Raw genomic sequence first — 115,343 nt, forward strand, 5'->3', positions numbered from 1 at the left:
GACACGCACGAGAGCGGGACCACCGGAGGAATAATCCGACAGTCCACAACGTCCTCGCTGTGTTTTTTCTTCAAAGGAACCTCGCCCCGACCAGATTGGTCGGAGACGGGGTATCAACATATCTGGCGTTGACTTTTAGCACGCTGTTGAGTTCTCAAGGAACGGACACTTCCTTTGTACTCACCCCAGAACACTCTCTGCGGCTTTCCTCCGGGCTTCCCTTCGGTGTTTCCAAACCTTAGCAGGTCTTTTTCCACTCTCTGACCACGGCCCCCGCAGACATGCAGAAGCCGACCCAGCGATAGAATCTGACGTGATAAGTGCTGCCGAACTCGGACGCTTGGTGCGTCTTGGCCTCAGGCAGGGGTACGACTCTACAGGGGCCGTCACGGCGGGCGCAAATCGTTTGTGCGGCGCCCCTACGTCTACCAACCGGGACCTTCGTGCGGAACCGGGACTTTTCATGACTTAGTCTGCTGAACAGTGCGTCGTCTCAGGACAGGTGGTGACGGCGTGGACGCATCTCCACCCCTGGGAGGCCTACACATGACCAGCGTGACATCTCCTCTTGCCGGCCGCGCCATCGGGCTCGCCGCTGTGCCGGACCCGGTGTTCTCCGGCGCGATGGTCGGTCCCGGTACGGCGATCGACCCCGTGCGTGAGCCTTCCGAGGCCGTTTCTCCTGTCTCCGGTGTCGTCGTCTCCCTTCACCCGCACGCCTTCGTCGTGGTCGACGACGAGGGGCACGGAGTGCTGACGCACCTCGGCATCGACACGGTGCAGCTCAACGGTGAGGGCTTCGAGCTGCTCGTGAACAAGGGCGACACCGTGCAGCGCGGCCAGGCCGTGGTGCGCTGGAACCCTGTTGCCGTCGAAGAGGCGGGCAAGTCCCCGGTGTGCCCCGTGGTGGCGCTGGAAGCGACTCCCGACTCGCTCGGCGACGTGGTCTCGGACGGCGAAGTGAAGGCCGGGGACGCGCTCTTCAGCTGGCAGTGACGTCGGTGCCGCCGGTGGGCGGCAGGTAGACAACCACCGCGGCGGGTGGCCCGCCGCACTATCGGAGACGGTGAGATGGAGACAACGCTGCGAGGCGTCGGCGTGAGCCACGGTGTGGCGATCGGCGAGGTTCGGCACATGGGGACGGCGGTGCTCGAACCGCCGGCGAAGCAGATTCCGGCGGAAGAGGCGGAGCGCGAGCAGGGGCGCGCCCGCCAGGCCGTCGACGCTGTGGCGGCCGACCTGATGGCACGCGGCAATCTCGCCGGGGGTGAGGCCCAGGCGGTGCTCGAAGCGCAGTCGCTCATGGCTCAGGACCCCGAGCTGATGGCGGACGTCGAGCGGCGTATCGCGGTCGGCAGTACGGCCGAGCGTGCGGTCTACGACGCGTTCGCCTCGTACCGTGCTCTGCTCGCGGGAGCCGGTGAGTATCTGGCCGGGCGTGTGGCGGACCTCGATGACGTGCGGAATCGTATCGTCGCGCGGCTGCTCGGGGTTCCGATGCCGGGTGTGCCGGACAGCGACGAGCCGTATGTCCTCATCGCCCGGGATCTCGCTCCTGCGGACACGGCGCTGCTCGACCCGACGCTCGTGCTCGGTTTTGTCACCGAGGAGGGTGGACCGACCAGTCACAGCGCGATTCTGGCGCGGGCGCTCGGGGTCCCCGCCGTGGTGGCGCTGCCGGGCGCCGGCGAGCTGGCCGAAGGCACGGTGATCGCTGTCGACGGGAGCACGGGCGAGATCTTCGTCGAGCCGAGTGCGGAGAAGCGGGCGGAGATGGAGGCGGCGGCGGCCGAGCGCAAGGCGGCGCTCACCGCGTCCACGGGTCCGGGCGCGACGTCCGACGGGCACAAGGTGCCGTTGCTGGCGAACGTCGGCGGTCCCGCTGATGTCCCGGCCGCGGTGGAGGCGGGTGCCGAGGGTGTCGGTCTGTTCCGTACCGAGTTCTTGTTCCTGGACGACAGCACGAAGGCGCCGTCCGAGGAGAAGCAGGTCGAGGCGTACCGGCAGGTTCTGGAGGCGTTCCCGGAGGGGCGGGTCGTCGTGCGGGTGCTGGACGCCGGTGCGGACAAGCCGCTGGACTTCCTGACGCCTGCCGATGAGCCGAACCCGGCGCTGGGTGTGCGGGGGCTGCGGTCGCTGCTCGACCACCCGGAAGTGCTGCGTACGCAGTTGACCGCGCTGGCCAAGGCGTCCGAGGGGCTTCCGGTGTATCTGGAAGTCATGGCGCCGATGGTGGCCGACCGGATCGATGCGAAGGCGTTCGCCGACGCGTGTCGTGCGGCGGGGCTGAAGGCGAAGTTCGGCGCGATGGTGGAGATCCCGTCGGCCGCGCTGCGGGCGCGGTCGATCCTTCAGGAGGTCGAGTTCCTGTCGCTGGGGACGAACGACCTGGCGCAGTACGCGTTCGCCGCGGACCGTCAGGTGGGTGCGGTGTCCCGGCTTCAGGATCCGTGGCAGCCGGCGCTCCTCGACCTGGTCGCGCTGTCCGCCGAGGCGGCGAAGGCCGAGGGCAAGAGCTGTGGCGTGTGCGGTGAGGCGGCGTCGGATCCACTGTTGGCCTGTGTGCTGACGGGGCTCGGGGTGACCTCCTTGTCCATGGGGGCGGCGTCTATTCCGTATGTGCGCTCGACGCTGGGCAAGTACACGCTGGCGCAGTGCGAGCGGGCCGCGGCTGCGGCGCGTGCGACGGACACCGCCGATGAGGCGCGGTCCGCGGCGCAGGCGGTGCTGTCCGGCGAGTAGGCACCGACGAGTGGTGTGAGGGGCGCTCCGCCTTCGGGTGGGGCGCCCCTCGTGTGTCAGTGGGCGTGTCCTCCTGTGTCGGGGCCGAGGTCGGGTGGTGCGCAGTAGTCCACGCCGGATTCCGGGGAGACCAGGTCGCCGGATTCGGCGTCGGTGCAGTAGGCGTCGAAGACCTCGCCCGCGGTGAGGGGTTCGAGGCCGTCGCCCCGGATGCGCCAGCCCTGGACGCGGTCGGGCTGTCCGGTCCTGCTGGTGCGCATGACGAGACCGCCGGAGTTGTCGGTAGCGAATCCGACGGCGAGGACGGTCGCGAATTCCAGGGCCTCGGTCTGGTCAAGGGCGGTGATACAGGTGCTGTCGCTCGCTGCGTTGAGTACGGCCAGGAGTGTTTCCGACGGGGCCGTGATGCTGCAGACGAGGTGGTGTGCGCCGGGTTTCGCGGCGTGCAGGATGCGCAGGACGAGGTCGGAGGCGCGGGCGAAGGCGGCCCTGCCGATGTCCTCGCCGCAGGAGGCGCAGGCTCCGATGCGGGCGAGCACCTTCGTCGCGTACTCCCAGGTCGCCTGGCGGACCGCCTCGTCGATCAGGTCCGGGACCAGGTCGGAGAGCGGTTGGCCGTCGTAGGGCACGGTGGGGCCAGTGGTGGCGAGTTCGGCGGTGAAGCGGGTGCGGCTGTCCGGGGTGTCGGGGTCCAGGCCGATGTCGGCGCAGTACTCCTCGTACTCCTCGGGGCTGAAGAGGGCGATGGCCGTGTGGCGGCCCTCGGCTGCCCGTGTTCGGAGGAGGGCTTCCACCTGGCGCAGATAGGTCCGGTGGTTGTCGAAGGTGAAGCTGCGGTAGCGCCGCATGGCCGTGAAGTCCGCCTCGTCGGCCAACAGGCCGATGGTTCCGGCGATTTCGCGGCGCAGAACCTGCCGCATGGTCGTCTTGCGCTGTGTGTGCGCCATGTTTCCCCCTGTGCGTGCGGTCGATCAATGCTCACTCACCGTAACCGGTGGCACTGACAACGCCGGTCGGGGCAGTCGTCGGCGGACAAGGCGGTGCTGGAGGAGGCCGGTGGCGGCGACGGTCGCGCCGAAGACGGTCCAGCCGACGGGGCCGGTGGCGATGGCGGCGGTGACGGCGAGGGGGCCGGCGCTGCGCTGCACGGATTGGGCGAGTCCGTGGGCGCCGAGGTAGGCACCCTGGGCGTGGTCCGGGGCGAGGGCTATGGAGAGTTCCCACGAGATGGTGGCGTGGATGATCTCGGCAAGAGTGAAGGCCGCGGCGGCCAGGGTCAGGCAGACGACGGCGAGTGTGGGTCCGCCTGTGGCCGAGAAGGCCATGGCGACGCCTGCCGAGACGAAGATCATCGACAGGGGAAGCAGGAGTGCGCGGGCCGCGTGGGTGGTGGCGCCGAAGCGGGCCATGGGGACCTGGAGGGCGACGACCAGGACGTTGTTGAGCACCATGAGGAGGGGTGCGAGGCCGTGTGGGGCCTCGGTGGCGTGGACGATCCACAGGGGCAGGCCGACCCGGAAGGCGGCGTCGTCGAGGTAGAGGACGGTGTCGGTGGCTACGTAGGCGAGGTAGGTGCGGTCCCGCCATGGGGTGGCCGGTTTGGTGGTGGGGGCGGGGTTTTCGGACGCGGTGACCACGCGTGAGGGCGACGGGGGTTCGCCGCAACGGGCGGTGAGGGCTGCCGCACCGACGAAGGAGAGGGCGTCGCCGATGAGGAGCCAGGGGTAGGCGGCGGGGCCGAGCGCCAGAGCCGCGGCGGCGGTGAGGCCTCCGATGGCCCAGCCGGCGTTGGCGACGGTGCGTTGGACGGCTTGGTAGCGGACGCGTTCGGGTCCGGCGACGCGGGTGGCGTAGAGCCGGGTGATGACGTTCGCGGAGCGGTCGCCGAGGCTGCTGACGGCTGCGAAGAGCAGCAGGAGTGCGTAGTTGTGGGTGGTGAGGAGGGCGAGGGAGCCGAGGGCGCGCAGGATCTGGAGGGCGATGAGTACGCGCGTGAGGGGCAGTCGGTCGGCGAGGCGTCCGCCGAGGGGCGCTCCGGCGATGCCGATGGCTCCTGAGACGGCGACTAGGGTGCCGACCTCGGCGACGGTGAGGTCGGTGACGAAGGTGAAGTACAGGACGGAGACGGCTGCCCAGAGGCCGCTTCCGACACGGTCGACAAGGGCGATGCCCAGCATCCGGCGCCCGTCGGCGCCTCCCGGGACGCGTGCTGTCCACGCGGTTGCTCGGCGGACGAGGTTCACCGTTCCCCCCTGCTTGCGTCACTTGCGTCCTCTTATGTATTGATACATAATTTTGTACGTGGCAACACAATATGGGATCAGTGGAACGACGGCCAGGGGTATTTCCGTGTCCGTCGAACAGGCGGTGGCCGAAGGCGTCTTGGCGCCCGGCACGGCGCTGCCCCCGGTGCGCAGGCTCGCCGACGAGCTGGAGGTGAGTCCAGGCACCGTCGCGACCGCTTACAAGGAGTTGCGGCAGCGCGGCATCGTCATCACGCGCGGGAGGGGCGGTACTGTCGTCGCGCCCGCGCCGTCGGTGGCGTCACGGCGTCCGCCGAAGGTGCCGGACGGGGTACGGGACCTGGCGGGCGGTCACCCCGATCCCGCGCTGCTGCCCGATCTGATGCCGCCCCGGCCGTTCCGGGCCGGTCCCCGCTCGCACCGGGCGACGCCTCGTATCGCGGCCCTGGAGAGCGCTGTCGGACAACGTCTCGCGCGCGATGACGTGCCGGTACGGCATGTGATCTTCGCGCACGGGGCCCTGGACATGATCGGGCGGCTGCTCTCCGTGGAGCTGCGCCCCGGGGACGCGGTCGCCATGGAGGACCCCGGATATCACCATCTGCTCGACCTGGTGACGGCGTTGGGGCTGCGCACGGTGCCGGTCCTGGTCGACGACGAGGGGATGCGGCCCGAGGCGCTCAGGGAGGCGCTGCGGGCCGGTGCACGGGCGGTCGTGTACAGCCCGCGCGCGCAGAACCCCTACGGCGGGACGTTCTCGGCGGCCCGGCGGGACGCTCTCGTCGCCGTGCTCCGGGACGCGCCGGACGTGCTGGCCGTGGAGAACGACCACGCGGCCGAGGTCAGCGGGGCGCCCTTGCGTACGCTCACGTCGGGTGGCCTGTCCCGATGGGTGCATGTGCGGACCGCCAGCAAGTCCCTGGGCACCGACCTGCGGTGGGCCGCGGCGGCGTGCGACGCGACGACACAGGCCCGGCACGACGGGCGCATGCTGCTCACCTCGGGGTGGGTGAGCCATCTGCTGCAGGAGACGGTTCTCGCGCTGTACGCCGACGACCACGCGCGCGTACTGATCGGCAGGGCGGAAGTCGCGTACCGGGAACGGCGGCTGGCACTGCTCGACGGGCTCGCGCGGCACGGGATCGCGGCGCACGGGGTGAGCGGCATGAACGTGTGGGTGCCGGTCGCGGACGAGTCGGCGGTCGTCAACGGGTTGCGGTCGTACGGGTGGTGGGTCGCGGCCGGGGCCCGGTTCCGGATCGCGACGGGGCCCGGGGTGCGGATCAGCACCGCGTCGCTCCTGCCGGCCGACGGGGCGCGGCTGGCCTCGGACTTCGCCGCCGTCCTGAGCGAGTCCGAGGCCACCTACGGCGGTTGATCAGGCGCGCTCGCGGGCCAGTTCCTCGTAGAACCGGAGCAGTTCGACATTGTCGACGGAACCGATGTTCACGGCCTTGTCCATCGGGGTGCCCTGGAGGAGGCGTTTCACGGGGACTTCGATGCGCTTGCCGGTGAGGGTGTGCGGGATCCCGGGGACCTCGATGACCTCGTCGGGCACGTGACGCGGTGAGAGCTGTTCGCGGATGGTCGCCTTGATACGGGCCCGGAGGCCGTCGTCCAGTGCGGCGCCGGGGGCGAGGTGGACGAAGAGCGGCATCCAGTACCCGCCGTCGGGCTGTTCGACACCGATGACGAGGGATTCCTTGATCTCCGGGAGCCGTTCGACCGCTTCGTAGATGTCGGCGGAACCCATGCGGACGCCCTGCCGGTTGAGGGTCGAGTCGGAGCGGCCGTGGATGATGACCGACCCGCGCGCGGTGACGGTGATCCAGTCGCCGTGGCGCCACACTCCGGGATACGTGTCGAAGTAGCTGTCGTGGTAGCGGTGACCGTCGGGGTCGTTCCAGAAGCGGATCGGCATGGACGGCATCGGGTTGGTGACGACGAGTTCACCGACCTCGTCGATGACGGGCTTCCCCTGGGGATCCCATGCCTGGAGGTCGGTGCCCAGGCAGGCGGCCTGGAGTTCGCCGATGTACACGGGCAGGGTCGGTACGGCGCCGGCGAAACAGGAGCACACGTCGGTGCCGCCGCTGACGGACGCGATCCACAGGTCGATGCCGTTCTGCGCGAACTCGTCGTGCAGCCAGCGGAATCCGTCCGGCGGCAGCGGCGAGCCCGTGGTCGCGACGCACTTGACGCGGCTGAGGTCGAAGTCGCGTGCCGGGTGTACCTCGGCCTTGCGGCAGGCCATGACGTACGCGGCCGAGGTGCCGTACAGGGTCGCCCCGGTGCGTTCGGCGACGCGCCACTGGGCGCCGGTGTCCGGATAGCCGGGGCTGCCGTCGTACAGGACGATCGTGGTGCCCGTGAGCAGGCCGGAGACGAGGAAGTTCCACATCATCCAGCCGGTGGACGTGTACCAGAAGAACCGGTCTCCGGGCCCCAGGTCGCAGTGCAGGCCGAGCTGTTTGTAGTGCTCCAGGAGGATGCCGCCCTGGGACTGGACGATCGCCTTGGGCAGACCGGTCGTGCCCGACGAGTACAGCACCCAGAGGGGGTGGTCGAAGGGCACCTGCTCGAAGATCGGGTCGCCGCCGCCCGCGGTGAGCGCGGACCACTCCAAGGTGCCCTCGGGGGCGGGGGTGCCCAGGAGCGGGATGTGCACCACCGCGCGCAGGGTGGGCAGTTCGGCGCGCAGCTCGGCGACGGTCTCGCGGCGGTCGTGCTCCTTGCCGCCGTAGCGGTATCCGTCGACGGTGAACAGGACGACGGGCTCGACCTGCTGGAAGCGGTCGAGGACGCTGCGGGCGCCGAAGTCGGGGGCGCAGGAGGTCCAGACGGCGCCCACGGCGGCCGTGGCGAGGAGGGCGACGACAGCCTGCGGGATGTTCGGGAGGTAGCCGCTCACCCGGTCCCCCGGGCGGACGCCGAGGGCTCGCAGTTCGGCGGCGAGCGAGGCGACCTGGCGGCGCAGCTCGGCCCAGGTGACCTCGGTCGGCTCGTGCACCTCGTCGACGTACAGGATCGCCGGTTCGTCGGGGCACTCGTCCGCCGCGCGCAGAGCGTGCTCGGCGTAGTTGAGGGTCGCCCCGGGGAACCACTCGGCGCCCGGCATGGCGCGGTCGCCCAGCACGCGCGCGTAGGACGTCGAGAACCGTACGTCGAACCAGTCGGCGACGGCCTTCCAGAACGTGTCCAGTTCGTCCACGGACCAGCGGTGCAGGGCCGCGTACCCGCCGTCCGCGGGGGCGCCGTACCGCTCGGACGCCCAGGTCTGGAAACGGGTGATCCGCGCGCGGTCGATGGCGTCCCGGCCGGGCTGCCAGAGCGGCGAAGGGTTCGCTGAGGACATGGGGGCGGCTCCCGTACTGTGCGCGTCGTGTGCGTCCGTCGCGCACGTGCTGAACGTACTGGGCGTGCTGAACGTGCTGTGCGTGCGCGCGACGCGACTGACACGGACGATGCCATGTGATCGACTGGTGCACCAGGGCACGCCGCACATAGTCCGCGTCGTGAAGATGTGCTGCCACCACGGGTGAACGGAAGTTGAACGACACACGTGACCGGCGTGGTCGATGGCAGGGTGGGGCAGCATGGACGGTCGTGACCTGGTGCGTTCGGTGAAGGCGGTCGGTTTGGTGGGTCCGGCGCAGGGGTTGCGGACGGTACGGGCGGCGTGGCGACGCAGGCGGACGGACGCGGTGGGGCTCCCCGCGCGCGGTGCCGAGCGGGCGCGGGTGCCCGGTTCCGTGACGGGGGTCGAGCCGGGTCCCGGCGGGGGCGTGGTCCGGTTCACGCGCTCCGAGCTGCGGATCACCGTGATGACGACCGGTGCGGTGTTCTGGGGCTGGGACGGCGCCGCGCCCGAGCCCTCGTACGCGCTGTCCGGAACGAGCCCCGAGGCCGATCCACGGGCCGTCCTGGAGCCGGACAAGGACGGCGGCTGGCGGGTCGTGTCGGAGCGGGTCACCGTCGTCGTGTCCCGGCACGGCGCCGTGGAGGTCTGTACGCCCGGCGGGGTGGTGCTCCGCAAGGAGCTGCCGCCGCGCTGGTGGGAGCCGGTGGGCGGCGGCCAGGCGCGCTGGGTGCAGCGCGCGGAGGTCGCGGCGGACGCCCGTTTCTTCGGCCTCGGCGGGCGCGCGGCGGGGCCCCGGCTGCGAAACGGTACGTACCGGCTGTGGAACACCGATCCGGGCGGTGCCTTCGAGCCCGGTGACGACCCGCTGTACATCACGATGCCGGTCCAGATGGTGGTGTCCGACGTGGGCACGCATCTCGTCTTCCACGACACCACGTGGGATGCCTCGGTGACGCTGCGGGAGGGCGAGGAAGGGGCGGGTTCGGGGCACGACAGGGCCGGGATGTCCGAGCTGCGCGCCGAGGGCGGGCCGCTGCGCTGCTGGGTCGTTCTGGGCACTCCCGCGCGCGTGCTGCACGTCTGGGCGTCGCTCACCGGGGCGCCGGCACTGCCGCCCGCGTGGGCGCTGGGGCACCATCACGCGCGCTGGGGCTTCGGCAGCACGCAGGAGGTGCGGCGAATCGTCGCCGGATACCGGGAGCGCGGGCTGCCGCTGGACGCGGTGCATCTGGACATCGACCACCTGGACGCGCATCAGGTGTTCACCGTCGACCGGGAGCGGTTCCCCGGGCTGCCGGGGCTCGCGCGGGAGCTGCGTGCCGACGGGGTGCGGCTGGTGTCGATCGTGGATCCGGCGGTGAAGGCCGAGCCGGGCAACGCGGTGTTCGACTCCGGACGGGCCGCCGACGCCTTCGTACGGGACGCCTCCGGGCGGCGGGTGCGGGGTCTGGTCTGGCCGGGCGAGTCGGTCTATCCGGACTTCACCGACCCGCGCGTGCGCGCGTGGTGGGGCGATTTCTACGAGGAGCGGCTGGCGCAGGGGTTCGCCGGTTTCTGGCACGACATGAACGAGCCGGTGTCCTTCGCGGCGTTCGGCGACACGACCCTCCCCCGGTCGGCACGGCACGCGCTGGAGGGCCGGGGCGGCGACCACCGGGAGGCCCACAACGTGTACGGCCTGACGATGGCGCAGGCCGGGTACGAGGGGCTGCGCAGGCTGCGGCCCGACGAGCGACCCTTCCTGTTCTCACGGTCCGGCTGGGCGGGGATGCACCGCTACGGGGGCACGTGGTCGGGGGACGTGGCGACGGGCTGGCCCGGACTGCGTGCCTCACTGTCGCTGGTGCTGGGCCTGGGTCTGTGCGGAGTGCCGTACTCGGGCCCCGATGTGGGCGGGTTCACCGGCAGCCCCTCTCCCGAGCTGTATCTGCGGTGGTTCCAACTGGGTGCCTTTCTGCCGCTGTTCCGCACCCATGCGGCGCTGCGCGCGGGGCGTCGGGAGCCGTGGGAGTTCGGGGCCGATGTCCTGGAGCACGCGCGCGTGGCGCTCGTCGAACGCAGACGGCTGTTGCCGTACTTCATGACTCTGGCGCATCTGGCGCGGCGTACGGGGGCGCCCTATGTGCGTCCCCTGTGGTGGGGCACTCCGGAGGACCGGGCGCTGCGCGCGTGCGAGGACGCGTTCCTGCTCGGGGACGCGCTCCTGGTCGCGCCCGTCCTGGAGCACGGCACGGACCGGCGCGCCGTACGGCTGCCCCGGGGCCGCTGGTACGACGTCGTGACCGAGGAGGCGTACGAGGGCCCCGGGCAGGTCCTGGTGGACGCGCCGCTGTCCCGGATCCCCGTACTGGCGCGTGCCGGTGCCGTGGTGCCTGTCCGGGGCCGGGACGGGGAGCTTGAGCTTGAGGTGTGGGCACCCGCGCGCGGGCGCACGGGTGGGGGGCTGGTGGTCGCCGACACGGACGACGGCTGGGACGAGCCCGACATCGAGCGGTTCACGTCGCACCGCGAGGGTGACACGGTCGTGGTGCGGCGGGAGGGCGGCGGCGAGCCGGGGTACGCGGTGCGGGTGCGGGGGAAGTGACGGGACGCGCCCTCACGCGCGCGAGTGCGTCACTTCCGGGGTGGCGTCCCTCGGCGTCAGAGGTAGCGCCCCTCGAACCAGGCACGGACCGCCAACGTGTGCAGGGGGAAGGCGAGTTCGGCCGGGCGCCGCAGGAGCTGCCAGCCCTCCGTCTCGTCGGTGGCGGCGGACGGCGGCAGATCGGCCACGGGGCGCTCCGGCAGGGCGGCGAACAGCAGCAGATGCCCGTCCGGTGAACTCATGGCATCGACGAGGCGCACGTCGCGGCTCGCCGCGTCGATCCCCGTCTCCTCCTTCAGCTCCCGCACGACGGCGTGCCGCCAGTCCTCGTGGTGGTCGACGAAGCCGCCGGGCAGGGCGACACCCCCGCGCGCGGGAGCGATGGTTCGGGTGATCACGACCAGGGCCGTGCCCTGTGTGTCGTACACGGGTTGGAGGGCCACGGCGACGGGCAGCGGATTACGGTACGCCACGCTGCCGCAGGCCGCGCAGGTCCTGGGCCAGCCGGAGACCTCGGTCCCGTCGGTCCCGTAGCGGGCCCCGCAACTCGAACAGTGCGAGTCCGGTGCGGCGTTGGCGGATGGGTGCTGGGATGCGGACACGTCGCGGACTGTATCCGATCACCAGGGGTGCGTCTTCCGCCGTTGCCCTCGGGACTGGTAGATGGAGGGGGCATGACACGATTCGCCCGCCTCAGGAACCTCTTCCGCTCCCGCCGGACCCTGATTTCGCGTACGGCCCCCTGGAAGCCGGCCGTCGTCGGTGCCGCGCTGCTCGCCTTCGCGGCCACCGGAACATCCGCTACCGCGGCACCCGCGCGGGAGGGTGCCGAGCCCAAGGCGCCGCCGCAGTTCGTGGCGCTGCGGGACGTCGATCCGACGATCATCCAGGAGATCAGGTACATCACGCCGCACAACTTCGTGGGAGAGCCGATCGACGGCTACCGCGCGCCGATGTGCATCCTGACCGAGCCGGCCGCGCGGGCACTGCGCACAGCCCAGCGCGCACTGCTGCGCCAGGGCTACTCCCTCAAGGTGTACGACTGCTACCGCCCGCAGCGCGCCGTCGACCACTTCGTGCGGTGGGCCAAGGACCTCGACGACCAGCGGATGAAAGCCGAGTTCTACCCCCTCGTCGACAAGACGCGTCTGTTCGCGGACGGCTACATCGCGGAGAAGTCAGGGCACAGTCGCGGTTCGACGGTCGACCTCACCGTCGTGAAGCTGCCGGCGCTGCCCACGCGCGCGTACGTCCCGGGTGAACGGCTCACGCCCTGCTACGGGCCGCACGATCAGCGGTTCCCGGACAACTCGGTCGACATGGGCACCGGGTTCGACTGTTTCGACACGCTGTCCCATACCGACGATCCCCGGATCACCGGCTCTCAGCGCGCCCATCGTGACCGGTTGCGTGACGTCCTGTCCCGGCAGGGATTCGTGAACCTGCCGGAGGAGTGGTGGCACTTCACGTACAAGCCGGAGCTGTTCCCCGACACCTATTTCGACTTCCCCATCACACGCCGTTCGCTGGCCGGTGGGCGCGCGGCGAACTGAGCAGTGGATCGAGCAGTGAAGGGTGGCCGGAACCACCCCCGTCGGCCCCGGCCACCCTCACCGCTAACTCGGGACGCAGTTCGGGCTTCCGTGGTTCTCCCGGACCCCGGGGCGCCCCTCCCCTGCCGAAGTACGGCGGCCCATGGCACACTTCTGACGTTCCGTCAGATCCGATTGGGGAGGGGACCGTGGCACGTACACGCACACCCGTGGTGGCCGATTGGTTCACGGGGGAAGGAGACGACTTCCGGCTCTTGGGCACGCGCTGTTCGGGCTGCCGGTCCGTGTTCTTCCCGCGCGAGGACGTCTTCTGCCGCAACCCGCACTGCCCCGGTGGGGAACTCGCCGAGGTCCCGCTGTCGCGGCGCGGCCGGATCTGGTCGTACACGGACAGCCGCTACCGACCGCCCGCGCCGTACGTCTCGGACCCGGAACTTCCGTGGGAGCCGTACACGTTGATCGCTGTGGAGCTGGCGGCCGAGCGGATGATCGTGCTCGGGCAGGCGGCCGAGGGGATCACCGTCGGTGATCTGGCGGTGGGCATGGAGGTGGAGGTGGTCCCCGGCGTGCTCGACGAGAGCGGCGACGAAGCGGGGCCCACCTTGAGGACGCGGACGACGCGGACGACATGGAACTGGCGGCCGACGGGGGTGACGGCATGACGGCGGATGTGGCGGTGCTCGGCGCGGGCATGCACCCGTGGGGGAAGTGGGGCCGCAGCTTCGTCCAGTACGGCACGGTGGCCGCGCGCGCGGCGCTCGCGGACGCCGGTGTCGACTGGCCGGACGTGGACGCGATCGTCGGTGCCGACACGGTCAGGGGCGGCTATCCGGGCTATGTCGCGGGGGCCACGTTCGCCAAGGCGCTGGGCTGGCAGGGCGCCCGGGTCTCCAGCGTCTACGCGGCGTGCGCGTCCGGCGCGCAGGCCGTCCAGGCCGCGCGGGCGCAGATCCTCGCCGGGCTGGCCGAGACCGTGCTCGTCGTCGGCGCCGACGCCGCGCCGAAGGGGTTCTTCCGCCCGGCGGGCGGGGACCGCCCAGACGACCCGGACTGGCTGCGGTTCCGGGTGCTCGGCGCGACCAACCCGACGTATTTCGGGCTGTACGCGCGCAGGCGCATGGCCGTGCACGGCGACACGCTCGACGACTTCGCGCAGGTCAAGGTGAAGAACGCGGCGGCGGGAGCGCGCAATCCGTACGCCCGTTACCGCAAGCGTGTGACCGTCGACGAGGTCGCCGCGTCCGCGGTGGTCGCCGATCCGCTGCGGCTGCTCGACATCTGTGCCACGTCGGACGGCGCGGCGGCGCTGCTGCTGACGAGCGTGGACTTCGCGCGGCGGCACGGCGTCGCCGACCCGGTCCGGATCCGCGCCGTCTCGACCGTGACACCGCGCTATCCGAAGACCGTCCTGGACCTGCCCGACATCGCGACCGACTCGGCGGCCGGCGTGGACCCCGGCACCGAGCCCGAGACGTTCCGCGCGTCCATCGCGCGCGCCGCGTACGAGGAGGCGGGCATCGGCCCGGAGGAGCTGTCGCTGGCGGAGGTGTACGACCTGTCGACCGCGCTGGAGTTGCAGTGGTACGAGGATCTCGGGCTCTGCGCCGAGGGCGAGGGTGCCAAGCTGCTGCGGGACGGCGCGACGGCCCCGGGCGGGCGCATACCGGTCAACGCGAGCGGCGGGCTGGCGTCGTTCGGGGAGGCCGTGCCCGCGCAGGCCATCGCGCAGGTCTGCGAGCTGACCTGGCAGCTGCGCGGGGACGCGGGCGAGCGGCAGATCGAGGGTGCGCGGGTCGGGATCACCGCGAACCAGGGGCTGTTCGGACACGGGTCTTCGGTGATCGCGGTGCGGTGATCGACGGTCGGCATCCCCCGCCCGGCGCAACGCTCCGTGACCGGCCTCGAATCCTGCGTGAACAGCGCGTGAACTGCCCTTGGGCGCACTCCTGTCGCAGCATCATGCTTTCGTGCGCTCGTGGTCCGAGACCCTTCGCTTCGCCTTCCAGCCGGTCGTCAACCTGACGACCGGAAGCGTGGTGGCCGTGGAGATACTCGCCCGGCCCGAAGCCGGTGACATCCTCGCCGAGGCGCGTCGTGACGCCGAACTCGACGGGGGTCTCGCCGCGTTCGCGATCCGCGCCGCCGCGCACCGCGGGACGCTGCTGCCGCTGCACGTCAACGTGTTCGCCGGGACCCTCGCCGACCTCGGCGGGCTCGGCGCCCTGCGGCAGGCCGTACGGGACGCCGGACGGCTGCCCTGGGAGGTGACGGTGGATCTGTGTCCTCCGTTCACGCATGTGCCGCACCGGGCGCTCCTGGAGGGCGTCACGGCCCTGCGTACGGACGGTTTCCGGGTGTCCGCGGACGGCGTCGGGGACGGCGACGTACCCGTGCGGCTGCTCACCGATCTCGCACCGGACATCATCAAGCTGGACGCGTCCCTGCTGACGCGCGGGTCGGCCGTGCGGGCGATGAGGACGCTGACGGAGCATCTGGGGGCGCTGCTCGCCGTCGAGGGCATCGAGACCGAGGTGCAGTGCGCCGCCACGCGCGAGGCGGGCGCGCAGTTGGCACAGGGCGATCTTTTCGGGCCGCCCGCGCGCCTGCCGTCGGCCGAGGTGTACTTCCCGCCGCAGATCGCGCGGAACGCCCCACCAGGCCCCTCGGGGCCCTCCGTACGGGAATTCCTGCGCCCAGCCCCGCTGCTGCCCGTGACGGCCCGCGCAGGGCACGTACGGGCCCTGCTGACCGGCTCCCCCGATGTCTCCGGGGTGCTCCTGGTCGACCCCGACGGCGTGCCCGTGCGGTCGGTGCACCGGGACCGCTTCCTGCTGTCCCTGTCCGGACGTTACGGGCACGCCCTGTACGCGGACCGGCCCGCCGAGCGCCTGGGGGACGTACCGCGCACGGTGGGCGTCGACGCGACCGCGTGGGAGGTGCTCGACGTCGTCGCGGACGGCGAGCACAGCCGCAGCGGCGAGGACGTGGCCGTCGTCGACCGGATGGGGCGCTGTGTCGGTGTCGTACGCCTCACCGACCTCGTCAGGGCGCTGGCCGAGAGCAGGGTCGAGGAGGCCGTACGTCTCAATCCGCTGACCCGGCTGCCCGGTACCGACGCGGTCACCGCCGAGGTGGACCGCCGCATCGCGGACGGGCGTGCGTTCAGCTTGAGTTGGCTGGATGTCGACGGGTTCAAGCAGGTCAACGACGGCGCCGGTTTCGCCGCCGGCGACGACCTCATCCGTCAGGTCGGACACGTCCTGCAGGGGACCGCGTCGGGCTCTACGCGCGTGGGGCACATCGGAGGGGACGACTTCCTGGTCCTGGCCGATCCGGAGGCATTGGATCCGCTGGCCGCCGAAATCCTGGACGTGCCCTGGTCGGCCGGTGGCCGCGCGGTGACCGTCTCCCTGGCGACCGTACTGTGCGGGCCTGGAACCGTACGGGACCACCGGCAGGCGGCGGCCTGTCTCGCGCCTCTGAAGCGGGCCGCGAAGGCGCTGCGGGGGACGAGTTGGGTACTGGGGCACGCGGATCTGCCGGGGCACGAGATCCGGCGCGGGTCAGGGGCGGCGGCTGCCGGGGCGGGGTGTGCGACCGGAGGGTGAGCCTCCGCCGTCGGCGTGTCCGCGATGAAGCGGAACAGGAGCCGCCGGTATCGGTCAGCGGGTCATGTCCGCGACCTTGACGGTCCCTCAGCGCCGGTGAACACTTCCCGTGTCAGTCGGCATCGCCGCACTTCGGCTCATCGCCGCGCGGGCCCCACCGGGACGTCGGGCCCTCTCCTTGCCGTGCACCACCAGGCCGGGGCCGTACTCCCACGGGCGACAGGCGATCCGGCTGCCAGGGCACGCTCGTCGCGGACGCCGGACGGGGCACGGGACGCGGGACTTCCCGTCTTTCGGCCGACGTGACGTCGCGACGACCGGCGCCACCCGAACCAGCCATGGGAAACGCACCCTGCACAGAGGCGCGGAGCGATTCGTTCCGCGCCAGGGCATAGGAGCCGCCATGAGCAACGGAGACATATTTCTCGGCGAAGTCATCGGCACCGCGATCCTGATTCTCTTCGGGGCCGGCGTGTGCGCCGCCGTCACCCTCAAACACTCCAAGGCAAGACACTCGGGATGGGTCGTCATCGCGTTCGGCTGGGGCTTCGGCGTGCTGGCCGGGGCGTACACGGCCGCACCGCTGTCCGGCGGCCATCTCAACCCGGCGGTCACCCTCGGCATCGCCGTCGACACGGGTGTCTGGGACAAGGTCTGGGTGTATCTGCTGGGCCAGATGGTCGGCGCGATGATCGGCGCCGTCCTCGCGTATCTCGTGTATCTCGCCCAGTTCAACGCCAACACGGGGCGGGACGGCGACACGGACGGGCCGACGCCGACGCTCGGCATCTTCTCGACGATCCCCGAGATCCGTAACCCGGCCGCGAACCTGCTCACCGAGGTCATCGCCACGGTCGCCCTGGTCCTGCCGATCCTCGCCTTCGGGATGACCAAGGGTCTCGGCGAGTCGGGCACGCAGATCCTCATCGTGTCGCTGCTGGTCGTCGGTATCGGGCTCTCGCTCGGCGGGCCCACCGGCTACGCCATCAACCCCGCGCGTGACCTGGGGCCGCGCATCGTCCACACCTTGCTGCCGATCCCGAACAAAGGCACGTCCGACTGGAGTTACGCGTGGGTCCCGGTGGTCGGGCCGCTGATCGGCGGGGCCATCGCGGGGGTCGTCTACAACGCAGCGTTCTGACCGCAGCTTCCGAGGAAGGGATCCAGCCATGCCCGACAGCTCCGTGAAGTACGTCGCCGCCATCGACCAGGGCACCACGTCGAGCCGCTGCATCATCTTCGACCAGGACGGCGCCATGGTCGCCGTCGACCAGCGTGAGCACCGCCAGATCTTTCCGAAGCCCGGATGGGTCGAGCACGACGCCACCGAGATCTGGTCCAAGGTGCAGGCCGTCGTGGCGGGAGCCCTCGCCAAGGCAGGGCTGCGCGCCGACGAGCTGAGCGCGCTCGGCATCACCAACCAGCGCGAAACGACAGTCCTTTGGGACCGCGCGACAGGTAAACCCGTACACAACGCGATTGTCTGGCAGGACACCCGTACGGCCGCCCTGTGCACGGAACTCGGCGGCGCGGACGGGCAGGACCGCTTCCGTGAGCAGACTGGGCTGCCGCTCGCGAGCTACTTCTCGGGCCCCAAGGCGGCCTGGCTCCTGGACAACGTCCCCGGTCTGCGGACCCGCGCCGAGCGCGGTGACATCGCCTTCGGCACGATCGACTCCTGGCTGATCTGGAACCTCACCGGCGGCATCGATGGCGGCGTGCATGTCACCGATGTGACCAACGCCGGACGGACCATGCTGATGAACCTGGAGACCCTTCAGTGGGACGCGTCCATCCTCTCCGCGATGAACGTGCCCGAGGCCGTCCTGCCGGAGATCAGGTCGTCCGCCGAGGTGTACGGGACGGCCGTCGGCCCGTTGGCCGGGGTGCCCGTCGCGTCGGCGCTCGGCGATCAGCAGGCCGCCGTGTTCGGTCAGGCGTGCTACGACACGGGGACGGCCAAGAACACGTACGGCACCGGCAGTTTCCTGCTCCTCAACACCGGTAACCGTCCCGTGCCGTCGAAGAGCGGCCTGCTCACCACCATGGGGTACAAGATCGGCGGGGATGCGCCCGTCTACTGTCTCGAAGGGTCCATCGCCATCACCGGCGCCCTGGTGCAGTGGTTCCGCGACCAGCTCGGCATCATCCGGTCCGCCGACGAGATCGAGACACTGGCGGCGAGCGTCGACGACAACGGCGGCGCGTACATCGTGCCGGCGTTCTCCGGCCTGTACGCGCCGTACTGGCGCTCCGACGCGCGCGGGGTGGTCACCGGGCTCACGCGGTACGTCACCAAGGCGCATCTGGCGCGCGCCGTCCTGGAGGCGACGAGCTGGCAGACCCGGGAGGTAGTGGACGCCATGTACCAGGACTCCGGGGTGCGGATCACGACGCTCAAGGTCGACGGTGGGATGACCGGCAACAATCTGCTGATGCAGCACCAGGCGGACGTTCTCGGCGTACCCGTCATCCGGCCCCGGGTCTCCGAGACGACATGCCTGGGCGCCGCCTATGCGGCCGGGCTGGCGACGGGGGTCTGGAACGACCTGGACCAGCTCAAGGCGCACTGGCGGAAGGACGCCGAGTGGACACCCGCGATGGAGCCACGCGCGCGGGACCGCGAATACCACAACTGGCGCAAGGCGGTGGAGAAGAGCTTCGGCTGGGAGGAGGCCGAGGACTGAGGCAACGGGCAGCTGGGGCGAGAGCTGACGCGGAGGGGACGAGGAGTGAGTCGGCGAGGCCGGGAACCGCGTCAGGGGTCGCCCCGGCGGCCGTTCAGCACGCGCGCGTGGAACCCGCCCGTGCGGCACGCGCGCGAGGGCCTGCGGCCCGTACCCCGGTCGATGGGGGTGCGGGCCGTGGGTCAGGGGTCGGAGGTCGGGGGCTCGAAAGCCGTGGATCGCGCCGTCAGGGGGCGGCCGGTTGCCGGGCCGCGGCCACGCGCGCCATGGCGTGCTCGACCACGTCGATGAGGACTTCCTTGACCGACTCCCGGTCGCGCGCGTCGCACAGCACCACCGGGACCCGTTCGTCGATGTCGAGGGCTCGCCGGACCGAGTCCACGGGATACCGGCGCGCGCCTTCGAAGCAGTTGACGCCGACGACGAAGGGTATGGATCTGCGCTCGAAGTAGTCGACCGCCGCGAAGCAGTCCTCCAGGCGGCGGGTGTCCGCCAGGACGACCGCGCCGAGCGCGCCGGTCGCCAGCTCGTCCCACAGGAACCAGAAGCGGTCCTGTCCGGGCGTGCCGAACAGATAGAGCACCAGGTCCTCGCGGAGCGTGATGCGGCCGAAGTCCATCGCCACCGTGGTGGTGTGCTTGCCCTCGACGCCTTTGGTGTCGTCGACCGGACGGCCGGTCTCGCTGAGCATCTCCTCGGTGCGCAACGGCTTGATCTCACTGACCGCGCCGACAAGGGTCGTCTTGCCCACGCCGAAGCCGCCGGCCACGAGGATCTTGAGCGTGACGGGCTCCACAGGGGCCTTGCCGCGCTCAGTACGCCCCAAGATCATCGCTCTCTTCTCCTGCCTCACTGGTGTCACGCGCCGGCGGACCGTATCCGCCGCCGCCAGGGGTTTCGATCACGAGTACGTCATCAAGGCCGACGTCCGCCGCGTCACTGCCGCCCATCCGCAGGACCGTGCCGTCGGCGCGCTCCACCCGGTTCGCGCCCAGCGCTCCCGGCTCCCCGCCCGCGAGACCGTAGGGCGCGACCTCGCGGTGCTGGGACAGCGTGGACACGGTCATGGGTTCACGGAATCGGATGCGCCGCACGGCGCCGTCCCCGCCGTGCCACCGCCCGGCCCCGCCACTGCCGTGCCGCACGGTGAACTCTTCCAGCAGGACCGGCAGTCGCCACTCCAGGACCTCGGGGTCCGTGAGACGCGAATTGGTCATATGGGTCTGTACGACGGATGCGCCGTGGAAGCCGTCTCCCGCGCCGGACCCCGAGGCCACCGTCTCGTAGTACTGGTACCGGTCGTTGCCGAAGGTGACGTTGTTCATGGTGCCTGAGCCCTCCGCCTGCACCCGCAGGGTCCTGTACAGGGCGCCGGTGATGGCCTGGGACGTCTCCACATTGCCGGCGACGACGGCGGCGGGCGGCTCGGGAGCCAGGAAACTGCCGCGCGGGACGACGATCCGCAGCGGGCGCAGACAGCCGTCGTTGAGCGGGATGTCGTCGGCGACGAGGGTGCGGAACACATACAGGACGGCCGCGTTGACGACGGCGAAGGGCGCGTTGAAGTTGGTCGCCAGCTGCGGTGACGTGCCGGTGAAGTCGACGGTCGCGCTGCGGGCGGCACGGTCCACGGTGACACGGACCCGGATGACGGCACCGGAGTCGGTCCGATAACTGAACTCGCCGTCCTCAAGGGTGTCGATGACGCGCCGTACTGCTTCCTCGGCGTTGTCCTGGACGTGCTTCATGTACGCCTGGACGACATCGAGCCCGAAGTGGTCGATCATCCGGGCGACTTCGTCGACGCCTTTCTGGTTGGCGGCGATCTGGGCGCGCAGATCGGCCAGGTTGGTACGCGGGTTGCGGGACGGATACGGCTGCGCGGTGAGCAGGTCAAGAGTCTCGGCCTCGCGGAACCGGCCGTTCTCGGCCAGGAGCCAGTTGTCGAAGAGGATGCCCTCCTCGTCGATGGTGTGGCTGTCGGCGGGCATGGACCCGGGGGCGATGCCGCCGATCTCGGCATGGTGGCCGCGCGAGGCGACGTAGAAGAGGATCCGCTCCCCCGCCGTGTCGAACACCGGTGTGATGACGGTGACGTCGGGCAGATGGGTGCCGCCGTGGTACGGGTCGTTGACCGCGTAGGTGTCGCCGGGGCGCATGGCGGCGCGGCGGCGGATGACCTCTTTGACGCTGGTGCCCATGGAGCCGAGGTGGACGGGGATGTGCGGGGCGTTCGCGACGAGGCTGCCGTCCGGGTCGAAGAGGGCGCAGGAGAAGTCGAGGCGTTCCTTGATGTTGACGGACTGGGCCGTGGACTCCAGGCGGGCGCCCATCTGTTCGGCGATGGACATGAAGAGGTTGTTGAAGACCTCCAGGAGCACCGGATCGGCTTCGGCCGTCGCCGCGGAACTTCCCGGCGCCGTCGCCCGTTCCATGATCAGGTGGCCGTCGGGGCGCAGGGCCGCCCGCCAGCCGTCGTCCACGACCGTCGTGGCGCCGGCCTCGGTGACGATGGCGGGGCCGGTGACGGTCTCGCCGGGCGGGAGCTGCGCCCGCCTCAGCAGGGGGACGTCGCGCCAGGCGCCGCCCATGTGGAGGCGCACGGTCGGGCGTGTCCCGGGGGCGGTGGTGTCGCCGGTGGGCGTGTCGCGGGCGGAGAGTGCGGAGAGATCGGGGGGTTCGGTGAGGCCGGTGGCTTCCACGGAGAGGGATTCGACGACCAGGGGCCGGTCGAGGGTGAAGGAGTACGTGGCGCGATGACGGTCCTCGAAGGTGCGGGTCATCGTGTCGGGTTCGGTGAGTTCGACGGTCAGGGCGGTGTCGGTGCCGTCGTAGCGGAGCTGGGCGCGGCGGGTGACCCGGATGCGCTCGGGTGGCACGTCCTCGGTGAGGAGTTCGGTGCGGGCCGCGCTCTCCAGGTCGTCGGCGGTCTTGCGGACCCGGGGCATCGTGTCGGATCCCAGCGGGGCCTCGACGGACTGTTCACGCATGGCGGTCGTGTCGGCGAGGCCGATACCGAGGGCGGAGAGCACACCGGCCATCGGCGGCACGAGTACGGTGCGGATACCGAGCGAGTCGGCGACCTGGCACGCGTGCTGACCGCCCGCCCCGCCGAAGGTGGTCAGGGCATAGCGCGTGACGTCGTGCCCCTTCTGGACGGAGATCCGTTTGACCGCGTTGGCGATGTTGGCGACGGCGATCTGGAGATAGCCCTCGGCGACCTGCTCGGGCGTGCGGTCGTCACCTGTGCGTTCCCGGATGTCACGGGCCAGCGCGGCGAAACGGTCGCGGACGAGCGCCTCGTCGAGCGGCTGGTCCCCGCCGGGCCCGAAGACGTGCGGGAAGTGGTCGGGCTGGATGCGGCCGAGTGCCACATTGGCGTCGGTGACGGTGAGGGGTCCGCCGGCGCGATAGCAGGCGGGCCCCGGGTCGGCGCCCGCGGAGTCGGGGCCGACGCGGTAGCGGCTGCCGTCGAAGTGGAGCACGGACCCGCCGCCGGCGGCCACGGTGTGGATGTCGAGCATCGGGGCGCGCAGCCGGACCCCGGCGATCCGTGCGGTGAAGACCCGTTCGTACTCGCCGGCGAAGTGCGACACATCGGTGGAGGTGCCGCCCATGTCGAAGCCGATGACCCGGTCGAAGCCGGCGAGCTGCGACATCCGTGCCATGCCGACGATGCCGCCGGCGGGCCCGGAGAGGACGGCGTCCTTCCCGCGGAACTGTCCGGCTTCGGCGAGACCGCCGTTGGACTGCATGAACATCAGCCGCACGCCGTGGAGTTGGTCCGCGACCTGCCGGACATAGCGGCGCAGGACGGGCGAGAGATACGCGTCGACGACGGCCGTGTCACCGCGCGGTACGAGCTTCATGAGGGGGCTGACCTCGCTGGAGAGCGAGATCTGCGGGAAGCCGACGCGGGCGGCGAGTTCGCCGATCCGCCGTTCGTGGTCGGGGTGCAGATGGCTGTGCAGACAGACGACGGCCAGGGCGCGGATCCCGTCGTCGTACGCATGGCGTAAGGGGCCTTCGAGGGCGTCCAGGTCGGGTGGGCGCAGTACCTCGCCGTCGGCGGTGACGCGCTCGTCGACCTCGATGACCCGTTCGTGGAGCAGGCTCGGCAGGACGATCTCGCGGGCGAAGATGTCCGGCCGGTTCTGATAGGCGATGCGCAGGGCATCGCGGAAGCCCCGGGTGATGACGAGGGCGGTGCGCTCGCCCTTGCGTTCCAGGAGGGCGTTGGTGGCGACGGTGGTGCCCATGCGGACGGCGTCGATCGTCGGGTCCGGCTGCCCGGAGAGGAGTTCCCGGATCCCCGCGACGGCGGCGTCGGCGTACCGGGACGGCTGCTCGGAGAGGAGTTTGTGCGTCAGCAGCCGGCCGTCGGGCCGCCGCGCGACGATGTCGGTGAAGGTGCCGCCTCGGTCGACCCAGAACTGCCAGCCCGTCACGTCGTTCTCCCCGCTTTCGCGCTGCTCAGAGCGCCCGGAGGCCGTTGATCACGTCGCGCAGGATACTCTCGTCCGGCAGTTCGGCCGGGGGTACCGGACGTGTCACATGGACCAGTTCCTCGTCCACGAGGTCGCCTATGAGGACGCGTACCACGCCGATCGGGAGGTCGAGTTCGGCGGAGAGTTCCGCGACGGACTGGGGCGTGTCGCGACAGAGTTCGACGATGTCGACATGCTCGGGGGACAGGCTCTGGTCGGCCTCGGGATCGTCCGCGTGCCGCTCGGTGACGACCAGCGCGATCAGGTCGAGGCGGTGCTGGGCGGCGCTCGTGGTGCGACCGCGTGTCATGGCGTACGGACGTACCACCGGTCCTGCGTCGTCGTCGAACCAGTGGGGGGTCCCGAAACCGTCTCCGCTCATGTCATCCCACTACCCTCCCGCGGGCAGATCGGTACGTGGCGCGGCGGCCAAATGCACACCGACCCTCTTGACCAGCAGCGTCATCTCGTAGGCGACCTGGCCGACGTCGGAGTCCGCGTCGGACAGGACGGCGAGACAGCTTCCGTCGCCCGCGGCCGTGACGAAGAGGAAGGCGTCGTCGAGTTCCGCGACGGTCTGGCGGACGCTGCCCGCGTCGAAGTGGCGGCCGACGCCCTTGGCCAGGCTGTGGAAGCCGGACGCGACGGCGGCGAGGTGCTCGCTGTCCTCACGGGTCAGCCCCTGCGACACCCCGGTGGGCAGGCCGTCCCCGGAGAGGACGAGCGCCTTGCGGATGCTGGCGACACGCTCCACCAGGTCGTCCAGGAGCCAGTTCAGATCGGCGGTCGTGCCGGTCGTGGCCGTCGCCCCGGTCGTCGTGTGGCCGGTGGACTTCGGTGCGGTCATCGACCGTCCCCCTCAGATGTCGTTCGCTGTGCGGTGCCGTCCTGGGCGTCGTCGCCCACGGCGTTCTCCTCGCGGCCACGCCGCCAGCCGCGCTGGAGCGAGGCCATCCGGCTGCGCACCTCGTCGGCGTCCCGGTCCTCCGGGCCCTGCCGTGCCGCCTCGCGTTCGGTGCGGCGCGCGGGGCCCTCCATGAGCTGGGGTGCGAGGTTTGCCTGCCGTACGCGGCGGGGCAGGGCGTCGCTGTCCGCGTCGTCGCCGGATGCGTCGCCTGCGCGGGTCCCGGTGCCATTGCGTGCGGGCGGGTCGTTGAAGCGGCGCCGCCGGGGCAGGTCCGGTACGCCGGATTCCGCGCGGCCGTCGGCGCGGTCGCGGTCGCGGTCGCGGTCGCGTTCCAGGGAAACGGCCGGTTCGCGGTCGTCGCCCGTGGGGTCCGCGACGGGGCGGCCGTGTGAGCTGACGAGCTTGGGCGCGCGGCGGCGCGGCAGCGGCACGGGCCCGTCGGGCGTGTCCGCGCCGTCCGGGCGTGAGTGCTGGTCGGGTGTCTCGTGCGCGTCGGGCGTCTGCTGGTGCTGTTCGCGCGGGACGGCGGACACCGAGCGGCGGGGCCGGAACAGGCCACCGCGCTCGCCGTCGTCGTCGCCGGGAGCGCCCGGGAAGGCGTCGAGGTCGTCCACGGGGCCGATCGCCGCCTCCAGTTCCACAGGTCCGTCGAGGACGGACGCGGGCAGACCCGGCAGTGTGACCGGCGTCTGGGTGAGCGTCGCCGCCCGGTCGGTGTCCGCGCCGCCGAAGTCCCCGGCCTCGACGAGGGCACGGTCGACGCGCAGGCCCGTGCCGTCCGTGTCGGAGGCGTCGGTGAGCAGGGCGTCGGGGATGAAGACGACCGCGGTCGTGCCTCCGTACGGGGACGGCTGGAGGGAGACACGGACGTTCTGCCGCTGGGCGAGGCGGCTGACGACGAACAGGCCGAGCCGGTCGGTGTCGGACAGTTCGAACTCGGGTGTCTCGGCGAGCCGCAGATTGGCGTCGAGGAGGGCGTCGGCGGCCATGCCGAGGCCGCGGTCGTGGATCTCCAGCGTGAAGCCGTTGGCGACGCGCTCGCCGTGCACCTGGACGGCCGTGTGCGGCGGTGAGAACACCGTGGCGTTCTCCAGGAGTTCGGCGACCAGGTGGGTGATGTCGGCGACGGCCGGTCCTGTGATGGCGAGCCGGGGCAGCCGCCGTACCTCGATGCGTTCGTAGTCCTCGACCTCGGCGACCGACGCGCGTACGACGTCCATGAGCTGGACGGGTTTGCGCCACTGTCGTGAGGGGGCGGCGCCCGAGAGGATGACCAGGCCCTCCGCGTGGCGGCGCATCCGGGTCGTGAGGTGGTCGAGGCGGAAGAGGTCGGCGAGTTCGTCGGTGTCCTCGGTGCGGCGTTCCATGCTGTCGAGGAGCGTGAGCTGCTTGTGCAGGAGCACCTGGCTGCGGCGGGCGAGGTTGACGAACACCTCGGAGACGCCCTGGCGCAGCTCGGCCTGCTTGACGGTGGCCTCGACGGCCGCCCGCTGGAGGGTGTTGAGCGCCTGGCCGACCTGCCCGATCTCGTCCTTGCCGTAGTCGAGCCGGGGCGACTCGGTCTCGACGTCGACCTGTTCACCCGCGGCGAGTCGGCGCATCACACCAGGCAGGCGCACACCGGACGCCTCGTGCGCCTCCAGTCGCATCCTGCGCAGGTCGCGGATGAGGCCGCGGCCCACGCGGACCGACAGGACCAGGGAGACGAGGAGCGCGATCAGGCCGAGTACGCCGGCGACGACCGCGCGCACGATGACGCCCACGGCGATGGGGTGGACGCGGTCCTGGTAGTGGTCGCTCGCAGCGGTGTTGAGGTCACCGAGGCCGTTGAGCACCTGGCTCGTGGCACTGCTCCAGTCGCCCGCGTCGAGACCGCTGGTGGGGCCAGGTGCGGCGTCTCCGACCGCCGCTTCCGCGACGCGCAGGGGCGTGGTGTCGGCGCTCTTCCAGTAGCGCTCGAAACGTTCCCGCTCGTCGTCGGGGAGCATCGCCAGATTGACCTCGTACAGGAGGTTTCGCTGCGCGACGAGATCAGAGATGCCGCGGATCTCGTCCCTGGTCAGGCGGCTCACGACGAGGGCCGATCCGTACAGCGCGTCCTCACGGGAGAGGAGTTCACGCGCGCGGGAGAGGCCGACGAGGGCGCGGCCCTGCTTGTCCATCTCCGCGTTGTCGAGGCCCTGGAGGGTGAGGAGGAAGGCGTAGCACGGGTCGACCAGACGGTTGTAGAGGTCGAGGGCCGTGGCGCGGGTGACTGTGCCGTCCTCGACGGTGCGGCGCAGCGCGTAGATGCCGTCGAGCGCGTCGAGCAGGGAGGTGAGGTGGCTGCGCGATTCGGTGTCCATCTCGCCGCGGAGTCCGGAGTCCTCGGCGGCGGACCGGATCTTCGCCACGAGTGCGTCGGTCCGCGTACGGGTGTCCCTCAGGTCGGACAGGGCGTCCGAGCCGCGCGGGTCGGCGAGGTAGGCGAGGGACTCGCGGCGTTCCTGCTGGATGGTGCGGACGGTGTCCTCGACGGGGTATCCGATCCGGTCGACGACCCGGGCCACACTGAGGAGCCGGTACGCCTGCTGTCCTGTGAGCACCGTGGCGAAGCCCCACAGCGCCGTCAGCGAGACCAGGGGCACGAGTAGCAGTGCCACGATCTTCCGGCGGATCGACTTCCCGCGAAAGCGCATGGCCTCCCCCAGATCGACCCCCCGCCGCCGGGGGCGCAACGTGCGTCTTCTTCCAAGGTGCGTCAACAAACGCGGCGAGCCTACTACTGACGTGGGAACAACTCGAAGACGCGTCCGGACGCTTTTGAGCCGGGAGGGGCAGGAGACGTCAGGAGTTGTCCACCCATTGGGGGAGATTGCCTCCCGCCGTCGGACCGGGTTCCGACGGCCTGATCTGTCCCCCTGAGGCCACCGGTTGGCCGAAACTGTTCGGCGGGCGGGAATCTTCCGGCCTGCTCGTTCGTCCTTCGTACGGGAGTTGGGCGCGGAATGCGGTCACATGAGCCGCATGCCGCTTCCAGGTGGCGTAAAGCAGAGCAAGCCGGGCAACCACAGTGAGTCGGTTCCGACGGCACCCCGGCGGATGGTCTGCTGAACGGTGGGGAGTGACGGGTTGATGGGCACGGCAGAGCGGCATGAGCTGACCGGGTGGGACACCGGGCGCGGACGGCCGGGCGCGGGCGGCAGGGCGGGCCGGGAGGACGGTGCGGCGCGCGAGGGTTCGGTGAGCGGGGGTGCGATGAGCGGGGGTGCGGTGCAGTACAAGCCGTTGTGGATCGAGGAGCCCGCGACCCGCTTCCGGATGCCGGATCCGGTGCGGACGGCGGCGGTGCGGGCGGTGATCATCGTGGCGGTCACCCTGATCCAGGCGATGACGGCGTTCCTGTGCACGCTGGCCGGGTCCTGGCTGGCGTTCCCGATGGTGATCAGCAGTGTGGCGAGCACCGTCGTCGCCACCTGGGGCGTCCTCGACGTCTGGGTGACCCGACAGGTGTGGCGCCAGCGCAACGGTGTGATCTCGGTCCCCGCGAGCACGGCCCGCGCCCTGCGCCGCGAGCGCCGCCGCGCCCGCAAGCAGGCGCGGCGGGCGGAACGGGAGCGGGGGCGGGGGCGAGGGCGGGAGGCCGGACGAATACCGGAGAGCCGGCGTGTGCCGGAGAGTCGGGCGCGGGAGAGCGGGACCGGCGGCGAGGTGGGCCAGGAGACCGGGGCGAGCGGAGGCGAGCGGGAGAGCGGGGGGCTACGGGAAGCCGGGGCGCTCAGGGACGGCGGCGGGGCGCGGCAGTTGTCGCACTCTTGAGGGAGGCGTAACCAAGGGGCCGCGGGGAGGGACCGACGACCGACGGTCGTCGGGTGGCCTCGGTGGCTGAGCGGGGTGCGGTGGTACGGGGCACCGGTCCAGGGAGGTAAGCGCCGGGGGTAGCCCGAGCCCGGTCGTCCGACACCCGACACCCGGCACCCGACCCGCCGGATTCCGCATGGCCGGGCCCCTCCAGCTATGGGAGCAGCAGCGGCCCTATGGGACGCCCCCCTCACTCCTACGCCGCCGTGCCCTCCTGTGCTGCCGGATGGACATGGATCACTCCGTCGTCGACGGTCACCCGGTGGGTGCGGACGGGGCGCCGGGCCGGGAGGCAGAGGGGTTGGCCGGTACGCAGGTCGAATGAGGCGGCGTGCAGCGGGCATTCGACCACACAGCCCTCCAGCCAGCCGTCGGACAGGGACGCGTCCTGGTGGGTGCAGGTGTCGTCGATCGCGTACAACTCGCCGTCGGCGTGGAACACGGCGATGGGTGGTGTGGTGTCGACACGGACGGATTCGCCCGTGGGGAGGTCTTCGAGGCGGCAAACGGGAATCACGGGCCCCCCTCTGATCCAGGGCAGGTCGATAGCATGACGTTTCACATGGCGCACGAGGGAGCGCTGTCCGCAACAGAATCCGATCGGTGCGCCCGCCGCGTCAAGGGCTCCCCGAAGACGCGGCCGGAACGGGCCGCCAGGTGGTGAGAGTTGAGCTATGACCCCTCCGAAGAAACAGGCCGGGCCGACCGCGGGACCCGGGGACGGGCAGCCGAAGGGCGCGGCGGGCGCCGTGCAGTCGGTGGACCGTGCGGTCAGCGTCCTGGAGATACTCGCCCGGCACGGCGAGGCCGGTGTCACGGAGGTCGCGGACGAGCTGGATGTGCACAAGTCGACCGCGTTCCGGCTGCTCGGCGTGCTGGAGAACCGGGGTCTTGTCGGGCAGGCCAAGGACCGGGGCAAGTACTACCTGGGCGCCGGGATCCTGCGGCTCGCGGGGTCGGCGGCCGTGCGGTTGGACATCTCCCAGGAGGGCGTGCCGGTCTGCCGCGAACTCGCCGACGAACTCGGTGAGACGGTCAACATCGCGGTCCTTGACGACGATGCGGCGGTCAACATCATGCAGGCGCGCGGTTCGGCCGCCGTCACCGCGCAGAACTGGCTCGGCCGACGCACCCCGCTGCACGCCACGTCCAGCGGAAAGGTACTGCTCGCGCATCTCCCGCCGACGTTGCGCGAGGGGCTGCTCGCCCGGACGCTGCCGCGGTACACGGACCGTACGGTGACCGGAACGGGGGCGCTGCGCGGCGAGTTGGACGCCGTGGTCGAGCAGGGGTACGCGGTCGCGCTGGAGGAGTTCGAGGTGGGCCTGACGGCGGTCGCGGCACCGGTGCGCGCGCACGACGGGAAGGTGATCGGGGCCATCAGCGTCTCGGGCCCGGTGTACCGGCTCGCGGACGAGAGGCTGCCGGTGCTGGCCAAACGCACGGTGGCGGCGGGCGCGGAGCTGTCGCGGCGGATGGGGTACGGATTCTGACCGGATCCGGCTGCTGTCACGGCGGGATCCGGCTGCTGTTCTCCGCCGGAAGCCTGCTGCCGTTTCCCACCGGTTCCGGTTGCCTTGTGTCCGGCTCGTTTCGGGGCGTCGGCGCGTTTTGCCCAGGCTTAACCCGCACCCCTTGACGACCCGTTGACGGCGTTCTCACTATGTCTCTGATAGCGCAACCCAACTTGCACTGCGCAACAGCAGAGGAGTCGGTCGTGCACTATGTAAGTCAGGGAGGTCATGGGGGTCCCGGGGGCCCCGCGGGTCGGCGGGTCGTCATCATCGGGGCCGGCATCGTCGGCTGCTGTCTCGCCGAGGAGCTGACCGGGCGCGGCTGGACCGACGTGACCGTGCTGGATCAGGGACCGTTGTCCGCTCCGGGCGGCTCCACCTCGCACGCGCCGGGGCTGGTCTTCCGGACGAACCCGTCCAGGACGCTCACCGCCTTCGCCCGGCACACCGTGGAGACGTTCTCCGCCCTGGAGATGGACGGACTCCCCTGCTTCCAGCGGGTCGGCGGACTGGAACTCGCCACCACTCCGGAGCGCTGGGCCGATCTGCACCGCAGGGCCGGGCTCGCCACGTCCTGGGGCGTACGCGGCGAACTGGTCGACGCCGCGCGCTGCAAGGAACTCTGGCCCCTCGTCGACGCGTCCGCCGTGCTCGGCGGCTTCCATACCCCGGACGACGGACTGGCCCGCGCCCTGCCCGCGTCGCACGCGCTGCGCGAGCGGGCCGAACGGCGCGGCGCACGGTTCCTCTACCGGCACACCGTCACCGGTATCGCACGCGAGGGCCGCCGGGTCGGCGCCGTCGTCACCGACCGGGGCACCTTCCCGGCCGATCACGTCGTGTCGGCCGCCGGGTTCTGGGGCCCGGTGATCGGGCGGATGGTCGGGGTGGACGTACCGCTGCTGCCGCTCGCCCACCAGTACGCGAAGACCGGCCCGCTCCCCGAACTCACTGCCACCCCCGACGCTCCCCCACCCATCCTCCGCTTCCAGGACCGCGACCTCTACTTCCGTGCGCACGGAGACCGCCTCGGTATCGGCTCGTATGCGCACCGGCCGCTGCCTGTCGACCCGTTCGCCGTCCTCGCTTACGACGAGGCACGCCGGAGCGGGCGGGCGATGCCGTCCTCGTATCCCTTCACGGAGGAGGACTGGGCGCCGAGTTGGCGGGACTGTCAGTGGCTGATGCCCGCGTTGCGCGGGCGGCGGATCGAGGAGGGGTTCAACGGCGTGTTCTCGTTCACGCCCGACGGCATGCCCGTCATCGGCGAGTCCCGGGCGCTGCGCGGGTTCTGGCTGGCGGAGGCGGTCTGGGTGACGCACTCCGCGGGCGTCGCCAAGGCGGTCGCGGAGTGGATGGTCGACGGACGGCCTTCGCTCGACGTCCACGAGTGCGATCTGACCCGGTTCGAGGACGTCCAGCGCTCGCCCGCCTATGTCCACGACCGGGGAGCCCAGCAGTTCGTGGAGGTGTACGACGTACTGCACCCGTCGCAGCCCCCGGAACAGCCGCGCCCCTTGCGGGTGAGCCCCTTCCACGCCCGGCAGCGGGAGTTGGGGGCGTACTTCCTTGAGGGTGGCGGCTGGGAGCGCCCGCACTGGTACGAGGCCAACGCCCCGCTCGCCGAAGGTCTCGGCCTCCCCGCGCGGGACGCCTGGTCAGCCCGGTACTGGTCACCGATCGCGGCGGCAGAGGCGCGCGCGACCCGCGAGAAGGTCGCCCTCTACGACATGACACCGCTGCGCCGGCTGGAGGTCACGGGCCCCGGCGCCCTGGACTTCCTCCAGTGGATGACCAGCAACAACCTCGCCAAGAAGCCTGGCGCGGTCACGTACACACTGCTCCTCGACGAGGCCGGAGGGATCTGTTCCGATCTGACTGTGGCGCGGCTCGGCGAGGAGCGGTTCCAGATCGGCGCCAACTCGCCCGCCGACCTCGACCGGCTGTTGCGGTACGCGCCCGCCGGCGTCCAGGTCCGGGACATCACCTCCGGCACCTGCTGCGTCGGCGTGTGGGGCCCGCTCGCCCGCGACCTGGTGCAGCCGCTCACCCACGACGACTTCTCGCACGAGGGCTTCGGCTACTTCCGCGCCAAGGAGACCTACATCGGGCATGTCCCGGTCACCGCGCTACGGCTGTCGTACGTGGGTGAGCTGGGCTGGGAGCTGTACACGACGGCCGATCTGGGGCTTCGGCTCTGGGACACGCTGTGGGAGGCGGGGCAGCGGCTCGGGGTCGTCGCGGCCGGACGGTCCGCGTTCAACAGCCTGCGCCTGGAGAAGGGCTACCGCGCCTGGGGCCAGGACATGACGGCCGAGGACACCCCGTACGAGGCGGGGCTCGGCTTCGCCGTCCGCATGGACCGGGGCGACTTCATCGGCCGCGCGGCCCTGGCCGCCCTCGCCCCCACCCCCACACCCACACCCACACCCACACCCACCCGCAAACTCACCCCCCTCCTCCTCGACGACCCGTCAGCCATCGTGCTCGGCAAGGAGCCCGTACACGTCGACGGCACCCCCTCGGGTTACGTGACAAGCGCGGCGTACGGCTACACGCTGGGCCGCTGTGTCGCGTACGCCTGGCTGCCGCCCTTGGCGACCGGGACCGGCGTGCATGTCGAGTACTTCGGCGAGAAGGTGGCGGCCACGGTCGCCGACGAACCGCTGTTCGACCCGAAAATGACCCGCATCCGCTGCTAGGAGGAGCCCTGGTGTCCCCGACGTACGACGTGATCGTGATCGGCCTCGGCGGCATGGGCAGTGCCGCCGCGCACCATCTCTCCGCGCGCGGGGCCCGCGTCCTCGGCCTGGAGAAGTTCGGCCCGGTCCACAGCAAGGGCTCCAGCCACGGGGGTTCGCGGATCACCCGGCAGTCGTACTTCGAAGACCCGGCGTACGTCCCCCTGCTGCTGCGCGCGTACGAGCTGTACGAGCAGGTGGAGCGGGACACCGGACGCGAGGTGGCCACGCTGTGCGGCGGGGTGATGGTGGGGCGCCCCGAGTCGCGGACCGTCGCCGGATCGCTGCTCTCGGCCCGCCGATGGGACCTGCCGCACGAACTGCTCGACGCCCCCGAGATCCGCCGCCGTTTCCCGACGCTGACGCCCCGGGACGACGAAGTGGCGCTGTACGAGGCGCGCGCGGGGCTGCTCAGGCCCGAGAACACCGTGGCGGCGCACCTTCAACTGGCCACACGTCAGGGCGCCGACCTGCACTTCCAGGAGCCGGTGACGCACTGGACGCCGTATCGCGACGGGGTGCGCGTGCACACGCCCGACGACACCTACACGGCCGGCCAGTTGGTGATCTGCCCCGGCGCGTGGGCGCCCCGGCTGCTGGCCGACCTCGGGGTGCCGATCACGATCGAGCGGCAGGTCATGTACTGGTTCCAGCCGGCCGGAGGCACCGCGCCCTTCGTGCCGGAGCGACATCCGATCTACATCTGGGAGGACGCGGACGGGGTGCAGGTGTACGGGTTCCCGGCGATCGACGGACCTGATCTCGGCGCGAAGGTGGCCTTCTTCCGCAAGGGCGGAGCCGTCTGCACCCCGGAGACCATCGACCGGACCGTGCACGACGACGAGGTCGCCGCGATGGCCGCCGCCATGTCCGGCCGGATCCCGTCGCTCCCCGGCACCTTCCTCAAGGCCGCCACCTGCATGTACTCGAACACTCCCGACGAACACTTCGTGATCGCCCGGCACCCCGCGCATCCCGGGTCCGTGACCGTCGCCTGCGGGTTCTCGGGGCACGGGTTCAAGTTCGTGCCCGTCGTCGGGGAGATCGCGGCCGATCTCGCCCTGGACGGCTCCACCCGGCACCCCATCGACCTGTTCGACCCGCAGCGATGCGCTCCGTTGGAACCGCGGTAGGTCCGCCGCGCTAGATCTGCCGGGCAGGTCCGCCGCGGGCCGTCCGTGGCTGGCCGCGCAGTCCCCCGCGCCCCTCGCGGGCCGCGACACCGCAACCCGACTTCGACACGTCCGCCGTCCGCCTAGGAGTCCCCACGTGACCACCCCTCCCGCCTCCACCGGAGCCCCGAGCCTCATCGCCACCCTCCCCGGCCGGTGGTACACGGACCCGGAGATCTTCCGCCAGGAACAGGAACAGATCTTCGAATCCGGCTGGTTCTGCGCCGTACGCTCCGCCGATCTCGCCAAGCCGGGCGCCTACCGGACGGTTCAGGTCGGCCGCGAGAGCGTCCTCGTGACCCGTGACCGCGCCGGTGAACTGCGGGCCTTCCTCAACGTCTGCCGGCACCGGGGCGCCCGGCTCTGCGTCGCCGAGTCCGGCGAGGTCCGCCGCACCCTCCAATGCCCGTACCACGCATGGACGTACGGTCTGGACGGCCGGCTCGTCGCGGCGCCCCACCTGGTGCGGATGCCGGACGTCGACCGCGTCGCCTACGGGCTGATCGGCGTGGAGCTGCGGGAGTGGCTGGGCTATGCCTGGGTGTGTCTCGCGGACGAACCGCCGTCGTTCGATGAAACGGTGCAAGGCGCGGCCGTCGAACGCCTGGGCGACGCCGCGTCCGTCGAACGCTACCGCGCGCAGGATCTCGCGCTCGGCAGGCGCGTCACCTATGACGTACGGGCGAACTGGAAGCTGATCGTCGAGAACTTCATGGAGTGCTACCACTGCGCGACGATCCACCCCGAACTCACCGAGGTGCTGCCGGAGTTCGCGGACGGTTATGCGGCGCAGTACTACGTGGGCCACGGCGCCGAGTTCGCGGCCGGGGTGGAGGGTTTCACCGTGGACGGCAGCGCGGGTTTCGGGAAGCTGCCGGAGGTCACGGACGACCAGGACCGGCGCTACTACGCGATCACCGTGAAGCCGACGGTGTTCGTCAACCTCGTACCCGACCATGTGATCGTGCACCGGATGTTCCCGCTCGCGGCCGACCGTACGGTGGTCGAGTGCGACTGGCTGTACGCGCGCGAGGTCGTCGCGTCCGGCGCCGATCTGTCGAAGTCCGTGGAGCTGTTCCACCGGGTCAACGAGCAGGACTTCGCGGCCTGTGAGCGCACCCAGCCCGCGATGTCGTCCCGCGCCTACCGCCACGGCGGGGTGCTCGTCCCCAGCGAGCACCACATCGGCGCCTTCCACACCTGGGTGGTCCGGGCGCTCGGGGACGCCGCCGCACGGACGGCCTCGCCGTAACGTCGTCAGGCGGTCGCGGCCGGCCGCTTGTACATCCGGGTCGCGGTGATCTCGCCGTGCACCGTCTCCTCGTCCGGGGCCTGCTGCGGGAGCCCCGGGCGCAGGTGCTCCTCGACGCTGATGTACTTCAGCCCCGCGCGCAGGTCGGCGTCATTGCGCAACCGGATGACCAGCGGGAACTCGGCGAGCGCCGTCGTGTCGAACAGCCCGGTCGTGTACAGGAGCTGCACCCCGAGCGCGTCCGACACGGCCCGCTGAAGCTCCAGCAGATACGTGGCGTTGGCGCGGCCGATCGGATTGTCGAGGAACAGGGTGCCCGCGTGGCGGTGCTTGTCGCGGCCCCGGTCGTTCGACCGCAGGGCGGCCATCGTGCAGTACAGGGCGATGGCGGCGGTGAGGAGCTGGCCGCCGGAGAACACGTCGCCCATCTGTCCGACGGGGACCCGCTCGGCGCGCAGGACGGCGTCCGGCTTCAGGATCTCGACGGAGATCCCGCGCGGCTGGAGCGCGGCGGCGACCCCGCGCAGCAGCAGCGACATGCCGTCGCGCCGCATGTCGGAGTTCTTGCGCACGGCCGCGCGCGTGGCCTCGTCCACGACCTCGCCGAGCCGTTCGGTCAGGGTCGCCTGGTCGGGCTCCTCGAACCGGATCCGCAGGAACTCCTGCCCCGACCACTCGCCGAGCCCTTCCGGCAGCCGTGACAGCCGCTGGGCGGACCGGAGCGTGGCCAGCGCGGATTCGACGAGGCCGCGCAGCCGGTCCACGATCGAACCGCGGTTGCGCTCCAGCTGCGCCAACTCGTCGGTCAGCACCCGCAGTCGGGGCGCGAAGGCGTCGGCCCACTTCTGCGCGTGCTCCGGCAGGGCGGACGCGGGCAGCTCGCGGATCTGCTGGCGGGCGGGGGTGCGGACCTGCTCGTACCGGGTGGCGTTGGCGTGCCGGACGAGCACGTCGCTCGCCTCGCGCACGGACGCCTCGGCGGCGGACAGGTCGGCGGCGCAGCCGCGCAGCGAGCGCCGGGTCTCGGCGGCGGCACGCCGGGCCTCCTCCAGGCCGCCGGGGTACGGCTCGGGGGCCTGGGCGCCCGCCGCGGCCTCGGCGTCCTGGTGGTCGCGGAGCAGGTCCCGCAACAGGGCCGCCGTCTCGTCGAAGCCGCCGGCGCCGTCCTCGGCCGCGCGGTGCGCCTGGAGGAGATGCGCGTGCGCGTCGCGTGCCGCGCCCAGCGCCTCGGTGCGCGCGGCCAGTTCACCGGTCGCGGTGCGCAGCAGCGCCTGGGCGTGCTCGACGTCCTTGGGGAGGGCGTCATCGGGCAGTTCGGTGTGGGCCTCGCCGTCCTCGGGCGCGTGCCGCTCGGCCTCGCCGCGCAGCCGGCCGAGCTGCTCGCTGGCGGTCGACACCCGGGTCTCCAGGAGCTGCATCAGCTCCTCCGCGCGCGCGGCTGCCGCCTGCCGCGAGGGCCCGTCGGCGCCGTCCGGGGACTCCAGGAGCTGGGCGGCGCGCGTACGCACCTTGTTGCTGAGCCGGTCCATTTCGGCGACCGCCGCGCTCTCGTCGCTCTCGGCCCGCGCCTGCTCGGCCCTCAGATCGGCGCCGACGCCGACCTTCTCGTACAGCTGCGACGCGGCGCGGTACGCCTCGCGGAGCGCGGGCAGCGACGGACGCGGTGCCGGAGCGGGCGCCTCCGCTGTGTCGCCGGGTGTGCCGTGGGTCTCCGGTACGTCGTCGGGCGCGCCCGCGATCTCGGCGCGCTCGGCGCGCAGGGTACGGGCGGTACGGCGGGCGTCGTCCGCCGCGCGCTGGGCGGCGCGGCGGTCCTCGTCGGCCGCGCGGGCGCGGTCCAGGCAGGACTGGGCGCGGGCCTCCGACTCGACGGCCTCGTCGGCGAGTTCCCGCAGTCGCACCTGCCAGCCGGCTCGCTCGCGCAGCCGGAACGCGAGCCCGGCGAGCGCGTCGGCCGCGCGCCGCGCGCGCTGGGCGGCGTCCTGCCGCTCCTCGCGCACCCGCGCGGCCTCGGCGGCGACCTCGTCGGCCTCCACGCGCGCGGTCCGCGCCTCCACCAGCTCGGCCTCGGCGGCTTCCGCGAAGGCGTGCGCCTCGCGCGCGGTGGTGACGAGTTCGGTGAGCCGTCCCGCCGGGCAGCCGCCGCGCCAGGAGGCCAGGCGCGCCGCCAGCTCCCGGTCCTTGGCGAGCCGGGCGGCGAGCGCGCGGATGTCCTCGTCGCGCTCGGTCGCGCGCGTGCGCAGCGCCTGCCGCTCCTCGTCGGCGGCGTGCTCGTCGTGCATGGCCGGGTTCGGCGGTACGAGGAACACCTCGCCCCTGCCTTCGCCCGTCCCCGGTGCCGGGGTGGGGGCGAGCAGGGCGGCGGCCGTGCCCACGGCGACGGCGGAGCGCGGCAGCAGCGCGGCGTTGCCGAGGCTCTCGCGGGCGCGCGCGTGCGAGTCGGGGTCGGTGATGATCACGCCGTCGACCAGTTCGGGCCTGGCGGCGAGCACGCGCGCGTGGTCGGTGGGGTCGACGGCCTGGGCGAGGTAGCGCCAGCCGGGCAGGGCGGGGATGCCGTGCTCCCCCAGGTACTCGACGGTGGCCAGGACATCGGGTCCCGGGGGCAGGAGTCCGCCGTCGCCGAGCGCGCCGAGGATCCGGGAGTCGTCGGCGGCTGCGGTGCGCAGCTCGAACAACTGCCGTTCGGCGGCGGTGACTCCGTCGTCCAGGAGGCGCTTGAGGTCGTCGGCGGCCCGGTCGAGTTCTTCGGGGGTGAGGGGGCCGTCGGAAGGGGTTCGGTCGTCCGGGGCGGCGGTGGGGCGGTGGGGGCGGGTGGCCCCTTCGGCGTCCGGGCGGTCGGTCCCGGGGTCGACGCGGGGCTGCGGCACACCGGAGTCACCCCGAGCACCGGCGTCCCCCCGAGCACCCGTGTCCGCCCGGACACGAGCGTCCGCCCGAGCGCCGGAGTCCGCCTGCGCCGACGCCCCCGGCAGGTTGAGCAGTTCCGCGAGGCGCTCCTCGCGCGCGAGGGACGCGGCGGTGTGCACCTCGCCCTCGTACGCCCGCTGTGCGGCGCTCGCCGCGTCGGCCGCGCGCGCGGCTGTCAGTTCGGCGCGGGCCTCGGTGGCGGCGGTCTCGCGGGCGCGTTCGGCGGCGCGGTGGGACGCCTCGCGCGCGGTGTCCCAGGCGGCGACGGCGGACTTCTCCGCGTCGCTGGCGGCGAGCGCGGCCCGCGCCGGGTCGGCGTCGGGTGCGGCGTCGTCGAGCCAGCCCGCGCGGACTGCCTCGGCGGTCTCCTGCTCGACCTCGGTGAGGCGCTGGCGCAGATGCCCGGCCTCGCTGCGGGCGCGCTGGGCCTCGGTGGCGGCGGCCGTGGCGTCCCGGTGGGCGGCCTCCCCGGCCTCCTGGAGGGTCGCGGAGCGCTCCTCGCCCTCGTTCGCGAGCCCTTCGGCATCGCCGGCGGCGGCCTGGAGGGCGCGGACGAGATCGGCGGCGGCCTTGGCGCGGGCGGCGAGCGCGGGGGCCGCGTCGCGCTCGGCCTCGCGGATGGCGACGGCCACGCGCGCGGAGCGGTCGGCGGCGGCCCGGTGCCGCAGCACGGCTTCGGCGGCCTGCCACGCCGCGTACAGGGTGCGGGCGTCGGCCAACTCCCGTTTCTGCGCGGCGGCGGCCTTCTCGGCGCCCGCGAGCGCCAGGGACGCGTGCCGGTACGCCAGTTCGGCGGCGATCAGGGCGGTGTGGCCGCGGTCCTGCTCGGCCCGGGTGACGGTGTGCGCGGCGGCCGTGACCTGCTGGGCGAGGTCGGCGGCGCGGTGGCGCTCCTCGCCGCCCCGGGCGGACAGCCGGCGGGCGAGGGTGCGGGTGCGGCGCTCCGCGGCGCCGTGGATGTCCCGCGCGCGGGAGCGTGCGTCGGCGGCGTCGACGATGCGGCCCAGGAGGTCGACGGAGCCCGCGGTGAAGTCGCGTTCGGCGATGAGTTCGGCGCGGCGGCCCAGCTTGTTGCCGAATCCGCCGACCAGGTCGGCGAGTCCGTCGGTGTCGCGCGTGTCGGTGACCGCCCGTAGCAGCAGGTCGGTGAAGTCGGAGTCCTTCTTGACGGCGAAGAGTCCGGCGGCCTCACCCTCGTCGGCGTTCATCTCGCGCTGGTAGCGGAAGAGTTCGGGGTCGAGTCCGAGGTCGCCGAGGTGTTCGGTCCACCGCTCGTGGATCTCCTCCCAGTGCACGTCGAGGTGCGGGTACGCCTTGCCGGCGTCGGTGAGGGCGTCCCGGAAGCCCTTCATGGTCCGGCGGCGGCCCTGCGCACCGGAGGCGCCCTCGACCGGCGGGCGTACGGCGGTGGACTCGGCGACGGGGAGGTTGTCGAGGCTGAGCCCGGGTCCGGGGCGGAACGAGTACCAGGCCTCGGCGAACTTCCGGGGGTCGTTGGAGACCTGGCGGCCCCGCCATTCGCTGACCTTGCCGACGACGACGCACTCGCCGGTCAGGGTGTGCTGCCACTCCAGGGCGACATGTCCGCAGTCGTCGGCGAGCAGGAACTTCCGCAGCACGCCCGAGCTGGCCCCGCCCAGGGTGTTGCGGTGACCGGGCAGCATCACGGAGAAGATCAGCTTGAGGAGGACGGACTTGCCGCCGCCGTTCTCCAAGAAGAGCACGCCCGCGGGGGCCGGGCGGCGGGGCGGTCCTACGGGCTCCTCCGCGAAGAACTCCGCCTGGGCGGGCGCGGGGTGGGGCACGGCGGTGCCCACGCCACGCAGGTCCAGCACGGTGTCGGCGTAGCGCGCACCGGCCGGCCCGATGGAGTAGAGGCGGACCCGGGACAGCTCGTACATGGCGGCGGACTCTCAGTCTTCGACAAGTCGTCGGTGTTCGAAGGCGGTCTTCGAAGGCCGTGTTCGACGGTGGTGGGGGTGGTGGGCCGGGGGTCAGGAGTGGAAGGGCAGTCCGGCGTCGGCCACCAGCTCCAGGTCGTCGGTGTCGTCGGCGGGCAGCAGCGTCGCCGTGCCGTCGGTCACCGGTACCACCCCCAGGTCGAGGAGTTCGGTCATGGCGGCGCTGCCCGCCATGTCGCGGACCTGCAACTGATAACGCGCGGTCGTCCGGTACGTACCGCCCGCGTCGTCGCCGGTGCGCTGGAGGAAGCCCGACTCGGTGAGGAAGGCGGCGGCCTTGCCGACGATTCCGGTGGTGGAACCGGCGAGTCGGCGGGCGTCCTTGGTGGCGCCGGTGGAGCTGCGCCGGGCCCAGATCCGCCAGGCCGCTTCGAGGCCGGGTGCGTCGGTCGCCGGGTCGGTGTTCTCGCCCTGCTCCTCGGCGCGCTCCTCCAGCCTGCGGCAGGCCTGGCGTACGAAGCCGTCGACGCCGTTGACCGTGACGCGGCCGATGTAGCCGTCGTCGGCGAGGTCCTCGGGTCTTGGGAACGCCAGGGCGGCCACGGCGAGATGGGCGAGCCCGTGCAGGAAGCGGTCGGTGGAGTCGGCGGACGCCCGCCGCGCGTAGTCCCCCATGCGGACGGCGAAGACGGAGTCCTCGGCGGCGGTGACGGCCATCCCCGCGCGCGGGGAGACCTCCAGGACGATCAGGCCGAGCCCGGTGGCGACGGCGTCGGCGAGCCGGGCGAACGGGGGGTCCTCGCGGTAGCGGCGCAGCAGCTCGGTGTACTCGGCGTCGCGGGCGGGCTGGAGCTTCGGCTGGAGGCCGAAGGCGACGAGCCGCGCGGCGTCGGCGGCGTCGGCCGGGGTGACGGGTGCCGGGGCCGCGGGCGCCTGCCGGTCGTCCGGCTCGCTCCACGCGGCGGTGTCTGCGTGGTCGTCGCTCACGGCTGCTGCTCCTTGGTCGTCGTCAGGTGTCGTCCGTACGCGATCATGTGCGCTCTGTCGTACGGCGTCATGTGCGCCCGGTCGTACGGGGTCGCGGGCGCCGCCCCGTGCGCGGTCAGGCGCGCTCCCTCTCCCGCGGTCATGCGGTCTCCGTCCGTCCGGCGGCCATCCCCGCCGCGTCGAGCAGGGCCTTGCCGACGATGAGGTCCGCGCCGCCGAATTCGGGGTCGTCCAGCTCGGTGCCGTCGTCGACGGCGAAGAGGAGATTCTGCTCGCCCTGGCGGTAGGCGGTGCCGACGGGCGGGCTGGCCGCGTGGACCGCCAGAAGGGCGACGAGATACGGCAGTTCGGGGTCGCCGCGGCGGGCCTCGGCGAGCAGTCCGGAGAGCCGGCGGGGCGCGTCGGCGGGCAGGTCGAGGAGTTCGGTGGCGCGGGCGAGCTGGTCCTCGCTGAACCGGCTGTCGTCGGGGGTGGCGATCAGGTCCGGCTCGGGCATCTCGGCGCCGAGGTGTTCCCGCTCCAGCGGGGGCGTCAGCAACAGGTCGACCAGGTCGCCGACCCGTACGGACACGGGGGTCCGCAGGCCCGTCCCGCGCGCGAAGAAGGCGTCCGTGACCCGGATCGCGCGCGCGACGGGGAGCGGCAGGAGCGGGGCGACGAGCTGTCCGTAGAGATCGAGGCCCGCGCGCGCGGAGGGTGCCGCGAACGCCTGCCGGTCCTGTTCGGCGCGGAACAGGGGGCCCGCTTCGAGGAGCCGGGACTGCAGTTGGGTGTGGCGGCGGATGCAGTCCTTGACGATGTCGACCAGTTCGGCCGCGCGGCGCTTGTGCTCGGGGTCCTCGGACTCGTCGCGGGCCTTGCGGATGTTGGTCAGGATCGCGTTCTCGTGGCGATAGCGGTCGGCGACATGGTCCAGGGCCTCGGTGATCATGTCGGGGACGGTGTGCAGCCAGTCCACCGCGCGGACATTGCGCCGGGTCGCGTCCAGGGCGCGGCGCAGGGTCTCGGAGTACTGCACCGTGCGGTAGCGGGCCTGTTCGGCGGCGAGTTGGGCGTCGGCGAGCCGACCGCGGCTGATCAGCACCTCCAGCTTGACCTCGGCGGCGATCTGCGCACTGGTCACATCGGTGTCGAGGGCGCCCACCAGGACGTTGACGGCTTCGTCGGTGGTCCGGAGATAGACCCCTCCGCCATAGCCGGGGACCTCTTCGATCAGCTTGAAGTCGTAGTCACGGCGGACATAGCTGCCGTCCGGTGCGAAGGTGCCGTACACCGCGCGGAAGCCCCGGTCGACGCTGCCGACGTTGATCAGGTTCTCCAGGACCCAGCGGGCGACGCGCTCGTGCTCCTCGCTCGGGCGGATCGGGGCCTGGGCGGCCACGCGTGGGATCAGCCGGGACACTATCTGCTCGTGGTCGGCGCCGGTGTCGAAGTCCATGTGGAGCGTGACCAGGTCGATGGCGGACAGGGCGACCTCCGCCATGCCGTACACCGAGTACTCGCCCGCGAGATTCGCCTTGCGTACGTCCAGGTCGTGCAGCGGGGCGGTGCAGGCGAGCGCGCGCAGCCGCCGCGCCAGTCCCTCGTCGGCGGCCGGGCCCAGGGCGGGCCGCGGCCCCGCGCTGAGCTGGGGCGGAGCTGAGTCCGTCGATGCAGGCGAAGTCACGCTGAACAGACTAGGTCCTCGGTCTGACAACGGTCGAAACGACGCAGAAGCGACCGCCGGGCGCCCGCCGCCGGAGCCCGCTGGCGGACGACCGAGGTCGCAGGCGGGGCGGGGCGGGGCGGATCAGTCAGGCGCCGTCACCCGTCCGTCTGCTCCGCGTCCGCGACGCGCTGCCCGTACACCTCGACCATCTGCCGTCGTGAGTCGTCCAGGTAGGTGGCGAGCAGCTGTTCGGCCTCGGCGCCCTCGCCGGCCTGAAGGGTCTCCAGGATGCGGTGGTTGCGGGCGAGGTAGGGCTCGTGCAGCGACTGCGGGTCGTCCACCACGTGGAAGGCGAGGCGCAGTTCGGCGAAGACGCTGCGCATGAGTTCGTCGGTGCGTTCGCTGCCGGCGAGGGCGACGAGTTCCCGGTGGAAGTGGATGTTGGCGGTCGACACGCCCTTCCAGTCGCCTTCGGACGCCGCTTCCCGGCCCTCCGCGACGGCGGCGGCGGGGCCGTCCACGGCGTACGGCGGCCGGCCGAGGCCCCGGACGACCGCGCACTGGACGAGCCTGCGGGTGCGGTAGATGTCCTCGACGTCCTCGATGCTCAGGATGCGGACGAACACGCCCCGGTTGAGCTGGTGTTCGAGGAGCCGTTCGTGGGTGAGCAGCCGGAACGCCTCGCGCAGGGTGTTGCGGGAGACGCCGAGGGCGCCGCCGATGCTGTCCTCGGAGAGCCGGGTCCCGGGCGGGAAGTACCCCTCGGCGATCCGGCTCCGGAGGATGTCGGCCACCCGCTCGGCGGTGCTGGTGCGGCCCAGGAGTGCGCGGTCGTCGGCGAGGCCGGTCAGTTCTGCCATGTCCGGAATTCAACCGCAGATACAAGAACGAAACAACATGGGTATTGAGGGATCGTTCAACGATCCTCTACCTTGGCGAAACGGCAAGTCCGCACGGCCCAGAACCTCCGCGCCACCCAGAACCTCCGCACGGCTCAGAACCTCCGCACCCTCCGTCCCCCAACCGCTCCGCGAGTACTGCGAGGTGCACATGAGCACGACTCCCCCGTCCGGGACCCTGAAGGCCGGCACCGGTCACGCCCCGGGTGAACCCGCCGGCGACGACGGCGCGTTCGGCTGGCTGCGCGCCCTCGGGCCGCGCGGCAGGCGCGCGTTCGCCGGTGCGTTCGGCGGCTATGCGCTGGACTCGTACGACTACTTCACGCTGCCGCTGAGCATGGTCGCGCTGGCGGCCTACTTCGGGCTGAGCAGCGGCCAGACCGGGCTGTTCACGACGGTCACGCTGGTGGTGTCCGCGATCGGCGGCGCGGTGGCGGGCGTCCTCGCGGACCGCATCGGCCGGGTCAAGGCCCTGATGATCACGGTGATCACCTACGCCGTGTTCACCGTGGCCTGCGGTTTCGCGCCCAACTACGAGACGCTGCTGGTCTTCCGCGCGCTCCAGGGTCTCGGCTTCGGCGGCGAGTGGGCCGTCGGCGCGATCCTGGTCGCCGAGTACGCGAGCGCCAAGCACCGCGGCCGGACGCTCGGCGCGATCCAGAGTTCCTGGGCGGTCGGCTGGGGGCTGGCCGCGATCGTGTACACGCTGGTGTTCCAACTCCTCGACGCGGACCTCGCCTGGCGCGTGATGTTCTGGACCGGCGCCCTGCCCGCGCTGCTCGTGATCTATGTGCGCCGCCATGTGCAGGACGCGCCCGGCGCGGCCCTGGAGCGGCAGAGCAGCCCGGAGAAGGGTTCGTTCGGGGCGATCTTCCGGCGGGGCACGGCGGCCCGGCCGGGGCTGCTGCGTACGACGTTCTTCGCGGTGCTGCTCTCCACCGGTGTGCAGGGCGGCTACTACACACTGGCCACCTGGGTGCCCACGTACCTCAAGTCGGAGCGCGGTCTCTCCGTCGTCGGTACGGGCGGCTATCTCACGTTCCTCATCTCGGGCGCGTTCCTCGGCTATCTGACGGGCGGCTACCTCACCGACAAGCTGGGCCGCAAACGGAACATCACCCTGTTCGCGTTCCTGTCCGCCGCCGCGATCCTCGCGTACACGAACATCCCCAGCGGCGCGAACACCGTGCTCCTGGTGCTCGGATTCCCGCTCGGCTTCTGCATGTCGGCGATCTTCAGCGGCTTCGGATCGTTCCTGAGCGAGCTGTATCCGGCCGCCGTACGCGGGACGGGTCAGGGCTTCACGTACAACACGGGCCGTGCGGTGGGTGCCATATTCCCCACGCTCGTGGGGTTCCTCGCCGACAGCTGGGGTGTCGGCGGGGCGCTGATCTTCGGCGCGCTGGGGTATGCCCTCGCCGTGCTCGCCCTGTTCGGACTGCCCGAGACCCGGGGGAGGGAGCTGCTGTGAACCGTACGAAGGAGCGAACCGTCCACGTGACAGACCTGAAGGGCGTCAACGGCGCCCACGCGCGCGAGTGGAGTCCCGCCGAGGCACGCGCGCGGTTCCGCGCGGGACTCACCGGGCCGACCGCCGGACACGCGGCGGGCCACACCCAGGCCAACCTGATCGCGGTACCGGCGGACTGGGCGTACGACATGCTGCTGTTCTGCCAGCGCAACCCGAAGGCGTGTCCCGTGCTGGACGTCACCGACGCCGGTGCGTGGACCACCCCCCTCGCGCGCGGTGCCGATCTGCGCACCGATCTGCCGGGGTACCGCATATGGCGCGACGGCACCCTGGTCGCCGAACCCACGGACGCCCGCGACCACTGGCGCGACGACCTGGTGTCGTTCCTCATCGGGTGCAGCTTCACCTTCGAGTGGGCGCTCGCCGGGGCGGGCGTCCCGCTGCGCCACATCGAGCAGGGCCGCAATGTGTCGATGTACGTCACCGACCGCCGCTGCCGGCCCGCGGGGCGGCTGCACGGGCCGATGGTCGTGTCGATGCGCCCGGTGCCGCCCGAGCACCTGTCGGCGGCGATCAGGGAGAGTGCGATGCTGCCCGCGGTGCACGGAAGCCCCGTGCACTGCGGGGACCCGGCCGGGCTCGGCATCGCGGATCTGAGGCGCCCCGACTTCGGGGACCCGGTGGCCGCCGAGCCCGGTGACATCCCGGTGTTCTGGGCGTGCGGGGTGACCCCGCAGGCGGTGGTCATGGCCTCCAGGCCACCGTTCGCGATCACGCACGCGCCGGGGCAGATGTTCATCACCGACGCCCGCGACGAGCAGTACCGCGTCGCGGCCTGACCGGGAAGGTGCCAGGGCCATGGCCATGACCGCAGCCTCCATCGATCTCAACGCCGACCTCGGCGAGGGCTTCGGCCGCTGGACGCTCACCGACGACGAACAACTGCTGTCCGTCGTCACCAGCGCCAATGTGGCCTGCGGCTTCCACGCGGGCGACGCGTCCACCATGCGACGGGTGTGCGAGCTGGCCTCCGCGCGCGGGGTACGCGTCGGCGCCCAGGTCTCCTATCGCGACCTGGCCGGCTTCGGGCGGCGCGCGATGGACGTGCCGCCGGACGAACTGGCGGCGGAAGTGGCGTACCAGATCGGCGCGTTGGAGGTCTTCGCGCGCGCGGCGGGCACGCGCGTGGCCTATGTGAAGCCGCACGGCGCGCTCTACAACCGGATCGTGCACGACGAGGACCAGGCCCGCGCGGTGGTCGACGGGGTGCTCCTCGCGGACGCCTCGCTGCCGGTGCTCGGGCTGCCCGGATCGCGGTTCCTCGAAGTCGCCGGAAAGGCCGGGCTGCCGGTCGTCACGGAGGCGTTCGCGGACCGCGCGTACACCCCCGGGGGCACCTTGGTGCCGCGCGGCACGGAAGGGGCGGTGATCCCGGATCCGGAGGCGGTGGCCGAACGGTCCCTGGGCATCGCCCGGTTCGGCACGGTCACCGCGCACGACGGCCAGCAGATTCCCGTACGGGCCCGCTCGCTGTGTCTGCACGGCGACACCCCGGGCGCGGTCGGACTCGCGGCACGCGTGCGCGCGCGCCTGGAGGCCGCCGGGGTCCGGGTGGAGGCGTTCGCATGAGACCGCTGCCGGTCGGCGACCGGGCCCTGCTGGTGGAACTCGACAGCGGGGACGCCGCGCAGGCCCTGCACGCGGAGCTGCTGCGCCGCCGCTCCGCCGGGACCCTGCGCGTACGGGAGATCGTCCCGGCGGCGCGCACGGTGCTCCTCGACGGGCTGGACGACCCGTGCGGGCTCGCCGCCGAACTGCCGTCGTGGGAGGTGCCGCCCCCGCGCGCGCACGCGGGGGACGTCGTCGAGATCCCGCTGCGGTACGACGGCCCGGACCTCGCGGAGGTCGCCGCGCTGTGGGGCGTCGGCACGGACGAGGTCGTACGCGTCCACTCGGCGGCCGAATTCCGCGTCGCCTTCTGCGGTTTCGCGCCGGGATTCGGCTATCTGACGGGGCTGCCGGAACGGTACGACGTGCCGCGCCGGGCCACGCCCCGGACCGCGGTCCCGGCCGGCTCGGTCGCCCTTGCCGGGCCGTACACGGGCGTGTATCCGCGGTCGTCGCCGGGCGGCTGGCAGCTCATCGGGACGACGGACGCCGTGCTGTGGGACCCCGCGCGCGTACCCGCCGCGCTTCTGGCGCCCGGGGCGCGGGTCCGCTTCGTACCGGCACGCGTACCGGAGTACGCGGCGGTGTCCGTACCCGAGTACGTACCCGAGTGCGTACCGGATTCCGTACCGGAGGCGCTGGCGTGACGGACCGTGCCGTCCTGGTCGTCCGGGCGGGCGCGCTGACGACCGTGCAGGACCGGGGGCGGCCGGGCCACGCCCATCTGGGGGTGCCGCGCTCCGGAGCGCTGGACGCGCCCGCGGCGGCCCTCGTCAACCGGCTCGTCGGCAACTCCCCGGACGCCGCCGTCCTGGAGACGACCCTCAACGGCTGTGCCGTACGCCCCCGGTGCGCGCTGACCGTCGCGGTCGGCGGCGCACCGTCCGCCGTGTCGGTCGACGGCCGCCCGGTGCCCTTCGGCGCGCCCGTACGCGTACCGGCCGGGGCGCTGCTCGACATCGGGCCGGCCGTGGCGGGGGTGCGCGGCTATGTCGCGTTCGCGGGCGGTGTCGCCGTGGAGCCCGTGCTCGGGAGCCGGTCGACGGATCTGCTCTCGGGCCTGGGACCCGCTCCCCTCGCCGACGGGACGGTCCTTCCGATCGGTGCGGCGCGCGGTGTCCCCGCGCGCGTGGATGCCGTTCCGCAGCCCGGCCCCCCGGCGGAGCTGGTGCTGCGGGTGACGCTCGGCCCGCGGGACGCCTGGTTCACGGAACGGGCCGTCCGTACGCTCACCTCGCGCGCGTACCGCGTGTCGTCGGCGAGCAACCGCATCGGTCTGCGCACGGACGGGCCACCCCTGGAGCGGGCCGTGCACGGGGAGCTGCCCAGTGAGGGCCTGGTCCTGGGCGCCGTACAGGTCCCACCGGACGGGCACCCGGTGGTGTTCCTCGCCGACCACCCGACCACCGGCGGCTACCCGGTGGTCGCGGTCGTCCGCGAGACGGACCTGTCGGCGGCGGCGCAGGCGGTGCCGGGGACACCGGTACGGTTCATCGCCACCGGACGCCCCGCACGCCCTGCACGCCCCGCACGGCGCGCCCGGAGCCGACAGAGCTGACGGCGTCGGTATGGCTGACGGAGCGGCCTCAGAGGCGTCACGCCGCCTCCGGCTGGTCCGCCGGTGTCAGCGCCGCCAGCGCCTGCGCCACCGCGTGCGAAGCCCGCAGATCGAGGCGGGCGCTGGTGCCCCGCGCGCGATGCCGCATCTCGTCCGCCGCGAGGGTCAGCAGCTGCGGCAGCAGATCGGTGCAGCGGCGGGCCACCCATCCGGTGCCCGCGGTGGCGAGCCACAGCAGGCTCGCGGACCGTGTGGGAGGCGGCAGTTCGGGCTCGGCGGGAGGCGCCGTGCCGGTCGCGACGCCCTCGGCGGCCAGCAGGGCGTGGAAGCGCACAGCGAGCTGCCGGTGGCCGCGTTCACCGGGGTGCAGCCGGTCCGCGCTCCACATCGCGCGGTCGGTGAGCCAGGCGCCTTCGGCCGCGTGCAGATGGACCGCGCCGTACCGCTCGGACAGGGCGTGCACGACGGTGTTGACGGCCCGTTGCCGCCGTGCGAGGGGGCGGGCGAGCGCGCCGGGAAGACCGAGCATCGCCCCCGGGTCGGGCAGGCAGGCGGTGAGCACGGTGGTGCCCCGGTCCGCGAAGCGCGCGTACACCGCGTCCAGACGGGACGCCACGGCGTGGATGTCGAAGGTGCAGCGCAAGGTGTCGTTCACGCCGACGACGACGGACACCACATCGGGCTCCAGTTCCAGCGCGTCCGGTGTCTGCCGCTCCAGGACGTCCCGGGTCTGCGCCCCGCTGACCGCCAGATTGCGGAACTCGGCGGGCGCCCCGGCCGTGCCGAGCCCTTCGGCGAGCAGCGCGGCCCAGCCACGCCACCCGTCGCCGAGCGGATCGCCCACCCCTTCGGTGAGCGAGTCGCCCAGCGCGACGAACCGCACGGGTCTCATACCGCGTCCCCCCGCGCCCCCGGTTCCGGCCGGACCCCCGCACCGGTCACGGGTGCCTCCATGACCCGTACCGGCGCGTCATGGGCCGTCAGGAACGCCTCCACGGCCGTGCTCCAGCCGAAGCACTCCGCCCGCGCGCGTGCCGCGTCCCTGCGCTCCGGCTCGAAGCGCTCCAGGAGTTCCTGCACGGCGTCCGCGAAGGTGTCCCCGGTGTCGGCGGCCGTGGCTCCGGCGGCGCCGACGATCTCGGGCAGCGCGGACGACGCGCTCGCGACCACCGGCGTCCCGCACGCCATCGCCTCCAGGGCGGCGAGCCCGAACGTCTCGGCAGGCCCCGGGGCCAGGCACACATCGGCGCTCGCCTGGAGCGCGCCCAGCGTCGCGCGGTCGTTGAGATGGCCGAGGAAGGTGACGGGCAGCCGCCGCTCCTGGGCCCGCTGTTCGAGCCGGCCGCGCAGCGGACCGTCACCCGCGACGACCAGGACGGCCTTCTGCCCGCGCGCGAGGAGCGCTTCGAGGGCGTCCAGCGCGGTCCCGGGCCGCTTCTCGACGGAGAGCCGGGAGCACATCACGAGCAACGCCTCGCCCACGCGCGCGTAGCGCTCGCGCAGCGCCGGGTCCCGCAGCTCGGGACGGCAGCGCTCCAGGTCGACGCCGAGCGGTGCCCGTACGACATTGCGGGCGCCGATGCGGACGAACTCGCGCTCGGCCCACTCCGTCGTGCACACCACGCGTGCGTACGCGCGCGCGGTGCGCCGGTTGAGGGCGTCGGCGGCCCGCCGGGCGGACGCCTCGGACAGGCCCCAGGTGCGCAGCACGCCGTGGGCCGTCTCGTGGGACACCATGACGGCGGGCACCCGGGCCCGGCGCGCCCACTCCCCCGTCCAGCGCAGGGTCGTGCGGTCGGAGACCTCAAGGCGGTCCGGTGCGAGGCGTTCCAGGACGCGGGTCACGCGCCGCCGGTCGGTCAGGACGCGGTAGCCGCCGGTGCCCGGCAGCAGCGGGCCCGGGAGGGTGATGACCCGGCCCTGTTCGGTGTCCTGCTCCTCGTAGCGCGCGCCGGGCACGATCAGGACGGGGTCGTGGCCCGCGGCGCGGTAGCCGGTGCCGAGTTCGCGCAGGGCCGTGCGCAGCCCGCCCGACGAGGGGGCGACGAAGTTCGCGAGCCGCACCAGGGTCAGCGGCCTGCCGGACTCGCCCGGGACACCCGACCCGGCCCCTGCGGTGCTCATGACATCTCGGGCGTTCACGCGGCGACCACCGTTCGGGAGGAGAGGACATCGGTGTAGTGGTCGATGAGCTGGTCGCCGACGGCGGCCCAGGTGCGGCCCTCGACGGTGGCGCGCCCCGCGGCGCCGAACGCGGCCCGCAGCGCCGGGTCGACGGCAAAGGCGCGTACGGCGTCGCGTACGGCGTTCTCGTCACGCGGGGGCACGAGGAAGCCGGTCCGCCCGTGGTCGACCAGGTCGAGCGGGCCGCCCGCCGCCGGAGCGACGACCGGCACTCCGCTGGCCATGGCCTCCTGCACGGTCTGGCAGAACGTCTCGAAGGGGCCGGTGTGCGCGAACACGTCGAGCGAGGCGAAGATCCGGGCGAGGTCGTCGCCGGTGCGGCGGCCGAGGAACACCGCGCCGGGCAGCGCCTCGCGCAGTCCGTCGCCGCTCGGTCCGTCGCCCACGACGACGACGCGTACGCCGTCGAGACGGCAGGCGCCGGCCAGCAGTTCGACCTGCTTCTCGGGGGCGAGCCGGCCGACATAGCCGACGATCATCTCGCCGTTCGGGGCGAGTTCGCGGCGCAGCGCCTCGTCCCGCAGCGACGGCTTGAAGCGGACCGTGTCGACGCCGCGCGGCCAGAGCCTGACCCGGGGCACCCCGTGGTCCTCCAGGTCCTTCAGAGCGGCCGTGGAGGGCGCGAGGGTGCGGTCGGCGGCGCTGTGCACGCCGCGGATGCGGCGCCACGCGGTGGCCTCGCCCGCACCCATGTACGTACGCGCGTATCCGGCCAGATCGGTCTGGTAGACGGCGACGGCGGGCAGATGCAGCCGGGTCGCCGCGGCCATGCCCCGGACGCCGAGGACGAAGGGGCTGGCGAGGTGCACGAGGTCCGCGCGGTGTTCGGTGAGTGCGGCGGCCACGCGGCGGCTGGGGAGTGCCACCCTGACCTGGGGATAGCCGGGGAGGGGAAGGGACGGGACGCGGACGACCGGGCAGGGCGCCGATGCGTCGTCCCCGGCCCCGGCCGCGGTGGCCGGGGCGACGACGAGCGGTTCGAGTCCACGGGCGACCAGATGACGAGCGGTCTGGAGGGCGCAGTGCGCCACGCCGTTGACGTCAGGGGGGAAGGATTCAGTCACGATGACGACACGCATACCGGTGTTGTCGTCGTGCTGAACGTGCCCGCGTCAACGTGGATCTTTCCAGGCGAGGAACGTCCCGTGAGCGTTGGCCCTCACCAGGACCAAACGGCACGTCGATCGGCTTACGGGGGCCAATCGGCCAAGACCATCGGCGATCGGGCCACCACACGCACGGGGAACGGGGCTCGCCACGCCGACACCTCACGGAGGTCGCCCCCGCCGGCGACGGTTCGCTACACGGCCGGCGCGTCCGGTCCGATGCGGCTGCGGACCGCGGTCTGTACCTCGTCCTCCTCGGCGGGATCGGCGGCCAGCCTCCGGAGCTGTTCGACCACGCGCGCGTCGCCGGTCTCGGCGTGCCGGGCGGCGATCTCCCGGGTGGTCTCCTCGCAGTCCCACAGGCACTCGACGGCGAATCCGGCGGGGAAGGAGGGGTCGGTGGCCGCCAGCGCGCGTGCGGCACGGCCGCGCAGATGGGAGGAGGCGGTCTCGCGGTACACATGGCGCAGCACGGGCGCCGCGCAGACGATGCCGAGGCGTCCCGCGCCGTCGACAAGGGTCCACAGGCCCGCCGCGTCCGGGCCCTCGCCGCGTACCGCCTCGCGCAGCGCCTCCAGGACGAGTTCGGTGTCGCGGGTGCCGCCCCGGCAGGCGAGCATCCGGCCGGCCGCGGCGCCCAGCACATCGGGCCTGCGCGCCCACGCGCGGGCGCGTTCCACGGCGGCGACACTGCGCATCCGTTCGAACGCGGCGACGGCGGCGTCCACGACACCCGCGGACGGTGACGTGACGGCGGCCTCGACGAGGTCGAGCGCCTGGGGGTCGTGGGAGTCGGCGAGATAGCGGATGGCGGTGGCGCGGGCCCCGTCGGTGCCGTTGCGGGCGGCGTCCACGATCTCGGCGTGGTCCTCGGGTCCCGCGACGGCGGTCAGGCAGCGGGCGGCCGGGACGTGCAGCGCGGCCCCGCGCGCGATGCCCTCGTCGGCCCAGTCGAAGACGGCGCGCACGCTCCAGCCGGGTCGCGGTCCGGTGGGACTGAGCTGCCGCTGCCAGCGGTCGAAGGAGCCGCGCTCCTGGGCGGCCCGCACCCGCGCGCCGACGGCGGGGCGCGGATCGTCGGCCCACAGCCGCCAGGGCCGTGGCTCGAAGGCGTCACGGACGGCGGCGGCCAGGTCGGCGTCGCCCTCGGCGTCGGCGGGGAACCGGGCGAGTACGGAGGCGGCGAGGGCGCGCAGTCCGCGGTCGTCGTCGCGCAGCGCGAGTTCGTCGAGCGCCCAGGCCCAGTTGGTGCCGGAGGCCGCGTACCGCCGCAGCAGGCGCAGGGCGTCCCGCCTGCCGTAGGACGCGAGATGGCCGAGTACGGCCAGGGCGAGGCCGGTACGGTTCTCGGCGGTGTCGAGGATGTCCTCGGCGTCGAAGAGATGCCGCTCGATCTCGTCCAGGCCGCCGTGCAGGTCCAGATAGAGCCTGGCGTAGTAGAGGGAGCGGTTCTCCACCTGCCAGTCGTGGCGGGGATCGCGCAGGACACAGTGGTGCAGTGCCGCGAGCGCTTCGGCCCGCGGTGCGGTGAGCGCGTGCAGTGTGCCGTCGCCGCGGCCCCGCTGGAGCAGGCCGAGCAGCGTACCGCTGGGCGCTATGACCGAATCGAACATGGGAAACAGCCTCACATCAAGCGTCGACGCAACCGGGGGACGTGCACTACCAGGTCACGCGACAACACGTCGGGGCGCCCGTCGTCTCTTGCTTGCTGTAGACCATCTTCCTCTGCCTCTCGTCGGTGCCCGTGCCGGGCTGTTCACGGCCCGCGCGGTGCGGCAACACCTGCCCAGCCGTCGCGTACGTGAACCTCCTGGTCATGATGGACCAGGGGTTCTCGCTGCCGCGACCACATTTCGTACACCCCCGTCGTACCTGGTCAGAGCGGGTGCTCAAGAAGCACCGAACAGCTCCAGAAGTTCTGCCTTGCCGAACATGCGGGCCGTGTCGACCGCCGACGGCGTGCCCGTCGTGGGGTCGGCGCCGCCGTCGAGCAGGGCTCGGATCACGGCGTCCTCACCCTTGAAGACGGCTCCCGCGAGCGGGGTCTGCCCCCGGTCGTTGGCCCGGTCCGGCTCGGCTCCACGGGCCAGCAGGGCCCGGACGGCGTCGGCGTGGCCGTGGTAGGCGGCGAGCATCACCAGGGAGTCGCCGCTGTCGTTGGTGAGGTTCGCCGGGACACCCGCGTCGACGTAGGCCGCGAGCGTGTCGGCGTCGCCCTGGCGCGCCAGATCGAAGATCTTGGTCGCCAGCTCCACAACCTCCGGGTCGGGGGCTTCGCTCATCGGCCGTTCCACCTTTCGTGCGCCGTACGAGTGAATCGCCAGGGTACTGCTCGCACCGGCACATGACAGGGCGGGTCGGAGGCAAGTATTCCGGTCGGTGAGGACACCCGAGGACACCCGTACGACTCCCCCCACCCCCGCCATCCGGGCGAAATTTACCGAATTACACCCGGTTGCACCTTTTATCGTATGGATACATCCTGTGAGCCTGGAAGAACTCATGGTGACTGTCCCCACCCGACCAGGAGAAACCCCACATGATCCTCTCCATCTCAGGCGTCGTGCTGCTCGGAATCATCGTGTTCCTCTTCTTCCGCAAGGACGGCCTCAAGGGGTCGCACGCGGTGGTCTGCGCGCTGTTCGGCTTCTACCTGGCGAGCACGGCGATCGCGCCCAGCATCAAGGCGGGCAGCGCGAGCCTCGCGAGCCTGCTCGGTGGCATCAAGTTCTGACGCCCCTCCCTCTCGCGCCCCTCCCCCCAGTACGGACCTTCAGGAGACAGACGTGGCCCGGCGCCCCCTCCCCCGCATTCTGAGCAACGGCATTCTGAGCAACGGCAGCGCACAGATCGCCCGAAGCCGGGAGCTGGCGCGGACGGCGGCCGACAACGCCACCGACGTCCTCCACCCACTGATCACGATCACTCGTGGACTGCGCCGGCTGGCCACCGCCGGGCGGCGCAAGTGGGCCGAAACCCCCAGGGACCGGCGCGGACCGCTCCTGTTCCTGGTGGCCTCGGTGGTCCTGGTGGTGGTCCTCATCCCGTACGGGCCCACGCTCGCCCTGGTGACCCTGATGGGCGCGGCGGCCTGGCAGGGGCGCGACCGCACCCCGACCGCTCCTGCGGGCCCCGACGAATCGCAGGTCCAGCGGCTGTCCACGCTGTACGAGTCGCTGGTCCCGTACTTCTCCGTCCCGGAAGACCCCAGTCCGCTGTACGCGCACGGCGGCGACTGGGAGAAGGCGTTCGACTCGTACGACTTCGACGACGCGGGCCGGATCTCCCGGCTGGTACTGCGCTATCCGGCGTACTTCACGGACGGCGAGGCCGACTGCCGCGCACGGATCGAGCAGTTGCTGCACGCCAAGTCGGGCCGTGGCCGCGAGTACCGCTTCGACTGGGACGAGGAGGGCAACGAGCTGACGGTCTGCGTGCTGCCGCCGCTGCCCACCGACATCGCCGCCCAGCGTTTCGTCACGGCGCCCGGAGAGATCGTGCTCGGCTTCACCGACCCCACCGGTGTGCAGCGCACGCTCCCCGTGGACGACGGTACGCGGCGGCGCGACGAACCGCCCGTGGTGTGGCGTACGGGCCCCCGGTCGACCGAGCCGCACCTGCTGGTCGTCGGGCAGCCCGGCAGCGGCACCACGAGTCTGCTGCGGTCGATCGCCCTCCAGTGCCTCCAGCAGGGCGACATCCTGATCGTGGAGGGCGGCGGCACCGGCGAGTTCGCGTGCCTGACGGGCCGCAGCGGAGTCCTCGCCGTCGAATGCGGCCTCGCGGGCGCGCTGGCGAGCCTGGAGTGGGCGGCGCACGAGACCGAGCGCCGGCTGATCGCGGCCAATCGCGCACGGCAGGCGGGCCACCCGCCGCCGGAGGACATCAAGCGCCCCCTGTGGATCCTGCTGGACCGGCCGAGCGTGCTGGGTCATCTGGCCGCCGCCGACGGGCGCGAGGACCCGCAGGCCCTGCTCCAGATCCCGCTGCGGCACGGACGGGCGGCGCAGGTCACGGTCGTCGTCGCCGAGCAGTACGACTGTGTGGACGCGCTGAGCGACACGGTCCGGCAGCACACCCGCGCGCGGGTCGCCCTCGGGCCCGCGCCCGCCGCCCAGTTCGAGCACGTACTCGGGCTGCCGCCGCACACCACGCCCACCCGGCAGGTGCCGCCGGGGCGCGGGTACGCCCGGCTCGGCGCGGGACCCGTGCACCGCCTCCAGGTGCCGGCCACCCCGGACCCGTACGACGACGCGACGAGCGAGGCGCACCGGCAGGCCGTCATCGGTCTGCTCCCGCAGCGGATCGCCCCGGCCGACGACGCGCCGGCCGAAGCGGTGGTGCACGCACAGCCGGTGCGCGAACAGCCGGTGCACGAACAGCCGCTGCACGAGCGGCCGTTGGACGAGGTGCCGGTGCACGGCCTGCCGGTCGGCGGCATCCCGGGGGCCGACGTGCCGAGGGAGCACGTGCCCGCGAACGACGTGCGGGCACTGGCGGCGGAGGGCTGACACCCGCCCCACCGCAGCCCCACCGCGTCTCACGCCACGAACGTCCTGGGCGGCTCGGACGCCCCCGTCGCCCCGCTCTCCACCAGCCGCGCCGCCGCCGCGAGCCGCACCGCCGCCTCGTCGGCGACCGCGCCCCCCACGGTGAACGGCAGCCGCACATACCCCTCGAAAGCGCCGTCCACACCGAACCTCGGCCCCGACGGCACCCGTACGCCCACGCGCTCCCCCACCTCGGCGAGCCGCGAGCCCGACAGCCCTCCGGTGCGCACCCAGAGGGTGAGCCCGCCCCGGGGTACGTCGAACTCCCAGTCGGGCAGCTCGCGCTCCAGGGCGGCGACCAGGTCGTCACGGTTCTCGCGCGCCTGGGCCCGGCGCAGCGCGAGCGCCTCCTCCCAGCCGCCCGTGCTCAGCAGCCAGTTCACGGCGAGCTGTTCCAGGACCGGCGTGCCCAGATCCGCGTAGGCGCGGGCAGCCACCAGGCTGCGGATCACATCGGGCGCGGCCCTGACCCAGCCGATGCGCATCCCGGCCCAGAACGCCTTGCTCGCCGAGCCGACCGTGATCACCGTGGAGCCCGCCGGGTCGAAGCCGCAGACGGGCCGAGGCATGGTGAAGCCGTCTTCGAGGTGGAGTTCGTTCATGGTCTCGTCCACGACCAGGACGGTCCCCGCCGCGCGCGCGGCGTCGACCAGGCGGCGCCGCTGGTCCTCGTCGGCCAGCGCGCCGGTCGGGTTGTGGAAGTCGGCGACCACGTACGCCAGCCGGGGCGCCGCGTCCCGCAGGACCTGGCGCCAGCGGTCCACGTCCCAGCCGTCGAGCCCGTCCCCCATGGCGACGGGCACCAGACGGGCGCCCGCCTCCCGCATCAACTGGAGGATGTTGGCGTAGCTCGGCGACTCCACCGCGATGCGTTCGCCGCGTCCGGCGAAGAGATGGCAGATCGCGTCGATCGCGCCCATCGCGCCCGTGGTCACCATGATCTGTTCGGGCATGGTGGGGATCCCGCGCGCGGTGTAGCGGCTCGCGATCATCGCGCGCAGGGCGGGCAGTCCGGCGGGGTAGTCGCCGTGTGTGTGCGCGTAGGGCGGCAACTCCTCCAGGGCGCCCTGGACCGCGCGCGTGAGCCACGGTTCCGGGGCGGGCAGCGCCGCGCAGCCCAGGTCGATCATCGAGCCGAGCGCCTCGGGCGGCAGGGGTTCGAGCCCGCGCGCGGGGAGGGGGTTTCCTGCGGGCACGGAGGTCCAGCTACCCGCTCCCCTGCGGGACTCCAGGAACCCCTCGGTCCGCAGCTCCTCGTAGGCGGCGGCCACGGTGGTCCGGCTCACGGCGAGGCTGAGCGCCAGCTCCCGTTCGGCGGGCAGCCGGGCGCCGACCGGGACCCTGCCCTCCAGGACGAGGAGACGGACACCGTCGGCGAGGGCGCGGTAGGCGGGCGGGCGGCGGGTACCGGGGCCGGCGGGCCGCGCCTGCTGCGAGCTGAGCAGACGGGCGAGCTGCGCCGAGCCCACAGCAGAGGTCCACTGGGCCATGATTTCAGTCCACCTTCCCGGAATTGGCCATGGATGAAGTCTTTCGACAAGCCACAGAGTGACACGAGCCAGGCCACAATCACCACCAGGGAGGGCATTTTGTCCATTTTCTCAAGGTCGCCCTCCCCCTCGACGGGCGCACCCGGACTCGTCCGACGCCTGTTCCAGCTCTACGGCGGCCTGGCCCTGTACGGCATCAGTTCGGCCCTGCTCGTGGAGGCCGGGCTCGGCCTGGAGCCCTGGGGGGTGCTGCACCAGGGCCTGTCCGAGCTGACCGGCCTGAGCATCGGCATGGTGTCGATCGTGGTGGGCGCCGCGGTGCTGGTCCTGTGGATACCCATCCGCCAGCGGCCGGGGCTCGGCACCGTGTCGAACGTCTTCGTGATCGGCATCGCGATGGACGCCACGCTCGCCCTCGTCCCGGCCCCGCACGGGCTGGGCGCGAGGATTCCGCTGATGGTGGCCGGAGTCCTCCTCAACGGCATCGCGACCGGTCTCTACCTCGCGGCGGACTTCGGCCCCGGACCCCGCGACGGCCTCATGACCGGCCTGCACCGGCGCACCGGCCGCTCGATCCGCCTGGTGCGCACGGCGATCGAGATCGCGGTGGTGGCGACGGGCTTCGCGCTCGGCGGCACGGTCGGCGCGGGCACCGTCCTGTACGCACTGTCGATCGGCCCGCTCGCCCAGCTCTTCCTGCGGGTCTTCGCCGTCCCGAAGGCATCCGCGGGCAGCACACCCGTTGCCGGCGGGTCACCGGAAGGAGCCATACTGCGGCCGTGACCACATCCGTACGCCATCCGTATCTCGACCAGCCCGGACCCATAGCCTTCGCCCACCGGGGCGGGGCCGCGGACGGCCTGGAGAACACCCTGGTCGCGTTCCGGCGCGCCGCGGCGGCGGGCTACCGCTACATGGAGACGGATGTGCACACCACGGCGGACGGCAGGCTGGTCGCCTTCCACGACGCGACCCTTGACCGGGTCACGGACGGCGCGGGCCGGATCGCCGACCTGCCGTGGGAGGACGTGCGCCACGCGCGCGTGGCGGGCAGCGAACCGGTCCCCCTCTTCGAAGAGTTGCTGGAGACCTTCCCCGACGTCCGCTGGAACGTCGACGCGAAGGCGGAGCCCGCCCTGTTGCCCCTCCTGGAGCTGATCCGCCGCACCGACTCCTGGGACCGCGTCTGCGTGGGCTCGTTCTCCGAGGCGCGCGTGCGCCGCGCCCAGCGCCTCGCGGGCCCGCGCCTGGCCACGTCGTACGGCGTCGGAGGGGTACTCGGCCTGCGGCTGCGCTCGTACGGGATTCCCGCCCCGGTGCGCCGTTCGGCGGTGTGCGCGCAGGTCCCGGAGGCCCAGTCGGGCATCCGCGTGGTCGACCGCCGCTTCGTCAGGACCGCCCACGCGCGCGGGCTGAAGGTGCATGTGTGGACCGTCAACGACGCCTCCCGCATGCACGCGCTCCTGGACCTCGGCGTGGATGGCATCATGACCGATCACATCGAGACGCTGCGGTCGGTCCTCCAGGACCGGGGCACCTGGGTCTGAGCGGTTCCGGGGCCCGGGAAGCGGCCCCGCGCGCGTCGGCGGGATCCACGGGGAAGATCTACGGGGAAGAGAGGGCGCCGGTGGGGGCCGAGACGGTGCGGGCGCATGAGAACGACGGGGCCGAGGGGCCCGACGGAAGCACCGGCGACAGCGAGCGGAAACGCGAACAGCGCGGCTGGTACTTCTACGACTGGGCCTGCTCGGTCTACTCGACGACAGTACTTACCGTCTTCCTCGGGCCGTATCTGACGGAGGTCGCCAAGTCCGCCGCGGACGCGGACGGTTATGTCCACCCGCTGGGCATCCCGGTACGCGCGGGATCGTTCTTCGCGTACTCCGTGTCCCTGTCGGTGATCGTGGCGATCGTGGTGATGCCCCTCGCGGGCGCGGCGGCCGACCGCACGGGCCGCAAGAAGCCCCTGCTCGGCCTTGCCGCGTATCTGGGCGCGGGGGCGACGGCCGGGATGTTCTTCCTGGACGGCGACCGCTATCTGCTCGGCGGTCTCCTGCTGGTGATCGCCAACGCGTCACTCGCGGTGTCGATGGTGCTCTACAACTCGTTCCTGCCCCTGATCGCCACCCCCGACGAGCGGGACGCGGTGTCGTCGCGGGGCTGGGCGTTCGGTTATGTGGCGGGCGCCCTGGTCCTGATGGCGAACCTGGTGCTGTTCACGGCCCACGACAGCTTCGGCGTATCGGAGGGCACGGCGGTACGGATCTGTCTGGCGTCGGCGGGCGTCTGGTGGGGCGCCTTCACACTCATACCGCTGCGCCGGCTGCGCGACCGGAAAAACACCCTCCCGCGCGCGGGGGCGACGGCGACCGGCTGGCGGCAGCTCGCGGCGACCGTCCGCGACATGCGCCGCCATCCCCTGACCCTGTCGTTCCTGCTCGCCTACCTGATCTACAACGACGGCGTCCAGACCGTCATCTCCCAGGCGTCCGTCTACGGCTCCGAGGAGCTCGGGCTCAGCCAGTCGACGCTGATCGTGGCGGTCCTGCTGGTCCAGATCCTCGCCGTGGCCGGCGCGCTCGGCATGGGCCGGCTCGCCCGGACGTACGGCGCGCAGCGCACCATCCTCGGCTCCCTGCTCGCCTGGATCGTCACCCTCTGCGCCGGCTACTTCCTGCCCGCGAACGCGCCGGTGTACTTCTTCGTCCTCGCGGCGGGCATCGGCCTGGTGCTCGGCGGCACCCAGGCACTCTCCCGGTCCCTGTTCTCCCACCTGGTACCGCCCGGCAAGGAGGCCGAGTACTTCTCCGCGTACGAGATGAGTGACCGCGGAATGTCCTGGCTGGGGCCCTTGCTGTTCGGCCTGACCTACCAGGTGACCGGAAGTTATCGGGACGCGATCATCTCGCTCGTCGCCTTCTTCGTCATCGGTTTCGCGCTGCTCGCACGGGTGCCGGTGAGACGGGCGGTGCGCGACGCGGGCAATCCCGTACCCGAACGGATTTAGCGCCAGGAGGCAAAGGCCGGTAGTGTACGCCTTTGGCCTGCCAGGCGTACCGTTACTGCGCGCTAAACCAGCCGAAACGCTGGGTGACATCTCCTGCCAGATGTGACAAACCGGGCGCCGGTGGGTACTGCATTGGTCAACAAGGCTGCGGCTACGACGGCGACGCAGGACCCGGAACGGGAATCTTTAGAGCCGACCGGACGTTGACCGGATGACGACGACAGCGACACCTGTCCTGTGGGCGACAAGCCCGGGAGGCACGATTCATGAGTGAGCGAGCTCTTCGCGGCACGCGCCTCGTGGTGACCAGCTACGAGACGGACCGCGGCATCGACCTGGCCCCGCGCCAGGCCGTGGAGTACGCATGCGAGAAGGGGCATCGATTCGAGATGCCCTTCTCGGTAGAGGCGGAGATCCCGCCGGAGTGGGAGTGCAAGGTCTGCGGGGCCCAGGCACTCCTCGTGGACGGCGACGGACCGGAGGAGAAGAAGGCGAAGCCTGCGCGTACGCACTGGGACATGCTGATGGAGCGGCGCACGCGCGAGGAGCTGGAAGAGGTCCTCGAAGAGCGGCTTGCCGTTCTGCGCTCCGGCGCCATGAACATCGCCGTACATCCGCGGGACAGCCGCAAGTCCGCCTGACCCTCAGAGGCCGGGCCTTTCAGGGGCTGGTCCCCCTCAAGGGTCCTGTCCCTGAAGGGGATGGCGGCAGAGACAGCACAAGAGCCGTGGGCGGTGCCATTTCAGGTTGGCACCGCCCGCGGCTCTTGTGCTGTCCGCGTTCTGGGACGGCTCAGGGCTGCAACGGCGGGCGCGGGCCCGTGGGCGGCGGGGGCTCCGACGGCTCGTCGTCGCGGATGACCTCACCCTGGACGACCTTGCCGTCCGGCCGGTGGATACGGGCCTGCTGGAAGGCGTCACCCAGGGACCCGGGGGACGCCGCGCGCATCCGCTTCTCCAGCGCCTTCTCCGAGTACCGGCCGATCGCCTTGCGCACCGGCGGCACGAGCAGCACCAGACCCACCGCGTCCGAGATCATGCCGGGGATGATCAGCAGCAGCCCGGCCAGCATCACCAGACCGTTGCCCTCGCCGCGCGCCACCGTCTCCGGGTTCTCGCCGCGCTGGGCCTTCTGCAGCGCCTCGCTGAGGTTGCGGAAGGCCCGGCGTCCGGCGCTCTTCATGACCACCGCCCCGCCCACCACCCCCGCGAGCAGCAGCAGGAAGACGGTGAAGCCGCCGGCCGCCTCCGCCACGACGATCAGCAGCCAGATCTCCAGGACCACCCAGGCCGCGAGGCCCAGCGGCAGGAATCTGCGCAGCCGCGAGGGCCGGGAGCGGGCGGAGGGGGTCGGGTACGGCGGGTTCGGCGGGTTCGGTGCACCGGTCGTCATACATCCAGTGTGCCTGGCACCGGCTCGGACCGGCATAAGCGGATGATCAAGACGGTGAGGGCAGGTCGACTGGGCGGGCCGGTGGGTCAGTGCTTCTTGCGCGCCTTGATGCGCCCGACCCGCTCGCCCACGCCCCACATCGTGACCCGCCACAGCGCCTCGACGAGGATGTCGCGGCTCATCTTGGAGTCGCCGTGGACGCGTTCCACGAAGGTGATGGGCACCTCGACGACATGGAAGCCGGACCGGACCGCGCGGCGCGCCAGGTCCACCTGGAAGCAGTAGCCCTGCGAGGCGACCTGGTCGAGCCCCAGGCCCTCCAGGGTCTCGCGCCGGAACGCCCGGTAGCCCCCGGTGACGTCACGCATCGGCACATCGAGCAGCAGCCGCGAATAGGTGCTGCCGCCACGGGAGATGAACTCGCGGGACTTGGGCCAGTTGACGACCCGTCCGCCCGGCACCCACCGCGAACCGAGGACCAGGTCGGCGCCCTTCAGCGCGGTCAGCAGCCGGGGCAGCTCCTCGGGCTGGTGGGAGCCGTCGGCGTCCATCTCGACCAGGACGCCGTATCCGTTCTCCAGGCCCCAGCGGAAGCCCGCGAGATACGCGGCGCCCAGGCCCTCCTTGCCCTTGCGGTGCAGGACGTGCACCTGCTCGTCGCCGATCGCGAGTTCGTCGGCGAGCTTTCCGGTGCCGTCGGGGCTGTTGTCGTCGGCGACGAGGATGTGCGCGTCGGGCACGGACTCACGGACCCGGCCGACGATGGACTTGATGTTCTCGGCCTCGTTGTAGGTCGGGATGATCACCAAGGCCGTGCCGAGCGGACCGAACCGCCGCTCCCCCTCGGCACCAGCCGAGGAGATCTCATCGCCGTCGTTCACTGGAGCCCCTTCATGTCGTACGCAGATGACCAACCATAGTGGCCTGGTCCTGCGTCTCAGCGACGCCACGGGCGTGTGGGGTGTCGGCCTGGCAAGAGGGGCCCGCGGCCGTGCCGGGACAGGGGCGGCGGCACCCTCTCGGGGGTGCCGGAGGTGGTGTCGGCCGGTGATGCGGATCGCTGACGATGCGGATCGGGGCCCGGCGCCCTTCGGGCCGACCTGGGACCCGCTGGCTGCGGGTCGACCGAAAGCCGTTGTCTACTGAGCGTCCGGGCCCCACCCGGGTCCCACCCTCCCCCGAACGCTCTTGCGGAGCAGGGGGGACCCCCGACCGGCCGGAACGTTCCCTCGCCCCCGTGGCGCGGGCGCTGGGACTGGCTCCCAGTGGTGCGGCGCCTTGCGGCACCTCACCCCATGACCCAGCGGCGTTCGACGTCTGCGGGGATGTTCGCCGGTCGGACGTCCAGTGGTGGACCCGGCCGAACCTACCCGCCCCCGACGGCTTTCTGTCAACAGTCCGGACACCTGCGGGGTTTCGGGAGTTCAGCCGGGCGCCGCCGAGGATTCCCAGGTCGCGCGACACCGGGCCGGGGCGCGGCGGTACGCAGGTCGGCGCGGCACATCACTCGTCCGGCCGTACGAACACCGTCCGTCCGTCCACCACGGTGCGCAGACAGACCGGCAGGTCGGCGCCGGGGGTCAGGTCGGGGAGCCCGGGGGTGCCGGAGCGGGGGTCCGTCGACCAGCGGGCGACCCGGTCGTCGGGGGCCTGCACGACGAGTGAATCGGTGCGCCAGACGGCGTAGTCGGCGGGCGCGCCCGGGACCAGGACGCCCGCGTCGTCCCGGCCGACGGCCCGCCAGCCGCCCCGTGTGTGCGCGGTGAACCCGGCGCGTACGGAGACCCGGTGCGCGGGCGTGCGGTGGAAGGCGGCGGCGCGGACGGTGCCCCACGGGTCGAGCGGGGTGACCGGGCTGTCGGAGCCGAAGGCGAGCGGTACCCCGGTGCGCAGCAGCGCGGCGTACGGGTTGAGGGTGCGGGCGCGTTCCGTGCCGAGCCGCTGTGCGTACATGCCGTCGTCGCCGCCCCACAGGGCGTCGAAGGCGGGCTGCACGGAGGCGGTGAGGCCGAGTTCGGCGAAGGCGGCGATGGTCTCGGGGGTGAGCATCTCGGCGTGTTCGACGCGGTGGCGGGCCGCGCGGACGCGGGCGAGTCCGGTCTTCTCGGCCGCGGCCCGCACGCCGTCCACGACGGCGGTGACGGCCGCGTCGCCGATCGCGTGGAAACCGGCCTGGAGGCCCGCCTCGGTGCACGCGGCGACATGGCTCGCGACGGCGGCGGCGTCCAGGTAGGCGGTTCCGGTGTGGTCGCGGTCGGCGTACGGCTCGTGCAGGCAGGCCGTGTGGGAGCCGAGCGCGCCGTCCACGAAGAGGTCACCGGCGGCTCCGACCGCGCCGAGCGCACGGATCTTCTCCGCGTCCCGCGCCCCCGCGACCTGCTCGGCCCAGTACCCGACGACCCGCGGCCCCGGTTCCTCACGGGCGAGCCGCAGCAGCGCCGTGAAGTCGTCCTCGCCGGAGATCTCGGGGCCCGCGCACTCGTGGACGGAGCCGATGCCGAGCGAGACGGCGTGCCGCAGGGCGGCGCGCTGGGCGCGGGTGCGCTGCTCCGGCGTGACCGCCGCGTACGCCGCCGCGCGGACGGCGTGGTGGGCGTCGCGGGTCAGGGGTGCGTCGGGCGCGTACCCCGGGCGGTCGGCGACGCCCGGGACGAGGTCGAGCAGGGCCGTCGTGACGACCGCCGAGTGCACGTCGACACGGGACAGGTACAGCGGGCGTCCGCCGGTGGCGCCGTCCAGTTCGGCGCGGGTCGGCGGGCGGTCGTCGGGCCAGCGGGCGGCGTCCCAGCCGTGGCCGAGGAGGACCGGGTCGGCCGGGTGCGCGGCGGCGTGCGCGCGGACCTCGGCGATCGCCTCCTCGCGGGTGCGGGCGCCCGTGAGGTCGAGGCCGGTGAGGGTGAGCCCCGTCGACGTGGTGTGGACGTGGGCATCGGTGAACGCCGGGGTGACGAGGGCGCCTTGGAGGTCGACGACCTCCTCGACGCCGTCGGCGAAGGCGTCCGCCGCGCCTTCCGAGCCGACCCAGGCGACCTGGCCGCGCTCCACGACCATCGCCGTCGCGAAGGGGTCGGCCGGGCTGTGGACGTCTCCGCCGCGGAGCAGGATGGTGCGGTGGGCGGTGCGGTCGTCCTGGGGGCGGTCGTCTCGCCGGGGGGCGGTGGGGCTGTTCATACGTCCAGTTTCCCGTGGTCGCGGGGCTCACCGCGCCGCGGGTACCCCGTCGGAACGCGCGGGCTCAGATCTTGGGCGGGCGGGCCTCGTACGGTGTCGACAGGACCACCGTCGTCCGCGTGGAGACGCCGGCGAGACCGCGGAGGCGGGCGAGCAGGTGCTCCAGCTCGTGCGGGGTGGCGACGCGGACCTTGAGGATGTAGTTCTCGTCGCCCGCGACGCTGTGGCACGCCTCGATCTCCGGTACGCCCGCGAGGCGTTCCGCGATGTCGTCGGGGGCGCTGGGGTCGAACGGTTTCACGGAGATGAAGGCGGTCAGCGGCAGTCCGACGGCCTCGGGGTCGACGACGGCCGCATAGCCGCGGATCACCCCGCGCTGCTCCAGCCGGCGTACCCGCTGGTGCACGGCCGATGTGGACAGACCCGTGGCCTTGCCCAGGTCGGTGTAGCTCATGCGCCCGTCCTTGACGAGCAGCTCCACGATCTGACGATCCAGCTCCTCCATGGGCAGAACCTACAGTGCGCTTGATCCCTCCGGATACCGGAGTGGCGAACGGCCGGGCATCACATTCCGGCATCCCCACCCGGCATGTGACGAACGCCACAGCCCTCGGGGGGCGTCCGGGAGCGCCGGGCGATTACCCCCATGACCGGACGGGAAGTGCTTGCTGTGGCCGAGGCCACAGCGCCCGGCCGTCCCATCGAGGGGGAGAATCCCACTATGCAGAGTCTGAAGCGCCCCGGCCGTGCTGCCCGCGGCAGGCAGCCGCTCGCCGACGTGTCGAGTGCCGCGCCGGAGGGTGTCGAATCCGGCGAGGACGAGTTCGACGCCTATGACACCTTCGAGATGTACCGGGTGATCTGCCCGGACTGCGCGCAGCCCATCGCCCTCCTGGCGGACGAGGAGGTGCTGCCGGAGCACGCGCTGTGCCCCACGCCGTGGAATCCGTTCGGCCTCCAGGTCTGTGCGGGTACGGGCCGTTCGGCCGCCGGCGCTCCGCCCGCCGACGCGTCCCGGGACGCCCAGGAACAGGACACCGCGCTGCTGCTGACGCTCCCTCAGGGCCTGAACTGGCGTACGCAGCCCTTCTCGCACGTCGGCGGCCCGGGTTCGCGCCCGATGCAGGTCCCGCAGATGCGGCGCGACGCGGCCTGATCGCCGCCACCCGACACAGACCGCGACCACGACCACGACTCCAACCCCGGGAACGGCCGCCCGCACCGGCCGGCCACCCTCGTCGTCACCGCACGGCGTCCCCGTACTCCCCGCGCACCATGGCCGCCAGATCGGCATGGTGCAGGATCAGCGTGTCCGGGTCCCGGGGTACCGCGGTCTCACCGAAGTGCACCTGCCGGTAGGCCACGCGCAGCATCACGACGGCGTGCCGCAGGGCCGCGTACAGCAGGTGGAAGTCCATGGCGCGCGGGGTGTGTCCGGTGAGCCGTGCGTAGCGCTCCTCCACGCGGTCGCGGCGCAGGAATCCGGGCAGCCCCGGCTGTCCGGAGCCGGCCGTGAGGTGCTGGAAGAAGCGGTGCAGATAGATCGTCCACGCGAGGTCGACCTCGCGCGGGGCGAGGCCCGCCATCTCCCAGTCGAGTACGGCGGCGGGCGTGAACCCGTCGTAGACGATGTTGCCGATCCGGGCGTCGCCCCAGACGAGGACGGGCGCGCCCTCGTCGTCGGGCCACAGTTCCGTCAGCCGGTCGAAGGCGCGCTCGATGAGCGGCGACCGGGGCAGACCGTCCACCACCCAGGCGTAGTAGGCGCGTTGGGCGCGTACGTGCCGGGTCAGCGGGCTGCCGTCGCCGGGGGCCGCGAGATAGTCCGCCTCGCGTGCGGGGACGCCGTCGTGCAGCCGCGCCAGGACGCCGACCGTGGCCTCTTCAAGGCCGGCGCGCTCCTCGTCGCTCGCCGCGTGCAGCCAATTCCCCTCGTACGTATAGGGCATGACGTCCGGTGGGACGCGCCCGTCGACGCGTTCCATGACGAAGAAGGGGGCGCCCAGCGGCTCCGGGTCCTCCTCCAGCCACAGCACACGCGGTACGGGCAGTCCGGTGCGCTCGGCGACCAGGCGCATCGTGCGGTACTGCCGCGGCATGTCGTAGACCGGGAAGACCGTGTACGCGGCGGGGTCGGCCGCGAGCCGCAACGCGCAGGAGCGGACGGGTGGTTCGGGGTGTCCGGCGCCCGGCTCGATGTCGAAGAGGACGGTCTCGCTCGACATGCCGTTGGACGCGGGCACGGACACCCGCACGGCACGGGCGCCGGGCAGCCGCGCGGAGAGCCAGCCGGTGAGCCGGCGGGAGAGTTCGCCGAGGTCGCGGGTGCTGGTACGGGGGCGGGGTGCCGTGGTCATGAGCGCGCTCCCTTGTCCGGGGCGACGGTGTCGTATCCCGTGAAGCCGCTCGGGTCGTGGCGGCCGAAGGTGCCGTGCTCGAAGATGCCGTGGCCGACCCTGCCGTCCAGGGTGAAGCGGGCGGCGTGGTCGATCACGCCGTACGCGGCGAGCGGGTGGGCGGCCGGGTCGGCGAGGTCGTAGGCGCGGCGGTCGGTCCAGTCGCGGCCCTGCCAGGTGCCGTGCTGCCAGTCGGCGGCGGGCGGGTAGCCGGCGCCGACGGCGAGCGGCGACGAGGTCAGGACCTCGACGCCGAGTTTCAGCGGGGTGCCGTCGGTGGGGTCGGTGAGGTGGACGACGGCGTGTTCGGGGTGGCGGGTGCCGGGGCGGTAGGTGATGTCGGCCCGGGGCCAGCCGAGTTGGCGGTCGCGGTGTTCGGGGCGGACGAGCGTGGCGTCGTTCAGGGTGCGGTAGCCGTCGGCGTCCTCCTGGGTGACGACCATCAGGAAGCGGTCGTCGAAGCGGACCGGGCACCAGATCCAGTGGAAGCCCTCGGTCCGGTGCTCGTCGGCGAGCCGTCCGCCCTCCTCGCCGGGCAGCGTGCGCACACCCCAGCTCCGATCGCGGGTCCCGGTCCACTCCCCCGCCCGTACGGCGATCTCCTCGCCGCCCACCCGGATCGTGCCCTCGACACCGCCGGCCTGGACGAAGCGCCGCCCTTCCAGCGTGAGCCTGCCGCCCCGGCGCTGGAGATGGTGCGGCTCCCAGAGCGCGGGGAAGTCCGCCGTCCAGCGGAGGTCGTACGAGAGTCCTGCGGAGTCGTCCGGGTCGGCGGCGCAGGACAGCCGGAAGCTCTTCAGTGGCTGTTCGACGCCGATGCGCAGGGGCCCGACGGCGAGCCGCATCCGGTCGGTGTCGTCCAGCGCGTCCGAGGCCCGTACGGCGTGCAGGGTGTCGCCGGAGCGGAGCGTGGCGTAGGCGTCGATCACGCCGACGTTCGGGTAGACGCCGAGTCCGAGGACGAGCAGATAGCGGCCCGCGTGGTCGACGACGTGGAAGATGCACCGGTCGTAGGCGTTCCGGTCACCGGTGGCGACGTGTTTCATCGACAGCGGGACCTGGTGCACGGGGTATTCGTCGAGCGGGACCGGCCGGTCGTCGGTGGTGCGGGGTCGGTCGTCGGGCGGTACGGGTCGGTCGTCGGCCACGGCAGCCTCCCTGGGCGCACGGCAGTTGACGTCACCCGGAGGGGTGCGGCCCCCGGCGGCGGAAGTTGACGGTACGTCAGACAGCGGCAGGGGGCCAGAGCGGCGCGGCGGGACGGGGGCGGCGATGACGGCTGCCGGTGTCTACGCCCGTCAGCCGTACGGGCGCCCGGAGCCCCGGGCGAACCGATGCCCGAATAGCCCGGCCGTGACCCCTGGCCCAGGGTCCGCGTTGCCCTGGCATGACCCCCACGCACCCCGTCACCGGGCGGCGCCGGATCCTTGTCCAGCACCGTGAAGAATCGGTTCAGCAGTCGCTGGCGGCGCTGCCGCGGCAGCAGTGCGCGGCCCCCGCGTCCGAGGCGCCCGAGGCGCCCGAGCAGCCTCTGCCGCCCCCGCCCCCGCCCCCGCCCCCGTCACCGGCGCCGCAGGACCCGCCCATCTATCGCGCGCTGCTCACGGCCTGGGCGGAGCGGGGCCGGGCGCTGCCGGGGCGCCACGATCCGGAGTGGGCCCGGCTCGCGGCGCCGGCGGTGCGGCCGGGGCAGTTCAGTGCGGGAGCGTTCGGTGCGGAGCAGTTCCGCCCGGAGCAGTTCAGTGCGGGGCGGGACCCGCGAGATGCCGGGCGATGACCATGCGCTGGATCTGGTTGGTGCCCTCGACGATCTGGAGCACTTTGGCCTCGCGCATGTACCGCTCGACGGGGAAGTCCGCCGTGTAGCCGTAGCCGCCGAGTACCTGCACGGCGTCGGTGGTGACCTTCATCGCGGTGTCCGTGCACAGGAGTTTGGCCATGGCCGCCTGCTTGGAGAAGGGCCGGCCCGCGTCCCGCAGCCGGGCGGCGGCCAGATAGAGGGCCCGCCCCGCCTCGATCTGGGTCGCCATGTCGGCGAGCATGAAGCGCAGCCCCTGGAAGTCGATGATGGACCGCCCGAACTGGCGGCGCCCGGTGGCGTACTCCAGGGCCGTGTCCAGGGCGGCCTGGGCCACACCGATCGCGCACGCGGCGATGCCGAGCCGGCCGGAGTCGAGCGCGGACAGGGCGATGGCGAAGCCCTGGCCCTCGTCGCCGATGCGGCGCGCGTCGGAGATCCGTACCGCGTCGAAGTGGACCTGCGCGGTCGGCGAGCCCTTCATGCCCATCTTGCGCTCGGGGGCCGCTGCGCTCAGGCCCGCCGCATCGCCGGGTACGAGGTAGGCGGAGATGCCACGGGCGCCCTCGCCGCCGGAGCGCGCGAGCACGGTGTAGAAGTCGGCGATCCCGCCGTGGGTGATCCAGGCCTTGGTCCCGGTGATCTCCCAGTCGTCGCCGTCGCGTACGGCCTTGGTGCGCAGCGAGGCGGCGTCGGAGCCGGAGGCCGGCTCGGAGAGGCAGTAGGCGCCGAGGAGGCCGCCGCCGAGCATCGCGGGCAGGTGCTCCGCGCACTGTTCCTTGCTGCCGTAGGTCGCGAGCGCGTGGGAGGCGAGCGTGTGGACGCTGACGCCGAGTCCGACGGTGAGCCGGGCCGACGCCAGCTCTTCGAGCACCTGGAGGTAGACCTCGTACGGCTGGCCTCCGCCGCCGTACTCCACGTCGAACGGGAGGCCGAGCAGGCCCGATTCGGACAGGAGGGTGAAGACGTCGCGGGGGAAGTGCCCGGCGTCCTCCTCGTCGGCCGCGTGCGGGGCGATCTCACGGCGGGCGAGATCGCGGACGAGTGAGAGCAGGTCCCTGGCCTCGTCCGTGGGCATCGGACGGTCCACCGGCTGCGGGGCGCGGTCGGGCATAGCGGTCCTCCCTGTCGGGCAGTTCGGCGGTCGCGCGCGCAGGGTGTGGCGGCGCCGCCGGAGGGGCTCCGGGGCCGGGGGCGACAGCCGTAGGACCACGGAGCCGGGACAAATCCAGCACTCCCCAGCCGATGGTGCCCTCCCGGGTCTCGGAAGCTGCTGACCAGCGGCTGTGGCGCGTTGAGTATGCCCGATCGGAGGCAGTACGTCACGAGGTGGCCGGGGTCCCCGGCCTCCGGAAATTGGTCCGAACCATTGACCTCACTGGTCTAGTCCTCCTACTGTTCCCCCCGAACGCTTCACCGCGTCCATGCCAAACCGGTGCGCACCCCACAGCACCGCCTCTTCCCCCATGCTCCCCTCCCCCACGAGGTGACACGATGCTTGAACCGCACCGTCCCCGCGCCCGTTTCCGGGCGCTGATCTCCGCCGTGTGTTGCGCCGTCCTCGGGGCCGGCCTGCTGGCCGGGGCGACCGGCGCGACCGCCCAGGAGACCGGCACATCCGGCACCACGCAGACCGCAGCCGCCGGTTCGAAGGTGGTCGGATACTTCACGGAGTGGGGTGTCTACGGCCGGAACTACCACGTCAAGAACATCGACACGTCCGGCTCGGCCGCCAAGCTCACCCACATCAACTACGCCTTCGGCAATGTCCAGGGCGGCAAGTGCACGATGGGCGACTCCTACGCGGCGATCGACAAGGCGTACACCGCCGACCAGTCCGTGGACGGTGTCGCGGACACCTGGGACCAGCCCCTGCGCGGCAACTTCAACCAGCTCAAGAAGCTGAAGGCCAAGTACCCGAACCTCAAGGTCCTGTGGTCCTTCGGCGGCTGGACCTGGTCCGGCGGCTTCACCCAGGCCGCGGCGAACCCGGCCGCCTTCGCGCAGTCGTGCTACGACCTGCTCAACGACCCGCGCTGGGCGGGCGTGTTCGACGGGATCGACATCGACTGGGAGTACCCCAACGCCTGCGGTCTCACCTGTGACACCAGCGGCCGGGCCGCGTACAAGAACCTGATGTCCGCGGTGCGGGCGAAGTTCGGCACGGGCAAGCTGGTCACCGCGGCCATCCCGGCCGACGCATCGGCCGGCGGCAAGATCGACGCCGCCGACTACGCGGGCGCCGCCCAGTACGTCGACTGGTACAACCCGATGACGTACGACTTCTTCGGTGCCTGGGACGCGCAGGGTCCGACGGCCCCGCACTCGCCGCTGACGACCTACCCCGGCATTCCGAAGGCCGACTACCACTCGTCCGCGACGATCGCGAAGCTCAAGGCGCTCAACATCCCGGCGTCGAAGCTGCTGCTCGGTATCGGCTTCTACGGCCGCGGCTGGACCGGTGTCACCCAGGCGGCGCCCGGCGGCACCGCCACCGGCCCGGCGCAGGGCACCTACGAGCAGGGCATCGACGACTACAAAGTGCTGAAGAACTCCTGCCCGGCCACCGGTACGGTCGGCGGCACCGCGTACGCCAAGTGCGGCAGCAACTGGTGGAGCTACGACACTCCGGCCACCATCGCCGGGAAGATGGCCTACAAGAACCAGCAGGGCCTGGGCGGCACCTTCTTCTGGGAGCTGAGCGGCGACACCGCGAACGGTGAGCTGATCAAGTCGATCAACTGACCCTCAACCGGCCTTCTGTGTAAGGCAGTTGCCGCTGAGAGCTTTCGCCCCGGGGGCGGGATCCGTATCGGGTCCCGCCCCTCGGCGTGCGCCAGGTGAGAGGGCGTCAGGCGGCGGGGCGCGGTGGCGCCGGGCAGGAGGGTTCCAGCTCCTCGATGGTGCGCAGGGTGCTGCCGAGCAGCTTCACCAGCAGATCGCGCACCGTCTCGCGCGCCGGGTCGCCCCGGCCGATCCAGTCGAGCGTGATGCCCTCGACGCTGCACTGCCAGCCGAGGAGGGCCAGTCGCGCGATCCGGGGTATGTCGCTGCGGCCGTACGCGCCCTCGGCGATGGTGTCCGTGATCGCCTCGCGCACCCCGTCCCGGATCGCGTGCACCTCGGCGTCGAAGCCGACACCGCCGCTGATGATCGTGCGGTACGCGGCCTGATTCTGCTCGGCGTACCGGAGGTAGCCCTCCATGGTGCGATGGACCCGGGTCACCCCCGGCAGCTCGGTCTCGCCGCCGGCCCGTGCGACGAGATCCGCGACGGAGTCCTCGATGATCGCGAGGTAGTAGCCGCGCTTGGACTTGAAGTAGTAGTAGATCAGGCCCTTGGCGACCTGGGCGTGGCGCGCGATGTCGTCCATCGACAGGGCGTCGTAGGACGTGTCCGCGAACAACTTCCGCCCGATGGCGATGAGTTCGGCGCGGCGCGCGAGGGAACGGTCGGTGCCGCGCGCCCGTGGACGGTCGGCGACGCGGTGCTGAGTGGTATTCAAATCCGGCCCTGGTCTCCCCGACTGGCAGCGGAACATGCGCAGTATGGCAGAACCGGTCCACCGGCCAGGGGAGTGCCGCGGAACCTCTCGTTCCGCTGTAGTTCAGAGCAGCCCGAGCTGGGTCACGAGCATGGCCAGGACGGCGACCAGGGTCCAGCCCGCGAGATGTTCGAGCATTTTCGGCCGGTCGTCCGACGGGCCGCCGGAGCGGGTGCCGGCCGAGCGGGCGCGGGCGGGGTTCGGATGCGCGGTCGCAGAGGTCGCGGAGGTCGCGGTCATGGTGTCTCGCTGACAGTCGTCCGGCAGTGGTCGTCCCCCCACTGATCAGCCCACTCTCCCACCGGTTTCCACCGGTTCCAGGCGAATCGGCGGAGACATTGGTCACGGCACAACGCTGACGGGCGCTCGTGCGTCTCTTCACCGAGTGGCCTGCCCGCCCCCGACCGAGCCGGCGCCGCTCGCCTTGTCCACGGCGCCCCGGCACACCACCCGGGCCGCTCTCGACCGAAAGGCACGTGATGAGTACGTACCGGACGTCCCGCCGGGGAACGCGGGTCGCCCTGGCCGCCGCGATCACCGCGACGGCCGCGCTGATCGGCCCGGTCTCGCACGCCACCCCGTCCACCACCGCATCGACCACTCCGCCCGCCACCGCGTCCGGGTCCCCGTCCCCGGGCGCCGCCGGGCTCGGCGACCCGCTCTTCCCGCTCGACGGGAACGGCGGCTACAAGGTCACCCGCCATGTCCTCGACTTCGACTGGAAGGCCCCGGGGACTGCCTTCCCGGCGACTGCCACGATCAAGGCGCGCGCCACCCAGTCGCTGTCCAGTTTCCACCTCGACTTCGCCGGCAACACACTGCGGAAAGTCCTCGTCAACGGCGCCACGGCACGCACCGAGCGGGACGGCGACGAACTCGTCGTGACCCCGGCGAAGCCCCTCCCCGAGGGCAGCCGCTTCACGGTCGAGGTCGCCTACACGGCCGATCCGACCCAGATCCGCCACCGCGACGACGCCATCGAGGACTACGGCTGGATCCCGACCCCCGACGGCACGGTCCTGTATCCGCAGCCCAACGGCGCCAAGATGATCTTCCCGGCGAACGACCACCCCAGTCAGCGGGCGCCGATCACCTTCCGGATCACCACACCGCCGGGTCTGTCGGCCGCCGCCAACGGCAAGCTGGTCGACCGCGCCGAGCAGCCGGACGGCCGGATCCGCTGGACGTACGACACCGAGCAGCCGGTCGCCGCCCAGCTCGCGCAGCTCGCGATCGGGAAGTTCACCTTCGTCGACAGCGTGGGCCCGCGCGGCCTGCCGATCCGGGACGTGGTCCCCGACGCCCTGGTGGAGCCGACCGCGGCCTACCGCGAGCTGACCGCAGGGCACATCGCGTGGCTCGAACAGCGCCTCGGCCCGTACCCGTTCAAGCGGTACGGCGTCCTGGTCGGCGACACCGACCTCGGGGTGGCCCTGGAGACACAGACCCTGTCCCTCGTCCCCAAGGCCGATCTCCTCGGCACCCGGGTGGACGCCGAGCGGAACCTCGTGCACGAGCTGACCCACCAGTGGCTCGGCGACGACCTCGCCATCCGGACCTGGTCCGACCTGTGGCTGAGCGAGGGCCACGCCCGCTTCTACGAACGCCTCTACTCCCAGGAACACGGCGGCGACAGCTTCGAGGCCGCCATGCGCACCGCGTACGAGAACCACGACCTGTGGCGCCGCGACTTCGGCGCCCCCGCCGAGCCGACCGAGCCGAACCTCTTCAAGCGGATGCGGTACGACGGTTCGGCACTGGTCTTCTACGCGCTGCGCGAGCAGGTCGGGGACGCGGCGTTCCGGAAGATCGAGAAGGCGTGGGCGACCGAGTACCGCGGCCGGACGGTCGGCACCGCGGACTACATCGCCCTGGCGTCACGGATCGCGGGCCAGGACCTCGAAGGGTTCCTGCGTCCATGGCTGTACGGCGCGAAGACTCCGCCGATGCCGGGGCACCCGGACTGGGTGGTGACACCCGTACAGGGGTGACGCGGCGACGGCCCCGCTCCCCTGGTTCTCTCCGGGGAGCGGGGCCGTCCGCGCGGTGGCGTCAGCGGACGCCGACGGCCGCCAGCGCCGTGCGCTGCCGGTCGGTGAGCTGCGCCGGGAAGTACAGGTAGCAGACGCCGCCGGTGCCGGAGGACACATTGCCGGACGCGTTGTAGCGCTTCGTACGGAGCCAAATATTTTCCCACTCGCGGCGCTTGTAGACGCGCCGTACGGCGGGGTTGTTCGGCGACGCGGGGTCGTTGGCGATCACGTCGCCGTCCGCCGTGAAGCCGATGACCGTCATCAGATGCCCGGACGTGCCGTACCCCGCCCCGGTCAGCTCCTCCTTCAGGAACGACTGGGACGTTATGGCCGGGATGCCCGCAGCGATCAGCGTCTCCAGGTCCGTCAGCGACCCGAGCCGTGTGACGACGCCCTGAAGATCCTGGTACGTGGCCGCGTAGGCCGCGTTGAACGGCCAGTTGCCGCAGCCCTCGTACTGGTAGTCATACGTGAACCGGGCCGCGTGGCACACCTGTGGGTCCGCGAAGTCCGGATTCACCCACGCCAGATCGTCGGTGCTGGGCCTCCGGCCCCAGTACTCGACGATCATCTGCGAGGAGGTGGGGCTGCACCACGCCTCGCCGCCGTTGTCGTACTCCGGGTACTGCCCGGCGTGGACGTTCTGCGAGTAGCGCGGCACGGTCAGTTCACGCGCGAGGCCCGGGACCGACTCGGGCACCGTGAAGCGGTCCGGGACGTCGGAGCCCATCGCGCCGAGCCGCCACACCGTCGGCGTGACCGTGCTCCCCGGCGCCCGGTACAGCGTGAGCCGCAGCCGGTACGAGACGAGCCGCAGCCCCGTCGCCGGCGCGTCGATCGCGAAGGTGTCGGTCCACACACTGCTCTTGTCGTCGCTCTGCCCGTCGACCGACGTACGCCGGATGTCCTGGTCACCGGCGGCCCAGCGGCCCATCACGTACCAGGGCGTGTCCGTGCCGTCGGAGTACGTGCCCGACAGTTCGACCTGGAGCCAGGTCCCGGCGGGGGTGTGCGCGTTCCACGACGCGATGACCTCCGTCGAGGGGACGGCGAGCCGGTGCGCGGGCGAGGTCCAGGTCGCGTACTCCCAGGTGGCGACCGCGCCGGTGTGCGGGTCGGTGTAGTCGCTGCGGCCCGCGGCCTTGGCGATCACCAGACCCGGCCTGCGCCCGGCCACCGCACGGGTACCGGCGTCCGTACCGCCGCGCCAGTCGGCGTACGAGGTCCAGGCGCGGTTGTCCACGAGCCGCGCGGCGGCGCGGCGGCGGGGGCGGTGCGCGGGTGCGGCGCCCGGCGCGGAGGCGACGGCGGGGGCGGAGACGCCCGCCGTGGCGGCCACGGCGACGCCCGCGGCGGCGGCGAGCAAGGTGCGGCGGGACGTCTCGGCTGGTCTGGTCATGGACGGGGAACCCCCAGTCGACTCGGATCCTCGGACGCGGGTCAGTGCCCGGCGTGCGCCAACTATGGCCGGTCGCGGCCGACTTCTGCCAGCGTTACGGGCACTGCCACGCCTACCAATATTGGACTCGACCACTGGCATGACCTGCGGCGGCGCGCGGAAGACGTCGTTCCGATGCCGGGCATAGGCTGACCGTGATGACCTCGCACACCTCCCGCCCCGGACCCTCTCGCCCCGGACCCTCCGCCGTCGCCCGGCTCGCGGACGAGTTGCGGCGGCTGCCGCCGTCGTGCGGTCCGGTGCGACTGGTCGCGGTCGACGGGCACGCGGGCTCCGGGAAGACCACCTTCGCCGGACACCTGGCCGCCGCCCTCGGCGGTGCGCCGGTGCTGCACCTGGACGACATCGCGTCCCACGACGCCCTCTTCGACTGGACCGCGCGCCTGGAGCGCCAGGTCCTCGCGCCGTTCCGGCGCGGCGAGCCCGCGCGCTGCACGCCGTACGACTGGCGCGCCCGCGCGTTCGGCCCCGCGCGGGAGGTTCCGGCGGCGCCGGTGGTCCTCGTCGAAGGGGTGGGCGCCGGACGGCGGGAGCTGCGGCCGAGCCTGACGCTGCTGCTGTGGATGGATCTCCCGCGCGAGCAGTCCTGGGACCGGGGGCGCGGCCGGGACGGCGAGGAGCAGCGGGACTTCTGGCACGCGTGGGTCGCCGCCGAGCACCGGCACTTCGCGGACGACCCCTCGCGCCCCGGCGCACACCGGCTGATCCGTCAGGGTCCGGAGGGGTACGAGGTGCGTTCGGGACCTGCTGAGACTCCAGGAGGGACCCATTCCGTCACAGACAGTGAGGGGCCGCCCGAGAGCGGATGAACGGGCTCCGAATCCGCTCCTAGGAGTGCCTCAACTCGGCTTGACCCAGGGGCCGTACAGGACTTACGTTCTCAATGTGCGGCCTTTCGGGTCGCCCCAGGACGCGAAGCCCCCGGTTGTTCCCCCGTGATCGGGGGCTTCGTTCTGCCCTTTGCGTCCCCTTCGCACCCCTCGCGCCCCCGCCGCGACCCCGCGAACGCTTACCCTCGGTTACCACTCCGTGTGCGCCCCACGTGCTTCCGCCCGCGCAACCCACGCGGACGGCACCCTTCGGCCGACAACGGCACCGCAGGTACGATGCGTTGCGGTGCGACCATCGGACGGCGGCACACCCGCACCGAACCAACTCCCGTCCACAGCACAGCGGTTCGACGAAGGACGCCGACGGGCACCGGCCCGGCGGCCCACCACGGGGGCACGGTTTGTGGGGGACGTGATGGACTTCGGCACCCAGGGCGCACCGGGCCCTGCCGACCTCGCCTGGCTGAGAGGCGTCGACGCCTACACGATGGGCGCGTATCCGCAGGCCGAGGAGGAGTTCAGGGCCGCTGTACGGATCGATCCGGGGATGGCCGACGCCTGGCTCGGGCTGCACGCGCTGCGGGTCGACACGACGACCGCGCTGCTGCGGATGTTCCGGCACCGCGACCGCTTCGGCGAACAGCGCACCCGGCACCGGCGCACCCTCAACTCCTGGTACTGGCTGGGCTGGTGGGTGCAGCCGGTGCTCGAATCGCCGCGTGATCTGCTGCTCGCGCACGCCTCGCACTGGCTCGACGGCCGCCATGTGCCCGAGCTGGACCGGGCCCTCGCCGGGCTGCCGCCGGTCGACGCGGATCCGCAGGTACGGTTCCTGCACGCGTGCCGCGCCTATCTCGTCAAGGACTGGGACCGGCTGGTGCGGCACACCGACCCGCTGATCGACGACCCGATGCTCGGGATAGAGGCGGGGCTGTTCGGCGGGATGGCGCGGGTGCGCCTGGAGATGTTCGGCCAGGCCGAACCGCTGCTCTCGGCCTCGCTGATGCGCTGCCGCAGCGAGCAGCCGCAGCGCAAGGAGCTGCGGTACTGGCTGGCGCGGGCGCACGAGGGCACCGGACGCAGCGCCGCCGCGCTGCCGCTGTACCGGGCCGTGCACCGGGTGGACCCCGTCTTCATGGACACCTCGGCGCGGCTCGCCGCGATATCCGAGGGCGACGGGTACGACGAATCGGTGGACCTGGCGTCGATCACGCTGGCCGGGTTCGGGCAGGACGTGATGGAGGGGCCCGACGGGGTCGACCCGCTGTACGGCGGCGAGGGCCGCGACCTCAAGGTGAGCGAGCCGGATCTGCCGTCGGCCGGGGACGTGACGGACGCGTTCCGCGAGAAGGCGGCCGTGCCGGTGCCGCCGCTGCTGCCGGGGCCCGCCGATCCGGCACTGCTGGAGGAGGCGCTGTCCGAGCTGGAGCGGATGGTGGGCCTGGAACCGGTGAAGCGGCAGGTCAAGGCGTTGTCCGCGCAGCTCAACATGGCCCGCCTCCGGGTCGGGCAGGGGCTGCCCGTGCAGCCGCCGAAACGACACTTCGTCTTCTCGGGCCCTTCCGGTACGGGCAAGACCACGGTGGCGCGCATCCTCGGGCGGGTGTTCTACGCGCTCGGACTGCTCGGCGGTGACCATCTGGTGGAGGCCCAGCGGGCGGATCTCGTCGGCGAGTATCTGGGGCAGACCGCCGTGAAGGCCAATGAACTCATCGACTCCGCGATCGGCGGTGTCCTGTTCGTGGACGAGGCGTACGCGCTCTCCAACTCGGGGTACGGCAAGGGCGACGCGTACGGCGACGAGGCCCTTCAAGTGCTGCTCAAGCGGGCCGAGGACAACCGGGACCACCTGGTGGTGATCCTCGCCGGATATCCCGAGGGGATGGACCGGCTGCTCGCGGCCAACCCCGGCCTGTCGTCCCGCTTCACGACGCGCGTCGACTTCCCCTCGTACCGGCCGCTGGAACTCACCGCGATCGGCGAGGTGCTCGCCGCCGAGAACGGGGACGTGTGGGACGAGGAGGCCGTGGACGAGCTGCGCTCGATCAGCGGCCACGTCGTGGACCAGGGCTGGATCGACGAGCTGGGCAACGGCCGCTTCCTGCGGACGCTGTACGAGAAGAGCTGCGCGTACCGGGATCTGCGGCTCTCCGGCTACACCGGGGCACCCACCCGCGACGACCTCGCCACGATCCGCCTCGCGGACCTGATGCAGGCGTACGGAGAGGTGCTGTCGGGCCGGGGGCCCACGCCCCAGTGACCGCCGGGCCGGACCGGGCCGGACCGGATGGGACCGGACCGGACCGGATCAGATCGGCAAGCCGCCGGGGCGGGGGCCCGGTTCAGGAGGTCAGGGCCTCCTGAGGGCTCGGGCGAGGTGGCGTCACCGGGCGGGCCGGTGGGGGCAACGGCCGGTGGGTGGGGTCCCGTACCTCTCCCACCAGGAGTTCCAGGACGTCCTCCAGGGCGACCAGGCCCAGGACGCGGCCCTGGGCGTCGGCCACCTGGGCGAGATGCGTCGCGGCGCGGCGCATCACGGTCAGGGCGTCGTCCAGCGGCAGCTCGGCCCGCAGCGTCGTCATCGGACGCCACAACTGCTGCGGCACCGCCCGCTCGCTGTCGGCCGGGCCGATCAGGTCCAGGACGTCCTTGACGTGCAGGTACCCCATGAAGGCGCCGCTCTCCGCGCAGACCGGGAACCGGGAGAACCCGGTGCGTGCGGTGAGGTCGACCACCTGTCCCGGCGTGACCGACGGGTCGACGGTGACCAGGGACGCCCGGTCCAGGAGGACGTCGGTGACCGGGCGGGAGCCCAGTTCGAGTGCGTCCCCCAGGCGCTCCTGCTCCTCCGGGTCGAGAAGCCCCGCCTGCCCCGCGTCCTCGACCAGCCGGTTCAGCTGCTCGCTGGTGAAGACGGCCTCGACCTCGTCCTTCGGTTCGACGCGGAACACCTGGAGGATCACCCGGGCGCAGGCGCCCAGGGCGACCGTCACCGGGCGGCACAGCCGGGCGAAGGCCACCAGGCCGGGGCTGAACCACAGCGCCGTCCTCTCGGGCGCTGCCATCGCCAGGTTCTTCGGGACCATCTCGCCGATGACGAGGTGGAGGAAGACGACGAGGGCGAGCGCGATGACGTACCCGAGGGGATGGATCAGACCCTCCGGCAGATGCATCCCCACGAACAGCGGCTCAAGGAGGTGCGCCACGGTCGGTTCGGCGACGGCGCCGAGCGTCAGCGAGCAGACGGTGATGCCGAACTGCGCGGCGGCCATCATCTGCGGCAGATGCTCCAGGCCGTACAGGACCTGCCGCGCCCGCGCGGTCCCGAGCGGTTCGATCTGGCTGCGGCGCACGGAGACGAGCGCGAACTCGGCACCGACGAAGAAGCCGTTGACGAGGACGAGAAGCCCCGCGAAGAAGAGCTGCACCAGGCTCATCGGGACGCCTCCGCACCGGTCAGGGTCTTCCCGTACGCCGCGTCCGGTACCGGCGAGCCGGGCGCCGGCACGTCGACGGTCCGCACGATCCGTACCCGCTCGGCGCGGTAGTGCCCGACCTGCCGTACCGCGAGGCGCCAGCCGGGAAGTTCGGCGCGGTCCCCGGGCGCGGGGATGCGCCCGAGCAGGTCCGCGACGAGTCCGGCGACGGTCTCGTACGGTCCCTCGGGCGCTTCGAGGCCGATGCGCAGGAGGGTGTCCACGCGGCAGCTGCCGTCCACGTCCCACGCGGGGCGCCCGTCCTCGGGCGGCGCGGGGGCGAGTTCCGGCAGGTCCTGGCCGTCGTGCTCGTCCCGGACCTCGCCGACGATCTCCTCGACGATGTCCTCCAGGGTGACGACCCCGGCCGTGCCGCCGTACTCGTCGACGACTACGGCGATGGGCTGCTCGCTGCGCAGGAGTTCCAGGAGCGGCTGCACCGGCATCGTCTCGGGCACCAGGAGCGGCGGCCCCGCGATCCGGCCGACGGGGGTCCGCAGCCGGTCCCGCGCGGGCACCGCGAGCGCGTCCTTGAGGTGGGCCATGCCGACGATCTCGTCGATGCGGTCCCGGTAGACCGGGAAGCGGGACAGTCCGGTGGCCCGGGTGAGGTTGACGATGTCCTCGGCGGTCGCCGACGACTGGAGGGCGCTGACCTTCACGCGCGGGGTCATCACATGCTGTGCGGTGAGGTCGCCGAGGGACAGGGTGCGGACGAACAGGTCGGCCGTGTCCTGCTCCAGGGCGCCGGCCAGCGCGGAGTGCCGGGCGAGCGAGACGAGTTCGCCGGGGGTGCGGGCCGAGGCGAGTTCGGCGGTGGGTTCGACGCCGAGGGTCCTCACGAGCCGGTTGGCGACGGCGTTCAGCGCGGCGATCACCGGGCGGAACAGCAGCGCGAACACCTGCTGCGGTCCGGCGACGAACCGTGCGACCTGGAGGGGCCGCGACACCGCCCAGTTCTTGGGGACGAGTTCCCCGATCACCATCTGCACGGCGGACGCGAGGAGCATGCCGACGACCACGGAGACCCCGGGCACGGCGCCGCCGGGCAGCCCGGCGGCGGTGAAGGGTCCGGCGAGGAGGTCGGCGAGCGCCGGTTCGGCGAGCATGCCCACCACCAGCGAGGTGATGGTGATGCCGAGCTGGGTGCCGGAGAGCTGGAAGGACAGCTCCTTGAGGGAGTTCACGACCGTACGGGCCCGCCGGTCGCCGTCGGCCGCGGCCCGCTCGGCGTCGGGGCGCTCGACGGTGACGAGGCCGAACTCGGCGGCCACGAAGAATCCGTTGGCGAGAATCAACAGGAATGCCGCTCCGAGGAGCAGCAGCGAGACGCTCATGCCACCGCCTCCACACCGGCGCGAAGCGGGGCCGCGCTGTGTCGGGAGGGGGTGGCGCAGGTACTACAGGACGATCCGTCCATCGCCGGAGGGAGTCACTCCTCGGGTAGCAGGAGCCCCGGTGCGGTCCGGGCGGGCCGATGCCGGGGCGGGGCACACCAGCGAGAGTGCCCCGCCAACAGATTAGGGCCTGTCCGGCGGATCAGGTCGGAGGACTGTAACGGCTCCCGTAGACAGCCGGAAGCGGGGTCTGGTGCGTGCAGATGCAAGGCGGAGGAGGGCGGCGACGCGGAGCGTCGGCAACCGACGACAACGCCGCAGATGTGCGTGCCAGACCCCGCGTCTCCGAGATGATCCGCCGGACAGGCCCTCATCAAGACACGGCCCGGATGGTCAGGGTGGACGGCGCCGAGTCAGCCCTGATGTTCGACTTGTCCCCGGGTCAGCCCTGTGGTGCGGCGTGCCCCTCGGTGTCGGAGCCGCCGCGGGTCTCGACCAGGGCGCGCAGGGCCCGTGCGTCCCGGATGGCCTGTTCCCTGGCGATACCGGGCTGGATCCCCATGGCGGCCAGGCTGGTGCCGTCGCTGAGGTCGAGGAAGACCCAGGGGTCGCCGGGGCGGAGGTTGACCTGAAGGATCTCCGCCCAGTCGAGGCGCCGTCGTGAGGCGATGTTGACGACGGTCACACCGGACGGGTCGGCGGTGACCTTGGGCCGGGCGAGCAGCGCGAGCGAGGCGAGGCAGATCAGTCCGACGAAGACGAAGCTGAGCCGCTCCCCCGGGTTGAGGTCGGGCAGTATCAGCGCGATCACCGTGAGCGCGACGAGGAGGACGACGCCCGAGACGAGCAGGACGGCCCGGGTGCGGCCAGGCCGGAAGGTGACGGGCAGGGCGGGCGGCGCGAGGGGTGCGGGTGACGGGGGCATGGCTCCGGGACCTTGGTCGGCTGCGGGTTCCATCGGGGACGGCACGCGTGTCAGGGACGACAGGCGTGTCAGAGGCGGCAGGCGTGGATGGCGGTGGTGAGGATGGCCCGCGCGCCGAGGTCGTAGAGGTCGTCCATGATGCGCTGGGCCTCCTTGGCCGGGACCATGGCGCGGACCGCGACCCAGCCCTCGTTGTGCAGCGGCGAGATCGTCGGGGACTCCAGGCCGGGGGTGAGGGCGACGGCCTGTTCCAGGTGCTCGGCGCGGCAGTCGTAGTCCATCATCACGTACGTCCGGGCGACGAGGACGCCCTGGAGGCGCCGCAGGAACTGCTGCACCTTCGGCCCGGCGGCCTCGGACGTGTCCGCCCCGGTGCGCCGGATGACGACGGCCTCGGAGGTCATGATGGGCTCGCCGATGACTTCGAGGCCCGCGTTGCGCAGTGAGGTGCCGGTCTCCACGACGTCGGCGATGACCTGGGCGACCCCGAGTTCGATCGCGGTCTCGACGGCGCCGTCGAGGTGGACGACGGAGGCGTCGATGCCGTTGTCGGCGAGGTGCTTGTCGACGATGCCCTCGTAGGAGGTGGCGATGGTGAGGCCGCCGAGGTCCGAGACGCCCTGGGCCGTGCCGGGCCGGGTGGCGAAGCGGAAGGTGGAGCGGGCGAAGCCGAGGGGCAGGATCTCCTCGGCGTTGGCGCCGGAGTCGATCAGCAGGTCGCGGCCGGTGATGCCGATGTCGAGGCGGCCGGACGAGACGTAGATCGCGATGTCGCGGGGGCGCAGATAGAAGAACTCGACCTGGTTCCCGGGGTCGACGATGACGAGTTCCTTGGACTCCCTGCGCTGCTGGTAGCCGGCCTCATGGAGCATCGCCGACGCAGGTCCGGACAGTGAACCCTTGTTGGGGACGGCGATGCGCAGCATGAGGCCCATTTCCTTTGCGTGGGAGCGTGGTGCGGAGCGGTGCGGTACTGACAGGGGTGTGCGGTACGGGGCGCCGGTGGTGGGGTGTGCGGGTGTGCGCTCTACAGATGCGCGTACACGTCGTCGAGGGAGATCCCCCGCGCGACCATCATCACCTGAACGTGGTACAGGAGCTGCGAGATCTCCTCGGCGGCTGCTTCCTTGCCCTCGTACTCGGCGGCCATCCAGACTTCGGCGGCCTCCTCGACGACCTTCTTGCCGATGGCATGGACGCCCTTGTCGACCAGCTCGGCGGTGCGCGAGGTGGCGGGATCGCCGTGGGCGGCCTTGTGCTGAAGCTCGGTGAACAGCTCTTCGAACGTCTTCTTGGACATGGTGGTGCTTACTTTACGCGGCCGTGGGTGCCCTTCTGACGCCAGGGTTCCGGGCCCTGGCGCCAGGCAGTGACGACAGCACTAACGCCAGGGTTCCGACACCGTACGCAGGGTGGCCGCGGTGGCGACGGCGGCGGTGACCGCCTCGTGCCCCTTGTCCTCGCTGGACCCTTCAAGCCCGGCACGGTCGAGTGCCTGCTGCTCGGTGTCGCAGGTCAGGACGCCGAAGCCGATGGGCACACCGGTGTCGACGGACACCTGGGTGAGGCCCTGGGTGACGCCCTGGCACACATAGTCGAAGTGGGGGGTGCCGCCGCGGATGACGACGCCGAGGGCGACCACCGCGTCGTAGCCGCGGCCCGCGAGGACCTTGGCGACGACGGGGAGTTCGAAGCTGCCGGGGACGCGCAGGACGGTGGGCTCGTCGATGCCGAGTTCGCCGAGGGCGCGCAGGGCGCCGTCGACCAGGCCGTCCATGACCTGCTGATGCCATTGGGCGGCGATCACCGCGACCCGCAGGTCTCCGCAGTTCTTCACGCTCAGTTCGGGTGCGCCCTTGCCGCTCACGCGCTGCTCCTTCGTGCCATTCGAGTGTTCAGGGGTGGTTACTGGTTGCCGCAGGCCGAGACCGCCGTGGTGTCCAGCCAGGGCAGGTCGTGGCCCATCCGGTCGCGCTTGGTACGCAGATACCGCAGGTTGTGTTCGCCGGCCTGGACGGGCATCGGCTCACGGCCCGTGACGTCGAGCCCGTGGCGTACCAGCGCCTGCGTCTTGTCGGGGTTGTTGGTCAGCAGGCGCAGGCTGTGGACGCCGAGGTCCTGGAGGATCTGGGCGCTCGCGCCGTAGTCACGGGCGTCGGCGGGCAGGCCGAGTTCCAGGTTGGCGTCGAGGGTGTCGCGTCCGCGCTCCTGGAGTTCGTAGGCGCGCAGCTTCGACAGGAGTCCGATGCCGCGGCCCTCGTGGCCGCGCAGATAGACGACGACGCCGCGGCCCTCGGCGGTGATGCGTTCCATGGACGCCTGGAGCTGCGGTCCGCAGTCGCAGCGAAGCGAGTGGAAGATGTCGCCGGTCAGGCACTCGGAGTGGACCCGTACGAGCAGGTCGTCGCCGTCGCCGATCTCGCCGTGCACGAGGGCGACGTGTTCGACGCCGTCGACGGTGGAGCGGTAGCCGTACGCCGTGAAGTCACCGTGTGCGGTGGGCAGCCGGACCTCGGCCTCGCGGCGGACGGTCGGCTCGGCGGCCAGGCGGTAGGCGATCAGGTCCTCGATGGAGATGATCGTCAGGCCGTGCTTGCGGGCGAAGGGGACGAGTTCGGGCAGCCGCAGCATCCGGCCGTCCTCGCCCGCGATCTCCACGATGGCACCGGCGGGCCGCAGTCCGGCGAGCCGGGCCAGGTCGACGGCGGCCTCGGTGTGGCCGTTGCGGGCGAGAACGCCGCCGGGCTTGGCGCGCAGCGGGAAGACATGCCCGGGGCGCACGAAGTCGCCGGCGCCCGCGGTACCTCCGGCGAGCAGGCGCAGGGTGGTGGCGCGGTCGGCGGCGGAGATGCCGGTGGTGACGCCGTGCGCGCCGCTCGCGTCGACGGAGACGGTGAACGCGGTACGCATCGACTCGGTGTTCTGCTCGACCATCTGCGGGAGCTGGAGCCGGTCCAGTTCGTCGCCCTCCATGGGCGCGCAGATGAGGCCCCGGCACTCGCTCATCATGAAGGCGATGATCTCGGGCGTGGCCTTCTCTGCGGCGATGACGAGGTCGCCCTCGTTCTCGCGGTCCTCGTCGTCCACGACGACGACGGGCCGGCCCGCGGCGATGTCGGCGACGGCGCGTTCGACGGGGTCGAGCGCGAAGTCGGAGAGGTCCTCGTCGTGCCCGGTGCGGTACCAGACGGGTGTCGCGGTCATGCCGTGGCTCCTTCCAGGACGGGCCGTGCGGCGGCGCGTGAGCGCAGCCACCAGTCGCGCATGCCCCACAGGACGAGCGCGCCGTACACGATGTAGACAAGACCGGAGAAGGCGAGGCCGCTGCGGAAGTTGAGCGGTACGCCGACCAGGTCGACGAGGAGCCAGGCGAACCAGAACTCGACCATGCCGCGTGCCTGCGCGTACATCGCGGCGAGGGTGCCCACGAAGACGTACGCGTCGGCCCACGGGCTCCACGAGAGTGAGGGGTACGCGGTGAACAGGCCGCCGACCGCGAAGGTGCCGACGGCGGCGCCGCCGACCAGGTACGCGCGCTCGCGCCAGGTGGCGAAGCGGACGGCGATGGAGCCGTCCTGGGCGTCCTGCCTGCCCCGGGTCCAGGCCCGCCAGCCCCATACGGCGACGGCGATGACGACGAGTTGCTTGCCGACGCCTCCGGCCTGCTGGACGGAGATGTTGGCGGCGATCAGGACGGCGCCGGAGAGGAGTTGGGCGGGCCAGGTCCACAGGGAGCGGCGCCAGCCGAGGGCGAGGGCGATCAGGCCGATGGTGTTGCCGGTGAGGTCGGACCAGATGACGTGCTGTCCGAAGGCGGTGAACGCCTCGGAGTTGAGCCAGTTCACGCGGCGCTCCCCTCCGGGCCGGACGCGGTGCCGGACGCCGGGCCGGACGCCCCGCCCGCGCGGTCGCCGAGCAGCCGCTCGACGTACTTGGCGATGACGTCCACCTCCAGGTTGACCGGGTCGCCGGGCTGTTTGATGCCGAGCGTGGTCAGCGCGAGGGTGGTCGGGATGAGGCTGATGGTGAAGTGGTCGGGGGCCGCGTCGACGACGGTGAGGCTGACGCCGTCGACGGTGATGGAGCCCTTCTCGACCACGTAACGCGCGAGTTCTCCGGGCAGGGAGACGGTGACGATCTCCCAGTGTGCGGACGGTTCGCGGGCGATGACGGTGCCGGTGCCGTCGACGTGTCCCTGGACGATGTGGCCGCCGAGGCGGGCGCCGACGGCGGTGGGCCGTTCCAGGTTGACGCGGGAGCCGGGTCCGAGGGCGCCGAGGCTGGACCGCTTCAGGGTCTCGGCCATGACGTCGGCGGTGAATTCGTCGCCTTCGAGGTCCACGACGGTGAGACAGACGCCGTTGACGGCGATGGAGTCGCCGTGCCGGGCGCCTTCGGTGACGACGGCGCCGCGCAGACGGAAGCGGGAGGCGTCGCCCAGTTCCTCGACGGCGGTGATCTCGCCCAGCTCTTCGACGATTCCGGTGAACACGTCAGTGCTCCTTCGGTACGGGGACGGCGGTGATGCGCAGATCGGATCCGATGCGGTGGGTCTCGACCACGTCGAGCCGCAACGCTTCGGTGAGGGTGGTGATTCCTGCGCCGGTGAGGACGGCGGGTCCGGCGCCGAGCAGGACGGGTGCGAGATAGCCGATGACGCGGTCGACGGCGCCCGCGGCGACGAAGGCCCCGGCGAGGGTCGCGCCGCCTTCGAGGAGGACGGAGCGGACTCCGCGCGTGTGGAGGGCGTCGAGGAGGGCGAGGACGTCGAGTCCGCCGTGGCCGGTCGTGGCGCGCGGCAGCCGGACGACTTCGGGACGGTGGCCGGTGGCCGTGAGGTGGCGGGCGTCGGCGTCCTCGGCGACGGCGATCAGGGTGGGCGCCGCTCCGTCCAGGACCCGGGCGCCGGGCTTGACGGCGGTGGCGGTGGTGTCGACGACGACCCGCAGCGGCTGGGTCGCGCCGTCGTGGCCGCGTACGGCGAGGTGCGGGTCGTCGGCGCGTGCGGTGCCGGAGCCGACGACGACGGCGTCGCTCTCGGCGCGCAGCCGGTGCACGTCGGCGCGGGACGCGGCGGAGCTGATCCACCGGCTGGTGGAGTCGGCCGCCGCGGTGCGTCCGTCGAGTGTGGCGGCGTACTTCCAGGTCACATGGGGGCGGCCGAGGCGTACGGAGGTGAGCCAGGCGGTGTTGCCGGTCTCGGCGTCGGCGGCGAGGAGTCCGGCCTCGACGTCGATCCCGGCGGCGCGCAGGACGGCGGCGCCTCCGGTCGCGGTGGGGTCGGGGTCGGCCACGGCGTACACGACGCGGGTGACGCCGGCGTCGACGAGGGCCTGGGCGCAGGGGCCGGTGCGGCCGGTGTGGGCGCAGGGTTCGAGGGTGACGACGGCGGTGGCGCCACGGGCCAGGTCGCCGGCCGCGCGCAGGGCGTGGATCTCGGCGTGCGGGCCTCCGGCGCGCTGGTGGTGGCCCTCGCCGACGGTCTCGCCGTGTGCGTCGAGGAGGACGCAGCCGACGACCGGGTTGGGGCTGGTGGAGCCGAGTCCGCGGGCGGCGAGTGCGACGGCGCGTCGCATGGCGGTCGCTTCGGCTGCGGTGGCCACCGGGTCCTCCTGCCTCTTCGGGCACGGACTCCGGGGCCTGTCGATGACGACAGAGAAGCGGGCGTGATGACACCGGGGACGCACGACGGCGGTCGTCCGGCATGGACGAAAACCGACGCGACGCGCACACCTGTGCCCGCCCGCCGCGCACTGCCTCCCATCCGGACTTTAACCGTCGGTCCAGGAGTTTCACCTGGTCAACCGGCCGCTGGAGGCGGCCGGGTCGCGGACTGTAACCGCCGGTTCGGACTTTCACCGACCCCGGAGTGCGCTGCTTCTGGTACGGAACCAGTCTGCCACGGCTGATATGCGGCCATGCGAGTGAACCCATGTGGGCTGGCTCACAGGGGCGCGTACGGGGCGCACAGAGGGAGGCTTCCGCCGAGTGGTCCATACCTATTGACGGCGGGAGCGGATGCTCCCTAGCCTCGGCCCCACCCCCAAGGAGAAGGCCCTGCCCATGGACGCGTATACGCGTCCGGCGGAACGCCCGGCGGCGGACTCTCCGGCCCTTGCCCGCCGCCGGGTCCGTGGTGGCACGGGGGTTCTGCCAGGCTGGTGCGGTGACGAGTGCGCCCGCCGACGAGTTCGAACCCCTCCGTCCCCGGCTGTTCGGTCTCGCGTATCGCATGCTCGGCTCCGCCGACGAGGCCGAGGACGCGGTGCAGGACGCCTATCTGCGCTGGCACGGAGCGGACCGGGCGGCGATCGAGCGCCCGGCGGCCTGGCTGGCGACAGTGGTCACCCGCCTCTGCCTCAACCGGCTGACGTCGGCCCGTGCCCGCCGCGAGCGGTACGCGGGGCCGTGGCTGCCGGAGCCGGTGCTCACCTCGGACGGCACGCTCGGACCGCTCGACTCCGCCGAGCGGCGCGACGCGGTGTCCACGGCGCTCCTCGTCCTCCTGGAACGCCTCACGCCGACGGAGCGCGCCGTGTACGTCCTGCGGGAGGCGTTCGCGTACGGCCACCGTGAGATCGCCGACGTGCTCGGCATCGAGGCGGCCAACTCCCGTCAGCTGTACCGCAGGGCGGCGGCGCGAATCGCCGTACCGGAACCCCGCTTCGAGGCGACGCCCGAGCAGCGGCGGAGGCTGGTGGGGGCGTTCGTCACGGCGGCCCGCGAAGGGGATCTCGCCGGTCTGGAGAAGCTGCTCGCGTCGGACGTGACCTGGTGGGGCGACGGTGGCGGGCGGGTCACCGCGGCGCGCCGGCCGATCGAGGGGCGCGAGAAGGTACTGCGGTTCCTGACGCGCGGCGCGGCCCGGTTCGCCGCCGAGATGCGACTGGCGACCGCCGAGATCAACGGTGCGCCGGCGCTGCTCGCGTGGCGGGGGGACACGCTGGCCGCCGTCGCGTCGTTCGAGACGCGCGACGGGCTGATCGTCGCGGTCCACGCGGTGCTGAACCCGGACAAGCTGGAGTTCGCGGGGCGCCAACTGGCGCGCGGCTGACCGGGAATCGCCGCATCGGCACAGCGGGGTCCGGGTGTTAACCGGGCGCTAACCGTGCGCAGGGCGGGCGCTGTCCAGGGTGCTCCTAGCGTCGGGGACGAAGGTCGAAAGCGGGCCGGCGCCCCCGCCGCCCCGCACCCCTGTGGAGGTGCCGTCCCATGCGTCGTCCGCTCGCCGCCGCCGTGACCGGTCTTGTCCTGGTCACCGCTGCCGGAGCAGCCGCCTGTTCCTCGTCGTCGGATGCGTCGTCGAACTCGTCGTCCGCCGCCTCGTCTTCTTCAGCTTCCGCGGCTTCCCCGTCGTCGCCCGGTGCCGTGCCCGCGGAGTCCAATCCGCCCGGTGACATCCCGGACACCCAGGTGTTCGTGCCGTTCTCGCCGTCCGGCGGCGGCCTGACCGTGAAGGTGCCGGAGGGATGGTCCCGTACCGAGCAGGGCGGGGCGACCGTGTTCAGCGACAAGTTCAACACCGTGCGCGTCGAGCGCGTGTCGGCCGCGTCGGCGCCGACCGTGGACTCGGTGCGCTCCCAGGACATTCCGGCCGTACAGGCCGCGAGCAAGAACTTCAGCCTGGTCAAGGTCGCCGAAGTGCAGCGCAGCAGCGGCCGGGCGGTGCTCGCCGAGTACCGGGCCGACTCGCCGCCCGACCAGGTCACCGGCAAGTCCCTGCCGCTCGATGTGCAGCGGTACGTGTTCTACCGGGCGGGCAAGGGCGCGGCCGTGCTGACGCTGTCCGGTGCGGTGGGCGCGGACAACGTCGACCCCTGGCGGATCGTCACCGACTCGTTCCAGTGGTCGTGATGGCCGCCCCGGTGCTCGAAGCGCGGTCCCTGTACCGGTTCTTCCGCGCGGGTGACGAGGAGACCTTCGCCCTCCAGGGTGTCGGTCTGGAGGTGGAGCGCGGTGAGACGGTCGCGGTGACCGGGCCTTCCGGGTCGGGGAAGACCACGCTGCTGAGCTGCCTGGCCGGACTCGACGAACCGGACGGCGGCACGGTGCACGTGGCCGGTGAACGGCTGAGCCACCGCGCCGAGCGGGAGCGCGGCGGTGTCCGGGCCCGGCACATCGGGGTGCTGTTCCAGTCGGGGAATCTGCTGGAGCACCTGACCGTGCGGGACAACATCGCGCTGGTGCAGCGCCTGGTGCCCGGCAGGGACCGGACCGCGCCGGAGGACCTGCTGGACCAGATGGGCATCGGCGCGCGTGCGGGCGCCCTGCCGCGTGAGCTGTCCGGCGGTGAGGCGGCCCGCGCGGGGCTCGCGGTCGCGCTGGCCAACGCGCCGGACGTGCTGCTGGCGGACGAGCCCACGGGCGAGGTCGACGGCGAGACCGAGCGGCGGCTGCTCGCCCTGCTGCGGGAGCGCGCCGCCGCCGGGACGGCGGTCGTCGTGGTCACCCACAGCCGGGCCGTCGCGGGCTCGGCGGACCGGGTGCTGCGGATGCGGGACGGGAGGTGGACGTGATGGACGCGCTGGACGCCAGGAACACGCCGGAGGTGCGGGCGGTCGGTGCGCCGCTGGTCCGCTGCGCCGACGTGGCCCGTACGTACGGGAGCGGGGCCGGTGCGGTCGTCGCGGTGCACGGGCTGACCTGCGAGGTCCTGCCGGGTGCGCGGATCGCGGTGGTCGGGCCCTCCGGCTCGGGCAAGTCGACACTGCTGCATCTGATGGCGGGACTCGACCGGCCGACGGCGGGGCGGGTGACACATCCCGGACTCGGCGGCTCCGGATCGGCCGCGCCGGGCATGTCGGACCACTCCCCCGGAGACGGCCGTCCCGCGACCGAGGTCCTCGCCCGGCACATCGGGGTCGTCTTCCAGGGGCCGAGCCTGCTGCCGCCGCTGACCGCCGCCGAGAACGTGGCGCTTCCGCTGCGCATCGACGGCGTACCGGCGGCCGAGGCCGACGCGCGGGCGCTGGCCGCGCTGGAGAGTCTGGGCCTCGGCGCGCTGGCCGCGCGGCTCCCGGACGAACTCTCCGCGGGCCAGGCCCAGCGGGTCGCCGTGGCCCGGGTCCTCGCGCGCCGCCCCCGGCTCGTCCTCGCCGACGAACCGACCGGCCAGTTGGACCGTGAGACGGGCCATCAGGTCCTCACGGTGCTGCTGACCGCCGCCGCGGAGCTGGGCGCGGCCGTCCTGGTGACCACCCATGACCAGCGGGTCGCCAGGGAGCTGGACGAGCGCTGGTACATGGCGGACGGACGGCTGATCCACGGCCACGAGATTTCCGGCGGCGGTGACGGGGACGGAGCGGGCCACGAACGGCGAGGCGCCCAGGGCGGGGGCGGCGCGCAGGACGACGGGGTCGACCACCACGACGGCCGGGACGGCCACGACCGCCTGGGCCGCGACCGGCCGAACGGCCACGACGGCTCGGACGGCTCGGCCAGTCCGGGCAGTCCGGACGGTTCGCGCAGGCCGGAGCCCCCGGACGGCCACCAGCAGCGCCGCGGCCCGGACGGGCCCGACGCCCCGGACGGCCACGGCGGACGGCAACAGGGCGACGCACACCACGGCCGGGACGGCCAAGGAGGACACCCCCGATGATCAGGATCTGGCTCTCCGGTCTGCTGCGGCGGCGTGGCGGGCGGCTGCTCGGCGCGGCCGTCGGCGTGGCCACGGCCGTGGCGCTGCTCGCCGCGCTCGGCGGCTTCCTCGGCGCGACCCGCGCCACGATGACCGCCCAGTCCGTACGCGGCGTCCCCGTCGACTGGCAGGTGCAGGTGACGACGGGCGCCGACGCGCGCGCCGTCCTCGACGCCGTGCGCGCCGACCCCGGCACCAAGGCCGCGCTGCCCGTCGGTTACGCCGACACCAGCGGTCTGACCGCGACCACGGGCGGCACCGCGCAGACCACAGGGCCCGGCATGGTCCTGGGTCTGCCGCCCGGTTACGCGGCGGCCTTCCCGGGCGAGGTCCGGGTGCTGGCCGGGCGCGGTGACGGCGTGCTGCTCGCCCAGCAGACCGCGGCCAACCTGCACGCGGCGCCCGGCGACACGGTGTCCGTCGGCCGGGCCGGGCTGCCCCCGGTCGAGGTCCGCGTGGACGGTGTCGTGGATCTGCCGCACGCGGACTCGATGTTCCAGAAGGTCGGCGCGCCGCCGCAGTCGCAGCCGTCCGCGCCGCCCGACAACGTACTGCTGCTGCCCCAGGCCGACTGGCACACGGCCTTCGACCCGCTGGCCAAGGCCAGGACCGACCTGGTCCACGACCAGGTGCACGCTCGCCGCGACCACACGCTGCCGCACGACCCGGCGTCCGCGTACACGGCGGCGACCGGCAGCGCGCACCACACCGAGGTGCGGCTCGCCGGGGCCGGGGTCGTCGGGGACAACCTGGGCGCGGTCCTGGACGCGGCCCGCTCGGACGCGCTCTACGCCCAACTGCTGTTCCTGTTCCTCGGGGTGCCCGGTGCGCTGCTCGCCGGGGCGCTGACCACGGCGGTCGCCGGTGCGGGCGCGGCGCGGCGGCGCAGGGAGCAGTCGCTGCTGAGGACCCGTGGCGCGTCGGCGGGGCGGCTGATCGGTCTGGCGTCGGTGGAGGCCGCGATCGTGGCGGTCGTCGGCGGCGCGGTCGGCCTCGGGGTCGCCGCGCTGCTGGGGCGTACCGCGTTCGGCACGGCCGGGACCTTCGACGCCGGATGGGCGGGTGTCGCGCTCGGCGTGGGCGCGCTGATCGCGGGGGCGACGGTGCTGCTGCCGGTGCGCCGGGATCTGAAGGCGGCCACGGTGGTCGCCGGGCGGGCTTCGGTGGAGCGGCGCCCGGTGCCGCGTACCGCGTGGTGGGCGCTGGCGGCCGGGCTGCTCGCGGCGTCGCTCGCGGTGTTCCGGGTCACCAGCGCCACGAACTACGCACTGGTCCTGGCGCCCGAGGGCACTCCGACGCTGTCCGTGGACTACTGGGCGTTCGCCGGTCCGGCCCTGCTGTGGGCGGGCGGGGCGCTGCTGGCCTGGCTCCTGGTGGATCTGCTGCTGCGCCGGGGCCGGCCGGTCCTCGCGCGGCTGCTGCGCCCGGCCGCCGGTCCGCTGTCCGGGACGGTCGCGGCGAGTCTGTCGCGGCAGCGGGGCACGGTCCTGCGGGCGGTGGTGCTGCTCGCGCTGGCGACGGCGTTCGCCGCGTCGACGGCGGTGTTCAACTCCACCTACCAGCAGCAGGCCGAGGTCGACTCGGTGCTGACGAACGGCGCCGATGTCACCGTCACCGAGTCGCCCGGCGCCACCACGGGCCCGGCGGACGCGGCGCGGATCGCGGGGCTGCCGGGGGTGCGGGACGTGGAGCCCTTGCAGCACCGGTTCGCGTACGTGGGTCCGGACCTTCAGGATCTGTACGGGGTGCGGCCGTCGAGCGTGGTCGGCGCGGGGCAGCTCCAGGACGCGTACTTCTCGGGCGGCACCGCACGGCAGTTGATGGACCGGCTGGCCGCGCGGCCCGACGGGCTGCTGGTGAGCGCCGAGACCGCGCACGACTTCCAGCTGCACCCCGGGGACCAGGTCCGCCTGCGCCTCCAGGACGGCCGGACGCATCAACTCCGTACCGTGTCCTTCCACTTCGAGGGGATCGTCAAGGAGTTCCCGACGGCGCCGAAGGACAGCTTCCTGGTCGCCAACGCGGCGTACGTGGCGCAGGCGACCGGCAGTGACGCGGTCGGCACGCTGCTCGTGGACACCGGCGGCAGCGGGCAGCGCGCGGTCGCGGAGCGGGTGCGGTCGGCGCTCGGTCCGGCGGCCCAGGTCACCGATCTGCCGTCGACGCGTACGGTGACGGGCTCCAGTCTCACGGCCGTCGACCTGAGCGGACTCACCCGCGTCGAACTCGGCTTCGCCCTGGTCATCGGCGCCGCGGCGGGTGGTCTGGTGCTCGCGCTCGGGCTGACGGAGCGGCGGCGCACGCTGGCGCTGGCGTCCGTCCTGGGCGCCCGGGGACGGCAGTTGTCCGGTTTCGTGTGGAGCGAGGCGGCCCTCGTGGCCGTCGCGGGCGCGGCCTGCGGCGCCGTGCTCGGCTGGGCCCTGTCGCAGATGCTGGTCAAGGTCCTGACCGGCGTCTTCGACCCGCCACCCGCGACGCTCGCCGTGCCCTGGGTCTACCTGGGCGTGCTCGCCGCGGCGGTCGCGGCGGCTCTGGGCGCGGCGGCCTGGACGGCGGTACGGCACGCCAGGCAGCCACCGCTCACGGAGCTGAAGGAGCTGTGAGCGGACCCGCCCCAGCCGTGAGCGGACCGCCCCTCATCAGGGGCGCGGCTCGTCGTCGGCGCCCGCATCGGCGCTCACCTCGCCGCTCGCGACCAGCCAGGTGAAGCGCGGATGCGGAGATCGGCGGGAGAGCATCAGGCGCCCGCCCTCCGCCTCCGCGAGGGAGCGGGCCAGCGCGAGCCCGATCCCGTGACCGGTTCCGGCGTCCTGGCGCCTGGCGAAGGCGTCCAGCCCGTCGGGGAGCCCGGGGCCCTCGTCCTCGACATCGACGGCGAGGGCCCCTGCGGCGTCCCTGGCCCGTACGGTCACGGCGCCCCGGCCGTGCGCGGCGGCGTTGGCGAGGAGGACGTCCAGGACCTGGCGGCCCGCGCGCGGCGAGCCGACGGCCGCGGGCAGCCCGTCCTCGGCGACGATCCGCAACGGGCGCCCGGCGGCGGCGAGTTCGCCGTGCCAGCGCCGTTCGGCGTCGGCCAGCAGTACGCGCACGTCGAGCGGTGCCTGCTCGGGCGCGTCGCGGGCGAGCGACAGCAGATCGCCGAGTGTGGTCTCCATGTGCGTGAGCGAGTCCAGCGCGGTCCGCATCGCGTCGTACGGGTCCTGCGGAGCGGTACCCGTCGTCAGTGCGCTTTCCAGTTCGAGGCGGGCCCGGGTCAGCGCGGTCCGCAGTTGGTGCGAGGCGTCGGCGCTGAACGCGCGTTCGCGGCGGAGCAGCCCTTCGATGCGTTCGGCGGCGCGGTTGAGCGCGGTGGCGACCTCGTCGGCCTCGGGGAGTCCGCAGGGCGAGGCGCGTGCGGTGAGGTCGCCGGTCTCCAGGCGTACGGCGGTGGCGGCGAGGGCTTCCAGGGGGCGGGCGAGGCGGCGGCTGGACCGGATCGCGAGGACCGCGCCGACGCCGACCGCGACCGCCGCGAGGCCGAGCATGCCCGCCCAGGTGAGGGCGGCCCGGCGCAGCGGTTCGGACGCCGGGGAGCTGACCCGGACCGCCGCCCGCACCTGTTCGCCGGAGCCGACCGGGACGGCGGCGACCAGGAGGTCCCCGACGCGCCGCGAGGTCGCGCCGCCCCCGAGTGCGTGGCCGACGGGTCCGTCGCCGCGCGCGGGGCCCGAGCCGGCGACGAGCCGGCCGCCGGAGTCGTACACGGCGATCCGCGTACCGGACTCGACGGCGGGGAACTCCATCGGGTCGCCGGGTGCGTGGACGTCGGCGGGCACGCTGACGGCGACCCGGTCGGCGAGCTGCTGGAGTTCGCGTACCTCGTCCTGCCGGTACAGGCGCAGCGTCGCGACGGCCAGCGGTACGGAGAACAGGACCACCGCGCACACCACCGCGACGACCGTCGCCCGCAGGATGCGGCGGCGCACGGTCAGCGCTCCTCGGGGGGTTCGAGGCGGTAGCCGAAGTGCCGGAGGGTGGTGATGCGGACGCGGTCGCCGAGTTTGCGGCGGAGCGCGGCGACATGGACGTCGAGGGTCTTGGTGGAGCCGAACCAGTTCTCGTCCCAGACGTCGCTCATCAGGTCCTCGCGGCTCACCGCCTCACCGGGCGACGCGGCGAGCCGGGCCAGCAGGTCGAACTCCTTGGGCCGCAGTCCGACCTCGCCGGTCGGCGTGAAGCAGCGCCGGGCCGCGCGGTCGATGCGGAGGACGCCATGGCAGATACGGGTTGGGCCGCCGTCGCCTTCGCCGTTGCCGCGCGGCGCCGACCTGCGCAGATGGGCGGCTATCCGGGCGTGGAGTTCGGCGAGCCGGAACGGCTTGGTCAGATAGTCGTCGGCGCCGGACTCCAGGGCCTGGATGACGTCCATCTCGCCGGTGCGGGCGGTGAGGACGACCAGCACCGCGTCCGGCAGCCGCTCGCGCAGCCGGCGGCACAGCTCGAAGCCGTCGGTGTCGGGCAGTCCCAGGTCGAGCAGGACGAGATCGGCGGACCCCCGGTCGGCGCGGGCCAGGGCCGTCGCGCCGTCCGGACACCACTCACCGTCGTGTCCCAGGGTGCGCAGCGCCGCCGCGAGCCTGGCACCGATGGTGTCGTCGTCCTCGACGATCACGATGCGTGCCACGGCCCCACGCTATAGGGGCGCCCTCCGGCGTACTACCTCCGGCCTCGGACCGGCCCCTGTCACACTTCGGGCCGCTCGCCGGTCCTAGGTGGTGAGGCGGCGCTCCACAGGGGAGCATCGCACCATGGAACTAGGGGCTGACCTGCGATGACCACGATCCTGGTGACCGGCGGCACGGGCACGCTGGGCAGCCTCGTCAGCGAGCGGCTTCGCGCCCGGGGGCACGAGGTGCGGGTGCTGAGCAGGCACGCCGAGCGGTACGCGGTCGATCTGCGGACGGGCGCCGGTCTGGACGCGGCGGTGGAGGGCGTGGACACCGTCGTGCACTGCGCGAGCGCGCAGCGCGGGGACGTCGGGGCGGCGCGGAACCTGGTGGCGGCGCTGACCAAGGCAGGCACCGGGCACCTCGTGTACATCTCGATCGTCGGCGTGGACGAGGTCCCGCTCGGCTACTACCGGCAGAAGCGGGAGGTCGAGCGGATCGTCGAGGAGTCGGGGCTCGGCTGGACGGTGCTGCGGACGACGCAGTTCCACGATCTGGTCGTCTCGCTGCTCCAGGGGCTGGCGCGGACGCCGCTGCTGCTGCCGGTCCCCGCCGGGGTCGCCGACCAGCCGATCGAGGTCGCGGAGGTCGCCGACCGGCTCGCCGCGCTCGCCGAAGGGGCACCGGCCGGGCGGGTCCCCGACATGGGCGGGCCCGAGGTGCTGGGCTTCCCGGGGCTGGCCGGCGCCTATCTGGGGGCCACCGGACGCCGGCGGCGGATCGTGCCGGTGCGGCTCGCCGGAGGGGTGTACCGGGCATTGCGCGAGGGCCGCCATCTGACGCCGGAACGGGCCGTGGGGCGGGGCACGTTCGCCGCGTATCTGGCGCGGCGGTTCGGGCCCGCGCGCTGAGTCAGTCGCGGGCGGCCGGCCGGACCGGGTGGGCGGCGGCAGGAGTGGCGGGGGCCCGCGCGGGGGCCTTCACCGACGCCCGCGCCGGGGCGGGTGGGACCAGCGATGCGGACGAGGGACCGGCCGGTGTCTGCGCGAACACGTCGTCCTGGGCCGTGTCCCGGGCCGTGAACAGGGCGCCGCGCAACACCGCCGCACCGCCGAGCAGCCCCGCCCGTACCTCCGTAGGCAGCGGCGACATCGCGGCGAGCCGGTCGGCGACCCGGGTGGCGAGTGCGTCGCCGCCCGCGTGGCCGACCTCGCCGCCCAGGACGACGCAGCCGGGGTCCAGGACGGCGGCGACGGAGGCGGCGCCCACGGCGAGCCGCGCCGCCAGTTCGTCGAGGAAGGGCCCGGCGCCGGTGGCGACGGCCGCCCGGACGAGGGCGGCGGCGGGCGGCTCGTACGGCTCCGCCGCGGCCACGAGGCCGTGCCGGGCGGCGAGTTCGGCGATGGCGGCGGACCCGGCGAGCGAGTGGAAGCCGCCGTCGCACGCGGTCGCCGACGGCAGTCCGTCCGTGCCGGGCACCGGCAGGAAGCCGATCTCGCCGGTGCCGCCGGAGGCGCCGCGCCGCAGGGCGCCGTCGAGGACGACGGCCGCGCCGACACCGTGGCCGAGCCACAGCAGGACGAAGGTGTCCCGGTCGGTCGCCGCGCCCTCGCGCTGCTCGGCGAGCGCGGCGAGGTTGGTCTCGTTCTCGACCAGGACCCGGGCGGGCAGCCGCTGCTGGAGCGCGGCGATCAGGCGGCGGTGCCAGGCGGGCAGCCCACTGCTGTCGCGCAGTTCGCCGGTGGCCGGGTCGATCAGCCCGGGGGCGCCGATGGCGACGCTGTGCAGCGGACCCGCGCCCGCGTCCCGGGCCGCCCGTTCCACCAGAGCGACGGCCTGCTCGACGGCGGGCCCGGTACCGGTGTCGCCGCCGATCGGGGCCGACGCCTCGGCGAGGACCGTACCGACCAGGTCGGCGACCGCGACGGTGACGCCCTCGGTGCGGACGTCGAGCGCGGCGAGATGGGCACGGTCGGCGACCAGGCCGTACAGCCGGGCGTTGGGGCCCCGCCGGTCGGCGCCCGTCTCGCCGACGACGGCGATGAGCCCCGACTCCTGAAGGCGCTCGACCAGATCGGCGACCGTGGGCCGGGAGAGACCGGTGAGCTGCTTGAGCTGACCTGCCGTCAGAGGCCCTTCGCTCTGCAGCAGACCCAGGGCCAGCCGGTCGTTGATTCTCCGGGCGGTGCTCGGTGATGCGGGCATGGGCGGGATCCTTCCAGATCGACGCCTATTTATCAGGCAGGGTTCCTGATAGTTTACGCGCCGACGCGGGACCAGCGGCGTCCCGGCATACGGGTCGGGGAAGCAAGCACGGAACGGGGAGGGCGCACCTGATGAGCGAAGTGATCCAGGACCGGGGGGCGGTGCGGCGCGCGCGATACGCGGTGGCCGCCGTGTTCTGCGTGCACGGCGCGGTCACCGGTTCGTTCGCGACACGCGTGCCATGGATCCAGGAGCACGCGTCGGTCAGCGCGGGCCAGCTCGGCATCGCCCTGGCCTTCCCGGCGATCGGCGCGTCGCTGGCGATGCCGCTGGCGGGCTGGGTGAGTCACCGCCTCGGCGCCCGCACGGCGCTGCGCATCCTGCTCGCCCTGTGGACCCTGGCCCTGACCCTGCCCTCCCTCGCCCCGAACCTGCTGACCTTGTGCGGCGCGCTCTTCGTGTACGGGGCCACCTCCGGGATGTCGGACGTGGCGATGAACGCGCTCGGCGTCGAGATCGAGAGCCTGCTCGGCAAGTCGATCATGTCCGGGCTGCACGGCATGTGGAGTGCGGGCGCCCTGATCGGTTCGGCGGCGGGCACGCTCGCCGCGCACATCGGCGCCGACGCCCGGATCCACCACGCGCTGGCCGCCGCGTCGTTGACGGTGCTCGGTCTGGTGGCGTGCCGGTGGGTGCTGGATCTGCGGCCCGCCGAGGACGAGGAGCCGCCGCCCCGGTTCGCGCTGCCGCCCAAGTCGGCGCTGCTGATCGGCGCGGTCGGCTTCTGCGCGGTGTTCGCGGAGGGCGCGAGCCTGGACTGGTCGGCGGTGTATCTGCGGGACGTCCTCGACACGTCGGCGGGGCTCGCGGCGGCGTCGACCACCGGGTTCACGCTGACGATGGCGGTGGCGCGGCTCGCGGGCGACAAGGTCGTGGACCGGTTCGGTGCGGTGCGGGTGGTCCGGGTCGGCGGGGTGCTCGCCACGATCGGCGGGCTGCTCGTGGTCACGGCGGGGCATCCGGCGGTGGTCATGGGCGGGTTCGCGCTGATGGGGCTGGGGATCGCGGTGGTCGTTCCGCTGGCGTTCGCGGCGGCCGGGCGCAGCGGTCCGAATCCGAGTCTGGCCATCGCGGGTGTCGCGACGATCACGTACACCTCGGGTCTGATCGCGCCGTCCGCGATCGGGACGCTCGCCGATCTGACGAGTCTGGTGGTGTCCTTCGGGGTGGTGACGGTGCTGGGGTTCGGGCTCGTGATGTTCGCCGGGGTGCTGCGGACCGGGCCGCGGCAGGCGGCGAAGGCCGCCCCTCAGGAGGCGGCGGCCCCCGACCCGCAGCCCTGAACCCCCAGCACCTCCCCCGTCAGCCCGCGATCGAGTCCAGCTGTTCCGCCGCCGGGCGCAGGGCCCACAGGTCCCCGCCCGGCGGTGTCTCCAGCTTCGGCACGGCGGCCTTCGCCGCACGGTCGCCCGCGTCGGCGGCGGCGTGCACGATGTCGCTGGCCGCGTAGCGGTGGAACTCCAGCTCCGGATGCGGCCAGGGCGCGGCCCCGGTCGCGGCGGGCAGCAGATAGCCGACGGCCTTGAACAGGCTCTGCCCCAGCGGGCCCCGGTAGCCCCACAGGTCCACTCCGACGTGCTCGCCGATCGCCGCGAGCCGGACGTATGCGACCAGGTCGAAGGTCGAGTAGTGCCAACTGCGGGTGCGGGCGAGTTCCTGCGGCTGGCTCCCGTCCGCGGCGATCTGCGGGTCGATCCGCAGTGCGCGGGCACCGAGGACCGTCCTGCGGGCGAGCGCGGTGTCGCCGGTGGCGAGGGCGAGGGCGGCGATCTGCATGTCGGCGAAGGTGCCGTGGTTGTTCTTGGCCGCCGACTCCTCCTTGCCGAAGGGGCTGTTGACGAGCCAGTCCAGGAACTGCTTGTTCCAGGAGGCCATGGCGGACCGGTCGCCCGCGCTCCAGCCGGGAGCACCCGTGTCCAGGATGGCGATCGCGTCGAGGACGCTCGTGTACTGCTGCGAGAAATCGATGATCCCGATGGCGCGCCCGTCGTACTTGCACGGGATGAACTGGCCGTGGTTCAGGTTCGGGTTCATCCGGGTCGCCGGGTCCACGAACCAGGTCCGCAGGATGTCCGCCGCGTGCCGCGCGTACTCCTTACGGCCCGTGTAGTACCAGGCGAGGCTGAGGCTGGTGACGGAGTTGACGACCTTGCCGATGTCGGGCCGGTCGGTGCCGGTGTCGACCTCGGGGTTGCGCTCGCCGTCGCGCTGGACGTAGGGGCAGCCCCAGGGGTTGTCGGCGGTACGGGGCTGGGACGGCCACCAGTACGGGGCCTGGCTCAGATAGTCGTGCGGGTCGCCGCTGGGCGCGGGCTTCGGTTTGTCGACGACCGTCCAGGGGCCCTGGTCGAGCCAGACGTCGGCGCGGGCGGTCAGATCGCGCAGGGTCCGCTTCAGCCGGGCGTCGCCGTGGTCGAGGCGGATCTTGGTGTCGCGCAGCCGCTGCCCGTCCAGGACGGGCGTCCGGGGGGCCTTCGGCGGGGAGTAACCGTGCGCGTCCGCGACGGACGAGGTGACGGGTACGAGCAGCGCGGCGAGCGCGGCCGTGGCGGTCATCAGGACGGCGAGCCGGCGGCGGGGTCCGCGGCTCATCGAGGGGTCCTTGCGGGAACACGCGTCATCGAGTCCACCTCATACCTCACACATACATGAACGAGATTCATGAACAGGACCACGCGAGCGTAGGGGTGACCGGTACGCCTGACAATGCTCCGCGCACGGATTCATGAATGGGACCGGCGGGGGCGCCCCTTACGATGTCGGTGATCAACTTCGCGTGATCGCGGTGCTCGCGGTGATCGCCACCGCCTCCACGCCCACAGAAACGGAACGCATATGGATCTCGGCGTGCGCTGGCGGCTGCACGGCGACGGACGGACCCCCGCGCCGGGTGCCGTCGTCCGCCCCGACGAACGGCTGACCTGGCCGCGCACGATCGGGCTCGGCGCCCAGCACGTGGTGGCGATGTTCGGCGCCAGCTTCGTGGCGCCGGTCCTGATGGGGCTCGACCCGAACCTCGCGATCATGATGTCCGGTGTCGCCACCGTGATCTTCCTGCTCGCGACCCGGGGCCGCGTCCCCAGCTACCTCGGCTGCTCGCTCTCCTTCGTCGGCGTCGCCGCGGTGATCCGCGCACAGGGCGGCACCAGCGCCACGGTGACCGGCGCGGTGTTCGTGGTCGGCGTCGCGCTGTTCCTGGTGGGCCTCGCGGTACGGAAGTTCGGCGCGCGGATCATCCACGCGGCGATGCCGCCGATCGTCACGGGCGCCGTCGTCATGCTGATCGGCTTCAACCTCGCCCCCGTGACCGCCTCGACGTACTGGCCGCAGGACCAGTGGACGGCCCTGCTGACGATGCTGTTCACCGGTCTGGCCGTGGTGTGTCTGCGCGGCTTCTGGTCCCGGATCGCGATCTTCCTGGGCCTGCTCTTCGGGTACGGGATCTCCTGGCTGTTCGACCTCGTCTTCGGCCGGATCCACTCGGTCACCGGGGCGGGCAAGCTCACCGACCACTGGCGGCTCGACCTGTCGGCCGTCGGCAATGCCGACTGGATCGGCCTCCCGTCGTTCCACGGCCCGTCCTTCGAATGGTCCGCCATCCTGGTGGCGCTCCCCGTGGTCATCGCCCTCGTCGCCGAGAACGCGGGCCATGTGAAGGCCGTCGGCGAGATGACCGGCGACCCGCTGGACGACAAGCTCGGCACCGCGATCTCCGCCGACGGCGCCGCGTCGATGCTGTCCACGGCGGTGGGCGGCCCGCCCAACACGACGTACTCGGAGAACATCGGCGTGATGGCCGCGACGCGGGTCTACTCGACCGCCGCGTACTGGGCCGCCGCCGGTTTCGCCCTCCTCTTCGGCCTGTGCCCGAAGTTCGGCGCGATCGTCGCGGCGATCCCCGGCGGAGTGCTCGGCGGCATCACCGTGATCCTGTACGGCATGATCGGGCTGCTCGGCGCCCAGATCTGGATCAGCGCCAAGGTCGATCTGCGCAACCCGCTGAACCTGGTCCCGGCCGCCGCGGGCATCATCATCGGCATCGGCGATGTCACGCTCCGCTTCACGGACACGTTCTCGCTGAGCGGGATCGCCCTGGGCACCCTGGTGGTCATCACGGGCTATCACGCGCTCAGGGCCCTGGCACCGGCCCATCTGAAGGCCCCGACCCCGCTCCTGGACGAGGGAACGTCGACGTACGACAGCGACGACCGCACCAAGAAGGGGCCGGACGCGTAAGGGTTCGCCCATTCCGGGGAAGCCCCGCCGACCGGCACCCGGCGCCCCCGACAGGCTGAAACGCTGCCCCCATGGCGCAGTTGGAACAGTTCACGGCCCCCGCCGACCAGGTCGGCTCGGTGCTGCGGCGGATGCGGGCGCTCGGCGACGGCTGGCCCGACGGCGACGGGGTCGGCGTCTTCCACGGGGTCTACGAGACCGTCACCCAGGAGGTCGCCCTCCGTATCGCCGACGGCCACTTCACCGACGCGCGGGCCGCCGCGACGCTGGACGTCCGGTTCGCCGAACGCTATCTGGCCGCACTGGACGCGGCGGCCGGCGACCGCAGACCACCCGCCTGCTGGCGCCCCCTGTTCCAGTACCGGCGCCACCCCGGCGTACGCCCACTCCAGTTCGCGCTCGCCGGCATCAACGCGCACATCGGTCACGATCTCGCGCTGGCCGTCGTGGACACCTGCCACAGCCTGGGCTGCGAACCCGGCGCGCTGGAGGACGAGTTCGACCGCGTCGGCGACCTCCTCGTGCTCCTGGAGGAACGCATCCGCGAAGAGATCATGCCCGGCCCCGATCTGCTCCAGATCGCCGACCCGCTCACACATCTGCTGGGCGCGTGGAGCCTGGACCGGGCCCGCGACGGCGCGTGGTCGGCGGCGCGGGCCCTGTGGGCGCTGCGGAACTTCCCCGACCTGGCGGAGGAGTTCGCGCAGCGCCTGGACGCGGCGGTGGGCCTGGTGGGCCGCATACTGCTGACCCCCCTGCCCGGCTAGTCGACCGGTGAGCTAATCCTCCGGCAACTCCACCGGCGCGATCGACTCGTACACGTCCCCCGGCCCCGGATTGCCCGCGTCGGTCGACCCGCCGAACTGGTGCATGACGCCCCACACGGCGTTGAGCGCGGTCTGTACGGCGCCCTCCGCCCAGCCCGCCGTCCAGGACACGTCGTCGCCCGCGAGGAAGATGCCGCGCTTGTCCTCGGGCAGCCGGTCCTGCATGAAGTGCGTGAACAGGCGCCGCTGATAGCGGTAGTGACCGGGCAGGTTCGCCTTGAACGCGCCCATGAAATAGGGCTCGTTCTCCCAGGACACGGTCACCGGGTTGCCGATGATGTGTCCCCGGATGTCGATGTTCGGATAGATCTCGCCGAGCGAGGCGAGCATGACCTCCATCCGCTCGTGCGCGGACAGCGGCAGCCATTTGAGGCTGTCGTCGCACCACGTGTACGAGAGGCAGATGACGGCGGGCCTGTCCGGCCCGTCGTCGAGGAGGTAGGTGCCCCGGGTCATCCGGTCCGTGAGGGTCATCGACATGGTGTCGCGCCCCGTGACCTCGTCCTTGTCCAGCCAGAAGGGCCGGTCCACCGGCACGAACAGCTTGCTGGACTCCATGTAGTGGGTGCGCTCGATCGCCGTCCAGTGGTCGATCGGGAACAGCGCGTCGTCGCACGCGATCTTCGACAGGAGCATCCACGACTGGGCGGTGAACACGACGGCACGGTAGGTACGGATGTCGCCGGAGGCGTCGGTGACCGTGACGCGGTTGCCCGCCGTGCGGTGCAGCCGGGTCACCGCGGGCCGGGGCGCCCCGCCGTGCAGCGTGGCGAGCGAGGTGCCCTGTGTCCAGTGCACGATCTTGCCCGGCGCCCGCTCCCACAGCCGCTGCGGCAACTGCTGGCTGCCGCCGACGATGCCGCGGTGGTGGTCGTCGGCCTCGGTGTAGACGACCCGCAGGATCTCCAGGATGGAGTTGGGGAAGTCGGTGTCCCAGCCGCCGGTGCCGAAGCCGACCTGTCCGAAGATCTCGCGGTGCCGGAAGGACCTGAAGGCGTCCGACGCGCAGAGGAAGCCGTAGAAGGTCTGGTGGTCGAGGCGTTCCACGAGGCGCGCCCAGATCTCGCGGATGCGGGGTATGTCGCGCTCCCGCATCGCGCGGTTCATGTCGGAGAAGTCGGCGCCCTCTTCGAGGCAGGCGTTCCACGCGTCGGCGACCTGCCGGTAGACGTCGGGCAGGTCGGCGAGGGTGCGCGCGTAGTGCGACTCGCCCTTGAGGTCCACGACGGTCGACGGTGTCGACTCGGCGAGCGGGTTCGGGAAGGGCCGCGTCTCCAGGCCGACCAGGTCGATGTAGTGCTGGAGCGCCGTCGAGGACGGCGGGAAGCGCATGGCGCCCAACTCGGCGGTCAGGGCCGGGTCGCAGCCGTCGAACCCGACTGTCCGCAGCCGCCCGCCGATCTGGTCCGCCTCGTACACGACGGGCTTCAGGCCCATCTTCATCAGCTCGTACGCGGTGACGATCCCGGAGAGTCCGCCGCCGACGACCGCGACCTCGGCGCCGTGCTCGGTCGCCGGAATCTGCCCGAGCCCGGCGGGGTGGGCGAGGAAGTCGTCGTAGGCGTAGGGGAAGTCGGGTCCGAACATGGTGATCGGCGGCCGGGCGCCGGTGTGCGGGACCGCGGGGGGCACCGTGGACGTCATGGGGCGGAACTCCTTGCACGAACAGGCGGGAAGCAGGGGGTGGGAGCGGGCTCAGACCTGGGGCGGGGCCTGGACGAGGGAGCCGTACAGGCCGGGGCGCCGGTCCTTCAGATACGGGTTGGCCTCGCGGGACGCGGCCAGGAACTCGGCGTCGACATCGGCCAGGACCAGTTCCTCGCCGCGCCCGGCCCGCGTCCTGGCGATCCCGTCGGGCCCGGCCAGCGTGGAGAGCCCGACGAACTCGAATCCGCCCTCGGGCCCGGTCCGGTTGACGTACGCGAGGTACATCTGGTTCTCGAAGGCCCGCACCGGCACCAGCGACTCGGCGACGAACTGGAACGGGTGCATCTGGGCCGTGGGCACCAGGAGCAGATCGGTACCGGCGAGGGCATGGGCGCGGACGTTCTCGGGGAACTCGACGTCGTAGCAGATCATCAGGCCGATCCGGAGCCCGCCCAACTCGGCCTGTACGACGGGCTGTTCGCCGGGTGTGAAGAGGTCGTGCTCGTAGCAGCCGAAGAGGTGCGTCTTGCGGTAGCCCGCGAGCCGGGCGCCGTCGGGGCCGATGAGCTGCACGGAGTTGAAGACCGCCGCCTCGGATCCGCCCCGCGCGTCTGCCTCCGGTCCGTCGTGCTCACCGCGCTCGGGGTAGCCGTAGGCCACGGCGACTCCGTACCGGGACGCGATCTCCGCGACGGCGTCCGCTCCCTCACCGTCGGCGGGCTCGGCGAGCCGGGACACCTCCGCGCCGATCGCGTACCCGGTGAGGAACATCTCCGGGGTCACCAGGAGTCCGGCCCCGGCGTCGGCGGCACGGGACGCGGCCTCGTCGAGGGCCTTCAGGTTCGCCGCGACGGATCCGGGGCGTCCGGAACTCTGGAGCAGGGCGACACGCAACGACGGCATGGGCGGACCTCGGGGGAAAAGGGGGCATACGGGGGTTGCCACGACGGTACGGGCCGCCGATCACCCGGACAAGGCGCCTCCGTTGCGCGTGCACCCGCGATCCGTTGCGCCTCTCAGGGCTTTCGCGGCGATTCCTTGCGCACCGTGAACGAGGTCACCACGGCGGCGTGGTCGGAGGGCCAGTCATTGCCCGCGACCTCCGGCCAGGGGGCGATGAATCCGCTGGTCACGGCGGTGGACCCGTGGACCTCCAGACGGTCCCCGGCGAACAGGACGTAGTCGATCCGGTCCTGCGGTTCCGGGCGCCCCGAGCCGTCCTCGTGGTCCCGGTGGATCGGCGACCAGGTCGCTCCGGGCTCCCGTACGGGGTCGGGGTGCGCCACCCGGTAGGAGTCGCGGAGCCCGGCGTCCTCGGCGGCGCGCGTGACGGGCCACGCGACCGGGCCCCGGCCGCCGCGCGCGGGGGCAGCGTCGGCCGTCCAGTCCAGGTGCGAGGGTGTGTTGAAGTCCCCGACGAGCAGCACGGGCGCGCGGTCGGCCGCCGCGAGCCCCCCGGCGAGAGCGTCGAGGACGCCGCGCATCCGCCCGGTCCGCCCCGACTCCTCCTCGCGGGCGATCAGTTCCGCTTCCGGCAGCCCGTCGAAGCAGGCGTCGTAGGGGCCGTAGGGCGCGCAGTCGAGGTGGGCGCTCCACAGGACGACGTCGGTGCCGTGGTCGAGCCGGACCCGGGCGCCGACCGCGCCGTAGAAGCCGGGCCCGGGGTCGCCGAGGCGGGCGGTGATCGGGTAGCGGCTGAGGACGGCCAGGTGGTCGCCCGCGTGGTGGTGGTCCCAGCCGAGCGCGTCGGCGAGTTCCCGCGCGGCGTCGGGCCCGGTCTCCTGGAGGCCGACCACATCGGCGTCGGCGTCGATCAGCGCCTTGAGCTGCTTGTCCCGGTGGTCGTCCACGGCGGCGCCACCGAGCCAGAGGTTCCAGCTCATCACGCGCAGCAGCGGTACGAGGGGTTCCCCGGCGGCGGCCACCGGGATCCGGGCGGTGAGGCGTGCGGTGCGGCCGGAGGGATCGGCGGCGGTGACGGTGACCCGGTCGGTGCCGGGGTGGGCCGGCGTACCGGAGAGCCGGCCGTCGGCGGACACCCGCACCCAGTCGGGCCCGTCGGCCTTGGCGAAGGTGAATCCGTCACCCGGGCCGCTCCCCCGCACGAGCCCCCGTACCGTCGCCTCGAACTCCTCGCCGACCCGGGCCCGCCGCGTGGTCAGCTCCCGTACCACGAAGCGGGGACCCGCCGTACCGGTGAGCAGGGCGCGCAGCCGGTCGGGCGTCGCCTCCTCCAGGGACGCGAGGACCGTGCGGCCCGGGGCCCCGGGAATCGGCGCGAGCGACGGGACGGCGAGGACATGGCAGCCCGCCGCCTCGGCGGACGCGACACCGGTCGGGGTGTCCTCGACGGCGACGCACGCACCGGGTTCGACCCCGAGCGCCCGGCAGGCGGCGAGGTACGGATCGGGCGCGGGCTTCGTGTCGGTGGTGTCGTCGGCCGTGACGGTGGTCGCGAAGCCGCCCGCGCCCGCGGCGTCCAGCGCGGCGAGCACGGTGTCGGCGACCTGCCGCGGCGAGGCGGTGACCAGGGCCGTGGGGACGCCCTCGTCGCGCAGCGCCCGCAGCAGCGCGACGGCGCCGGGACGCGGCACGACCCCGGACCGCACCCGGACCGCGAACTCCTCGTGCAGCGCGGCGGCGACGGCCCCGAAGTCCGCGCCGGTGGTCCGGCTGAGGAACCCGGCGGTGTACTCGACCGGGCGGCCGAGGACCTCCGGCTGGTCGGCGCCGGTGAGCGCCCTGCCGAGCCCGACGGCCACCTTGTCCACCGCCTCCCACCACACCTGCTCGGTGTCCACGAGCGTCCCGTCCATGTCGAACAGGACGGCCTTCAGGGGCGGGGCCGGGGTACTGCGGTGGCTCACGGAGGTCTTCTTTCGGGCGGGAGTGGGGGGTGGGGCGCGCGAGGGCATGCGGACGGGAGGCGGCGGTGTGCCGCCCCTTGTCCGGCGCGGGAGTGAGCGGGCGGGGTCAGGCGGTCCGCGCGGCGACCAGGACCGGCCGCTCCGGCAGCGTCACCGTCACGGGCGCGCCGGGCGTCAGGGCCGCCGCCTCGTGCGTGGGCAGGTCCGCCTTGACCTCGGTGGCGTCGGCGAGCCGGACGGTGAGCCGGATCGCGGAGCCGAGGAACGCGGTCGCGACGACCCGCGCGGTGCCCTTGGCGTCGGCGGCGACCCGGACGGCCTCGGGGCGTACCAGCACGTCCACGTCGGGGCCGCCGTCGGGCGCGTCCCCGTCCAGGGGCAGCCGCAGGCCCAGCACCTCGACGGTGTCCCGCGCGTCGGCGAGGCGGCCCGGGACGCGGCTCATCGTGCCGACGAACTCGGCGACGAACGCCGTCGTGGGCCGCGCGTACAGCTCGGCGGGCGCCGCGCACTGCTCCAGGCGTCCGGCGCGCATCACGGCGACCCGGTCCGCCATGGACAGGGCCTCCTCCTGGTCGTGGGTCACGAACAGCGTGGTGATGCCCAGCTCCTGCTGGAGGCGGCGGATCTCCTCGCGGAGGTTCAGCCGGACCTTGGCGTCGAGCGCGGACAGCGGCTCGTCGAGGAGCAGGACGCGCGGGCGCAGGGCGAGCGCGCGGGCGAGCGCGATCCGCTGCTGCTGGCCACCGGAGAGCTGGTGCGGATAGCGGTCGCCCTGGTCGGCGAGGCCCACCAGGTCGAGCAGTTCGGCGGCACGGGCCCGCCGCTCACCGGTACGGATCTTGCGCATCCGCAGCCCGAAGGCGACGTTGTCGAGGGCGCTGAGATGCGGGAAGAGGCTGTACGACTGGAAGACCATGCCGGCGTCACGGCGGTGCGCCGGGACCCGGGTGACGTCCTCGCCGTCGACCAGGATCTCGCCGGAGTCGGGGTGCTCGAACCCGGCGAGCGTCCGCAGGGCCGTGGTCTTGCCGCAGCCGGACGGGCCGAGCAGGGCGAGGAGTTCGCCGGGCCGGGCGGTCAGGTCGAACCCGTCGAGGGCGACGGTGGTCCCGAACGCGCGGCGCAGACCGCGGAACTCGACGGTGGCGGCGGACGTCCCGGCCGGTTCGGCCTGGCGGACGGGGGCGGTGAGCGTCATGGTGGGGTCACTTCTGGGAGGCGTTGAGGGAGGGGGCGCGGCGTCCGCCGAACGCGGCGAGCGCGAGGAGCAGCGCCCAGGTCACGAGCAGGCTGAGCACGGACACGGCGACGGACATCTGGGCCTGCGAGCCGCTGATGTTGACGATCCACACGGCGAACGGCCGGAAGCCCAGGAGCTGCGCGACGGTGAACTCGCCGAGCACCAGCGCCAGCGTGAGGAAGGAGGCGTTGAGCAGCGCGCCGCGCAGATTGGGGAGCACCGCGCGGATCAGGGCCTGCGTCCCGTTCGCGCCACAGCTGCGGGCGGCCTCCACGAGGGTGCGGACGTCGATGGCGCGCAGCCCCGCGTCCAGCGCCCGGTACACGAACGGCAGCGCCATGACGACGTAGGCGAGGACGAGCACCACGGGGAAGTCCGGGTCCTGGACCGCCACGAAGGTCTGGAACAGCGGGGTCGTGGAGAGGTGTTCGGGTCCCCATTTGAGGACGGTGCCGATCCCGGCGACGAACGCGATCGGCGGGACGACCAGCGGCAGCGAGCACACGACCTCGACGACGGGCCGCAGCCGGGGCGCGCCGAGCCGCAGCGCGACCATCGCGGGCACCATCAGGAGCAGCACCACAGCGATGGTCGCGGCGGCGAGTTCCAGCGAGAGCAGCAGACTGGTGAGGAAGCCCTCGGTGCCCAGGATGCGGGCGTACGCGTCCAGGTTCACGCCCTGGTTCGGCACGTCGACGGTGAAGACGACCGACGCGGCCAGCGGCAGCAGGAAGTACAGGGCGGCTACGGCGAGGACCACTCCGCGCCAGGGCCGCCGGGAGGTCAGGCGAGCCATCGCGCGCTCCGTCGTTGCAGGGGCAGGTACACGGCCATCACGAGGGCCGCGACGAGGACCATGTCGAGGCTGAGGGCCAGCGCCACGTTCTCCTGGCCGACCAGGACGTTGCCCGAGATGGCGTCGGCGATCTGGAGGGTGACCAGCGGGACGGAGCTGCCGACCATCGCGGCGGCGGTCGCGTACGCGGCGAAGGCGCTGCCGAAGAGCAGGACGAAGCCGCCGAGGAGCGAGGGCGTGAGCACCGGCAGGGCCACATGGCGCCAGTACTGGGTGTGCGTGGCGCCGTTGTTCTGGGCGGCCTCGCGCCACTGGGTGCGCAGTCCGTCGAGCGCGGGTGTGATGGTGAGGACCATCAGCGGGATGAGGAAGTAGAGGTAGGTGAGGGTCAGACCGGTGAAGCTGTAGAGGTCCCAGCCCTTGTCGGCGAGGCCCAGATGGCGGGTGAGGACACCGGAGTTGCCGAGCGTGGCGACGAACGCGAACGCGAGCGGGACACCGCCGAAGTTGGCGAGGACACCGGACGCGGTGAGGACCGCCTCGCGCAGGGCGCGGAAGCGTGAGGTCACCACGGCCTGCGCGAGCAGCAGCCCGAGGACGGTGGCGATCACGGCGGAGACGGCGGACAGCTTGACGCTGCCGAGCAGCGCCGTCAGGTAGGCGCCCTGCAGCGAGGCGCTGAGGTTCGCGGTGCTGTACGAACCGGCCCCGGTGACCGGGTCCTTGACGGTGAAGGCGCCGTCCAGCATGGCGAGCGCGGGGATGCCGAAGGCGAGCGCCACGAAGACGAGCAGCGGGGCGACGGCGAGCCCGCCGGCCCCGCGGCGCCGCCGCCCGGAGGGGGCGGCGGGCGCTGCGGCGGCGCGGCGTGGCGGCGAGACGGCGGTCAGGTCGGAGGTCACCCGGAGACAGCCTTGCCCCAGCCCTGGGCGAGGACGCCCTTGGCCTTCTCCTGCTGGGCCTCGGTCGGGAAGGTCGGCGTACCGGAGACCTTCGGGAGCGCGGCGGCGGCGGTCTTGTCGAGCGTTCCGGCCTTCTCCATGGCGACCATCAGGGCCGGGCGGGCGTAGCCCTTGAGCCACAGGTTCTGGCCCTCGGCGCTGTAGAGGTACTCCTGCCACAGCCGGGCGGCGGCCGGGTGCGGGGCGTCCTTGTTGATGGCCTGCGAGTAGTACTGGGCGAACTTGCCGTCCTCGGGGACCGAGACCTTCCAGTCGACGCCCTTGCTCTCGAACTCGTCGGCGTACCCGGCGTTGAGGTAGTCCCAGTCGATGGAGATGGGCGTCTCGCCCTTCTCGACGGTGGCGGGCGTCGACTCGACGGGCGTGTAGTTGCCGTTCTTCTTGAGCTGCGCGAAGAAGTCGAGGCCGGGCTGGATGTCGTCGAAGGAGCCGCCGTTGGCGACGGCCGCCGCGTAGACACCGCCGAACGCGGAGCCGGACTTGGTCGGGTTGCCGTTGAGGGCGACCTTGCCCTTGTACTCGGGCTTCAGGAGGTCCTTGAAGGTGGTCGGGCAGACCTTGACGCGCTTGGCGTCGCAGCCGATGGAGACATAGCCGCCGTAGTCGTTGAACCAGCGGCCCTCCGGGTCCTTCTGGCCCTCGGGGATGTCGCCGAAGGCGGCGACCTTGTAGGGGGCGGTCAGGCCCTGCTGGGCGGCGCTGAGCGCGAAGGAGCTGCCGAGGTCGAGGACGTCGGGGGCGCGCTTCTGGCCCTTGCGCGAGGTGACCGCGTTGATCTCGTCCTGGCTGCTGCCGTCGGGGTTCTCGACCTCGATCTTGATGCCGTACTTCTTGGTGAAGCCGTCGATCAGCGCACCGTAGTTGGCCCAGTCGCGGGGCAGCGCGATGGCGTTGAGCGTGCCTTCCTTCTTCGCCGCGGCGACCAGGGCGTCCATACCGCCGAAGTCCTCGGCGGAGGTCGCGGTGGCCGCGCTCTTGCCGTCGCCGGCCGAGGTCGACTTGTCGGGGGCCGCGCCACAGGCGCTGAGGGTGAGGGCGGCGACGGCCGCCAGGCCGCCGGCGAGGACGGCGCTTCTCGGCAGGGACACGGTCACGATCTCTCCTGGGGTGCTGCCCGGCGGAACGGTACGGGCATGAGCGGGACAGAACTTGTTCGAACAAGTTGCTCCCAGTAGGCCCGGCGCCGATGTCCCGTCGGTTAACTCCGGGCGAACCGCTTCCGCCGGTTCCCCGGACACTCGCTCTCGGCACAGGGCACACATGGACCTCGTTTATCGTGGTCGCGTTGTGTGTGCTGTGCACAGCCACCGAGCTGCTCGGACAGCTGCCGACGGAAGAGGGAAGGCGGAAGGCGGAGCATGACGGCCCGACATGAGGAGATCGCCGAGGAGTTGCGCCGGGCGATCGACCGCGAGGAGTACGCCGTGGGCGGACTCCTGCCGCCCGAGACGGAGCTGGCGGCCCGGTACGCCGTCGCGCGCGGCACCGTCCGGCAGGCCGTCGCCGCGCTCACCGCCGAGGGGCTGATCGGGTCCCGGCAGGGCGCGCGCCGCGTGGTCCTGGCCAGCCGCCGCAGCCAGAGCTTCGCCGAACTCCGCAGCTTCGCGCAGTGGGCCCGCTCGATGGGGCGTACGGCGACGGGCCGGGTGGTGGAGTCCGAGTACCGCCAGGCCACGGCGCCGGACGCGCTGCGCCTCCAACTGGGGCCCGGAGCAAGGGTCCTGTCGGTGCTGCGGCTGCGCGGCCTGGACGGCGAGCCGGTCCTCCTGGAGCGGACCGTCTACGCGGACTGGATCGCGCCCGCCGTGGAGCGCATCGAGTCGGATTGCCCGTCGGTGACGCAGCGTCTGTTCGAGGACACGGGCCTGGTGTTCGCGTACGGGGAGCACCTGATAGACGCGGTCGCGGCGGGCGCGCGGGACGCGGAACTCCTCGGCGTGCGCCGGACCAGCCCGCTGCTGCGGGTGCGCCGGATCACGACGACCCGCGAGGGCCGCCCGGTGGAGTGGTCCGACGACCGCTACCGCTCGGACACGGTCAGCTTCAGCGTGCACAACTCGATCGGCAACAACGCGCTGGCACGGCAGACGGGACCGGGGCTCGGCCTCGGCTAACCAGGTGCTCCGGAGGAGAAGCGCCTGAGCAGCGGCGACAGTACGAGCACCGACTTGGTGCGCTCCACGTACGGCTCTCCCGCGATCCGTTCGAGCACCCGCTCGAAGTGGCGCATGTCGGAGGCGAAGACCTGCACGATCGCGTCCGCCTCACCGGTCACGGTGGACGCCGACACGATCTCCGGATAGCGCTCCAGACCCCGGTGGATGGTCTCGGGCGAGGTCTTGCCCCGGCAGTAGATCTCCACGAATCCCTCGGTCTCCCAGCCGAGCGCCGCCGGGTCCACCCGCACGGTGAACCCGGTGATGGCGCCGATGGCGCGCAGCCGGTCGACGCGCCGCTTCACGGCGGGCGCCGAAAGGCCCACCTGCTGGCCGATGTCCGCGAAGGAGCGGCGGGCGTCTTCGGCGAGGGCGTGCACGATGCGTTCGTCGAGGTCGTTCAGTCGCACGGAGGGTGGATCACTTCTCTCAGGGGCGGCGCGGGGGGTGGCTGTACAGGAAGTAGAACACGGGCCGCCGCTGGTCAGACGGCGTCGTCCCCGGGCCGGTCCGCGGCCTGCTTGCTGGTGCCGAGCGCCGCGCCGATCTGGGTCCACGAGGCACCGGCGGCGCGGGCCGCGCGGACGGAGACCGGGCGTCCGTAGGCCGCTTGACGTCAAGCGGCCCTGACGTCAAGCGCGGCCCTGACGGATCTCTTGGGCCGGTGCCTCAGTTCCAGCTCGCGTGCAGCGGCTTCCCCTCGGCGTATCCGGCCGCGCTCTGCACCCCGACGATCGCCTTCTCGGCGAACTCCTCCAGCGAGTTCGCGCCGGCGTAGGTGCAGGAGGAGCGGACGCCCGCGATGATCGAGTCGATCAGGTCCTCGACACCGGGACGGCCCGGGTCGAGGAACATCCGCGAGGTGGAGATGCCCTCCTCGAAGAGCCCCTTGCGGGCCCGGTCGTACGCCGACTCGTCGCTGGTGCGGTTACGGACGGCCCGCGCCGACGCCATGCCGAAGGACTCCTTGTAGAGGCGCCCGTCGGCGGCCTGCTGGAGGTCGCCCGGCGACTCGTACGTACCGGCGAACCAGGAGCCGATCATCACGTTGGACGCCCCGGCGGCCAGCGCCATCGCCACGTCCCTCGGGTGCCGTACGCCACCGTCGGCCCACACGTGCTTGCCGTACTTCTTCGCCTCGGCCGCGCACTCCAGGACCGCCGAGAACTGCGGGCGGCCGACCCCGGTCATCATGCGCGTGGTGCACATCGCGCCGGGTCCGACACCGACCTTGACGATGTCGGCGCCCGCCTCGATCAGGTCGCGTACGCCCTCGGCGGCGACGATGTTCCCGGCCACCAGCGGCACCTTCGGGCCGAGCGCCCGGACGGCCTTGATCGCGGAGATCATCGACTCCTGGTGGCCGTGCGCGGTGTCCACGACGAGGGTGTCGACCCCGGCGTCGAGGAGCTGCTTGGCCTTGCCCGCGACATCGCCGTTGATGCCGACGGCGGCGGCGATCCGCAGCCGCCCTCCGGCATCGGTGGCCGGTGTGTAGAGGGTCGCGCGCAGCGCACCGCGCCGGGTCAGGATGCCGAGCAGCCGCCCGTCGCCGTCCACGGCGGGGGCGTACCGGCGGTTGGCGCCGTCGAGCCGGTGGAACGCCTCGCGCGGCTCTATGTCCGCGTCG

95 protein-coding genes, 1 pseudogene and 1 riboswitch (1 of these 97 running past the window's edge) are annotated in these 115,343 nt (G+C 72.5%); of the genes and pseudogenes, 42 read left to right on the forward strand and 54 right to left on the reverse strand.

Features of this window, described 5'->3' with window-relative positions; translation table 11 throughout:
• Positions 1-546 precede the first annotated feature (546 nt).
• Positions 547-996, forward strand: coding sequence for a PTS glucose transporter subunit IIA (locus ACIQNU_RS22245; RefSeq protein WP_401369051.1), 450 nt, complete (start codon positions 547-549; stop codon positions 994-996).
• Between the two features lie 75 nt (positions 997-1,071).
• Positions 1,072-2,742, forward strand: coding sequence for a phosphoenolpyruvate--protein phosphotransferase (ptsP, locus tag ACIQNU_RS22250; RefSeq protein ID WP_401369053.1), 1,671 nt, complete (start codon positions 1,072-1,074; stop codon positions 2,740-2,742).
• Between the two features lie 56 nt (positions 2,743-2,798).
• On the opposite strand, the gene ACIQNU_RS22255 is transcribed toward ptsP, so the two are convergent.
• A complete protein-coding gene (locus ACIQNU_RS22255) occupies positions 2,799-3,689 on the reverse strand; it encodes a hypothetical protein (RefSeq protein ID WP_401369056.1) in 891 nt (296 codons plus the stop codon).
• A 24-nt stretch (positions 3,690-3,713) separates the two neighbouring features.
• On the reverse strand, positions 3,714-4,985 hold the full coding sequence (locus ACIQNU_RS22260) for an MFS transporter (protein ID WP_401369059.1): 1,272 nt from the start codon (positions 4,983-4,985) through the stop codon (positions 3,714-3,716).
• 106 nt (positions 4,986-5,091) lie between these two features.
• On the opposite strand from ACIQNU_RS22260, the gene ACIQNU_RS22265 reads away from it, so the two are divergent.
• Positions 5,092-6,363: an aminotransferase class I/II-fold pyridoxal phosphate-dependent enzyme gene (locus ACIQNU_RS22265; RefSeq protein ID WP_401369062.1), complete on the forward strand. Its 1,272-nt coding sequence runs from the start codon at positions 5,092-5,094 to the stop codon at positions 6,361-6,363.
• On the opposite strand, the gene ACIQNU_RS22270 is transcribed toward ACIQNU_RS22265, so the two are convergent.
• Positions 6,364-8,340, reverse strand: a complete 1,977-nt coding sequence (locus ACIQNU_RS22270; protein ID WP_401369064.1) for an acetoacetate--CoA ligase — start codon at positions 8,338-8,340, stop codon at positions 6,364-6,366.
• A gap of 241 nt (positions 8,341-8,581) precedes the next feature.
• On the opposite strand from ACIQNU_RS22270, the gene ACIQNU_RS22275 reads away from it, so the two are divergent.
• The gene (locus ACIQNU_RS22275; RefSeq protein WP_401369066.1) at positions 8,582-10,930 is read left to right on the forward strand and encodes a glycoside hydrolase family 31 protein; all 2,349 of its coding nucleotides are present in this window, start codon (positions 8,582-8,584) and stop codon (positions 10,928-10,930) included.
• A 56-nt stretch (positions 10,931-10,986) separates the two neighbouring features.
• On the opposite strand, the gene ACIQNU_RS22280 is transcribed toward ACIQNU_RS22275, so the two are convergent.
• A complete protein-coding gene (locus tag ACIQNU_RS22280; RefSeq protein ID WP_401369069.1) occupies positions 10,987-11,532 on the reverse strand; it encodes an NUDIX domain-containing protein in 546 nt (181 codons plus the stop codon).
• Positions 11,533-11,604: 72 nt separating this feature from the next.
• Between ACIQNU_RS22280 and ACIQNU_RS22285 the strand changes: the two genes are divergently transcribed.
• The 6 genes from ACIQNU_RS22285 (at position 11,605) to glpK (ending at position 18,778) form a co-directional block, all read left to right on the forward strand.
• Complete coding sequence (locus ACIQNU_RS22285) at positions 11,605-12,483, forward strand: M15 family metallopeptidase (protein WP_401369072.1); 879 nt, start codon at positions 11,605-11,607, stop codon at positions 12,481-12,483.
• A gap of 209 nt (positions 12,484-12,692) precedes the next feature.
• The gene (locus ACIQNU_RS22290; RefSeq protein WP_401369893.1) at positions 12,693-13,145 is read left to right on the forward strand and encodes a Zn-ribbon domain-containing OB-fold protein; all 453 of its coding nucleotides are present in this window, start codon (positions 12,693-12,695) and stop codon (positions 13,143-13,145) included.
• Positions 13,142-14,338: a lipid-transfer protein gene (locus tag ACIQNU_RS22295; protein WP_401369896.1), complete on the forward strand. Its 1,197-nt coding sequence runs from the start codon at positions 13,142-13,144 to the stop codon at positions 14,336-14,338. The genes ACIQNU_RS22290 and ACIQNU_RS22295 overlap by 4 nt, the downstream gene beginning before the upstream one ends.
• A gap of 112 nt (positions 14,339-14,450) precedes the next feature.
• Positions 14,451-16,091 carry an EAL domain-containing protein gene (locus tag ACIQNU_RS22300; RefSeq protein ID WP_401369075.1) on the forward strand — a complete coding sequence of 547 codons (1,641 nt, stop codon included), beginning with the start codon at positions 14,451-14,453 and terminating at the stop codon, positions 16,089-16,091.
• 403 nt (positions 16,092-16,494) lie between these two features.
• The gene (locus ACIQNU_RS22305) at positions 16,495-17,232 is read left to right on the forward strand and encodes an MIP/aquaporin family protein (RefSeq protein ID WP_401369078.1); all 738 of its coding nucleotides are present in this window, start codon (positions 16,495-16,497) and stop codon (positions 17,230-17,232) included.
• A 28-nt stretch (positions 17,233-17,260) separates the two neighbouring features.
• Entirely contained in the window at positions 17,261-18,778 is a 1,518-nt protein-coding gene (glpK, locus tag ACIQNU_RS22310) for a glycerol kinase GlpK (RefSeq protein WP_401369081.1), read from the forward strand.
• A gap of 226 nt (positions 18,779-19,004) precedes the next feature.
• Here glpK and ACIQNU_RS22315 read toward each other — a convergent pair whose 3' ends face one another.
• The 5 genes from ACIQNU_RS22315 to ACIQNU_RS22335 are packed head-to-tail and all read right to left on the reverse strand — an operon-like array spanning position 19,005 to position 26,850.
• Positions 19,005-19,610 (reverse strand): GTP-binding protein, encoded by a 606-nt coding sequence (locus ACIQNU_RS22315; protein WP_401369082.1) that lies wholly within the window; start codon positions 19,608-19,610, stop codon positions 19,005-19,007.
• The gene (locus ACIQNU_RS22320) at positions 19,591-23,226 is read right to left on the reverse strand and encodes a hydantoinase B/oxoprolinase family protein (RefSeq protein WP_401369084.1); all 3,636 of its coding nucleotides are present in this window, start codon (positions 23,224-23,226) and stop codon (positions 19,591-19,593) included. Before ACIQNU_RS22320 ends, ACIQNU_RS22315 begins: the two co-directional genes overlap by 20 nt.
• A gap of 25 nt (positions 23,227-23,251) precedes the next feature.
• A complete protein-coding gene (locus ACIQNU_RS22325) occupies positions 23,252-23,647 on the reverse strand; it encodes a DUF742 domain-containing protein (protein ID WP_389895746.1) in 396 nt (131 codons plus the stop codon).
• Between the two features lie 9 nt (positions 23,648-23,656).
• The gene (locus ACIQNU_RS22330) at positions 23,657-24,112 is read right to left on the reverse strand and encodes a roadblock/LC7 domain-containing protein (protein WP_401369087.1); all 456 of its coding nucleotides are present in this window, start codon (positions 24,110-24,112) and stop codon (positions 23,657-23,659) included.
• On the reverse strand, positions 24,109-26,850 hold the full coding sequence (locus ACIQNU_RS22335; RefSeq protein WP_401369089.1) for a nitrate- and nitrite sensing domain-containing protein: 2,742 nt from the start codon (positions 26,848-26,850) through the stop codon (positions 24,109-24,111). Before ACIQNU_RS22335 ends, ACIQNU_RS22330 begins: the two co-directional genes overlap by 4 nt.
• 436 nt (positions 26,851-27,286) lie before the next feature.
• Between ACIQNU_RS22335 and ACIQNU_RS22340 the strand changes: the two are divergent.
• A pseudogene (locus ACIQNU_RS22340) lies at positions 27,287-27,790 on the forward strand (hypothetical protein); the annotation flags it as partial.
• Positions 27,791-28,208: 418 nt separating this feature from the next.
• Here the strand turns inward: ACIQNU_RS22340 and ACIQNU_RS22345 are convergent.
• Positions 28,209-28,529 carry a bifunctional 3-phenylpropionate/cinnamic acid dioxygenase ferredoxin subunit gene (locus tag ACIQNU_RS22345; protein ID WP_401369092.1) on the reverse strand — a complete coding sequence of 107 codons (321 nt, stop codon included), beginning with the start codon at positions 28,527-28,529 and terminating at the stop codon, positions 28,209-28,211.
• Positions 28,530-28,761: 232 nt separating this feature from the next.
• On the opposite strand from ACIQNU_RS22345, the gene ACIQNU_RS22350 reads away from it, so the two are divergent.
• The 4 genes from ACIQNU_RS22350 to ACIQNU_RS22365 all read left to right on the forward strand — a co-directional run bounded on the left by ACIQNU_RS22350 (position 28,762) and on the right by ACIQNU_RS22365 (position 34,691).
• Complete coding sequence (locus tag ACIQNU_RS22350; RefSeq protein ID WP_401369898.1) at positions 28,762-29,505, forward strand: IclR family transcriptional regulator; 744 nt, start codon at positions 28,762-28,764, stop codon at positions 29,503-29,505.
• A 224-nt stretch (positions 29,506-29,729) separates the two neighbouring features.
• Positions 29,730-32,228: an FAD-dependent oxidoreductase gene (locus tag ACIQNU_RS22355; RefSeq protein WP_401369095.1), complete on the forward strand. Its 2,499-nt coding sequence runs from the start codon at positions 29,730-29,732 to the stop codon at positions 32,226-32,228.
• Positions 32,229-32,239: 11 nt separating this feature from the next.
• On the forward strand, positions 32,240-33,400 hold the full coding sequence (solA, locus tag ACIQNU_RS22360) for an N-methyl-L-tryptophan oxidase (RefSeq protein WP_401369098.1): 1,161 nt from the start codon (positions 32,240-32,242) through the stop codon (positions 33,398-33,400).
• Between the two features lie 136 nt (positions 33,401-33,536).
• The gene (locus ACIQNU_RS22365) at positions 33,537-34,691 is read left to right on the forward strand and encodes an aromatic ring-hydroxylating dioxygenase subunit alpha (RefSeq protein ID WP_401369101.1); all 1,155 of its coding nucleotides are present in this window, start codon (positions 33,537-33,539) and stop codon (positions 34,689-34,691) included.
• Positions 34,692-34,696: 5 nt separating this feature from the next.
• On the opposite strand, the gene ACIQNU_RS22370 is transcribed toward ACIQNU_RS22365, so the two are convergent.
• From ACIQNU_RS22370 to ACIQNU_RS22390, 5 genes are all read right to left on the reverse strand, one after another.
• Positions 34,697-39,502, reverse strand: a complete 4,806-nt coding sequence (locus tag ACIQNU_RS22370; protein WP_401369104.1) for a hypothetical protein — start codon at positions 39,500-39,502, stop codon at positions 34,697-34,699.
• 93 nt (positions 39,503-39,595) lie between these two features.
• Entirely contained in the window at positions 39,596-40,489 is an 894-nt protein-coding gene (locus ACIQNU_RS22375; protein WP_401369107.1) for a hypothetical protein, read from the reverse strand.
• Positions 40,486-40,632, reverse strand: a complete 147-nt coding sequence (locus ACIQNU_RS22380; RefSeq protein WP_401369110.1) for a hypothetical protein — start codon at positions 40,630-40,632, stop codon at positions 40,486-40,488. The genes ACIQNU_RS22375 and ACIQNU_RS22380 overlap by 4 nt, the downstream gene beginning before the upstream one ends.
• Positions 40,629-42,155, reverse strand: a complete 1,527-nt coding sequence (locus ACIQNU_RS22385) for a hypothetical protein (RefSeq protein WP_401369112.1) — start codon at positions 42,153-42,155, stop codon at positions 40,629-40,631. Before ACIQNU_RS22385 ends, ACIQNU_RS22380 begins: the two co-directional genes overlap by 4 nt.
• Positions 42,156-42,292: 137 nt before the next feature.
• Positions 42,293-42,997 (reverse strand): GntR family transcriptional regulator, encoded by a 705-nt coding sequence (locus ACIQNU_RS22390; protein WP_401369115.1) that lies wholly within the window; start codon positions 42,995-42,997, stop codon positions 42,293-42,295.
• A gap of 190 nt (positions 42,998-43,187) precedes the next feature.
• Here ACIQNU_RS22390 and ACIQNU_RS22395 point away from each other — a divergent pair, with 190 nt between their 5' ends.
• From ACIQNU_RS22395 to ACIQNU_RS22415, 5 genes are read left to right on the forward strand one after another with little or no spacing between them, the layout of a single operon-like run.
• Complete coding sequence (locus ACIQNU_RS22395) at positions 43,188-44,507, forward strand: MFS transporter (protein WP_401369117.1); 1,320 nt, start codon at positions 43,188-43,190, stop codon at positions 44,505-44,507.
• Complete coding sequence (locus ACIQNU_RS22400; RefSeq protein WP_401369120.1) at positions 44,504-45,346, forward strand: putative hydro-lyase; 843 nt, start codon at positions 44,504-44,506, stop codon at positions 45,344-45,346. Before ACIQNU_RS22395 ends, ACIQNU_RS22400 begins: the two co-directional genes overlap by 4 nt.
• A 25-nt stretch (positions 45,347-45,371) precedes the next feature.
• Positions 45,372-46,136, forward strand: coding sequence for a LamB/YcsF family protein (locus tag ACIQNU_RS22405; protein WP_401369900.1), 765 nt, complete (start codon positions 45,372-45,374; stop codon positions 46,134-46,136).
• Entirely contained in the window at positions 46,133-46,822 is a 690-nt protein-coding gene (gene pxpB / locus ACIQNU_RS22410; RefSeq protein ID WP_401369123.1) for a 5-oxoprolinase subunit PxpB, read from the forward strand. Before ACIQNU_RS22405 ends, pxpB begins: the two co-directional genes overlap by 4 nt.
• Positions 46,819-47,733 (forward strand): biotin-dependent carboxyltransferase family protein, encoded by a 915-nt coding sequence (locus tag ACIQNU_RS22415; protein WP_401369125.1) that lies wholly within the window; start codon positions 46,819-46,821, stop codon positions 47,731-47,733. The genes pxpB and ACIQNU_RS22415 overlap by 4 nt, the downstream gene beginning before the upstream one ends.
• A gap of 37 nt (positions 47,734-47,770) precedes the next feature.
• Here ACIQNU_RS22415 and ACIQNU_RS22420 read toward each other — a convergent pair whose 3' ends face one another.
• From ACIQNU_RS22420 to ACIQNU_RS22440, 5 genes are all read right to left on the reverse strand, one after another.
• The gene (locus tag ACIQNU_RS22420; protein ID WP_401369128.1) at positions 47,771-48,625 is read right to left on the reverse strand and encodes an SGNH/GDSL hydrolase family protein; all 855 of its coding nucleotides are present in this window, start codon (positions 48,623-48,625) and stop codon (positions 47,771-47,773) included.
• Positions 48,622-49,857 carry a glycosyltransferase gene (locus ACIQNU_RS22425; protein ID WP_401369131.1) on the reverse strand — a complete coding sequence of 412 codons (1,236 nt, stop codon included), beginning with the start codon at positions 49,855-49,857 and terminating at the stop codon, positions 48,622-48,624. The genes ACIQNU_RS22420 and ACIQNU_RS22425 overlap by 4 nt, the downstream gene beginning before the upstream one ends.
• Before the next feature lie 14 nt (positions 49,858-49,871).
• Positions 49,872-50,996 carry a glycosyltransferase family 4 protein gene (locus ACIQNU_RS22430; protein WP_401369134.1) on the reverse strand — a complete coding sequence of 375 codons (1,125 nt, stop codon included), beginning with the start codon at positions 50,994-50,996 and terminating at the stop codon, positions 49,872-49,874.
• 221 nt (positions 50,997-51,217) lie between these two features.
• Positions 51,218-52,636, reverse strand: coding sequence for a HEAT repeat domain-containing protein (locus tag ACIQNU_RS22435; RefSeq protein ID WP_401369137.1), 1,419 nt, complete (start codon positions 52,634-52,636; stop codon positions 51,218-51,220).
• 276 nt (positions 52,637-52,912) lie between these two features.
• Positions 52,913-53,305, reverse strand: a complete 393-nt coding sequence (locus ACIQNU_RS22440; RefSeq protein WP_401369140.1) for an ankyrin repeat domain-containing protein — start codon at positions 53,303-53,305, stop codon at positions 52,913-52,915.
• Between the two features lie 257 nt (positions 53,306-53,562).
• Here ACIQNU_RS22440 and ACIQNU_RS22445 point away from each other — a divergent pair, with 257 nt between their 5' ends.
• Together ACIQNU_RS22445 and ACIQNU_RS22450 are read left to right on the forward strand one after the other, a co-directional pair.
• Complete coding sequence (locus tag ACIQNU_RS22445; RefSeq protein WP_401369142.1) at positions 53,563-53,757, forward strand: hypothetical protein; 195 nt, start codon at positions 53,563-53,565, stop codon at positions 53,755-53,757.
• 52 nt (positions 53,758-53,809) lie between these two features.
• On the forward strand, positions 53,810-55,534 hold the full coding sequence (locus tag ACIQNU_RS22450) for a hypothetical protein (protein WP_401369144.1): 1,725 nt from the start codon (positions 53,810-53,812) through the stop codon (positions 55,532-55,534).
• 29 nt (positions 55,535-55,563) lie between these two features.
• Here ACIQNU_RS22450 and ACIQNU_RS22455 read toward each other — a convergent pair whose 3' ends face one another.
• Entirely contained in the window at positions 55,564-57,063 is a 1,500-nt protein-coding gene (locus ACIQNU_RS22455) for a PLP-dependent aminotransferase family protein (protein WP_401369147.1), read from the reverse strand.
• A gap of 33 nt (positions 57,064-57,096) precedes the next feature.
• Between ACIQNU_RS22455 and ACIQNU_RS22460 the strand changes: the two genes are divergently transcribed.
• The 4 genes from ACIQNU_RS22460 to ACIQNU_RS22475 all read left to right on the forward strand — a co-directional run bounded on the left by ACIQNU_RS22460 (position 57,097) and on the right by ACIQNU_RS22475 (position 60,711).
• The gene (locus tag ACIQNU_RS22460; RefSeq protein WP_401369149.1) at positions 57,097-57,846 is read left to right on the forward strand and encodes a YitT family protein; all 750 of its coding nucleotides are present in this window, start codon (positions 57,097-57,099) and stop codon (positions 57,844-57,846) included.
• Positions 57,843-58,610 carry a glycerophosphodiester phosphodiesterase gene (locus tag ACIQNU_RS22465; RefSeq protein ID WP_401369152.1) on the forward strand — a complete coding sequence of 256 codons (768 nt, stop codon included), beginning with the start codon at positions 57,843-57,845 and terminating at the stop codon, positions 58,608-58,610. Before ACIQNU_RS22460 ends, ACIQNU_RS22465 begins: the two co-directional genes overlap by 4 nt.
• Before the next feature lie 80 nt (positions 58,611-58,690).
• Positions 58,691-60,070, forward strand: a complete 1,380-nt coding sequence (locus ACIQNU_RS22470; RefSeq protein WP_401369155.1) for an MFS transporter — start codon at positions 58,691-58,693, stop codon at positions 60,068-60,070.
• A 266-nt stretch (positions 60,071-60,336) separates the two neighbouring features.
• Positions 60,337-60,711 (forward strand): RNA polymerase-binding protein RbpA, encoded by a 375-nt coding sequence (locus tag ACIQNU_RS22475; RefSeq protein WP_003977404.1) that lies wholly within the window; start codon positions 60,337-60,339, stop codon positions 60,709-60,711.
• Positions 60,712-60,862: 151 nt separating this feature from the next.
• On the opposite strand, the gene fxsA is transcribed toward ACIQNU_RS22475, so the two are convergent.
• The 4 genes from fxsA to ACIQNU_RS22495 form a co-directional block, all read right to left on the reverse strand.
• The gene (fxsA, locus tag ACIQNU_RS22480) at positions 60,863-61,462 is read right to left on the reverse strand and encodes an FxsA family membrane protein (protein ID WP_401369158.1); all 600 of its coding nucleotides are present in this window, start codon (positions 61,460-61,462) and stop codon (positions 60,863-60,865) included.
• A gap of 86 nt (positions 61,463-61,548) precedes the next feature.
• Positions 61,549-62,343 (reverse strand): polyprenol monophosphomannose synthase, encoded by a 795-nt coding sequence (locus tag ACIQNU_RS22485; RefSeq protein ID WP_401369160.1) that lies wholly within the window; start codon positions 62,341-62,343, stop codon positions 61,549-61,551.
• Between the two features lie 622 nt (positions 62,344-62,965).
• Positions 62,966-64,633: an amidohydrolase gene (locus ACIQNU_RS22490; protein WP_401369163.1), complete on the reverse strand. Its 1,668-nt coding sequence runs from the start codon at positions 64,631-64,633 to the stop codon at positions 62,966-62,968.
• A gap of 64 nt (positions 64,634-64,697) precedes the next feature.
• Positions 64,698-65,138, reverse strand: a complete 441-nt coding sequence (locus ACIQNU_RS22495) for an Lrp/AsnC family transcriptional regulator (protein WP_389895834.1) — start codon at positions 65,136-65,138, stop codon at positions 64,698-64,700.
• 216 nt (positions 65,139-65,354) lie between these two features.
• Here ACIQNU_RS22495 and ACIQNU_RS22500 point away from each other — a divergent pair, with 216 nt between their 5' ends.
• The gene (locus ACIQNU_RS22500) at positions 65,355-65,789 is read left to right on the forward strand and encodes a hypothetical protein (RefSeq protein ID WP_401369166.1); all 435 of its coding nucleotides are present in this window, start codon (positions 65,355-65,357) and stop codon (positions 65,787-65,789) included.
• Between the two features lie 85 nt (positions 65,790-65,874).
• On the opposite strand, the gene ACIQNU_RS22505 is transcribed toward ACIQNU_RS22500, so the two are convergent.
• Positions 65,875-66,990, reverse strand: coding sequence for a phosphotransferase family protein (locus tag ACIQNU_RS22505; RefSeq protein ID WP_401369168.1), 1,116 nt, complete (start codon positions 66,988-66,990; stop codon positions 65,875-65,877).
• Positions 66,987-68,075, reverse strand: a complete 1,089-nt coding sequence (locus tag ACIQNU_RS22510) for a hypothetical protein (protein WP_401369901.1) — start codon at positions 68,073-68,075, stop codon at positions 66,987-66,989. The genes ACIQNU_RS22505 and ACIQNU_RS22510 overlap by 4 nt, the downstream gene beginning before the upstream one ends.
• Positions 68,076-68,416: 341 nt before the next feature.
• Here ACIQNU_RS22510 and ACIQNU_RS22515 point away from each other — a divergent pair, with 341 nt between their 5' ends.
• On the forward strand, positions 68,417-68,806 hold the full coding sequence (locus ACIQNU_RS22515; RefSeq protein WP_401369170.1) for a hypothetical protein: 390 nt from the start codon (positions 68,417-68,419) through the stop codon (positions 68,804-68,806).
• Here ACIQNU_RS22515 and ACIQNU_RS22520 read toward each other — a convergent pair.
• Positions 68,769-69,941, reverse strand: coding sequence for an acyl-CoA dehydrogenase family protein (locus tag ACIQNU_RS22520; RefSeq protein ID WP_401369172.1), 1,173 nt, complete (start codon positions 69,939-69,941; stop codon positions 68,769-68,771). The genes ACIQNU_RS22515 and ACIQNU_RS22520 overlap by 38 nt on opposite strands.
• Positions 69,942-70,321: 380 nt before the next feature.
• Here ACIQNU_RS22520 and ACIQNU_RS22525 point away from each other — a divergent pair, with 380 nt between their 5' ends.
• The gene (locus ACIQNU_RS22525) at positions 70,322-71,572 is read left to right on the forward strand and encodes a glycoside hydrolase family 18 protein (RefSeq protein ID WP_401369175.1); all 1,251 of its coding nucleotides are present in this window, start codon (positions 70,322-70,324) and stop codon (positions 71,570-71,572) included.
• A 106-nt stretch (positions 71,573-71,678) separates the two neighbouring features.
• Here ACIQNU_RS22525 and ACIQNU_RS22530 read toward each other — a convergent pair whose 3' ends face one another.
• Positions 71,679-72,332, reverse strand: a complete 654-nt coding sequence (locus ACIQNU_RS22530; RefSeq protein ID WP_401369178.1) for a TetR/AcrR family transcriptional regulator — start codon at positions 72,330-72,332, stop codon at positions 71,679-71,681.
• Positions 72,333-72,434: 102 nt separating this feature from the next.
• Positions 72,435-72,611, reverse strand: coding sequence for an SCO1431 family membrane protein (locus ACIQNU_RS22535; protein ID WP_401369181.1), 177 nt, complete (start codon positions 72,609-72,611; stop codon positions 72,435-72,437).
• 239 nt (positions 72,612-72,850) lie between these two features.
• Between ACIQNU_RS22535 and ACIQNU_RS22540 the strand changes: the two genes are divergently transcribed.
• Positions 72,851-74,362 (forward strand): M1 family metallopeptidase, encoded by a 1,512-nt coding sequence (locus ACIQNU_RS22540; RefSeq protein WP_401369184.1) that lies wholly within the window; start codon positions 72,851-72,853, stop codon positions 74,360-74,362.
• A 61-nt stretch (positions 74,363-74,423) separates the two neighbouring features.
• Here the strand turns inward: ACIQNU_RS22540 and ACIQNU_RS22545 are convergent, their stop codons facing one another.
• Positions 74,424-75,803 (reverse strand): peptidase C39 family protein, encoded by a 1,380-nt coding sequence (locus ACIQNU_RS22545; RefSeq protein ID WP_401369186.1) that lies wholly within the window; start codon positions 75,801-75,803, stop codon positions 74,424-74,426.
• A gap of 197 nt (positions 75,804-76,000) precedes the next feature.
• Between ACIQNU_RS22545 and ACIQNU_RS22550 the strand changes: the two genes are divergently transcribed.
• Together ACIQNU_RS22550 and ACIQNU_RS22555 are read left to right on the forward strand one after the other, a co-directional pair.
• A complete protein-coding gene (locus ACIQNU_RS22550; protein ID WP_401369189.1) occupies positions 76,001-76,672 on the forward strand; it encodes a uridine kinase in 672 nt (223 codons plus the stop codon).
• Positions 76,673-77,108: 436 nt separating this feature from the next.
• Positions 77,109-78,953: an AAA family ATPase gene (locus ACIQNU_RS22555; RefSeq protein ID WP_401369192.1), complete on the forward strand. Its 1,845-nt coding sequence runs from the start codon at positions 77,109-77,111 to the stop codon at positions 78,951-78,953.
• 82 nt (positions 78,954-79,035) lie between these two features.
• Here the strand turns inward: ACIQNU_RS22555 and ACIQNU_RS22560 are convergent, their stop codons facing one another.
• From ACIQNU_RS22560 to ribD, 10 genes are all read right to left on the reverse strand, one after another.
• Positions 79,036-80,130 carry a hemolysin family protein gene (locus ACIQNU_RS22560; protein ID WP_401369194.1) on the reverse strand — a complete coding sequence of 365 codons (1,095 nt, stop codon included), beginning with the start codon at positions 80,128-80,130 and terminating at the stop codon, positions 79,036-79,038.
• The gene (locus ACIQNU_RS22565; RefSeq protein ID WP_401369197.1) at positions 80,127-81,506 is read right to left on the reverse strand and encodes a hemolysin family protein; all 1,380 of its coding nucleotides are present in this window, start codon (positions 81,504-81,506) and stop codon (positions 80,127-80,129) included. The genes ACIQNU_RS22560 and ACIQNU_RS22565 overlap by 4 nt, the downstream gene beginning before the upstream one ends.
• Positions 81,507-81,948: 442 nt before the next feature.
• On the reverse strand, positions 81,949-82,431 hold the full coding sequence (locus tag ACIQNU_RS22570) for a PH domain-containing protein (RefSeq protein WP_401369200.1): 483 nt from the start codon (positions 82,429-82,431) through the stop codon (positions 81,949-81,951).
• Positions 82,432-82,499: 68 nt separating this feature from the next.
• Positions 82,500-83,357 (reverse strand): ATP phosphoribosyltransferase, encoded by an 858-nt coding sequence (gene hisG / locus ACIQNU_RS22575; protein ID WP_401369203.1) that lies wholly within the window; start codon positions 83,355-83,357, stop codon positions 82,500-82,502.
• Between the two features lie 101 nt (positions 83,358-83,458).
• The gene (locus ACIQNU_RS22580; RefSeq protein ID WP_004990764.1) at positions 83,459-83,731 is read right to left on the reverse strand and encodes a phosphoribosyl-ATP diphosphatase; all 273 of its coding nucleotides are present in this window, start codon (positions 83,729-83,731) and stop codon (positions 83,459-83,461) included.
• Between the two features lie 81 nt (positions 83,732-83,812).
• Entirely contained in the window at positions 83,813-84,298 is a 486-nt protein-coding gene (ribH, locus tag ACIQNU_RS22585; RefSeq protein ID WP_401369206.1) for a 6,7-dimethyl-8-ribityllumazine synthase, read from the reverse strand.
• A gap of 38 nt (positions 84,299-84,336) precedes the next feature.
• On the reverse strand, positions 84,337-85,635 hold the full coding sequence (locus ACIQNU_RS22590; RefSeq protein WP_401369209.1) for a bifunctional 3,4-dihydroxy-2-butanone-4-phosphate synthase/GTP cyclohydrolase II: 1,299 nt from the start codon (positions 85,633-85,635) through the stop codon (positions 84,337-84,339).
• Positions 85,632-86,276, reverse strand: a complete 645-nt coding sequence (locus ACIQNU_RS22595) for a nicotinamide riboside transporter PnuC (RefSeq protein ID WP_401369211.1) — start codon at positions 86,274-86,276, stop codon at positions 85,632-85,634. The genes ACIQNU_RS22590 and ACIQNU_RS22595 overlap by 4 nt, the downstream gene beginning before the upstream one ends.
• Entirely contained in the window at positions 86,273-86,923 is a 651-nt protein-coding gene (locus ACIQNU_RS22600; protein ID WP_401369214.1) for a riboflavin synthase, read from the reverse strand. The genes ACIQNU_RS22595 and ACIQNU_RS22600 overlap by 4 nt, the downstream gene beginning before the upstream one ends.
• Position 86,924: 1 nt before the next feature.
• Entirely contained in the window at positions 86,925-88,034 is a 1,110-nt protein-coding gene (gene ribD / locus ACIQNU_RS22605; RefSeq protein ID WP_401369216.1) for a bifunctional diaminohydroxyphosphoribosylaminopyrimidine deaminase/5-amino-6-(5-phosphoribosylamino)uracil reductase RibD, read from the reverse strand.
• A 143-nt stretch (positions 88,035-88,177) separates the two neighbouring features.
• A riboswitch (FMN riboswitch) is annotated at positions 88,178-88,308 on the reverse strand.
• 289 nt (positions 88,309-88,597) lie between these two features.
• Between ribD and ACIQNU_RS22610 the strand changes: the two genes are divergently transcribed.
• The 5 genes from ACIQNU_RS22610 (at position 88,598) to ACIQNU_RS22630 (ending at position 94,671) form a co-directional block, all read left to right on the forward strand.
• Complete coding sequence (locus ACIQNU_RS22610; RefSeq protein ID WP_401369219.1) at positions 88,598-89,485, forward strand: RNA polymerase sigma-70 factor; 888 nt, start codon at positions 88,598-88,600, stop codon at positions 89,483-89,485.
• 158 nt (positions 89,486-89,643) lie between these two features.
• Positions 89,644-90,285: a hypothetical protein gene (locus ACIQNU_RS22615; RefSeq protein ID WP_401369221.1), complete on the forward strand. Its 642-nt coding sequence runs from the start codon at positions 89,644-89,646 to the stop codon at positions 90,283-90,285.
• Positions 90,285-90,947, forward strand: a complete 663-nt coding sequence (locus ACIQNU_RS22620) for an ABC transporter ATP-binding protein (RefSeq protein ID WP_401369223.1) — start codon at positions 90,285-90,287, stop codon at positions 90,945-90,947. The genes ACIQNU_RS22615 and ACIQNU_RS22620 overlap by 1 nt, the downstream gene beginning before the upstream one ends.
• Positions 90,947-92,029 (forward strand): ATP-binding cassette domain-containing protein, encoded by a 1,083-nt coding sequence (locus ACIQNU_RS22625; RefSeq protein ID WP_401369226.1) that lies wholly within the window; start codon positions 90,947-90,949, stop codon positions 92,027-92,029. The genes ACIQNU_RS22620 and ACIQNU_RS22625 overlap by 1 nt, the downstream gene beginning before the upstream one ends.
• On the forward strand, positions 92,026-94,671 hold the full coding sequence (locus tag ACIQNU_RS22630; protein WP_401369229.1) for an FtsX-like permease family protein: 2,646 nt from the start codon (positions 92,026-92,028) through the stop codon (positions 94,669-94,671). The genes ACIQNU_RS22625 and ACIQNU_RS22630 overlap by 4 nt, the downstream gene beginning before the upstream one ends.
• Positions 94,672-94,707: 36 nt before the next feature.
• Here the strand turns inward: ACIQNU_RS22630 and ACIQNU_RS22635 are convergent, their stop codons facing one another.
• On the reverse strand, positions 94,708-96,033 hold the full coding sequence (locus ACIQNU_RS22635) for an ATP-binding protein (protein WP_401369232.1): 1,326 nt from the start codon (positions 96,031-96,033) through the stop codon (positions 94,708-94,710).
• 2 nt (positions 96,034-96,035) lie between these two features.
• Positions 96,036-96,731, reverse strand: a complete 696-nt coding sequence (locus tag ACIQNU_RS22640) for a response regulator transcription factor (protein WP_401369234.1) — start codon at positions 96,729-96,731, stop codon at positions 96,036-96,038.
• A 147-nt stretch (positions 96,732-96,878) separates the two neighbouring features.
• Here ACIQNU_RS22640 and ACIQNU_RS22645 point away from each other — a divergent pair, with 147 nt between their 5' ends.
• On the forward strand, positions 96,879-97,625 hold the full coding sequence (locus ACIQNU_RS22645; RefSeq protein WP_401369236.1) for an SDR family oxidoreductase: 747 nt from the start codon (positions 96,879-96,881) through the stop codon (positions 97,623-97,625).
• A 1-nt stretch (position 97,626) separates the two neighbouring features.
• Here the strand turns inward: ACIQNU_RS22645 and ACIQNU_RS22650 are convergent, their stop codons facing one another.
• Positions 97,627-98,919 (reverse strand): ROK family transcriptional regulator, encoded by a 1,293-nt coding sequence (locus ACIQNU_RS22650; protein ID WP_401369238.1) that lies wholly within the window; start codon positions 98,917-98,919, stop codon positions 97,627-97,629.
• A 131-nt stretch (positions 98,920-99,050) separates the two neighbouring features.
• On the opposite strand from ACIQNU_RS22650, the gene ACIQNU_RS22655 reads away from it, so the two are divergent.
• Positions 99,051-100,262 carry an MFS transporter gene (locus ACIQNU_RS22655; protein WP_401369241.1) on the forward strand — a complete coding sequence of 404 codons (1,212 nt, stop codon included), beginning with the start codon at positions 99,051-99,053 and terminating at the stop codon, positions 100,260-100,262.
• A gap of 19 nt (positions 100,263-100,281) precedes the next feature.
• On the opposite strand, the gene ACIQNU_RS22660 is transcribed toward ACIQNU_RS22655, so the two are convergent.
• Positions 100,282-101,571, reverse strand: coding sequence for an alginate lyase family protein (locus tag ACIQNU_RS22660; protein WP_401369244.1), 1,290 nt, complete (start codon positions 101,569-101,571; stop codon positions 100,282-100,284).
• A gap of 243 nt (positions 101,572-101,814) precedes the next feature.
• On the opposite strand from ACIQNU_RS22660, the gene ACIQNU_RS22665 reads away from it, so the two are divergent.
• Positions 101,815-103,215 (forward strand): uracil-xanthine permease family protein, encoded by a 1,401-nt coding sequence (locus ACIQNU_RS22665; RefSeq protein ID WP_401369247.1) that lies wholly within the window; start codon positions 101,815-101,817, stop codon positions 103,213-103,215.
• A gap of 71 nt (positions 103,216-103,286) precedes the next feature.
• Positions 103,287-103,982: a DUF5995 family protein gene (locus ACIQNU_RS22670; protein ID WP_401369250.1), complete on the forward strand. Its 696-nt coding sequence runs from the start codon at positions 103,287-103,289 to the stop codon at positions 103,980-103,982.
• 12 nt (positions 103,983-103,994) lie between these two features.
• Here the strand turns inward: ACIQNU_RS22670 and ACIQNU_RS22675 are convergent, their stop codons facing one another.
• The 7 genes from ACIQNU_RS22675 to ACIQNU_RS22705 form a co-directional block, all read right to left on the reverse strand.
• Positions 103,995-105,686: a flavin monoamine oxidase family protein gene (locus ACIQNU_RS22675; protein WP_401369253.1), complete on the reverse strand. Its 1,692-nt coding sequence runs from the start codon at positions 105,684-105,686 to the stop codon at positions 103,995-103,997.
• A gap of 51 nt (positions 105,687-105,737) precedes the next feature.
• Positions 105,738-106,583, reverse strand: a complete 846-nt coding sequence (locus tag ACIQNU_RS22680; RefSeq protein WP_401369903.1) for a carbon-nitrogen hydrolase family protein — start codon at positions 106,581-106,583, stop codon at positions 105,738-105,740.
• A 122-nt stretch (positions 106,584-106,705) separates the two neighbouring features.
• The gene (locus ACIQNU_RS22685; protein ID WP_401369905.1) at positions 106,706-108,505 is read right to left on the reverse strand and encodes an HAD-IA family hydrolase; all 1,800 of its coding nucleotides are present in this window, start codon (positions 108,503-108,505) and stop codon (positions 106,706-106,708) included.
• Positions 108,506-108,662: 157 nt separating this feature from the next.
• Positions 108,663-109,757, reverse strand: coding sequence for an ABC transporter ATP-binding protein (locus ACIQNU_RS22690; RefSeq protein ID WP_401369255.1), 1,095 nt, complete (start codon positions 109,755-109,757; stop codon positions 108,663-108,665).
• 7 nt (positions 109,758-109,764) lie between these two features.
• Entirely contained in the window at positions 109,765-110,595 is an 831-nt protein-coding gene (locus ACIQNU_RS22695) for an ABC transporter permease (RefSeq protein ID WP_401369257.1), read from the reverse strand.
• Positions 110,583-111,497, reverse strand: a complete 915-nt coding sequence (locus ACIQNU_RS22700) for an ABC transporter permease (protein WP_401369260.1) — start codon at positions 111,495-111,497, stop codon at positions 110,583-110,585. The genes ACIQNU_RS22695 and ACIQNU_RS22700 overlap by 13 nt, the downstream gene beginning before the upstream one ends.
• On the reverse strand, positions 111,494-112,651 hold the full coding sequence (locus ACIQNU_RS22705) for an ABC transporter substrate-binding protein (RefSeq protein WP_401369262.1): 1,158 nt from the start codon (positions 112,649-112,651) through the stop codon (positions 111,494-111,496). Before ACIQNU_RS22705 ends, ACIQNU_RS22700 begins: the two co-directional genes overlap by 4 nt.
• A gap of 264 nt (positions 112,652-112,915) precedes the next feature.
• Here ACIQNU_RS22705 and ACIQNU_RS22710 point away from each other — a divergent pair, with 264 nt between their 5' ends.
• Positions 112,916-113,671: a GntR family transcriptional regulator gene (locus ACIQNU_RS22710; RefSeq protein WP_401369265.1), complete on the forward strand. Its 756-nt coding sequence runs from the start codon at positions 112,916-112,918 to the stop codon at positions 113,669-113,671.
• Here the strand turns inward: ACIQNU_RS22710 and ACIQNU_RS22715 are convergent.
• Positions 113,668-114,123, reverse strand: coding sequence for an Lrp/AsnC family transcriptional regulator (locus ACIQNU_RS22715; protein WP_401369267.1), 456 nt, complete (start codon positions 114,121-114,123; stop codon positions 113,668-113,670). The two genes, ACIQNU_RS22710 and ACIQNU_RS22715, sit on opposite strands and share 4 nt — an antisense overlap.
• A 259-nt stretch (positions 114,124-114,382) precedes the next feature.
• Positions 114,383-115,343: the 3' portion of a GuaB1 family IMP dehydrogenase-related protein gene (locus ACIQNU_RS22720; protein WP_401369269.1), read on the reverse strand. 482 nt of this gene lie beyond the right edge of the window; 961 of the gene's 1,443 nt are visible here — the last part of the coding sequence; the start codon falls outside the window, past its right edge; its stop codon occupies positions 114,383-114,385.

This window comes from Streptomyces sp. NPDC091292 (assembly GCF_044757265.1).
Classification (GTDB): Bacteria; Actinomycetota; Actinomycetes; order Streptomycetales; family Streptomycetaceae; genus Streptomyces.

Coding starts and splice junctions, on each gene's coding strand:
- ACIQNU_RS22560 (WP_401369194.1), bottom strand. CDS start 80,130: ATGAGCCTGGTGCAGCTCTTCTTCGCGGGGCTTCTCGTCCTCGTCAAC.
- ACIQNU_RS22545 (WP_401369186.1), bottom strand. CDS start 75,803: ATGACCAGACCAGCCGAGACGTCCCGCCGCACCTTGCTCGCCGCCGCC.
- ACIQNU_RS22590 (WP_401369209.1), bottom strand. CDS start 85,635: ATGACCGCGACACCCGTCTGGTACCGCACCGGGCACGACGAGGACCTC.
- ACIQNU_RS22315 (WP_401369082.1), bottom strand. CDS start 19,610: ATGATCTTGGGGCGTACTGAGCGCGGCAAGGCCCCTGTGGAGCCCGTC.
- ACIQNU_RS22695 (WP_401369257.1), bottom strand. CDS start 110,595: ATGGCTCGCCTGACCTCCCGGCGGCCCTGGCGCGGAGTGGTCCTCGCC.
- ACIQNU_RS22525 (WP_401369175.1), top strand. CDS start 70,322: ATGCTTGAACCGCACCGTCCCCGCGCCCGTTTCCGGGCGCTGATCTCC.
- pxpB (WP_401369123.1), top strand. CDS start 46,133: ATGAGACCGCTGCCGGTCGGCGACCGGGCCCTGCTGGTGGAACTCGAC.
- ACIQNU_RS22645 (WP_401369236.1), top strand. CDS start 96,879: ATGACCACGATCCTGGTGACCGGCGGCACGGGCACGCTGGGCAGCCTC.
- ACIQNU_RS22445 (WP_401369142.1), top strand. CDS start 53,563: ATGATCCTCTCCATCTCAGGCGTCGTGCTGCTCGGAATCATCGTGTTC.
- ACIQNU_RS22690 (WP_401369255.1), bottom strand. CDS start 109,757: ATGACGCTCACCGCCCCCGTCCGCCAGGCCGAACCGGCCGGGACGTCC.
- ACIQNU_RS22270 (WP_401369064.1), bottom strand. CDS start 8,340: ATGTCCTCAGCGAACCCTTCGCCGCTCTGGCAGCCCGGCCGGGACGCC.
- ACIQNU_RS22420 (WP_401369128.1), bottom strand. CDS start 48,625: ATGAGACCCGTGCGGTTCGTCGCGCTGGGCGACTCGCTCACCGAAGGG.
- ACIQNU_RS22675 (WP_401369253.1), bottom strand. CDS start 105,686: ATGACGTCCACGGTGCCCCCCGCGGTCCCGCACACCGGCGCCCGGCCG.
- ACIQNU_RS22685 (WP_401369905.1), bottom strand. CDS start 108,505: ATGGACGGGACGCTCGTGGACACCGAGCAGGTGTGGTGGGAGGCGGTG.
- ACIQNU_RS22510 (WP_401369901.1), bottom strand. CDS start 68,075: ATGAAACACGTCGCCACCGGTGACCGGAACGCCTACGACCGGTGCATC.
- ACIQNU_RS22500 (WP_401369166.1), top strand. CDS start 65,355: ATGCAGAGTCTGAAGCGCCCCGGCCGTGCTGCCCGCGGCAGGCAGCCG.
- ACIQNU_RS22615 (WP_401369221.1), top strand. CDS start 89,644: ATGCGTCGTCCGCTCGCCGCCGCCGTGACCGGTCTTGTCCTGGTCACC.
- ACIQNU_RS22550 (WP_401369189.1), top strand. CDS start 76,001: ATGACCTCGCACACCTCCCGCCCCGGACCCTCTCGCCCCGGACCCTCC.
- ACIQNU_RS22330 (WP_401369087.1), bottom strand. CDS start 24,112: ATGACCGCACCGAAGTCCACCGGCCACACGACGACCGGGGCGACGGCC.
- hisG (WP_401369203.1), bottom strand. CDS start 83,357: ATGCTGCGCATCGCCGTCCCCAACAAGGGTTCACTGTCCGGACCTGCG.
- ACIQNU_RS22540 (WP_401369184.1), top strand. CDS start 72,851: ATGAGTACGTACCGGACGTCCCGCCGGGGAACGCGGGTCGCCCTGGCC.
- ACIQNU_RS22460 (WP_401369149.1), top strand. CDS start 57,097: ATGAAGTCTTTCGACAAGCCACAGAGTGACACGAGCCAGGCCACAATC.
- ACIQNU_RS22435 (WP_401369137.1), bottom strand. CDS start 52,636: ATGTTCGATTCGGTCATAGCGCCCAGCGGTACGCTGCTCGGCCTGCTC.
- ACIQNU_RS22625 (WP_401369226.1), top strand. CDS start 90,947: ATGGACGCGCTGGACGCCAGGAACACGCCGGAGGTGCGGGCGGTCGGT.
- ACIQNU_RS22425 (WP_401369131.1), bottom strand. CDS start 49,857: ATGAGCACCGCAGGGGCCGGGTCGGGTGTCCCGGGCGAGTCCGGCAGG.
- ACIQNU_RS22505 (WP_401369168.1), bottom strand. CDS start 66,990: ATGACCACGGCACCCCGCCCCCGTACCAGCACCCGCGACCTCGGCGAA.
- ACIQNU_RS22620 (WP_401369223.1), top strand. CDS start 90,285: ATGGCCGCCCCGGTGCTCGAAGCGCGGTCCCTGTACCGGTTCTTCCGC.
- ACIQNU_RS22665 (WP_401369247.1), top strand. CDS start 101,815: ATGGATCTCGGCGTGCGCTGGCGGCTGCACGGCGACGGACGGACCCCC.
- ACIQNU_RS22515 (WP_401369170.1), top strand. CDS start 68,417: ATGACCCCCACGCACCCCGTCACCGGGCGGCGCCGGATCCTTGTCCAG.
- glpK (WP_401369081.1), top strand. CDS start 17,261: ATGCCCGACAGCTCCGTGAAGTACGTCGCCGCCATCGACCAGGGCACC.
- ACIQNU_RS22630 (WP_401369229.1), top strand. CDS start 92,026: ATGATCAGGATCTGGCTCTCCGGTCTGCTGCGGCGGCGTGGCGGGCGG.
- ACIQNU_RS22520 (WP_401369172.1), bottom strand. CDS start 69,941: ATGCCCGACCGCGCCCCGCAGCCGGTGGACCGTCCGATGCCCACGGAC.
- ACIQNU_RS22650 (WP_401369238.1), bottom strand. CDS start 98,919: ATGCCCGCATCACCGAGCACCGCCCGGAGAATCAACGACCGGCTGGCC.
- ACIQNU_RS22655 (WP_401369241.1), top strand. CDS start 99,051: ATGAGCGAAGTGATCCAGGACCGGGGGGCGGTGCGGCGCGCGCGATAC.
- ACIQNU_RS22390 (WP_401369115.1), bottom strand. CDS start 42,997: ATGGCAGAACTGACCGGCCTCGCCGACGACCGCGCACTCCTGGGCCGC.
- ACIQNU_RS22325 (WP_389895746.1), bottom strand. CDS start 23,647: ATGAGCGGAGACGGTTTCGGGACCCCCCACTGGTTCGACGACGACGCA.
- ACIQNU_RS22305 (WP_401369078.1), top strand. CDS start 16,495: ATGAGCAACGGAGACATATTTCTCGGCGAAGTCATCGGCACCGCGATC.
- ACIQNU_RS22670 (WP_401369250.1), top strand. CDS start 103,287: ATGGCGCAGTTGGAACAGTTCACGGCCCCCGCCGACCAGGTCGGCTCG.
- fxsA (WP_401369158.1), bottom strand. CDS start 61,462: ATGACGACCGGTGCACCGAACCCGCCGAACCCGCCGTACCCGACCCCC.
- ACIQNU_RS22660 (WP_401369244.1), bottom strand. CDS start 101,571: ATGAGCCGCGGACCCCGCCGCCGGCTCGCCGTCCTGATGACCGCCACG.
- ACIQNU_RS22275 (WP_401369066.1), top strand. CDS start 8,582: ATGGACGGTCGTGACCTGGTGCGTTCGGTGAAGGCGGTCGGTTTGGTG.
- ACIQNU_RS22475 (WP_003977404.1), top strand. CDS start 60,337: ATGAGTGAGCGAGCTCTTCGCGGCACGCGCCTCGTGGTGACCAGCTAC.
- ACIQNU_RS22455 (WP_401369147.1), bottom strand. CDS start 57,063: ATGGCCCAGTGGACCTCTGCTGTGGGCTCGGCGCAGCTCGCCCGTCTG.
- ACIQNU_RS22335 (WP_401369089.1), bottom strand. CDS start 26,850: ATGCGCTTTCGCGGGAAGTCGATCCGCCGGAAGATCGTGGCACTGCTA.
- ptsP (WP_401369053.1), top strand. CDS start 1,072: ATGGAGACAACGCTGCGAGGCGTCGGCGTGAGCCACGGTGTGGCGATC.
- ACIQNU_RS22565 (WP_401369197.1), bottom strand. CDS start 81,506: ATGAGCGTCTCGCTGCTGCTCCTCGGAGCGGCATTCCTGTTGATTCTC.
- ACIQNU_RS22405 (WP_401369900.1), top strand. CDS start 45,372: ATGACCGCAGCCTCCATCGATCTCAACGCCGACCTCGGCGAGGGCTTC.
- ACIQNU_RS22570 (WP_401369200.1), bottom strand. CDS start 82,431: ATGCCCCCGTCACCCGCACCCCTCGCGCCGCCCGCCCTGCCCGTCACC.
- ACIQNU_RS22495 (WP_389895834.1), bottom strand. CDS start 65,138: ATGGAGGAGCTGGATCGTCAGATCGTGGAGCTGCTCGTCAAGGACGGG.
- ACIQNU_RS22710 (WP_401369265.1), top strand. CDS start 112,916: ATGACGGCCCGACATGAGGAGATCGCCGAGGAGTTGCGCCGGGCGATC.
- ACIQNU_RS22255 (WP_401369056.1), bottom strand. CDS start 3,689: ATGGCGCACACACAGCGCAAGACGACCATGCGGCAGGTTCTGCGCCGC.
- ACIQNU_RS22535 (WP_401369181.1), bottom strand. CDS start 72,611: ATGACCGCGACCTCCGCGACCTCTGCGACCGCGCATCCGAACCCCGCC.
- ACIQNU_RS22555 (WP_401369192.1), top strand. CDS start 77,109: ATGGACTTCGGCACCCAGGGCGCACCGGGCCCTGCCGACCTCGCCTGG.
- ACIQNU_RS22370 (WP_401369104.1), bottom strand. CDS start 39,502: ATGTACGAGCTGTCCCGGGTCCGCCTCTACTCCATCGGGCCGGCCGGT.
- ACIQNU_RS22580 (WP_004990764.1), bottom strand. CDS start 83,731: ATGTCCAAGAAGACGTTCGAAGAGCTGTTCACCGAGCTTCAGCACAAG.
- ACIQNU_RS22490 (WP_401369163.1), bottom strand. CDS start 64,633: ATGAACAGCCCCACCGCCCCCCGGCGAGACGACCGCCCCCAGGACGAC.
- ACIQNU_RS22395 (WP_401369117.1), top strand. CDS start 43,188: ATGAGCACGACTCCCCCGTCCGGGACCCTGAAGGCCGGCACCGGTCAC.
- ACIQNU_RS22245 (WP_401369051.1), top strand. CDS start 547: ATGACCAGCGTGACATCTCCTCTTGCCGGCCGCGCCATCGGGCTCGCC.
- ACIQNU_RS22285 (WP_401369072.1), top strand. CDS start 11,605: ATGACACGATTCGCCCGCCTCAGGAACCTCTTCCGCTCCCGCCGGACC.
- ACIQNU_RS22440 (WP_401369140.1), bottom strand. CDS start 53,305: ATGAGCGAAGCCCCCGACCCGGAGGTTGTGGAGCTGGCGACCAAGATC.
- ACIQNU_RS22295 (WP_401369896.1), top strand. CDS start 13,142: ATGACGGCGGATGTGGCGGTGCTCGGCGCGGGCATGCACCCGTGGGGG.
- ACIQNU_RS22380 (WP_401369110.1), bottom strand. CDS start 40,632: ATGACCGCGGGAGAGGGAGCGCGCCTGACCGCGCACGGGGCGGCGCCC.
- ACIQNU_RS22430 (WP_401369134.1), bottom strand. CDS start 50,996: ATGCGTGTCGTCATCGTGACTGAATCCTTCCCCCCTGACGTCAACGGC.